Here is a 115,343-nt window from a genome sequence, read left to right on the forward strand (position 1 = left end):
GATAAAGCCTGCGATAATTGCTCTGCTTGTAGCGGTTTATGTAAAAAGCGAAATGCCCCAAGTCGATCGACTAATTTTTTAGCTTCGGGTTGAATATCCGCGCTAATCACAATAACAACTGTTTTAGCATGATGTTCCTGTAAATAGCTTAGGACACCAAATCCGTCCAGTTCGGGCATAGTTAAATCCAAAAAAAGCACTTCTGCTTTGCCTGCTTCAACCGCTTCAATTGCCTCTTTGCCATTTTTGGCTTCGGTGATTTCAACATCCCAATCAACAGGGAGTGCACGCCTAACTACTTTTCTTGACATCATCGAATCATCTGCAATGGTTACAGGTATAGGCATTATAATCTCCAGGTTGTCTCATTTGTCCTTTAGATTATGATGTAGTCTTACAGAAAGTCAAAATTTAATAGAGTATTTTTTATAAACAGTGGTGTTAATTCATTTTAGTTGACATAATCAGCAGAAGACAAATAAGACACAACTTTCCATTAACAAATTAAGCATCTATTACTATTGAGGTTTTTATGAAAGGTATCATTTTTAACGTACTTGAAGACATGATAGTTGAACAATGTGGTATGGGTGTATGGAATGACTTAATGGAAAAACATGCGCCTGCGGACAGAGTATATGTTTCGGCTATCAACTATCCAGAAAATGAGTTATTTGCCATCGCCACAGAAGTCTCCGAGATTTTAGGTATTCCTTTACAAGATGTCATAAAAGCCTTTGGCCAATTTTTATTTTCAGGCTTGGCTGCAAACCATACTGCCGTTGTTGAACGTTTCACAGACTTTACGTCACTCGTTATGGGCATTCATAATATCATCCACGTAGAAGTGAATAAGCTTTACGATGAGCCCTCATTACCTACCATCATGTCGACAATGATCGATGATCATAATATTGAACTCAAATACTATTCTCCGCGTAAATTATGTTTTTGTGCTGAAGGGCTTATCTTTGGTGCAGCTGATTATTATCATCAAAATATTAGCATCAAACATGACACCTGCATGCATCAAGGTGCTGAACAGTGCATCTTAAATATAGAGTTAAAAAATGATTGATAAATCTAACCCATATTACATTGCCTACCATCGAGAAAAGAAAGCCCGAGTTGAAGTTGAGCAATTGTTAGAAGATTACACTAGACAAGTGTATGAAAAAAATATGTTGTTAGAACAGCAGATTAAACAAATTAAAAATCAGCAGCAGTCACTTATACAACAAGAGAAATTAGCCTTATTGGGGACTCTCGCTGCTGGTGTAGCTCATGAAATCAATAACCCATTAGCGTTTGTGATCAGTAATGTCACCACATTAAACAGTTATGTGAACGACTTAATTGAGGTAATCCCTAAAGAACAGTTAAGTCAAAGCGACCAAAATACTATCAATTTTATTACAGAAGACTTACCAGAGCTTATCACCGATAACGATCAAGGTTTTTTTCGCATTAAAGATATTGTTAAAAACCTGCTGTTCTTTGCCAGAACAGACTCCGAAGAATTAACAGAAATTGATTTGTCTGGTGCCATTGATATGGCAGTCAAGTTATTAGGCCCAAAACTAAAAAATATTCAAGTTAAACAAGAACTTTGCAAGGTACCTAAAATTCGATTTAATTCAGGAGAGCTTAACCAAGTGCTGGTCAATATCTTGGTTAATGCCATTCAAGCCTGTGAACAGCCAGCAAATAATAGCGCGATCATCACCATCAAACTGGCGCAGCATGACGGTATGATTCAACTCAATATTATCGATAATGGTTGTGGTATGTCTCCTGAAGTGCAACAAAGAATGTTTGATGCTTTTTATACTAACAAGCCTGTAGGCACTGGCACAGGTATAGGAATGTCGATTGTGTTGCAGATATTAAAACAACACAATGCGACGATTGATGTACAGTCTGAATTAGACAAAGGTACCATCATAAAAATTGGCTTTAATTTATCTGCACCTATATAGAAAATAAATTATAAATAAGTACTTAGCCAATATTTTTATTAAAAAAATCAACAGTCCGCTGCCATGCTAATTCCGCATTAATTTCATCATATCTGCTGGTAGAATCGTTATGAAATCCGTGATGGGCTTTTTTATACATGTGCATGGTATAGGGTACCTTAAATGCTTTTAAATCTTGCTCGTACTCGGGCCAAGTATTGTTAACCCTTTCATCTAACTCGCCTAATTGAATTAATAATGGCGCTTTAATATTTTGTCTTAATTCTTTTGCTGCTGGAGTGCCATAAAATGGAACACCGGCTTGAATCAAATTTGAATCAACTGCCGCGAGATAATTAACAATATAGCCGCCAAAACAAAATCCCACCGCACCTAAGTTACCATTACTGCGTTGATGCGTTTTCAAAAACTGGGCGGCCGCAACAAAGTCTTGTTCAATTTTGCTGCGGTCTAATGATTGCTGCATTGCCCGGCCTTCATCATCATTACCAGGATAACCGCCTAGTGAAAAAAGTGCATCAGGAGCAAAAGCAATAAACCCCGCTTTCGCTAAACGGCGAGCAACATCTTCAATATATGGATTTAAACCACGATTTTCATGAACGACTAATACAACGGGCAATAACCCTGTTTTACTTGTGGGCTCGACTAAATAGCCCTGGCCTTTGCCATAACCTAAAGGCGAATCAAATTGAGTGTAAGTGGCTTTAATGTCGGCATCATTAAATGAAACTTGCTCAGCTAGCGCATAATTAGGCAATAATGCCGAAGTCAGCACACTCATTGAATAACCTAATGCCACTAACGAGCCTAATTTAGTCATAAATGTCCGACGGTCCATGCCACCATGAGCATAGGAGTCATACCAATCAAAGGCTTGTTGCGGAATATTATCGACGGATTTGTGCTGCATAAGTTCCCTCTTCTGATCAAATGTAATTACGCTAATTGATGGTTATTAATATTAGTTGATAACAGTTAATGTTACCTGAAGATAATGTATTCACCATCGTCAGCCGATTTTATACGCTTAATTAGCCGCTTAAGTTCAACTGATTTGGTGCGCCTAATTATCACAATTTAAGACTCTATCAATTGTGATGAGTCATGGTTGAGCTGGTTGATATCGCTTAAGCGTATGTGATGGATTTTCTCCAAAGAGTTGTGTGTAATCTTTGGTAAATTGGCCAGCATGCCAAAAGCCCCAATTGGCCGCAATCACCGAAATAGGCGTATCTTGGTCGGGTTGTTTCAGTTGACGCCTGACATTATTTAAGCGTGTAAGACGCAAAAAGCGCAATGGATTAATGCCTAAAATACTCTCAAAACTATACTGCAAGGTTCTTCTGCTCACAAAAGTAAGCTCACAAAGCTGGGTTATGGTCACCGCTTGTTGAGGATAATCATGCAAGAATTCTTTTACTTTCTCTACCACGGCTAAACGATGTTGATAGCTAGGCGCCACCACTTGTTTTGATGATTCCTGGGTTAATAAATTCAGCGCTAAAGTGCTTAACATATCTTGCTGTAACGCAGTATGTAAGCCTAATTCACCTTGGTTAATCAGTGATTCAATCATAAAACGGGTTTGGTTAAGTTGCATTGGATTAGTACTTAATCGCTCCGCTCCTTGCGACGTTAAACTCTTAAGTGACAAACCTTGGATCTCAGCCATAGTGAATAAGATCTGTTTATTAATAACCAAACCATAAATAGTAAACTGTTCTGGGGTCATTAACTCAAAATCACAATCACTGCTACGACACATAAACTGATGAGTATCAACTGGTAAACCATTGATTTTACTTTGGTCTGAAAAACGTGGAATGCCTAACCAGATTGATTCAGGCGCAATATTGCATTGCTGTCTTAGTGCACGCTGAGTAAATTCTTTAAATAAATGCGCCTCAGGATAGTCAAGCCCTTCTATACAACCATAAAAACTGCCGTTACTGACTTGGTCATAAACTTGCTGCCATTGAGTTAAATTATGCGCCTGCTCATCAATATCGTTGGTTGTGACCACGCTCTTTTGTGGTGCGCACTGATTAATATGGTGCTCCATCTGTCACGTCCTCTTGATATAACACTGTTAACCCAAACTCTAACCCTGAAGACAAAGCACTTTATCTAGCTGAAATTAATCACAAAAAATGACTTTGCCAAAACTTGATAGCCACTTGGTACGATTTAAGCTCGTGTAAACTTATAAATTAATTGATTAACGATTACAGGAGCAAAACCTGTACCAAAGTTCAATCGTTAACCTCGAGGTCATTAATGAGTCAATCGTATCGCTACACCTTAGGTAGCCAAACATATCAATTTCGACATCTTGCAGACCTAATGGCTAAAGCAACGCCACAGCGATCCGGTGATCGCTTAGCCGGAGTGATGGCTCAATCAGCGAAAGAACGAGCTGTTGCGCAAATGACACTTGCAGATGTGCCATTAAAAACCTTCCTTAACGAAGCGCTTATTCCATATGAAACAGACGAAGTTACACGATTAATTTTAGACGAACATGACACTCGTGCATTTGCTTATATTAGTCATTTAACGGTTGGCGATTTTCGTAACTGGCTACTTAGCGACTACGTAACACCACAGGTTTTAGCCGCAGTAAAAATGGGCATCACACCTGAAATGGCAGCGGCTGTGAGCAAAATTATGCGCAATCAAGATCTTATTCTTGTGGCTAAAAAATGTCATGTCACTAGCGCATTTAGAAATACCATTGGCTTGCCCGGTCATTTATCGACCCGCTTGCAACCTAACCACCCTACCGATGATGTCAATGGGATTGCAGCTTCAATACTTGACGGTTTGTTGTATGGCAATGGCGATGCTGTGATTGGCATTAATCCAGCAACAGACAACGTAGCGCAAGCCATAAAACTAATGAAATTGATGGATGACGTGATCCAAAAATATGATATTCCAACACAGAGCTGCGTCTTAACCCACGTCACTAACACCATTGAATGTATAGAAGCCGGCGCACCGGTTGATTTGGTGTTTCAATCAATTGGTGGCACCGAAGCCACAAACAGCAGTTTTGGGTTTAATTTAAATACCTTAGCAGAAGCACAAGATGCAGCATTAAGTCTAAAGCGTGGCACCGTTGGCAATAACGTAATGTATTTTGAAACCGGCCAAGGCAGCTCGTTGTCTGCTAATGCTCACCATGGGTTAGACCAACAAACCTGCGAAGCTAGAGCCTATGCTGTCGCGCGCAAGTTTAATCCGCTACTGGTGAATACAGTGGTTGGCTTTATTGGTCCTGAATATTTATTTGATGGTAAAGAAATTACTCGGGCCGGATTAGAAGATCATTTTTGCGCAAAACTACTTGGTGTACCTATGGGGTGTGATGTGTGTTACACCAACCATGCCGAAGCCGATCAAAACGATATGGATAATCTTCTCACCTTATTGGGGGTTGCCGGTTGCTCGTTTGTGATGGGGATACCAGGTTCAGACGACATCATGCTTAATTATCAAACCACTTCTTTTCATGATGCTTTATATGTTCGTCGTGTATTGGGCTCTCGCCCAGCGCCAGAATTTGAACACTGGTTAAGCAAAATGAACATTATGAAAAATTCGGCAGATTTTGTGTTGTCCAACACGGTACCCAATGCATTTGCTAAACCACTGTATGCACTACAAGGAGACTATTAATGGACTCCAATTGTGTAGATAAACAGAACAACCTTGTCGATTCAATTCAATCACATCATCAACATGGCAATGTAGTCTCCAATCCATGGCGCGACCTTCGCCGTTTTACTGATGCACGAATTGGCCTTGGTAGAGCCGGAATTAGCTTGCCCACATCAGAGTTATTAGCGTTCCAATTATCACACGCGCAAGCTCGCGACGCGGTGAATTTACCGCTAAATATCGATGCTCTGGCAATTGATCTAAGCAATATCTTATTACTGGATAATGTGACTTATCCTATAAGAGTTAACAGTCAGGTTGATGATCGTATCACCTATTTACAAAGACCTGACCTTGGCAGAAAACTTGCTGAAAGCGGCCGCAAAACCTTACTACATCACATGAACAGTCAAGGTCAAGCTGCCGACACTCAATACGACCTTGCCATAGTAGTGGTCGATGGTTTGTCATCATTAGCGGTACAAAACAACGCCAAGCCATTTATCAACGAGTTATTAAGTCAACTGCATCAGCAACACTCTGGATGGAATATCGCCCCCATCACCATAGTAGAACAAGGTCGAGTTGCCATAGGTGATGATATTGGCCAGCTGTTAAATGCCCAAGTGGTGATGGTGCTTATCGGCGAACGCCCGGGACTCAGTTCACCAGACAGTCTTGGCTTATATCTCACTTGGGCGCCTAAAACGGGGCTTAATGATGCCTGCAGAAATTGTATTTCAAACATTCGCCCTGCTGGCTTGCCTTATACCGAAGCAGCCAAACGGGCTGTTTACCTATTAACACAAGCTAAAAAACTCAAACTAACAGGAGTGAATTTAAAAGATCGCACTCAAGACGATGTGATTGAACACCAACAACAAACTCAAAACTTTTTAATTGCTGAATAACCCTAAATACATTCTACATAAAAATGTAAATACCACTGGAGAAACAATCATGTCTGAAAACAACAAAGAGTATCTTGCCAAAAGGCAACTTAAAAGCGGTACCGCTGGATGGGTTTTATTGGCAGGATTAGGCGTGTCTTACGTTATTTCTGGTGATTTCGCAGGTTGGAACTTCGGCATAGCCGAAGCTGGCTGGGGAGGATTTGCCATTGCAGCTGTACTGATGGCAATCATGTATTTAGCGTTAGTCTTGTCCTTAGCGGAAATGTCAGCAGCAATACCCGCTGCAGGTGGCGGCTATAGCTTTGCTCGCCAAGCAATGGGACCGGCTGGAGGATATTTAACCGGACTGGCGGTGTTAATCGAGTATGCTCTAGCCCCTGCTGCTATTGTTATTTTTATTGGCTCTGCGGTACAGGAGTTACTGGGATTTAACGGCCCTTGGGTGTATGCACTGTTTTATATCGTCTTTGTCGGTATTCATCTCGCGGGTGTTGGAGAAGCACTAAAAGTCATGATGGTGATCAGTGGTTTAGCTGTTGTAGCCATTATTGCCACTGCAGTGGTGTTGATTGGCAACTTTGATGCTACCCGACTTTATGATGTTGCTGTTACTGATGCAGCAGGTGCTAGTGAGTTTTTACCATTAGGATGGTACGGTGTTTGGGCTGCTCTGCCCTTTGCCATGTGGTTATTTTTAGCTGTAGAAGGTGTTCCATTAGCAGCAGAAGAAGCCAAAGATCCGGCCAAAGATGTGCCTAAAGGTATTATTGGTGCAATGATATTTTTATTGTTTACTGCGCTGCTGGTTGTAGTATTAGTCCCTGGCGCTGGCGGTGCCGCGGCAATGGGCGCAAGTGCTGTACCACTCGTTGATGCATTAAATGTGACCGGTAATCATACTTTAGCGACTATGGTAAATATTTTAGGTTTAGCAGGTCTAGTGGCCTCATTTTTCTCAATTATTTATGGTTATAGCCGCTTGGTATTTGCCTTGTCACGTGCAGGCTATATTCCGCGTTCACTGTCAATTACAACCTCACGCAAAGTCCCTGCCCGCGCATTAATAGTCCCGGCAATATTCGGTTTTATTGCATCACTCAGCGGCGAAGGTGATTTATTGCTTGCTATGGCCGTTGTGGGCGCAACAGTATCTTATGCATTAATGGCATTAAGCCATATATTATTACGCATAAAGCAGCCTGAATTAGTCCGTCCATACAAAACACCGGGTGGTGTCGTAACATCAGGTATTGCATTAGTCCTGTCTTTAATAGCATTAACCGGAGTGTATGCGTTTGACCCACGGGCATTCTTATTCACAATAGGTTTATTTGTCATTGGCGCTGCATACTACTTTGGCTACAGCTCAACTAGGTTGGTAGCAAAAAATGCTGATGAAGAGTTTGCGATGTTGGCTGCGGCTGAATCAGAACTAGTCATGGAAAACTAATCAAACAATGCTTAATGCGATCTGGTTGTGATAACAGATCGCATAATATCAAAAACGTATACTTCATCTAACCAATATAATTAATTGATTGAATGATCAACTCTAACGATCTCGAGTTAAATTTTGCACTACCCATGCAGTCAGTTCAGACACTTTATTGCATGGTGCATTTACAAGCATTTTGTAAGATTAGCACTATGGTTAACTGAACGGCCACAACGCTGGAATCAAACTAAGAAGAGTATCGCCAGCAAGAAATCTCACTGCACAGCTGAGGCGTACGTCCTTCCCAAGCTATCGCCTACTGTAGATAAACAACATAAACCGGTTCCATAAAGTAGCAAAAATACTAACAACTACTCGCCTCCAGCAGCATAAAGTAGCCATGATCAGTAATCAGTAATCAGTAAGCAGTAATCAGTAAGCAATAATCACTGTCCACTGGTCATTAGTCATTAGCCATTAATCATTAATGCCACTATTGTCATCAACCCATTTCCTTGCCTGCTCAGAAACCGATTATTGCTATCTTTCGTCCAAACGCTTAGCGCAGACGATGGGTCAGTGCTTCAATATGTTCTGGACCAATCCCACAACAACCGCCAATGAGTGATGCCCCCACGGCACGCCAGCGTTCTGCCCATGTTAGATAATCAAGTGGCCCAAGATCGTTACGGATCTCATCTAAACCATCATTGGCCGTAGCATCTTTTGCTTGCGGAGGAAAAGCATTCGCATAAGCCCCCAATCGGATGTCATTTCGGCCAAGCTTATCCAGACAGTCTGATGCTACCTTTAGTGCAGCCTCAATGACTTCAGGCTGACAACAATTAAACAAAATGGCATCTACACCTACTTCTATCAGTCTCTCTATGGCATACACGACGGATTCACCAGATCGTAATCTAGGTTCATTTGTGACTATTTCATCCTCAAGCGTAAAAGCGACCCAAAACGGTTTACCGTCATTTGGCAGTAACCTTTTAATCGCAAGCGGTTCGGCGATAAGACTCACTGTTTCGACCAGCCACAGATCCACATTGGGTGACATTGCTCGTATCAGCGGAGTAGCGAGCTCACTGACTTTATCAGCATCGAACAAATCTGCCCGATATGAGCCAAACAATGGCGGCAATGAGCCCGCAACTAACACAGAACTCCCCAGCTCGTCGGCCACATCGCGTGCCAACTTACTCGCAAGCGCGGCCAATGTTTCCCCTTCTGCTGCAAAACGCTCGGCTCCAATATGAAACGGCACCAAGGCATAACTATTGGTTGTAATAACTCGAGCGCCACTATCGACATAAGCACGGTGCACTTGAGCCACTGTTTGTGGTGCTTCTATTAAAGCCAGAGCGGACCATTCAGGTTGACGAAATGGAGCACCTCGGCTTGCCAATTCGCGTCCCATACCACCATCAAGCACCCACAATTCCTGCTTATCCATTATTAATGACTCCATAATATTAAGATGTCTCTACAAATCTTTATCCCGAGTGATGCTGAAATAGATCTCAATGACACAGTCGAGTACACGAATAAATCGACCAAAAAAAATAAGACGTCTAGATGGCTAAAGTGTAAAGGTATAAATGGGATACTGCAATCAACCATACCGAAAATATTAAATAACTTTGTTATTGATATCCACTCATTCTAAAAACCTAAACGAGGTATTAAATCGATATTAAATACGGCTTAGCTTAACCAACACCATTAAATCGTGTCCAATATTGATTAACCTGAGCTCAGGATAACAAATCAATGACCGCAGCAGCTTAGATGAATGATGCTTGAATAGAATTGGATAATTTAAATAGGTATAAAAACTATCAAATAAAGTGTGAAGTACAACCAGATAGCATTACTCACATAGGTTGTTGGAACTGTCATGATGAAATTGTTAGCAGTAAGATGAGTCTTTATTTGGACATTTTTGTCGTTGTTTAAATTAGTAAAGCTCAATAGTCTAATGTCGATTAGCACGACTGAGCGAGATACATATTAATGCTGACTAGTAGCGCTCTATTCGATTGTTAAAGCGTATTTATGATAAACATCATCAACGTTCATCGGTTTTGAAAAATAATACCCTTGCGCCACATCGCATTGATGTTCAATCAAAAAATCTAATTGTTCTTGTAATTCTACCCCCTCAGCCGTGACGCATTTACCTAATGAGTGAGCCATGCTTATCACCGCTTTTACCACGGCTTGATCTTCGGCTGAATGAATCAGATTGGAGATAAATGACTGATCAATTTTTAACATGTTGGCAGGTAGTGATTTAAGATAAGCAAGTGACGAATAGCCGGTACCAAAGTCGTCGATAGCGACATGAATATCAGCTTCGATCAGTTTATGTAAAATCTCGATTGATTGCTCAGGAATGGCCATCAATGCGGTTTCAGTGATTTCAAACTTAAGCCACTTAGGTTCGGCGCCAGTATCTGTAATAACAGCCAGTAAATCGTCAGCTAAATTTATATTTATCAGTTCCAGTGCTGACAAGTTAACTGAGACCCTCTTAAAGTCAAAACCTTGCTCATGCCATTTCACTAATTGTTGGCATACCGTTTTGAGCATCCAACGACTTAATTCAAAGATTAAACCAGTATTTTCGGCAATAGGGATAAATTCCGCCGGAGAGATAAGCCCAAAGTCTGGATGGTCCCAACGCATCAACGCTTCAAATCCACCTAAGCCTTGGCTTGGTAAAAGGATTAAAGGCTGATATACCGCAAACAATTGATAATGTTCAATAACAGGTTCAGCTAACGCTTTACGTAACCCCTGCTCGATAATAAGACGGCGTTTATTATGTATCGCTTGTTGTTTGTTACAAAATGCCACCCCAAACGGTCTTTTTTTCGCTTCATACAAGGCTGAATCAGCTTGGCTTAATATCGCTTCAGCATCTTGGCCATCTTCAGGAAAAAGACTAATACCCACACGGCAACCTAAAATAATGGTTTGTTCTAAAAACTCAAAATGTTGTTGAAACACTTCAACTAATTCAGTCGCAATGGCATTCGCTTCATCGGCGGCTTTATTGGGTAATGCAATACAAAATTTATCACCGCCAAAACGTGACACTGTGAAGGTTCCATTTAGCGTAGTACTAATGCGTGTGGCCGCCTGCTGTAGAATATAGTCGCCAGCACTATGTCCAAAGTTATCATTAATAATTTTAAAACGTGTAAGATCTAAAAATAGTAATGCCAGCGGCTGTTGATTTTGCAGACATATTTTAATATTTTCGTCGAGTAAAATCTTAAAAAAATAACGGTTAATTAAGCCCGTTAAGTCATCATAGTGCGACAGCTGATACAACATATCTTGTTGCTGTTTACGCGATGTCACATCGTGGGCAATACCTTCGCAACCAATACATTCACCTTCATCATCATACATAGGTCGTTCAAGCACCTCAAAGGTATGAATAACGCCATTCGTATCAAATATTTCTATCTCAAATGGCGCTAATTTCTCTCCGTTAATAATGCGTTGGATATATCCTGAGATCAGTTGGTTTTTCGGATTGTCAGTTAACAATTTATAATAATATTCACCAAATCCAGTAATAGTGAGCCCTAAAATATGAGTCACTGAAGGACTGACATATTGCACAAAACCATCGGTATCGTGCTGATAAAAAATGTATTCATCTTCTAACGACTCAACCAAACCACGGTATCTATTTTCGCTAATGGTAAGCTGAAGCGTCCGTTCCAAGACGTTTTTTTCAAGATTATTTTTTAATTCGTTTAATGCCATATTGGCATTTGCAGTATTAATATTAGCAATGGTTAAGGCTTGATTATTCCGTCTAGCTTGCAAAATCCACACACTAAGCAACAAAATTAATACACCTGCCACCGCCGCAAACTCAATCAAATCTTGGTTATCTTTCGGCAGCGTAATATTTGCCCCCCAAGCTTCATTAATGGCAATTTTTTCAGTAGAGCTCAACGAGCTCAACCCTTTCTGCATAATACTGGCTAAAATGGGAAAGTCTTGTCTGACTGCAATGGATTCATTAGCATTGTTTTTTTCGTAAAAGGCGAAGAATTTCAAATCAGAAAATGAGTACTTTAACTGGTAATAATTTGCTGCAGCTAAAAAGGTGATTGCAGCATCGGCTTGATTAGCCTGCACAGCTTCCATTGCTTCACGCATGTTATCAACCACAAATGGCGTTACGCTGGGGAACTCTTTAATAAGTTTATCGGAATATTGATAATCCTTCACTATCGCAATGGTTTTATTAGCAATATGACTGCGGTTATTAATTTGATGGTTATTATTTTTACCAATAATCACCAGCGATTTATAAACAATTGGACTAGTGAACAAAAATTGGTTTTCGCGCTCAGGTGTATTGACCATGGTTAACACCATATCAATCTCTTTTTGCTGCAGATTTTTGACGATATCTGGCCAGCGATGTTCATCATTTATGACAAACTCTATGCCTAACTTTTGCCCAATCAACAACAAAGTATCAACTGCCATTCCAACAATTTGATCGTTTTCATTGATATAAGTATAAGGAGGGAAATAACCATCCACACCCACACGGATTGGTTGATGTTCGCTCAGCCATTGTTGCTCATGTTCAGTAAGGGTTATTGGCCTAACAGCGGTCATCTCGACAACATCAGCACGTGTAAAGTTAGCGAATGACAACAATAACAATATACAAAAAAAGACGTTTACATACGCATAGGGTTTATTTGGCATTATTATTTTATTCCTGGTGCTTATATAGCCAATGCTAAAACTAACACCGGTAAAATGTAATGAATTAATGAACTGCTTAGGCGAGCGTACCATATTTAAAATAATAACGAGCATACTTAAGCATTAAATAAATTTTTTCAATTACTTAGCCATGAATAACGCGATTGCTTTAATCAACATTTTTAATCAATTTAATGAATCTATTTATACAAAAAAGATTATCAATATACAAACTTTAATGAGTATTTTATTCAATAATTTTTAGTAAACTGCATGTTTGCGATCAGGTACTAAAGCAGGCTTTGTAAGCCTCGCTAGGGAGTGTAAACGGTCAGCCAACCATTCGTTGTCCTGTTATCGGTGTGATACTTGCGATAGACAAGTTGCAGTCGTCGGTAACTGCTCCTGCGTTACTCTAGCTCCTGCATCCATGCAGTCGTCGGTAACTGCTCCTGCGTTACTCTAGCTCCTGCATCCATGCAGTCGTCGGTAACTGCTCCTGCGTTACTCTATCTCCTGCATCCATGCAGTCGTCGGTAACTGCTCCTGCGTTACTCTATCTCCTGCATCCATGCAGTCGTCGGTAACTGCTCCTGCGTTACTCTATCTCCTGCATCCATGCAGTCGTCGTTTAGGACTGCTATTAGTGTTTTGCCTTGAGGTTTACCCGTTATCACTAAGTAATAACAGCACAGTCGATTATTGACTCAAGCTTAACTCACTAAACGACAACGACATCTTGCCTAATCCTTGATATTCAATCTGCAGTGGTTTATCCATGTCGACTTTAAGCACACCGCAATATGAACCAGTAATAATGGCCTGCCCGGCAGTAATCTCGACGCCGCGAGCGGTTAAAAAGTTCACTAACCAGTACAAAGGTGATGCAGGTAAATGGCACGGATGACATCCGTCATAGGTATTGGTAGTGTGTTGTTGAGTGACCAATATTTGAATTTTGCTAGCCATTAATGCCTTAGCTTTGTCAATTTCAGGGCCTAAATACAACCCCTGGTTACTGAGTCCGTCAGCCAATTTTTCAACAAATGTGGCTGGATAATCTCGGCTAAATCGTTGTTGAATTAACTCCAATGCCATATGAGTAGCGCTAATTTGCTGATTAATTTCGGCTTCAGAGTAATGACGATGAGCTTCGAAGGTTTGACCAACAACAAAAGCGATTTCAGGCTCAATCAGGGCTAGCTGCGCCGATGATAAAATGGCGCAATCATGTTGATTAACAATGGCATCCGCCAAAATAGGTGCAACAATCAAATCGCCATTGTCTCGCGGCGTTAAACATTTCCAGCCAGTAACATTATGTTGATTCAAGGCAATCATCGCAACTTGGATTTCAAGTGCCGTTTCAATACTGTTTATATGCTGTTCAGGTAGTAAATTCGACAGTGGCTTAACACAATGCCTCTGTGAAAAGAGATGTTTGGCAATGTCGTTTATATTCGTTTGTTGAACCATTACGGTTTCCTATTGCGATAGTGAGTTCTTTAACAAGCGAAGTTTTAGTCGCGAGTAAGTGATTATTATAAATACACCTGCGGTTAGTATTAACGCCACACATTATTCACAGCTGTACCGATGTTAGTGGCGTTAATGCTAGTCGCGTTAAAGTTAGTGGCGTTAGTGTTAATTGCGTTAATGTTAGTTGCGTTTCTGCTGATGACACCGCACAAACAACCACAGCATCAAAGCTAGTATAAAGTAACGCTCACGTTATCCAGCTTTGCGTTGCTTTAATTGTGCTTTAGTTTGCTCAAACCATTGATAAACAATCTCGCGTGTTTGCTCCGATGGCATTGAATTAGATGCACCTCTAATCTGGTCGATTTCGCACATCAGCGGCTGGGTTTTAGTGATTTTGATGCCAATAGTCATTCGTTCAGGCTTAACCATTTTAAACGCACAATAATGTCCGTTGGCAATGCTTTGATGATAAATAGCAATACAGTGACCTTGTTCGCGACCTTCTGCGACGAGCTCATCATAACGGCTAATAGGCTTAATTTGGCCATTGGCTGTAAGCAATTGAGGATAGGCGAAATCAGCATTTTGCGGACGAGTTTTAACAAGCTCCATTTCATTGCGTTCAACCACCCAGCGATCATGTAACTGGCGTAAATCACTAATCGACGACAATTGACTAACCCGTTGCAGCGGATCGAAAATCCCTAATGTTATTCCCATGTGTAACGTGTCATTAAGGTACGCCATTAATTGGCTGCGACCTTGTTGCTGATTAAACGCCAAATCGAGCCCGAGCGGAGTGCCAGTAAAAAATGGGTACATGTGATCAACACTCAAAGCATTTAAGTTAATCTGTTGATAATGCTTAAACCGACTAAAGTGACAAAAACGGACATCTAACTGACGTTTAACATGCAGTAGATCAGCTTCTCGTTGATAGGTTAAGGTTAACTTATCAATAAACTTAAGTGCCGCTTTACTGCTGTGATAGCCTAATGCCGATAGAATTTGGCGCTGTCCAAGTAAGCAAAATGCCAACGCTTGTTGATTATCGACACAGCATTGCTCGCAAATAAGCAATAACAACACAGGTCTGCTGAGTAATATTTGTAATGCGGGTTCACAATTAGCAGCCAACCACAGCATTTGGTATTGATGCTCAGCAAAGGGCGCGGTGATCTTCAATAAATGTGCCGGAATAGACGTCAACCAGGCTTGACCTGCTTCGGTTTGAGTCACTAAATCAAGTCCCAGCCCTAACCCGCCTTCAAGTTGCTCATTAGATTGATGATTAAACGTTCTAAAACCAGCTAAGCCATCATGCCAGCTATGTAATTCAACATCATAATCAAAACCCAAATCACGCATAGGGATGGTTAATGCAGCGGTCATGTCGACTCCTAAAACAACCAAATCAATAATGTAGCTGATATTGAAACTAATATGGCATCAGTTTCTATTGCAAACGATTCAACCGCGCAGATATCAGCCAATTTACTCAGTTCAATGCTTTCCTAGCCCCGCGTTAACGCCATTGTCTGCTATATAAGCAGATTATAAATCGACAACTTAGCACTAACCTGTATAATCCGCGGCCTATTTACTTACATATACTCATGTCTGTCTTATTCACACGTGGCTGTTGTCTTGCCTATTGTTGATAAATATTCAGTAGTACACAGTTGGAACATTGCTTTGATTTCTACCGCTAATATCACCATGCAGTTTGGCCCTGAGCCATTATTTGAAAACATCTCGGCTCAATTTGGTCACGGTAACCGTTACGGTTTAATCGGCGCAAATGGCTGTGGTAAATCCACGTTCATGAAAATTTTGAGTGGTGCTTTGGCTCCAACATCAGGAAACGTGTCGATTACACCAGGCTTTAAAGTCGGTACGCTTAGTCAAGATCAATTCGCGTTTGAACAATATAGTGTTGTCGACGCAGTGATCATGGGTGATGTCGGACTGTGGAAAGTCAAACAAGAACGCGACAGCATTTACGCCAAAGCAGAAATGACCGACGAAGACGGCATGCGAGTAGGCGACCTAGAAAGTCAGTTCGCTGAAATGGACGGCTACACAGCTGAAAGTCGTGCGGGTGAAATTCTGCTAGAAGCCGGTATTGAAGAGTCATTTCACTTTGGTTTAATGCAACAGGTTGCTCCAGGTTGGAAACTGCGCGTGCTATTAGCACAAGCTTTGTTCGCTAACCCAGACATTTTGTTACTCGACGAACCTACCAACAACTTGGATATTCATACCATTAGTTGGTTGGCAACAGAGCTAAACAAACGTAAATGCACCATGATCATCATTTCGCACGACAGACACTTCTTAAACTCTGTTTGTACCCACATGGCTGATATCGATTACGGCGAATTACGTGTTTACCCAGGTAATTACGAATATTTCTTAGCTCAATCAGGCTTAATTCGCGAGCAACTGTTAGCGGGCAATGCCAAGAAAAGTGCTGAAATTGACGAGCTGCAAGACTTCGTTAACCGTTTTGGTGCTAACGCATCTAAAGCAAAACAAGCTAGCTCACGTGCTAAAAAGATGGACAAAATTAAGTTAGATGATGTTAAGTCATCTAGCCGTATTACCCCATCAATTCGTTTTGCAGAAAGCAAAAAGCTGCATCGCCAAGCTCTCGTGCTTGAAGAATTGTCTCACGGATTCGACGAAGTGTTATTCGAACACGGCGACCTTATTCTTGAAGCGGGTTCTAAACTGGCGATTATTGGCGAAAACGGTGTGGGTAAAACTACCCTATTACGCTGCTTAGTGAATCAATTACAACACAATTACGGCCGTATTAAATGGTCTGAAAATGCTGCAATTGGTTACTGCCCGCAAGACAGCACCGCAGATTTTGATAATGACATGACTTTATTTGATTGGATGTCATTATGGCGCACACCAAAGCACAATGATTTAATGGTTCGCGGCATGTTAGGTCGTCTATTATTTTCTGATGACGACGCCAACAAAAAAGTCCGCAACTGTTCAGGTGGTGAGAAAAACCGCTTGTTATTCGGTAAGTTAATGATGATGGATATTAACGTACTAGTAATGGACGAGCCAACCAACCACATGGACATGGAAGCGATTGAAGCGTTAAACCAAGCCTTGAAATTATTTGAAGGCACATTAATATTTGTCAGCCATGACCGTGAGTTTGTGTCATCTTTGGCAACACGCATTATTGATGTAAAAGGCAAAAGATTGATAAACTTCCAAGGTACATTTGATGAATACCTTGCAAGCCAAGCTGAAGCAGAAGCCAGAGGCTAACATCTTTTTTGGGCATGCATTACTCAATGTCCATTAACGGATAACATCGTTAAAGTAAGGTCTTCATGTTGCATAATGTTGCAATGACGAAGACCTTTTTTGTTTAATTCATCATAGAGATGAAAGCTAAGCAGTTAGCAAAGCTAATACAAAGGGCTGTTTGAGCGACGTTTGTTATCCCGAGTTCAGGTTATTTATATTCGAAAAGCCTAATCAATAGTAATCCGTTGCAGATACACGTAAAATCGGCCTGTAAAATTAATAACCAACGACATAAAATAGCGAAAATATCATGAATAGAAAAATCGAATTATTGGCACCCGGTGGAGATGTCGATGCGATCAAAGCTGCGATTATAGCCGGTGCAAATGCCGTTTATTGTGGCCTAGATACCTTCAACGCCCGTAACCGAGCGGCCAACCTGTCATTCGATGACTTAATTGGTGTTATCGCGCTTGCTCACCAATATCAGTGTGAAGTGTTTCTCACCATGAACATCGTTATTTTAGAAAACGAAGTTCCGACATTGGTTAAATTGCTCAATCAGTTAGTGAATACGGGTATCGACGGCATTATCGTCCAGGATTTAGGCCTGTTTAATCTAGTCACTAAGCATTTTCCAAGCCTAGCAATTCACGCTTCTACCCAGCTGACAACTCATAACGAAGGTCAAATTGGCTTCTTAGCCAAAATCGGTGCCACTCGTGTCAATTTATCTCGCGAGCTGAACCTTGGCGAAATTAAAAGCCTTACCACCCTCGCCCACGACCACGAAGTGCTTACCGAAGTATTTGTTCACGGCGCATTATGTATTGCCTTCTCGGGTCAATGTTATTCAAGCTCAGTCAGTGTTGGTAATTCTGGCAACCGTGGCCGCTGCAGCCAGGCATGTCGTGATGAATACGAAGTCACAGCAGCCGGTAACAAGTTTCCGCTTAACTTAAAAGACAACTCAGCTTACTTTGATTTACCAGAATTGGTTGATGCCGGCGTCGACTCGCTCAAAATTGAAGGCCGCATTAAAGGTGCACAATATGTCCATACCGTGGTGGACAGCTGGCGCAAACAGATCGACAAATTTATCGAAACAGGCAAGCTATTAGCCGATGACTCGAACTTACATAAAGTGTTCAACCGTGATTTTACCAACTCGTTTTTAAAGGGTAACCTCACCAAAGACATGTTTATCGACAATCCACGCGATAACAGCTTTAAACATGCTAACGACAAAAGTAACGCGATATCAGTGGTTCAAATTCAAGAAGCCCAACAAACACTGTCGTCAGAAAAAGACGCCATTGTGCAATTGGTTGCCGAAAAAATTAATCACCTGAGCATTGCCAAGCCTACGCTAGCACTGGCATTTTCTGGTCAAGTCAATCAACCATTGTCGATCACTGTGACCACGCCAGATCAACACTTTGTGATCGAATCATCTATCTCTCTAACTCAAGCAACAGAATCACGGGTTGATGAAGCCGCAATTGAAAAACGCTTTAAAAGCTTAAAAGGCAGTGGTTACTTGTTACAAGCGTTTAATTATGACGGTTTGCAGACTGATTTAAGCCTGCCGTTTAGTCAGTTAACTCAGCTTAAAAACCAACTGTTATTACAGCTAACACAAAGAGAATACATAGGCGCAGTAACCTTACCCAAGTTACCTAAACATCCTAAAGTGACCGACACACCGACATTGTCTTTGCTTATTAGTGATGAAAAAGATGTTAATTTGTGTGATGTTACCGATGCCGATATTTACTTTAAGCTGCCAGAAAGCTTTAAGAAAAACGACAACAAGTACATCGATATCTTTTTACGTAATCCAAGGTTAATCCCGTGGTTTCCGGCTGTGCTTATCGGCAAAGATTACATCGAAGCGGTAAGAGTGTTAGAAGTAGTAAAGCCTAAGCGTATTGTCACAAATAATACTGGCGTTGCGTTTAAAGCCTATGAAATGGACATCGAGTGGATTGCGGGGCCGTTTTTAAACACCACTAACTCGTATGCCTTGCTAACATTACAAGAGCAATTGAATTGTGCTGGTGCGTTTATTTCGAACGAGATCAATCGTAACCAAATTAAAAACATCGCCAGACCAGAAAACTTCAAACTGCTTTACAGCATCTATCACCCTATTTTGATGATGACCAGCAGACAATGCTTTTTCCAACAAACGGTAGGCTGTAATAAGCCCAGCATTGAAGACGGTTGCATGCTCAAGTGTGAAAAAGCCACTACCATCACTAATGTGAAAGGTATTTCGTTTGCAGTAGACAAACAAAAAGGCGGTTACCCGAGCATCTATAACCACGAGCAGTTTTTAAACATCGAAGCCGTTGAAGATCTATCACACTTATTTGATGAGTTCTTTATCGACCTCACCAACATAGGATCTGGCTCAAAAGCGGAAATCGATAAAACTCAGCTGGTTGCCCACTTCGAAAACGTCCTTAAAGGCGTCACCGAATCTAAAGTAGAGCTAAATCAACTGGTGACCATTTCTACTAACGCCCAGTATCAGCAAGGTTTGTAATAAAATTTGTTAATGACTCAATCAATAGAATATGTAAATGGTTAACTCAATAACCTCAACTCGGGATAGAGATGAGAATATAGTTACTCTGTATTGATTGTCCATCATAGAAACAACAAGGGTCGCATTAATGCGACCCTTGTTGTTTCTGAAGTGATCAACGGTTAATTCCGACTGTAACACTTTTTATCGACATTAATTTCAAGCTAACATATTGGCAAGCTATCTCGCGAAAAACCTCTAGCAACCTTCTAAAAGTGGCTACTTTGATGTGTTAACCACTGCAACGACAACAACCACCGACCACCTGTAATACCAATATATAAACCTACCTTACCAATATTCATCTCTAAATCTGACTCTGTAAAACCAGTATTCATCGTATATAAGCCTTATATCGACCGCATCAAGTGAAGAATCTCTGTTTTAAACGCGATAGTCACAAGCCAGAGTATGACTGCATTGTAGAATAATGACTGACAAGTAACTCTCATCAACATAAAGATTAGCGCGATTAATTTTGGTAAGACAAATAAAATAATTTGGTAATGATCAATTGCAATTGTTGGTAACGTGTTATATAAATGTATCTGTTGATTAAAACAACAACATTGGTAATACCAAATCAAACAATTTCTTTGGGGGGAATTATGAAGTTGAATAAAATAAGCGCCATGTTCAGTGGCGCAAAAAACAAAGCCAACAATATAACCATTTTTGGCGCGACTTTAACAGCCATGTTAACGATGCCAGCATTTGCAGCAGAACCTGTAGCACAAACTGAAGCGGAAAAAGTTAATACAAGTGAAATTGAAGTTATAGCCGTTCGAGGTATATTTGGCAGCTTAAAAGCCGCTAACTTACTTAAACGTACTGACGAACGTATTGTCGATGTTATCGTTGCTGAAGATATTGGTAAATTACCTGACAACAACATTGCCGAAGCATTGCAACGCATAACAGGTGTTTCTATTGAATCTGATTTTGGTGTCGGTGAATCTGTCACTATCCGTGGTGTATCAGAAAACCTTATTCTGCTCAATGGCCGCTCAACAGCAGGCCCAGGACGTGGCGGTATTAGTTTAGATGACTTCCCTGCGAGTTTCTTAAAAACAGTTGAAGTGATTAAATCTCCAACGCCTGAAATGATTGAAGGTGCTTTAGGTGGCACAGTTAACATGCAGACAGTACGCCCATTAGAACTTAGTGAGCCGCTAATTGCGATTACCCTCGACGGTGAATACGCAGACAAAACTGAAAATGTTGCACCTAACTTTACCGCCGCAATCGGTAATAGCTGGGATTTAGGTGATGCCGGTACCTTCGGTGCTGCAGCTAACGTATCGTACCAAGACCGTGAATTACGTCGTGACGAGTATTTTAACAAGGTTGATTTACAAGACGATATCGATTTAGACGGTGATGGCACTGTTGATGTATCTGGTGGGCCTAACGGAAAATACCTTCGTAGAACAGAAAGTACAGTAGAACAAAAAACAGAACAACGTGAACGTACAGCATTTGGTTTATCACTACAGTGGGCGCCAACCAGCGAAGATCTTAATTTCTACGTTGACATGAACTCGACAAAACTGGATGGCGGCCAAGCGGCTTATTCAATTCTCGATGTTGGTGGTTCCGTAGTGCCAAGAAGTGATTCCTACTACGATGGTAATGGACAACTGCAAAATTACGACCTAAGTGGCGTATTGGTTATTCCTAAAACCTGGAGTGACTTTACAACATCAGAAACAACTTCTCATGCTATTGGTGGTGAGTGGAATATTACTGATAACATCGAAATCTCAGGCGAATATTCAATCTCGAAATCAGAAGAACGTCAAACAGCTTCTGAATTTAACTTACGTCCAATTGAACGCACAGACCCTACCCTTGATTTAGTGACACATACCAGCACAGCAAGCATGACTAATGGTAGTGGCATTCCATCTTATGTCTTTGAAGACACAGGTATGTTAACTAATCCAGACAACTTGGTATTCCGTGAGTTTTACCACAAAACATTAGACACAGATAACGAAGAACAAGCATTACGCTTTGACTTTAAAATCCATGATGTAGGTGTAGATTTTATCTCTGCAATAAAAACGGGCGTTCGTTTTACCGATAGAGATTACAGTTCAAATCGCTTTGATCTTAAACCTAACGGAACCACGCTTAAAGATGCTTATAAAAAAGCTAAAAACGCAGACGGTTTATACAGCCCAACCTGGATTGATAATCCCATTATCAGCGACAGCTTTACCACTATCAATGCCAGTAACTCGTTCGACCAAACCGGTATTGCGGGTCAAAACGACTTACTAACATACAACGTGTATGACGCTGAAAAGCTGCAAGATGCTCAAGCAACCTATTTGTTAGCCCAACAAATGCTAGCCGGCACCACTTATGCAATGAACGGTACTTTAGCTGACAATATGGTTGAAGACACTGGCGCATATAAATTCATCAACGAAAAGACTCGTGCTATCTATGCACAGTTTCATTTAGATTTTGATGACATTACTGCTGTGGTTGGTGGGCGTTATATTCAAACAGAATTAGAATCAAGCATTGTCGATTCTGTAGACAGTAACGGTAACAAAATCCTCAATACTGGTAGTAACGATTATTCAGACTTTTTACCTAGCTTGAATGTCACTTATACTTTATCAGAAGAAACCTTAATGCGTTTTGCGGCTGCTAAAGTGATGCGCCGTGCTGATTTTGATGAGTTAAGTCCTGCATTATCAATCGATAACTCTTTAGTTACCGGTACTCAAGGTTCGTACCAGTTAGAACCGTATCGTGTTACTCAATATGACCTTTCTGTAGAACATTACTTCGGCGACGGTGGTTTACTTTCTGCGGCGATTTTCTATAAAGACGTTAACTCGTTCACCCAAACCGACAGCAGCTGTTTAGCTGACTCAAGCACGATAAGCGGACAAAATACCACGCAGTGGAACAATATTTGTTTACTTAACACCGCTGGTCAAAGCCAAGGTGACATTGTTAATGCGACTCAAGATCAAGGTTTAGCATATGTTGATGCTCAAAAAGCCGCAGGTCGCACGGGTATCGTCATCGACACTGATGTGAATGGTGGTAACGGTGAAGTCAGAGGTTTGGAGTTAGGTTACCAGCAACAGTTCAGCTTTTTACCCGGCATTTGGGCAGGTTTAGGTGTTAACGCAAACTATACCTATGCAGATAGTGAACAACCCGATGGCAATCCATTACTGAATATTTCTAAGCACACCGCTAACACTCAAGTTTACTGGGAAGGTGAAGAAGTTCAGTTACGTTTAGCCTACAACTGGCGTGACCGTTATTTAGACGACCAAAGCACCAAGCGTGTACAAACTGTTGGCGCTTTAGGTTATAACGTTTTCAACCAGAATGACCCTTCTGCTGATAACTACGACCCTACCGTGGGTAACAGCTACCGAGAAGATAGAGGCCAACTTGATTTTTCAGTTAGCTGGGATATCAACGAAAACTTCACTGTTGTAGCCAATGCGGTAAACCTAACGGGTGAACCAATTGTTTATACTACTGAGCTAGATTCAATCTGGGCTTACAGTGAAGCAGACCGTCGCTACACTCTTGGTGTTAGAGCTAAGTTTTAATCAACTGATGTCTTAAAGTAGAGCCTATCAAATTGATAGGCTCTACTATTAACGACAACAATATTATTGACCGTCACTAAAACGATATTAGAGCGTTAAATGGATCTGACACTAGCAGCGGCTTAACGCGGTACGTATGTGCAGGGTCATATAAACGATTTATTAGTTGATAAAAATGTCGAATTACAAACAGCGATACCTTGCTACCACACCATCATTAATTCTAGTTTTAGTTAACAACCAACAACGCCATCCTTACCAATCACATTTTTGGTATAACCTTGGCAAGATAATTGGTTGACAATAATCTTAGTATTACTTACAATTTTGTAATACCACTTGATAACCAATTCAAGCAAGAGTAAGCATCATTGTTACCGATATTTTCAGTCCGGCAATATTAAATGATAAATAATGAGTCGTTTTGAAGAGTAAACAGGAATACACCATTTGAAAGGACATTAACCCACTCAATTGGCTTATAGCAATCCTGAACTCAAGATGGCTCTTTATACAAATTACATAGCGCACTGGCACATTCGGTGAGCTGAATAAAATTGAAATACGCATTTACCAATATATTTAGGAGTTAGACATGACAAAACCAGTCATCGGTTTTATCGGCCTTGGCCTTATGGGCGGCAACATGGTTGAGAACTTACAAAACAGAGGTTACCAGCTAAATGTAATGGACCTTAATAAAGAAGCGGTTGCTACATGTGTTGCTCGCGGTGCAAAAACCGTAACGACAGCAAAAGAACTTGCTGCATCTAGCGACATCGTTATGCTGTGCTTAACCACATCTGCCGTAGTTGAAAAACTGGTTTATGGTGACGATGGTATTCTAGCGGGCATTAAAGAAGGTTCTGTACTGGTTGATTTTGGTACATCAATTCCTTCATCTACGCGTAAAATTGGTGCAGACCTTGCAGCAAAAGGCGCAGGTATGATTGATGCCCCACTCGGCCGTACTCCTGCTCACGCTAAAGACGGTTTACTCAACATCATGGCAGCTGGCGATCTTGAGACCTTTAATAAGGTTAAGCCAGTATTAGACGAGCAAGGCGAAAACGTATTCCATTTAGGTGCATTAGGCGCAGGTCACACGACTAAGCTAATCAACAACTTTATGGGTATGACTACCGTTTGTGCTATGTCTCAAGCCTTTGCTGTTGCAGATCTTGCTGGTGTTGACCGTGCGCAACTGTTCGACATCATGTCAGCGGGTCCATCTAACTCACCGTTCATGAAATTCTGTAAAAACTATGCAGTAGACGGTGTAAGCGATTTAGGCTTCTCTATTGCTAACGCTAACAAAGATCTTGGCTACTTCTTAAAAATGGTAGAAGACTTAGGCACAGAATCTAAAATTGCTGAAGGTTCATCTGCTAATCTACAAGCTGCATTTGACGCGGGTTTAGGTAACGGCAATGTACCTGAGATATTTGACTACTTTGTAAAATTAGCTAAGTAATTCATAAAGCTGAGTGAATAAAACCTTTTCATCTGTGACGATTGCAGATGAAAAGGTCTATCTCAAAACTAAAGCCGAAACTTAAACTAAAGCCAAAACTAAAACTAAAACTATCATTAAGACTCTACATTGCACTTCGCTACACAACCTTTCACTGCAGCACTTTTAACTGCAGCACTTTTAACTTCACCACTCTTCACTACACTTCTGCTCATTAAAAAAGTCACTCTGTATAAAGTCACTCGGTATAAGTGTTATTACCGCTGCCAATACTGCTGCCAATGCCCGCTACGATTACCGCTAACGTCTACAGTATCGATTTCAATACTCATCAACGCTTCGACTTTATGTTCCGTGTAACACCAATGCATGCTGGTTAAACATAATATAATCGCAGACTTCAATATCCATGAGTGCATCAAAACACCAACTGATTTGCCGGACGATTACAGCCATCACTTCTTCTGTATTGATATTATTTAACAATGGATCAGGACCATTGCCTCTCTCGAGTCATATATGTCGACAACGGTTGTTTCAAATCACACTCAGATTAAGTCACCATTTTATTATTATCACTAGTGGTCAATACTAGCTGGTTGCTTTGAATAAAATGTTGTCGAAATATGTTGCCAAATCCACACTTATGTAGCGGTAGATTAAACTCACGATATTGTTTTTACGTTAAACAGATAAGGGTAATCTAACAAAAAACCGAGCGCCACAGCCGGGTTCGGAGCGATAGTCAATGCTTCCGTTCATTGCTTCAACAAGCTCCTTACAAAGGGCTAAGCCTAAACCCGTGCCTCCTTTCACTTTAGAGCTGCTTGCATCTGCTTGCGAAAACTTTGCAAATATTTTGCTCTTAAAATCTTCAGGGATTCCGGCTCCTTGGTCTTGTACAGCAATTTCAATTTCATCAGAAGTGACAGTCGCAGACAATATTACACTCCCCGATTCGGGAGAAAATTTAACCGCATTGGATAGAAAATTAGTCAGAATTTGTAACAGACGATGCTCATCAACATATACAAACAACTCATCTATTTGCTTATCTACATGTAACGCCAAAGTAATTTTATGCAGGTCGGCGTATGGTTGATGATCATTGATAGCTCTTTGTAAAAGTGGAACTACATTTAATCGTTTCATTTCAAACAACATTTTACCAGCAGCCAGTTTTTCAATATCTAATAAGTCATTGATCAAACGACTAAGTTGCTTGCAGTTACTGCTCGCAATCTCAACCAACTTCTCCGCTTTTGTAGGTAGTGTGACCAACTTACCAGACTGCAATAAACTTAATGCGCCATAAATTGATGTTAACGGAGTGCGAAGCTCATGACTCACGGTTGAAATGAATTCATCTTTAATTTTCTGTAATGTCATCCGCTCGGTAATATCTTGCATAGAACCTATCATTATCTTATCCGGATTCTGATCTTCGGCAACCAGCTGTCCTAATTCATGTACCCAGCGAACATCCCCATTAGGGCGGATGATTCGGTAAACTTCGTTAACAATACCTGTCGAACGAGTCTGCTGCTCATTTTTAAGTACTTTATCGATATCGTCAGGATGAACAGCATTTTTAAACAATGTAGAACTCGGCACCACATCTTCAGCGTTAAACCCAAAAATTTGATAAATAATAGGTGACCACCAAAATGTTCCATGCTCAAGCGATGCATGCCAATAACCAATTTTGGCTTGCTCACTCGCTAAATCAAGGCTTTGCTGAGTAACATTCAGCTGAAGATTGAGATCCTCAAGTTTGAGATAGTATTCTTTAGTTTGGGTAATATCGTGAATATAGCCATGCCATAACGTACTACCATCTGGCATCCTTTCCGGTGTTGCTCTGCCTAATAACCATATTATCGATTTGTCATCCCGGTAAACACGATATTCCTGTTCCCATATAGTCAGTTGTTGGCTAGAGACTTCAATACTCTGAACAACTGCAGGAACATCTTCAGGATAAATTGTAGAAAATGCATTGGAAGCATCTGTTAGAACATCTTCCGGTTTAACACCATAAATATCTTCGATTCCAGAGCTAGCATATGGGAATGCGCTACGTCCGTCTGGCCACACCTGATACTGATAAACCACACCCGGAAGCTGCTGTGTCAGTTTGTACAATTGGTCTTGCAGTTTTTTTTCTTTGCTAACATCCATAACAAAACCGTCAAGGTGTTGAACGACACCGTTGCTGTCATATTCAGCAGCGCCGCGTTCTTCTACCCATATAACAGATCCATTTTTATGCAAAAGACGGCAATTTAATACCCAACTAGAATGACTAAGCACAGCTTTTTCGATGACTTCAAATACCAATGCCCTGTCATCAGGATGAACCATACTAACAATACTGCGCTGACCGTTATTGATAAAATCGCTGGCAGGATAGCCTGTAAGTGCATAAATATGTTCACTCATATACAGCATGGTCCAATGTTCATCATGCAGACATCGGTAAGTCATTCCCGGTATATTGGCAACCAAGGTCTTAAACTGATCTCGGCTTTGTAATAATGCTAAGTTACTATTATTTTCTTTGGTGATATCAGCATGTGTGCCATACATCATCAATGGCTTACCATCTGCGGTATAAGAAACGACTTTGCCTCGATCATGCGCCCATACAAAATGACCATCTTTGTGCTTCATTCTGCATTTAACGTCATAAAATGGAATTAAGCCATTGAGGTGATCATCTAAAGCTGCATCTGAATAGTCCAGGTCATCGGGATGTATCATGGATAACCAAGTATCAATGGTAATGGGTTCTAGCTCGGCAAGCGTATAACCGATAATCTCAGCCCAACGTTCGTTGCAATGGGTTTCACCCGTTTGAATATTCCATTGCCAAGTACCGATCCTCGTTCCGTCAAGCACCGACCTGTACATTTGCTCGCTTGCCACTAATTGCTCATGTGCTTGATCTTGTAATCTATCAATAATTTCTTGTTCAATACTTTTAGCAAAACCGTATGCAATATCTCGTTCTTTGTCAGTGAACTGGCGAGGTTTGCTATCAATAAAGCAAAGTGTGCCAATTTTTTCACCATTACACACTAAAGGCACACCGGCATAAAATCGAATAAACGGCGCAGATACAACTAATGGATTGTCAGCAAACCGACTATCAAGCTGAGCATCAGCAACTTCAAAAATACCATCGCCTAAAATGGTATGGCCACAAAATGAAATATCTCTGCTTGTCGCGCATGCATCTAAACCTTGTTTCGACTTAAACCATTGGCGATTGGAGTCTACCAATGAAATAAGCACAATTTCCGTGCCTAAACAAAGTTGAGCTAAATGCGTTAAACGATCAAAACGTTCTTCTGGGCCCGTATCTAACAGCCCAGTATTATTTAGCGCGGTAAGTCTTTCTGTCTCGGAAATAGGAAATACAGGAGTTTGCATAAGTTACTCTTGATTGTGGATTTCTTGAGAGATTAAGCTAGCTTGATAAATAGATTCTAACCTATCACCTAGACTCATAGCATCGAAGGGTTTTTCAATCACAGCAACGGCACCAACATCCAAATATTCTTGTTTTTCAGACTCCTGAATCCTCGCGGTCATAAAAACAGCTGGAATGTTTAAACAATTTGGTTTTTTACGAATTTCAATCAGCGTTTGTATACCATCCATACCCGGCATCATGGCGTCTAACAATATTAAATCTGGTGCGAAAGCCTCCACTTGGCTAATGGCCTCATGTCCGCCATCACAAGCCAACAGGGTAAATCCAGATATATCAACGAGAGCCATTTCAACAATGATTCGAATCGACTCATCATCCTCTACGTGTAAAATTTTATCTAATTGCATGCCGACTCCAGTTTGATTGGCGTAAACCCCAAATATGTCGAATTATATCGACTAATATTGCATTATAATTTTTGTTGAAGCAAACTAAGCTATTGATTAACAATAAATCCTAACTTTTTATGATGATAGGACATCCATTGAAACTCAATAATACAGTAAACTGCTGTTATCTTTTCTATAGTGTACTTAGAAAGTCATCATGTTCCGAGAGTCATACATATGAAATCTACTAAAATTACTGCTCAGCAGCAGCCCTTTGATGAAATGAATAAACATGACATTAATAATTTTAGATCAGAATATGATAATAGGGAGCTAGAAAGTTTACTTAAGCCTTTTGGTGGTAATGAAAAGTTTTATCGGCGTTTACTAAAGGTTTTTGAAGCAAATCTGGATCAGCAACTGAATAATCTAGAACAGATGATCTTGCAAAACAACACCAATGAGATATTGGTCATTGTTCATACCCTTAAAGGGACTTCTGGGACAGCTGGCTTAACATCAATCTATCAAGCCTTATGTGCCTGGGAGATAAAACTCAAGGACGCGAATAGTTCAAATGCTTTTGAGATACTTTGTGTCGAACTGGCGCCCCAGTTACATTCAGTGACACAAGCTGAACTGTCAAAAATCCATGCTTTATTAGCAGAAAAAGACGTTGAAACACAACACCCAACAGTTGATTATTCAATCCCAGAGCTCACCGCGATGCTCGCAGAACTGAAACAACACCTAGAAAATAACAATCTAGAAGCGGTGAATATCATCCTAAATCTGCAAAATATGTTGGCAAATAATTTATTGGTTAAGCATGAATTAGCAGTGCTATATGATGCAGTAGAAATATTAGATTTCGACAATGCACTTGTTGCATTATCTTCATTATCCAACAAGTTGTAATAGCCATTTAGCCGTTACTTGGTGTAAAAGCAGATTTATCTTTGATGCCACTAGGCAAATATTAAACAAAAAGTGTTATTCCACTAATATACCATCCTGCACAAAGGGTCCCATTGCTACTAAATAAGTGACTACTAAATAAGTGACTACTAAATAAGTGGCTACTAAATAAGTTGCGGCCAAATATATACCTTGGCAACTTTTAGTCAGCCCACTATCGACGTATAATGTCCGCGAACTCTTTAAACGTTAGGCATTAATGAAAAATAACATAGAGATAGTCGATCTGCTGCGTGAACGCATTCCGTCATTTGAATGTAAGCCAGGTTGTCACGATTGTTGTGGTCCAGTAACCACATCTTCTGAAGAAATGGCACGCCTCCCCTTTAAAACTAACGCCCAACATGAAGCCGCATTAAAAGAGTGGAACTGCGTATACTTAGGTCCAAATGGTTGCGAGGTTTATGAAGAGCGCCCATTGATATGTCGTGTTTTTGGCACAACACCACGTATGCCTTGCCCTGAGCACCGTCGACCGGAAGTGATGATTGACACAAAAACTGAGGCGCAGATCCATCACTATATCGCCAACACCCGCCAAGTATTAGTTTGACATTTGATCTGTAGTAAATACTGCAGTGATAGAACCTGCCAGAACAGATAATATTTATGTCTGGTAAGGCGGCATAGGAATACCAGTCAATGCATTAACAAGGCATGCCAACGACACACGCACAATGATTATGCTGATATAAAGGCATTTTCGTATTCACGAAAATGCCAGCATAAGACTAAATGTTAGATGAGCTTAAAACTCACCATTCGCGACAGTACCATTTGTCACTTCAATATCTTGTAAATCAGCATGTAAAAAGAAAGGACTTTCTACATCATCAAGTGTATTTTTTACATCTGGATCATCGTACTGTGCAACACAGGTGTAACCCAGACTATAATTACCCGCTACCACAAAACCAAACTCATAGCCTTGGCCTATCACTTGATTGTTTTGATCTAAAATAGCGTTAACTCTTGCAGAAGCAATAGGCGCAGCGTCTGGAGCAACGACGGCATCAATATTAAAATCAGCCATATTTTCTAATAGCGCAGTATCTTGATATAAATAAACCGCATGGCTAAATGCACTTCCGCCAGCGGCAACTTCACATTGAGTCATCATGTCAGCAGGAATACTTCCCTCAATCGCACCAACTTCAGAAATGTTATGTAACTGCACCGACGTAGGTTTTAAAGTCCAGTAGTCTTTATTGCCATGGGGGTCTTGTAATCCACTAGACAGATCAAACTCAGCAACAAAGCTATTTGTGCCTGCTGCAATCGTAAATGCCTTATTAAAAAATAGCCGTCCAGTATCGGTATCCGTTGCACCGACTCCGCCACATGAACCATTACTGTTGGTCGTTAAACCAAATAAATTATCGTCATTGGTTATGACATATGAACTGTCCGCATTCGGGGTTTCACTTCTTTGCATATAAATACACATTTGGTATTCACCAACAGGAATACTTTGCCCACTCACAAGTGTGTCAACTGCTTGCCCTTGAAATTCAAGTAAATTAACTTGTTTCAAAGCACCATCATCTGACACATCAAACGAAATACTCCCCGAGTCATTTTTTAACACAACTTGTTTAAAAACGATCGTCACGTCTTTTGCATCACTTGGGTTATCTGATACACCTAAACTAAATACCCCCATTTGAGGAGAGTCTGTTTTATCGTCACTCCCCCCACAAGCTACCAGTAAAGTCGATATCGAGACGGCAAGTAACGTATTAAGCTTTTTCATAATAAACCTCATTAATCGTGCATTTTTTACTGTTTGTTTTACAACTGTAAAAAGTATTGATCACTAAATAAATCATGTTCGATTTTTATACAATCTTCGATTTTTATACAATCAAAACTCAATAACCCTGTAAGTATTCAATTCAGCAATATGGGCTGTTTACTGAGCTCTATAACAAAGCTCAGTAAATAATTAAATTATTATATTTTTTTGATAAACAAAAATTAACGACAATTTAACACCCATTTCACTTCAAAAAATATGATATTAAACGATATTTAATCAATCTCACAACCATCCCACAGTTCCATCTAGCCAGCTTGAGCAATAAGCGCTATTGTTGTCCCAAATGAACGTACACGATGGATTTTGATTGTTTACCTATAATATCAACGGTAAAGCCAGCCGCTTTTTCACTTACGCAGATCTCATTAATTGTGGTGCAACCGCGCTCGAACATAATATTGAAAACCTGCCATTACAACCTGACACCTGGCGCGCCCTGAGTTTATTGGCCACCCAAATACTTGATCCAATCGTCGACCAATTTGGCCCTATTTCGCTCACCTATGGTTTTTGTTCACCCGAGCTTGTTAGAAAAATAGCTAAAAATCGTAATCCGCATATTGCCCCAAAGCTTGATCAACATTGCTCGCACGAACTCAATCAAAATCAAAAAATCATCTGCGATCGCCTAGGTGCCGCCTGTGACTTTACCCTAGTAAGCAGCAACAATGACCAACCGATTGATATGCAGCAAGTTGCACTATGGATGTGTGAAAACCTGAAATTTGATCGCCTGTACTACTACGGTAAAAATCGACCAATACACATCAGCATTGGCCCGCAAATGAATCAGTTTATACAAACCATGAAAACCAATGCCGAGACCGGCCATCGCGTACCGTCTAAAAAAGGCCGTGATGAAACGGCAATCGCGGTGATCCAGCAAGTGGGTTATTAACAGCAACACGAGGCTACATGGATAAACCTCAAACAGAAATAGATAAAACGTCGCAATGGCTAAACAGTAAAGACACCATGCGGCTGCTCAAAATATCTTCTTGTCATTTAATGCATATGCGCCAAGCTGGAAAAATTAAGCACAAAAAACAAGGCAACAGTTTTTGGTACTTAATCGAACAAAAGTAAACCTCGTTGAGATTTATCACCTAAACGAAATGGAAATACATTATGGATGCAGTTTTATTTAAAAAGCTTGTGACAACAATGCCGTTAGGGAAAAAATTACCCGACGCCCATTATTTACACCAGGACGGCCTCGCAGAAATAGATAAACAGCTCAGTGGTTTCATCATTGCGGTGAGTAATGCGTTAAAAATCCCACTCGACGATTGGCAAGTCATCAAGCTGAGTAAAGCTGAATTCAAATTATCACTCTTGTCATACCCTACTTTTTTTACCGAAGCCTACCCTGCACTTACGCAAAGCGTTACCGTTGATTTAAGTAAGCTTGAACATCGCATCACCCAATACTTGTCCAGCGACAATCCACCTATTCTGCATCGCAAAGAAACCATGTTGCCAAGCTCACATGCCAGTTATGATGAGTTTGAAGCCATTACCCAAGAAGGTGAAAATGCAGGCTTGTATACCAAAAGTCGCATGATAGGGTTTAAACAATCGTGGGAAAAAATAATCCAACAACACGGCTACGAACTCGTTGATGGACGGCTTTTTAGAAGTTCTAGTTTTGCATCTGAAAACGATGACAGCAGCAATATCGACAGACATAAAACTGCATTGGTAAGACACGACTTAAGCTCACCGATGAAGCATCTTGCCAAACAAAGTTATTTAAACGGTGATTACAGTGTATTTGATTATGGATGTGGTCGAGGGGACGATTTAAGAGAACTGCAAGCCCACGGTTTAGAAGCATTAGGCTGGGACCCTAACTTTTGCCCAGACGCTGACAAAGTGGAGTCCGACATTGTTAACATTGGTTTTGTCATTAACGTCATCGAAGATGCAATAGAAAGAACAGAAGCCATACGAGGCGCTTGGCATCTATCTAGAAAGTTATTGGTAGTGTCAGCCATGCTGGCAAACGACAGCTTTATCAGTCAATTTACGCCCTATAAAGACGGTGTCATTACCTCACGCAATACGTTTCAAAAATATTATGCCCAAGCAGAGCTAAAAGGTTATATCGAACGCACGTTAGACGAAAATGCTATCGCTGTTGCACCAGGCATTTATTATATTTTCCGTGACAAAATAGAAGAGCAACGCTTTTTAGCCAAGCGGCATCAACGCCATCACCAATGGCACCAAATAACCACACCGACACCAACATCCGAAGAACAAGCCAGATTACTATTCACTCAACATCAAACATTGTTAACCGCGTTTTGGGACAGATGTTTAGAGCTTGGCCGCTTACCAGTAGATGACGAGTTTGCCGAATCCGCCAACATTACAATGCATTTCGGTAATGCTAAAAAAGCCTTTAAATTACTGATACAAGTGCAAGGCGAATCAGCTGAACTCGAATTTGAACAAGCCATAGCCTTAAGGCGTGAAGACTTACTGGTATACTTTGCATTGAGTCAGTTCGAGCAACACAAAGGTTACAGTCGATTACCCGACGAGCAAAAACGCGACATCAAAATATTTTTTGATACTTATAAAGTCGCCATCAGCGAAGCCAAAGTATTGTTATTTGCCATCGCAGACACCCAGCTTATTGAACAAGCTTGTATCGACGCACACGACAACAAACTGCCTGCAAGTAAACTCAATAACGGTCACTCGCTTGAGTTCCATAAAAAATACTTAAGTTACCTGCCCGCATTACTGCGTGTCTATGTTGGCGCAGCAGTGCAACTGTATGGCGAACTCGATGAAATCGATCTAGTTAAAATCCATATCACTTCAGGTAAAGTCAGCTTTATGGGATACGATAATTTCGACACCAGCCCACTACCCACCTTACGCGAGCGCATTAAGGTGAAGATGTGGCAGCTCGATGTCGACTTTTTTGATTATGTGGAAGTGGATAAACGGCCGGTGTTGATGGATAAGCATTGTTATCTAGCAGATAACGATCCGTGTTATCAGAAGCAATTAATCTTCGAACAAAAACTACAAAATATGTTAATCAAGGAAACTGATGAACTAGCTAATTTATCATTACAATATATTGAATTTATTCTGAAAAAATTTAACAAGATAATCGTCAATCTCACAATAAAGTCTGGTAAAGTACAAAAATCTTAATGTGTTAAAACGGAAAACATAAATCCAAATGCTACCCAATGATCCAACGCTAGACATAGCGGCGTTTAGCAGAATTTTCAACAACACAACAAACTCATATAAACTACTTCTGTTCAAATCACTGTTAACTATCATAAGCTCAAAATTACATGTAAATGGTGTTATTGATAGCAAACAGCTCTCGACCCTTATTCTTGCTCATGCTTGGGTACCTTCTGTTTATTATAAACTCAACTTAGGCTCACAAGACCAAATGTATAAACATCTTTCTGTATTATCATTGTTGGATATTGATCTCGCGAGTAGCAGTAAAAATCATTTTGAATCGATTACAGACAAAATTAGCCTAAATAACAATGTAGCCATAACCAAAAAAATACTTAAATATGTCCCCTATAGACTGCTACAGCCCTTTTTTAGTAATGAATTACAAGAAGCAGATGATGCCATCAAAAATGCATTAACCACCAAACTCTCTTGTCTACATTTTGATGATAGATATCCAATTTATAAAATTGAACATTGTAAAACAGATAAGTTGGTTAAATTGACTATACATGCTCAATGGCTGCAATATATTAAGCAAAACTTTGCCATTATTTCAGGCTGGGTTGAACTGAATTGGGTACAATACCTACAAGCTAAAAATCCAAACACCCCAACTATCACTAGTAAAACTTGGCTTGATTTTGACCGCATATCATTAGTAAAACAAAGAAAATTTTGGGACGAGTACTTAGAAGACAATCAACATGAATGCATTTTTACTGGTGAAATATTAACTAAATCAAATTATGCATTAGACCATTTCATTCCTTGGACATATGTCGCACACAATCAATATTGGAACTTAATCCCCATCATAAGCAGCTGTAACTCATCAAAAAGTAACAAACTGCCCAATAAGACTTTTATTGATAGTTTCACATCAACTCATGTCCAAGTGATAACCTTCGCATTAAAAAACAATAATAAAGCCGTAATTGAAGACTATCTATGCACATTGCACTGCACGATAGATGATTTATCCAATGAAACCGAATTTAAACGAAAGCTTGCCGAGTTAATTGCTAACCTAATAGACTCCGCCGCACTTCAAGGATTTGAACAAAACTGGACTTGGAAGCAATCAGATGACTCAATTTTACAATCAGAATTCTAATAACTATTTCAATTCAACGGTCGATGCCGACATGTCCAGCGTGCAGGAAAAATTCTTAGCCTATATTCCTAAATACGGAAGTATTCTAGATGCAGGATGCGGCTCTGGTCGCGACACTAAATCTTTCATCGATATGGGGTTTAAGGTTACTGCATTTGATGCATCAAAATCACTTTGTTTACTCGCCGAAAATTACACCGACATTAAAGTAATCCACAGTACATTCATCGATTTCGCTCCACCAACCAAATTTGATGGCATTTGGGCTTGTGCGTCATTACTTCACGTACCTCGCCATGACTTGCTCAAAACAATAGAACATTTAGGGCGATTATTAATGCCTAATGGATATTTATATTGTTCATTTAAACTTGGCGAAGAAGATACAGAAAACGATGGTAGATTATTTAACAACCAAACGACCGATACTTTTCCACGCTATTTACCCAATTCATTCAAGGTAATAGAAATCTGGATTAGTGAAGACAGCACTAAACTTAATCGACAACAACAATGGTTAAATGTAATTCTCAAAAAATCGGCTTAATTCGATTTTTTTTACGATTTTTAGCTGTAGAATATCATCAGAATAATTTATCCTATGGCCTCTTTTCTGCTATTTAAAATGTTTAATCACGTCAACTCTTATCAAAATAACGTCAAATGTATAAAAAAAACCATAAATAACGTGAAATTTTCACGTCATTCGCTATAATTCACGTCAAATTTAACGTTAGGCTATCGTGATGAAAAGTGCACAAGACGGATATTGTTTTTCTTTCCCAGCAGTTAGAGGGATCCAGGCTGGAAAACCATTCTATATTGCTACTTGTCCATTAAGCACAATTCCAAAGATTTTCGTATTTGACGAAGATGAAGTGCCGCCAGAATTACGTGCACAGCGCACATTGAATAAAGCACGTATTCCTGAAATGGTGCGTTATCTTGTCGATAACCCTGACGACTATGTATTTTCTGCATTGACCGTATCGGTCGCATCAAGTGTTTCATTTGATGAAAGTGAGCATTCAGAATCATCAAATCTAGGCACTTTAAGAATCCCTATGAATGCACAGATTCTTATTAATGATGGTCAACATAGACGTGCAGCGATAGAAGCTGCTTTAAAAGAACGTCCCGAACTGGCATATGACAATATTCCAGTACTGTTTTTTGTAGATGAAGGCCTGACACGCAGCCAACAAATGTTTGCTGATCTGAACAAATATGCTGTTAAACCAAGCCCTTCACTGGCTGCACTTTACGATAGCCGTGATGAAAGCAGTGAACTTGCCAGATATTTAGCACAAAAGGTTAAGCCTTTTGCAGGTTTTACTGAAATGGAAAAATCCAGTATCAGTTCAAAAAGCGGGAAATTATTTACGTTAAGCAGTCTAAAGCAAGCTAATAGAGCGTTGTTTGGTAAAGGCATGAAAGACTGTTTTACTGAGCAAGAAAAACAACTAGCTGCAGAATTCTGGCAAGCTGTTTATGAATCAACGCCGGAATGGCAGATGGTCATCAATAAACAACTTGCTCCCTCTCAATTCCGTCAAGAATACGTTCATGCACATGGCGTCGGGTTGCATGCATTGGGATCATTAGGTTGTGCGCTAATTACTGCTCAACCTGACGAGTGGAAAGAAACAATCAAAAAACTAATAAACGTAGACTGGAAAAAGTCTAACCCAGTATGGGCCAATAGAAGCATGTTGCACGGTAAGCTAAGTAAAGCCGCAACCAATATCATGTTAACAACCAATGCTCTTAAGCATGTTCTATCTCTTTCGCTCACACCAGACGAGCGCGCCCTAGAAAATCAATACATACCAAATAGTGAGGCATCTAATGGCTGATTTATTCCAAGCCGATGCGCTAGATGATGAGCAGAACGACTATATTCATAAAGAATTTTTTGCTGGTTTCAAGCGATACAAAAATAGTGACACGCTCCCTGCTGAGCTGCATAAATATGACAAACTTGATGACGCATTAAAGCATCAAGTCAGCATGAACCTGTGTCGTGATTTGTTAAAAGAGCACGCCAATAAAGAAGGTTTTTTGCTTAAACACTTTATAGATGACGTGCAAAATGTTTATTGTGCCGATAATCGTCCATGGGTTATTGGTTACAGTGGTGGTAAAGATTCATCTGCAGTGGTCACATTAATATACTTAGCACTACTCGCGCTAGATGAAGCAAAACGCACTAAACCTATTTACGTAGTAGCCTCTGATACATTAGTGGAAACACCGCTCGTCGTTGATCACGTTAACCGCTCATTAGAACAAATTGGCAATCAAGCAAGACGTGATGGATTACCTATAACTACGCATAAAGTTGTGCCTAAGCCAGATCAATCTTTTTGGGCATGCCTTTTAGGTAAAGGTTATCCTGCCCCAACTCAAAGCTTCCGTTGGTGTACTGAGCGGATGAAAATTGATCCTGTCAGCAACTTCATTAAAGACAAAGTCTCTACCCATGATGAAGTCATCGTTGTGTTGGGGTCTCGTAGTCAAGAAAGTGCATCACGTGCACAGGTTATCGCCAAGCATAAAATTGAAAATACCCGCTTAGCCCGCCATACCACACTTGCAAATGCATTTATCTATACGCCTATTGATACATGGAGCATGGATGATGTATGGAAACTGCTACGGTCTTGTAGCCTTGAAGTAACTATATCCCCAATGGGTATAGGTAAAAAATGGGCTGACGAATATGAACTTGAATGGCAAACGCCATGGGGAGTTAATAATTTAACCCTCTGGAATCTTTATAAAGACTCATCTGATCAGGGTGAATGTCCAATGGTCATTGATGACAGTACTCCCTCTTGTGGTAATTCACGATTTGGCTGTTGGACATGTACCGTTGTCACTAAAGACCGAGCTATGGAAAGTTTAATAAAAAGTGGTGAAGAATGGATGCAGCCCCTTTTAACGTTTCGAAACAAGTTAGCTGAAACCAACATTCCAGCCAACAAAGAAATATACCGCAACTATAAACGCCGACAAGGTCGCGTAAACTATCAAAGAGTAAAAGAAGGCCAAGAGCTGTCTTCAGAGCGAGCTCATGTACCAGGTCCTTACTGGTTAAAGTATCGTAAAGAATGGCTAACCGAATTGTTAGTGCAACAGAAAAAATTTAATGAAGATGGCTACTCTGTCACGTTAGTCACTGAACCTGAATTACATGCAATACGCCAAGAATGGTTAAACGATCCCAATGAACCAGATTGGGCAGATTCGTTACCAACAATCTACCGAAATATTTACGGTAATGATCTCAAATGGGTCATCAACGACAACAGTAGTTTTGGTGAGGTTGAGGCTCAAATCCTGCAAGGACTTGGTCAGCAACACAACGTAGAACCAGAAATGGTTCAAAAGTTATTAGACCTCGAATTATCGCTTGAAGGGCTTAGCCGCCGTAGCGGCGTGTTCGACAAAATAGGCACCTTGCTCAAACAAGATTGGGGAACACTTGAACAGATTAAAGAAAAGCATACTGAGCTACAAAGTAAGTCTGCATTCGATATTCATAAAGATCAAATAGACAAATATGAAGCTGAAATACTCGCACTTGAAAAACAAACCAAGGTGGAATTCTAGATGATTATCAAAAGCTTGGTGATAAACAATTTTCGAGTATTTAGAGGCGTTCATGAAATAGACCTCGAACCGAGAGTACTTAATAAGCACCGAACAAAAGCAGCGCCAATTGTATTGTTTGGTGGTTTAAACGGTGCAGGTAAAACCTCCATTTTATCAGCCGTCCGTGTAGCACTATATGGTCGCGCAGCATTTGGCCGTGGGATGAACGCTGCTGAGTATCAAGCTCAGCTCGATGCGTTAATACACAAAGGCATTGGTATTAGTGATAACAAATCGTCTATCCAACTTATTTTTAGCCACAGTTTAAATGGTGTGGAAAACGAGTACCGTGTTACCCGTGGCTGGCAGCGTGGCCAAAAAGATAAGTTAGTATTAGAGCAAGACAATACTGAACTCAGCAGCATGAGTTACGATCAATGCCAAAGCTTCTTAAATGAATTAATCCCACCAGGAATTTCAGACTTATTTTTCTTCGATGGTGAAAAAATTGCCGAGCTAGCAGAAGATGATTCCGGTGAAGTGTTACAAACAGCCGTACGTCGATTATTAGGCATCGATGTGGCAGAAAGACTGAGAAACGATTTAGCGATATTTCTAAAACGACATGACGCTGCAGCAATGCCTGAAAATATTAAAGCGCAAATAGATAAACTTGAACTGCAACGCAAAGACGCAGAACATCAAGCCGTTGAGCTTGCGAACAAGTCAGCACTTTGCCGTGCAAGAATAGAATTAATTGGTGCAGATATAGCAAAAACTGAAAATGAATTATCTTCACGCGGTGGTGCCTGGGCGCAATCACGTGAACAAGAAAAAGCACATCAGTACGAACTTGATGCTGAACGCAAAGAATTAGAAAAAACCTTAAGAGCTGAAATCGAAGGGAACCTGCCCTTTGCACTAGCGCCAAAGGCATTACAGCAATTGTTAAATCAGCTTGAGGCCGAGAAAAAATCTAAACAAGTTGAACACTTTAATCATGAATTAACAGACTTCATGGCAGAGCTTGAACAAAAATTATCATTTGGATTATCCGACTCATTTGTAGCTATCCAAACAATAAAATCTTGCTTTGAAGAACGACAAGCAGCGCAAAACAATTCTGAGGTCTTGCTTGATATATCTGACCGAGAGTTTGATCAAGTTAATGCGCAGGTTAATAGTCGCGCAAGCGAATCGTATCAACGATTCGACATTGCCCGTAAACGCCTAGAAATAGTTGAAGAACAAATCGCTAACATTTCAATCAATATTGCGCGAGCACCAGAGCAAGAACAACTTGAAGAACAATTAGAACAACTTAAAAAATTCAACAGTCAACGCACTAGCGCGATTGTTGAATTTAAACAAACAACAGAAGAAGCCAAGCGTAAATACCGCGAAGCAATTGACTTTGCTCGCAAGGTTCAAAAACTACATGACAAACATAAAGTCGCCTCAACAGCAGAAGCCTCAGTATCTAATGCGCTTAATACCCATGCATTGCTTGCTGACTTTAGTGAGCAATTAACTGCGGTACGCGTTAAACAATTAGAAACTGAGTTCATTAAGAGTTACCAAAAGCTTGCCCGTAAAGAAGACTTAAAATTATCGGCTCGTATCAATACCCAAACCTTTGACGTTGAATTAATCGATGAAAACCAGCATGTGATCAACCGTAAAGGGTTATCTGCTGGTGAGAAACAGATTTACGCCATTGCGATATTAGAAGCTTTGGGTAAAACATCGGGTAAAAAACTACCGATCATTATCGATACCCCACTTGGCCGACTCGACTCGAAACACAGGGATAAGTTAATAGAGCATTATTTCCCAGAAGCCAGTCATCAGGTCATTATACTCTCTACAGATACTGAGATTGATGAGACCTATTTTGGTAGTGAATACCTTAGGGATGATATTTCCCACGCCTTTGAAATCCAATTTGATGGCAAGACTAAATCATCTAGCTTGAAAGAAGGTTATTTTTGGGAAGCACATACTCAGCAACAAAGTGCTAATCACGGCCAACAACACAAAAAAGTAGGAGCAAACTGATGCTGCCTAATCGCATGAATTTAACAAAACAGACCGAAGAACACTTAAAAAAGCTTAAGCAGTTTACGGGGATTTCACCCAACGTTTCAGCTCGTATTGCCTTTTTCAGGTCAATTGAATCAGGCTTTAAGTGCACTAATTCAGCCACTGTGAAATTAGACGGTGCTTTGGTGCTAGATAAAGTCACTTGGCTGGGTGAAACCCAGCTAGTGACCGAATTGATGATGAAATGGCACTATCCGGATTTAAAAGGAAGAGAACTCATGGCCGCGTGGGCGGCACATGTTGAGGATGGGATTGCGGCGATTAGAAATCATAAACAGCTTCTTGAACTTTCTAATACAATATTAAACTAAAGCTAATACGAATCAGGTTAAACTACTCCTCAAAGCCTTTTAAGCTTTAGGAGTAGAAATTAAAAATAAGATAAGCATCTGTTTAAATATTTTAGTTTAGGTTTAAGATCTTTTTATATGATTTAAATTCCTCATTTTTTATATTGAGCTCTTCAATAGTTTTTACACCAGTACCAATCAAAAGGACATTTCTAAGCCGCGTTCTTAGTTTGGTCTGAACACCAAAAAATTCATCAGTGAAATTAACTGAGGAAATAACATCAAATCGGTCAAAAAAGAAAGACTCGTTTAATTGCGAAATATCAAACTCATTACAACTAATTTTTAAATAATCAAAACAAGCATGTATTCCTAGCGTTTTTCTAAAGACGTCATAATTCCATAAAGTTTTATTTAATGCCGTAAAGAAATGATTAATTAGATCGTATAAAGTCTTATCTTTTTGTTCCAGATATAAATGTCTTAACGGTGATTTTGTTTTTATATCTGACAACATATTCCTACTTCTACCATCCTTAATAGTTTTGCTATGTAAGAGCTCACGATCTTGTTTAGGATTTGATGTAATTAAAGATAAAATACCATCAATTATAGATGCCATCGAAATAGAGCTCGTTGAAGTACTATTGATAACTCCAAGTTTTATCATCCCTTTTAATGGCGATTTATCATCACTCGCTAGTACTCTTGCAAAATAAACTGCTAAAGTCTCAGGAGACCAACTACTTGGCTCACCCTGTTCCATATCAAATTGAAAGAGATTATAAGCAAGGTTTTTATCGACTCTCTTTTGATTTATATTAATATTTGTAAAGATCCTTGCGTGATAGGCTAATGGTAGATCTATATAAACAGAACATAGTAACTCCATATTTTTAGCTTTTGAGTGTTCAAAACCAAAAACTCTATGCTGTCCATCAATAATAGAAGCTAACTTTTTCCCCGTGGGTATATTCAGATAATAAAACCCTTCACCATTATCTTCAATATCCCAACGTTCTTTTGTCGACTTAATTAAATTGCCATCTTCACTGTAATTAGCACCTAGAATAATTGAATTAGGAAAGCTTGCATCAACAGTTTCTGAATATCTTTTGATTTCAGCTAATCTTTTAGGTGTCCTAATCCTCTGATTTCCTCTAAGTTTACTTACAAGCCCACCAATGTATGAAATTGATTCATCATCTGAATCATCAAGAATTTCTGCCTTAATCGTATAGCATGTTTTTAATAAAATCTCAGCGGGGATAGACGCAACATAAAAAGAACCAAGCGGTTGGTCGACCTTAATAGCTGGTATTTTTAAAGGGAATTTAATCATTATTTCTTATCCACTATGTTTTGTACGTCTGCATCAGGATAGCCAGTTGGTGTTGAAGTTTTTATTTCGTCATGATCATCAAACCGTTCATCATTCACATTAGAAAATAAAAAAATAATAAGTGTTAAAATAGAACCAACTGTTACATACCATGAAAAACCTGTCCTATCAATCCAATAACCAATTAAGGTTAATAAAAGTGCAACAGCACCAATAATTAAACCCAATGCGGCCAAATTTGCTTTTTTATTCTTTGAGAAAAAACCTTCGATAGAAAGAGTACCTAATATAGCAACCGTATAGGTGAACAAGTTCTGACTTTCTAGCAGAGTTGCAGTTTCTGACTTATTCGCTAAATACGGCAACCATATACCAACGCCTCCAATAAGAATTATTCCAACAAGAAAAAATGCTATAAATGACAAACTATTCAAGGCGTTTGATAACCTTGAAAAGACTTCATCACCCAAGCCTTCCCATGAGCTTTTACGTTTTTTCACTTTTAGCTCCCAAACTATAATCATTCATGATAACGCCCCCTATAATTATTCTTCACTCAGCTTTATTACTATCAACTTGAACTTCATGTACCTTATATTCAAATTACAATTACACTAGCCTGATGAAAGGACTAAATAAATTTAATTTATATGTTCAAGATTAAACACATTATGCTTAGTACCATTTTTTATGAGTATTAGATACATATCAACTCCCAAAAAGCTTTATCTTTAATGCGCCTAATCTGCTTATCACCATCAATGTACAAACTGGTGTGTTTTTCTAACTCTCGGATGTTTTTCATCAAAAGCTCTTGCTCTGACTTGTCATCTTTATTGAATATACCTTTAATATCCTGGTTTTTTATTTGAGCAACGCGGTGAATTACCCAACTCAAAATGTAGGCAGAATAATCATTGTCACCGGTTTTAAAATGGGTAATGTCTTGAGTCGATAAGATAACCCCAACCCCGTATTCCCGACCTTCTTTAAGGATCTTGCGCAGGCTTGGGAAATTTTGCGACATAAAATTATCGGCTTCATCGACCAAGATCAGCTTAGTCACTTGTCTAAACTCACCTTGCACAACTGGTTTACCTTGTTTCTGCATTTGCGAATAAAACAGATCAAGGGTTAAGGCTACGATCAAATTTTGTATTTCTGGTGGATAACCCGCTAATTCGATGACCGTTACACCATCAATAAGCTCATATAAGCTATTCATGTTTTCAGGCTGGTCTTCAAAGATTTTAAAGCGAGCTAATTTTGACAGTGCAGCATATAAAGAGTCTTCTTCAACTTTATCTTGAGCCAGAAAGATTTGCCAAATATCTTCAACCGTTGGTGCTGGTTTAGTCCAGGTTGATGGCGATTCAGGTCTAATACCTGCTAACTCATAAGCTTCTAGGATAATATTTTCTAGTTTAAGCTGCTGACGTGGGCCTAATCCGTAAGCCTTCGACATAGTTTCTGAAAAACCAGCGGCTGTATGAATAGGTAACATTGGCGTATCGCCAAATAAACTTAGCGGGTTATAAGGCAGTTTAAATAATTTGTACTTTTTGCCATTAGTCGCGTTAATAAACTTGTCGTCAACATAATCTGATTTGTAATCGAAGATTAAAATACCAATGGGTTTACCATCAACATTGTTATGCTGATTACGATAAAGCTGAGTAACAACCGACTTGGTACACTGCGTCTTACCCGTACCCATGGTGCCGATAATTCCTGAGTTGGTGTTCATAAATTTCGCTGTATTCGTTGGCTCCCAATACACAGGTTTATTACTGGGTAACTCATGCCCGACTAACACTTTTAATGAGTCAGTCGCTATTGGCTTTTCTACAACAATTGATGGGGATTTTTCAGCGACTCCCTGTAATGCATTAACTAGTTTTTCGTTATCTGAATAATCGACATCAACTAACTCTATGACTTCAGCTTTTACATTACTCCTTGGTAAGACTTCCCCTGTTAGAATATATTTTTCAGGGATGTAACAAAGCTCACTACTTTGAATATTCGCTAATAAGCTTTGTAGTGGCGTGCTGATAAAACGGTTTAAATTGGCACTTGGCAGGCTAATCTGCAAAATATCATCTTCAATAGTGAAATCTTCTTTGGCGTAATCTGCATTTTCAAAAAATGCCATCACAAAACCTTGAGGATAATCAGCTAAATCGGCTACCGCATAATCACCTTGTAACCACCACTCACGATTGCTTTGAAGTTTGCTGAAATGGTCACTTTCATAAACCTTGTACAGTTCAAACTTATCAACTTGCATTAGAATCTGGCGTACAAATAGACCACGGTATAAATGGCCAGCTAAATCATTACGGCCAAATAGATTCTCCACCAAATAGCGCTTAAGCTCTTTAGCTTGCTGTATCCCTTTAGCGTGGGTACGTTTTTGGCCAATCTTAACTTCTAGCGGTAACAAGTAGATATGCTGTCCTTTAAAACCAACAAACAACACATCATCAGAAATAGCACCACTTTTATAACCCTGAGAAAAACGAGAAAACTCACTTTCGCTCATTTTCAAACCAATGTTACCGGCGACACGCAGCATTTCGGCAACACTCATTGGTACCCAGGTAATGTCACTTTGGTGTAATAAACAATTCACGTATTTGTAAGCACCAATAATGCTTTTTTTCTCTTTACGTTCGTTATCATTACAGGTGATCATTTTTAATAACCACTCACCATTAAATGAATTGAACTCATCTATTAGGCCTTTGACACCTTGGGACAATACTTGATCATACAAATCGCGTCGTTTAGTGACGGTTATCGCATCATAATTAGCAGAGTTAGAAAAGTTATCTGAATAATGAATAAGCACTGCATCTTTTTGTGATTTAAAGAAATCCAGCGTGACTTTAGGATCGATAATCACGGTCCACACTGAGTTTTCATAAACCTCTTCTAAAAGCTCAGTTAACTTACCGGCGACTTTTAGTGCTAGGCCATTATTTTTTTCGTACTTTTGCCCGCACCACGCTGCTTTGGCTAGATTATTAAAGTGGCTACTAAGCCTAAGGCTTGGCGTGTCATCAATATCAAGTTTGCTTAAACCGTAGGTAGTAAAATAAGTATTTTGCTCATCGTATGCGGTTTCACCAGCGAGTAAACCATGACAGGCAACACCTGTTTTCTCGGTGAGCACGTCGACAGGAATGGGCACTACGCTGGTATCATTTCTAACAAAACTGATGTGAGCATAATTAAAGCTAGTCACATCGTCAGCTATTTTAAATTTACTGTAGGTAATCCTATTTTTAAGCATGTCTGCGATAGCATCTGCTTTGTCTTTTTCACTTCCTAACTCAGCGAGGTCTTTTAACTCGTCGTAACTAGGCGCATCTGCAAATTCATCAAAGTAGGTGCGTTGCAGTTTTTTGTCATAAATATTTACGTGTACTCTGTTAGCATTTTCTGGAGATTTCTTTTTAAAGTAATCAACCAGGCCTAAAAACAAAGAGGTGTTATCGGCATTATTTATCGAGTTGATATAAAGCGTTTCTTTGCTGCCTTTACTGAATAACACATCAAAAGCTTTAGTAAATTCGTTGGTTTTTTGCCTAACCAATGGTCGTACATAACTTAAACTCACATCTTTATTGGCAACTAAATTACACCACATGCGGTTTTCAGGTACTGCTTGATTATAGGCAAATCCGTCTTTAACATGCCACACGAAAGGAAGAAGCCCTTCTGCATTTAAACGTTTTATTGTCGCCCTTGGTAATGTACTAAAGCTATCATCTTCATCATTACTTGCCTTACTGACTAACTGTGCAAAATAGGCCAGGCTCAACGGATGATATGGTGTAATGTATTCTTGGCTTTCAAACTCAGCAATACCGATATTAACCAGCATAATCGCCTCTGATGACAACAAGGCTTTAGTCTCTAGCTGGTCAACTTCTTGCAGGTAACAATCCACTATAGTATTGACCAATTGAAGAAATTCTGGCCCCCAAGAGCAAGTGCTAATTAATGCTTTTCTATGGTCTAGATAATCAAATAAATCGGTGTAGGCTACATATAATGCATTAAACGGTGATTGCAGATAGTCGAGTTTTACTTCTGGCCTTTTGCCAACTTGGGTTGCTAGTGTACGATTGTCTTGTAATTGGGCTTCCCAGTTGAGTAATTTTTTACGATCACCATTTGGCGTTAGGTCTTTGCCATCAATAACGACTTTCTCTTTAGCTCTGTTATACAGCCCATTAAAGTCATCGTTGTATAAACGGTTAAACAAATTGGTGTCTAATACTAACGGAAGGCCAAGTGTGTCTGACGAAACCGCACCATCCACCTCGAAATTTAATATGCATTCACCACTTTGCACTGCAAAAGTGAGACTGTCAGTTTCATTGGCAAATTCTGAAAAATCAATTGTTTGAATCTGGTTTACGGCAAACGTTTGATTAGATTGCGTGACCTTCGTAGTGGTACCTTGCTCTGAAATTTGTAAAGTACCAGCATTGGTTTGCAATGTGATAAGTTCTTTACGTGGAGCAAGAATAAAACTATCCGCTAAATCATCTAGATAAAAATAGCCTTTTGGTATGACTAGTACGCGATATTTAAACCGCTCTTGTGGCTTTTCTCTTTTAAAATCAACACTAAAATACATTGGTTGCTTGTCAAAAACACCGACAATTTCTACAATACTGTGTTTTTGCGATCGATTATTTACGTCGAGTACAATGGGTTCTTTAGTATGTTGTAATTTAAGTTCATTTTTTTGAATTTTACCGCCGGTGAAATAAGCTTCAATTTTGAAATTTTTTGTATCGTCTGGCATTTCAATAATTAAATGACGCTCTTTTTTATTTTCTCGCGCTTTAAAACTAAGACCTTCGATCGTTTCTTTTTCAAATGAGAGCAAGTTTTCTTTGTTTGTCCGGCGCTCTTTAATTATTTCACCAAAATCAAGGTCAGCCAGATTGGCATCATCACCAAAATGTTTGAGGACGAATTTTTCACCAAGATCTAAATCGCCTAGTTTTTCGACTAGCTCTTGTGGATATTTTTCAACTATCTCACTGATGTTCTGATACAACTGATGATTTTCAGATAATCGCTTATCTATTTGTGCTGTATCATCCCACTTAGCGATAGTATTATCGTTAAAAAGGCCTAACTCACTAAATTGAATGACACCATCGTCAAGTGCCTCAAAAAGCTCGGTAAAACCGAACATTGTTGCGCCATCTTCAATAATCAGTTTAAAACGATGATCAAGTAAACATTGTGATATTTGATCGGTTCCATTTATGGATGTGATCAATTCACTGAGTGATTGCTTAATTGTTGATGGGTGCCAAACTTCGCCTGGCTTACCTAAATCTCGAGCAGAATTGATAAGCGTATCTAGGTATGAATTATGTACGACGAGCAATACACAGTCACCCAATTGACCATCTTGGCTAGACACCAAATCGCGCAAGTGGGAAATAAAGTTTTCACTTAAACCATTTTCGGTTTCGCTGTGTACTACGGGAATAAGCTTTTTATCAGCAAATTGTATCGCCTGAAACTGTTGGTCAATATCAGATGTCACAATTGACACTGTGGTATCAGTAACTCGTAGCAAGGCTTCGTATAGCTTTTGACTGTTAGTGCTGTCAGGCGAGCGAAATTGAAAACGACTTTCACCCTCAAAACCTTTTTTGGCCCACTTACAAAAGTGTTCGACTAAAAAGTCTTCATATTGTTTTTCTGACATATACTGCATCTCCGCTGTCACTCATTCTTTCTACGTTACCCATGCGTTCGAATAGCTCGACTAAACACACTTCACTGCTTTTATCAAAAAAGACACCGCGACTTTGAAATTCTTTTAGAAGCTCATGAAGCCTTATTTTATCTCGATTACCGATAGCGATATTGGTTAGCAGTAAGAGATAGTCTTGGTTTAATACAAGGTATGAACCAGCGCGCTTTCGCCCTTGTTCAAACGGTCTTATTAGGGTTTCTCGTGTTGCTTTAACAAAGTTATTGAAAGCCGTTTCTCTTGTTGAGCCTTTTTTAAATTGCTCAGTGAATAATTTTGCCAATGTCGTTAACGCATCACTGTTGCTGCTAGCTGGCTGAAGTCTTTCTATTAATTTTCTATCTTCATGAAAGCTTTCGGCATAGTTGTTAAGCACATCAATATCAGCGGCAGTGATTTCTGTAAAGAGTTGCCAAAACGGTAACACCACGTCTTTTGTATCTTGAAGACTTTCATTTAGCGCTAGATAAGGAAATAACGCATAACTAGCTTCAATAACTTGTTTATGACCATGTAATTGTAATTTGGTACGTTCTTTACTGGCTTTTTCACTGTCTAAGATGAAGTAGCAGTCTTTAACGGACGGCGCTTTTGCCCAACCTTTTATGTTTAGCGATAATTGCGCCGTGTAAAGAAATCCATATAGCTTTAAAAACGATTTAATGTTTTGTAAAAAATGTTCAGGATGACTGACTAAAAAGTGTAAATCTTTTTGGAATAACTCACTCAGATACGGCAAATATGGTATGTGCTGCTTGGATATTTTTTTGCTCACACGAGTCACTTGTGGCGAGTCAAAAACCGCTTTTATTTCTTTCTCTAAGAAGTTGAGATGTACTGATGGTGGTTTATTTAATTGCATACTGCCCATTAAATTAACCAAAAGAGTCGTTAAGCGCTCATCACCTGCATTACTACTTTCAGGATTTAAGACTTTTAATGCCTGCATTTCGGGGGCAATATTTAAAATTTGATGATTATCAAAGTACATTTTCTCAATGATGTGCCAAAACGGCTCTCCATCAAGTTTATTCGTTAATCGGGTCTTACAAAGTAGCTTAAAGTCATCGAGGTTTTTAATCGATTTTTCAAGCTCAAGGTTGTGTAAGGCCTTAATAAAAAATCCAACGACTGTATCCCAATCATATTTGTTATTGGCGCTATTGGCAGACACAGGGAAGAAACTAGCCGCACTATTATTTTTAGGTTGTAGGTCTTTTTGTAATGGCATTGTTTATCCCTCACTTACCATTATTTCATCATCATCACATTCTAAAAGGTACTTGTTACCTTCTCCGGTGATCACAAGCTCGCAAGCCGATTTAGCTTCCTGGATTATTTCACTCGCTAATTCATCCAATAAAATAACCGAGTTTTTATCGTGTTTATTAGGTCTGTAGCCATTATTGATATTAATGAGTAAAGACAATAAATTGATGTTTATTGGTAGTGCAAACTGTTTTGTTTTTAGCTTAAGTCGAGCATTAAACAACACACTGTTTGTGGCTGTATTTGCTTTTATTGCGTTCGAGTCCATTGATAAATCTGCAGGCGCTGCAACTTGGTAATCGCCAAAGTCGGACAATAGAAAATACTTTTTGCCTAGCTTAGGTGCATTGCGATTTATATAAGATCTTATTGCAGAAATTAGCGTGTCTCGATAAAAGGTTTTTAGTAAGGCCTTTTGCTCGGGATTATCTCTGTAGTCCTTGTGTAGCTGATAGATAGCAATGTATTTCTCTATGAGCGACTCGTTATAATCGTCAGCAAAGTTTATGTGATAATTATTAGCAAAATCATCATGCCTTAAAATATAAAATAATCTTAAGTATTGAATTCCACCAGATAGATTTTGAATACCAAATTGTTTAACTTTTTCTTTAAATTCAGAGAATTCACTGTTTGGCAAACCCAGATCATAAGCAAGAATGAAGCGGTCGATTTCTTTTGTCCTGTAATGGCCTGGGTCGAAATCTTCTATCTTGCTTGCTAGTTCATTGTCGCCACCGGCAAACAAGTTATCAAAAAGATAACCATCACCAACAAGTAACTCGTGGATGAAATCGAGCAATGCTCTTGCTGTTAAAAATTGATCGCGCATTAATCTGGCTTTAAATAACAGTTCAATGATGACTTGCTGTACAGAAGGAAGACTCAGCAATTCAAAGTTTGTAATAAGCCTTTTAGCATCTGGTTCATCATATTGTTTTTCTTTTTCTAAAAGCTGCCTGATGATGTTGTCTTGTGGTTGGGTAATTCTAACTAACAGTTGTTTAGCAAACTCTGAATTAAAGCCGTTTTCATGAATTTCAAATTTTGGATAGTCTTCAAAATTGATGAATTTAATTTGTTCGCTTTCGAATTTGTTATTTTCTAAATAACTGGCTATGGCAGATTTAACATCTGCATTTTGCCCTTCTTCGGCATAGTTACCCATCATGCCGGCATTGATACCAACAACTAGCGGGCATTGAGCAAGGAAAAAAGCATCAAACACCTTATCTAGTGTTTGTATTGCAGTGCCTTGAGGATCAAAACTATGAGTGGCATCGAGATGAAACGTAATTCTTTTACCAAACTTAAGTTTCGCTTTAGTTAGCAACTCTGACTTGCCATCACCACTACTTCCACACAAAAAAAGTAATTTTTTATCGTTAGCACCAAACGATGAAATGCATTTGTTTACTGTCTTTTCAATCGGCATTTCTATATATAAGTGCGACTTTACTTGATGATGTAGATTCGTTATGTCGTTATTTCGCTCGGTTGATACCGCATAAGGCGAAGCCATAGACATGACACTGAGTGCTTCTTTTAATCTCATAACGTTCCTGTTTGACCATCATGCTTCAAATGAATTTAAACTATGAATCGTGATACCACTTGTTAACAATAACAACTGATTAAAAATTAATATGCTATTAGGCATCAGTTTGTCTATTGCGCATGAAATGGCAGTACTAAGCGAATAGTGATTTGGTGAGCTAGTAAAATAACTGACGTAAATTTCGACAATTTAGAGAGAGGCAGAAATAATATTGAAATAGAAAAACTGGGCATTTTTTGCCCTCCCTATAAATGACGTAACTATCCTTGATGAACATAAGATACTGCTATATCTGATTTTTTCAAACAGTTTAAACCCATGTTTTTAAATAAACTTGAACATAAGTTCGATTTTAGCGTATTAAAACATTGAATCGTTCAAAAAAAGAACATCTTTTGATTTGTTAAATTTGACTCAATGCAGACCTTTGCACGCTTAACGCAGGTATTAAATGGCTCTGATTTTGTTAAATAACCCCACTTGAACCTTTGTTTAGGTCTGTCAATATTGCAGTTTGAATAATTACGATACTTAATCAAACTGCTTGTTTATAAAATCAATTTCATCATCAACCAGTGCAGGTTTTTGTTCATCTTCAAGTGGGCATGTTGTCACAATATCAACGTGTTCTAAATTGGCGCGTATTACATTAAATTCAGACTGCTTAGACAAGCAATTTAGTACATCTCGGCTAAATTCGAGCATGTATTGTTGCGACACCTTTAATCTGTTTTTTTGTGAAAGCAGTAATAACGTTGCATCACGTTTTAGCTTAGACAGTTGCTGGTCTTTTTTATCTTCATGATGTGACGCAATCACTAATAAAGAAGATATATACATTTGCTGTAACACATCATCATTTAGCTGTCTCATGGTAATTACCTCGCGGTTTTTTTACAAACCAGTATTGATCCCTTCACCGTCCGGTGCGACATAGAGCCACTCATCGTCTGCATTGTTATTGGTTGGCAAGTTAATCGTAAATGGTGGAGTGAAACGATCAAGTACATTGAAATTATCGTTGTAAGGGTCGACTACAGACTCTGCACTTAATAAGTTTATGTTAGCAACACAGTTTAGTGTGCCTTGTTGTATGCCTAAACTAGTCAGTAGGTTATTGACTAATCGGTTATCAATTAAATCTAGGCCCAAGATATCGAATGTTTTCGTTATTACTGTGTATGTAATAGAGCTCACTAAATCATCATTATCTTCAAGTTGGGTACCAATTGGGCAACAAATATCCCCAACCGTAACATCAACATTTGGCGTTAGCCCTGTTCGAGATAACAGACCAAACACGGTATCAACTAAAGGCTCAATCCCAGGAAGAAAACGGTCTAGAATATCCCCTTGAGACTCTGTACCTGCTGGACAGCTATCACATAAAGGATTATCTACCGGTGGTTCAACATTAATGACAGACAAGCCAACTTCAACCCCGACCAAACAACTGACATCGGCTTCGGCATCATTGACCTCAAACGATTCACATGGAGTACCAGTCACAACCCGTTGCGACATATAACGCGATTGAATATCGCTAATATCAACAGGGCATTGTAATGGCGTTGAACGATATAAATGACCAATAATACCGTCGTCCGATCGGCCAATGGCATAATTAGGCCCGCCTTGAAGCGCATGCAAATAACTCACGGCACCGGAAGCAGCAATGTTATCAACGCCTCGATTGTCTGAGGTTTCATCGCTAATTCCTTTAATACAAGGGTTACCAGTACAGTTAGGTGAATCGTAATAAACTGGTTCACGTGAGGTAAAACGGTCGTCCCTTACCCCTAAAATTGCCCGGTAGTTTTTGTGTGCAGGATCGGGCGCTAATGGTGCAACGCCGCCATCAATAAACGGTACAATTGGGGTTTCGTGCTCATTTAAACTGAGCATTTTACCTAACTTAACCCCATTACTGTCAGCAACGGTGATGTCTCTGTTTTGCTGTGCCACTTGAGATTTAACCAGCGCGTTTCTTACCGCCGATATACCCACAAAACTGCCAATAATTAAAATGGTTGTGATTAATATAAGCTCAATGGTCAGTACAAAACCAGCCTGCTTCCTTAACCTGGTTGATATGTTATTTATCATGGTGGCGGCCTCTTATAATGAATCGGCTAAAACGCTCAGCAAATCCATAAACTGAATTGCGGCGGGGAAAAAAACCAACACCAGAAACATCGGAAAACACACCAATAACATCGGCAATAATACTTCTAGCGACTTTCGATTAATTTTACTGTTTACCAATTGTTGGCGTTGCTGTTGTATTGCACTGAGTTGTGATTGCAGACAATTGATTAATGGTGAGCCAATTTGCAAACCAATGTTAATAATAGCCGCCAATTTATTCAGATTTTGCACCCCGGTTCGTTTGGCTAAATCCGCAAAAGCGCGTTGTCTATCACGACCTGACTCTAATTCTAAAGACAGCAGTAATAACTCATCTGCTAATGGGTGTTCTTTGGTTAAGCCATATTTTGCCGACAGCCTAAATGCCTGGCTTAAAGGCGTTCCGGATTGTAAATACACCACTAATAAACTGATAAAAAATTCTAATGATGCATCGATGCGCTGTTTTCTCATTTGGCGTTTTAACAGTAACCAGCCATCTAACATGAAAAAAGCAATAACGCTGACCAGAATGTGAAGCCATACCGGCATTGTCGGCATAAATTCAATCACCATGATAACGGCTGTAATCGCTAAACTGAGTTTAATAGACCAATACAGCAACCGGTTACGAAATACCGATAAACCCGCTTGTCTAATCAGGTTTGCTGGATAAATGTTGTCTAAAGGTAGTAAGTCACCAAAAGAAGTAATGTCATTGTCGTCGACACGAGTATTGTGGAATAAGTAAAATAACCAACAAGTTACAACCAATAACACGCCTAGAATAAGATCGGTAAAAAGTGATGAATTCATAAGTTGGCCTTTAATACTTTACGTAACCAAAAGAAGCCAATAATTTGTAATAACAACGCAGTGCTTAAGAAGTTAGCGCCATTAGGGTGCTCTAGTAATGGTGCAAACCAATGCTGCTCCTGCGACACAAACAATGGAATAAGTGCATAAGGCATAAGCCCACAAAAGAATGCCGCATAACGTGTGCCTGACATTTGGCTATTAATAAAGTGATACTGCTGAATACGTTGGCGCATAAGCTTAGTCACGGCTTGTAACATGGCATTAAAGTCGCTGCCGGTTTGATGCCTTGCTACCAATGCTTGAGCAAATAATCGGGTGCCTTCGGTGTTGTAGCGATTGACTAATCGATTAACCGATTGGCTGGCGTCATAACCCGATGACAACCGCGTGACAATTTCTGTCAGCTCTGCTTTTAATGGCCCTTTGGCTAAACTGGCTGCGGTTGAAATAGCTTGTAATGGTGACAACCCCGCTTGTAGCGATGAATGCATAGTATCCATTGCATCTACTAATTCAGTTTCTACCCGTTTGATACGCCATGTGACTAAGTCATCTAATACAAAATAACTACTGACTAATATGGCTAATGCCATGATCACCGCGATGCTTTGATGTTGAGGAAACGCCGTGTGAATCGCCATATAGGCACATATTGATAGGGTTAAAATACCAATCAACACACTAATGGGCGCTAAGTTAATGTCTAATAAACGTAATTTTTGGCGTATTCCGCTAGTTAGCTTGGTTTGTGGTTCGAGCTCTTGCGGCTTAGGTTGGGCATCGGCAAACCACCAAACCCTGGCACAAACAAGCATCACAGCAAATAAAATTACCAGTACAATCACTTCATACCAGGGCATAATCTACCTCCGAAAATAGCGAGTTAAGCTCGGTAACATCAAAACCTTTAGCTGCTATTTGTTCGCTTAACTGGCATTGCGTTGCACTGCAAACATGTTGGCCTACGATATGGTTATGGTCTGTTTGCGGTTGTTGTTGAAACTCAAATAGTGGTTTTACCTCCGTTATAGCTGCGGTTTGTATCACTTCACATACACTCACTACTCGACGGCTACCGTCTCTAAAACGTCTAACTTGAACAATGACTTGTATTGATGAACTGATCATATGATCAATGGTGTCACGGCATATTGCCGCTTCTTCCATTTGGGCCAATGAGCGCAGACGATTAATCACATCTTGTGGGTTATTGGCGTGCACAGTGGTTAGGCTTCCATCGTGGCCACAGTTCATGGCTTGGAGCATATCAAATACTTCACCGCCCCTGACTTCGCCAACAATAATGCGGTCAGCGCGCATTCGTAGTGCCGTTTTCACTAGGTCTCGTAATGACACCTCGCCATTACCCTCGCCGTTTGTTCCACGACTTTCCAGTGGAATAACATGCGGATGATGTAGTTGCAGCTCGCCCGTTTCTTCAATGGTGATAACGCGTTCGCTGTTAGGGATAAAGCCGGAAATCACATTAAGCAAGCTGGTTTTACCTGAGCCCGCACTACCAGCGATAACGATATTAATGCCTGCAATAACGGCTTTTTCTAGAAAGGTTAGAATGTCTTGGCTGATAAACCCACTAGACACTAATGTCTCTGCACTAATGGTTTCATGATGAAAACGGCGAATTGATACTACGGCGCCAATAGTACATAACGGTGGAATAACCGCATGTAAACGACTGCCGTCGGCCAATCTTGCATCTACCATAGGATTATTAGCATCTAACTGGCGACCTTGTGCACTTACGATTCGTTCAAGAAATCGTCTTAGGTGCGAGTCGTTATCGAACGCTTGAGTTGTTTTGCGCAATGCTCCGTGACGCTCAACCCAAATCGAAAAAGGACCATTAATTAAAATGTCGGTAACGGCTGGGTCTAACATTAATTCAGAAATCGGCCCTAGCCCTTGTAGTTCTTCAATAACTTGCTGGATAAGGAGCGCCTTATCTGCAGCGTTTAATGGCTGTTGTTGTTGCCCTGGCAATAAATCGATTAGTTGCTCAAGCTGCTGCTTAAGCTGAGTGGGTTGCTTTAAATGCAATGAGTCGTCGTTGTCCATATCATCAATTAAGCTGTTATGGAGCAGTTGCTTAAGTCGACGCATTTCATCGTTGGGGATTGATGAGATGTTCAATGTTGTTGGGGAAAAAATATTATGCTCGGAATTAAACATATCTCACCTCACTGCATTGTGACTTCCATTTGTGCGGATTACTCACGTTCAATACTGACCGTTTTGCGGCTATTACCACTGTGAATAATAATGTCTCTGTGCGTTTGGGCCATGCCCAATAACGGCTGGGTTCCGTTGGCAATATCGTAGGCGCTGTGTAATACAATAGACACAATATCGCTGGCACCAATGCTGGCAAGTGGATAAACATCTCCAGGTCTAACGGCCATGACTAGCGCTAATGCGCCATTGGATGAGCTGGCACTTTGGGCATTTAAACTGTCGATTGCCCCTTTGCTGTTATTGGTCTTTTTGGGCGGCTTAAGTACGCCGATTAATTGCACGTTGCGAGCAACGGTTCTGACACGTTTACGTCCGCGGACTAAAATATCGAATCGGTCGCCTTGATTGAGCTTGGCAAACGGCAGGCCTGTAGGTAATTGTGAAAGTGTGAATAACACCCGGCCCTCTGGTACTGCATACGATAACGATTTAACCGTGGGTAAAATGAGTTCGTTAGCAAACACCACATCACCTTTGCGTTTGGCAACATTAAGTACTTTGCCAAGTAACTGCTGTGGATTTTGTACACTTTGTTCAGAATCATCTTTATCTGTTTTTCTCCTTGTTAATACTGATGAAGTAATAGTGTCACCGGCTTTTAAATCTTGGCTTAACACTACCGCAGTGGTTGTAGATAAACGATCTACTTGACGAATACCCAGTGCTGATGCCAATACGCCGGAGGTGACGAATAGTGCAATGGCTATTGTCGTACTACCTGTGAATTTGCGTTTCATGATGCACCTCTGCGTTATGTTGTTAATCTAAAGATTAGGCGCCGATTGCCTCTGTGTGAGACAACCGACGTAGACTTAGATTAAATTAGTTATCTAAACTACCGTCAGCCTGAGAGGCCGAAGCAGCACCTGCACTAGGTGAATTTGAAATCAACACAGCTGATTCAGCGAAGTCGGTTGCAACAAACTGGAAGGTTGCACCATCACCTGCATTTACATCGACTGCATCGATAAAGCCTGAGCCACTGATTTCGGCCGTATTTTCAGCATTAATGATGCCGTCAAATGCGTAGCTTTGGTCTAATGAACCAATCGCTTCTGCAACATCCTCTAACTCAGCCGTTACCGAATCTCGCATTGTAGTAAGTCCTACTACTAAGCCTGCTGCCATGACAGTTGATAATAAAATCAACTCAGATGTCATAACAAAACCGCCTTGCTTCTTATTGTTTTTAATCATTGATTTAATAGATTTCATAATGTTTACCTCATTTATTAACTATCATGTTCACAGCCATCAACTGTTGTACTGTGAAAGTGGGTAGAGAATTAACTTGCTCTGTTACATTAAGAGGAATCTAGATACTGCTATAAACTGCCTCTGTATAAGTAATTGCGAACAACATGCCAATATAGGATATTCATAAGGTAAATTTTAAAATCGTTATTTGTCATGCACTTATGTTTTTAAAATTGATTTTTCATACAATGAGATTATCAACAGTATCGAATTGAAAATGGATATGAATTGCAGAGTGAATGGCAAAATGCGAAAAGTTGCAAATCTACTGTTAATCCAATTTTTACGCAGTCCATTAATTCAATAGCGTGACTCATGAACACTGGTTCTGTGAGTGTTATCAGTACGGTTATCAGTACGTTTGCATTCCATGCTTAACGCCTGAATCATCAATCGGATCTACATTCACCTGTCATTAGTAATTACATTGTTAGATAACTGAGGCCCTTATTAGCGACGGCTATTGTCGACGGCTTTAGCAGCACCATTGGTTTGCGGTTAGTGTTGCTGCATTTCTAAATGTTTGGCTCAAGGTGATAAGTGATTAAGGCCAATGTCATCCGTTATTACCGTGTTGCTATTGGTGCCAGGGATATCGGCTTGGGCATATTCTCTGAATGTGATTTTTTGTAGCCTACTGCAACAGCTAAGGTGCTAATTCATTTCAACGCGGTAATCACTTAACTGATACTGAGTGAGCTGTTGAGCTGTTGAGCTGTTGAGCTGTTGAGTAAATTTTTATAAATACTCTTACACAGAGCAAATCAATACGATATTTACTGGCTTATCGTTACCAACGGCAACGTTTTGGCTTAAGCGAATCGTTAGTCAGCTCTGTATTACAGATTAGAGCATTGGCCTAAAGCAAAAAGTCCCCATTTGGGGACTTTTACAGACTGAGTTATGACATTACAGACTACTTAACTGGACTCGACACTCGGGATGATCACTTAAATACAGCAGTCTCGACAAACTTTGTCGGTGTGCCGGCTGGTAACTCAGGGTATCGGCGTAAAAATGACACGCTTGCGACCAATTTGATTGTGCTTCGTGAATTAGTCCTAAGTGGTAACTGGTTCGCCATACTGGAGCGCCTAATCGGTCGGCGGTAGCAATCACGGCTTCGGCTTTTTCGTAACGACCTTCTAAATAATAACTTGCCGCTAATGTCGCATGCAGTTCAGGGTGATCCGGTTGTAACTGCACTTGTCGTTGTAATACGGTTCTTGCCAGGTTGATATTCCCCTCTTGCATGGCCAGTTTACTGCGCAAAATGGCTACTTCGGATACTGGTTGTTGTTGCGATAACAACCTATCTAACACCATTTGGCTATCAACATCACGACCAATTTGATGGTAAACAATCGCGGCTGTAAAACCAATTTGTTGGTGCTGTGGATAGGTCATTGATAATGCACCTAGGTCGTTCGACAAGCGTTCACAGTCACTAATAGCAGACTGATAACCTTGGCAATTAACACCATCGGTTTGATTTACATTGTATTGTTTTAACATCGCCGTTAACTGATCATCTGGTTGATATTCACGCTTAGTTTGGCTGGTACTACACGCACTGCTGACTAAGGCAACCACAATCACGGTACTGAGGCGGAAATGAGTTAAGGTCTTCATAATTAATGTCCTCTTTATAGTGACGAGTCAGCTAATGGAAATTGCATGCTTTGTAGCATTTCAGCTGATGTTTGGAATTGCCATAAGGCAACATCATGACGTGGCTCTCTTACCAGTGTTGGCGTCACAATAATAATTAACTCGCGGGCGGTATCGGCGTCAGACGATGACTCGGTTAACTTACCCAGCAACGGAACATCGTTAATACCCGGTACAAAGTCACGTGAATCGCTTATGTCACGGCTGACTAATCCACCGATGATTAATGGCTGTCCATCACGTAAGCGCGTACTGGTGGTCAGGTTTCTGACATTGAATGCACTAGTGGTTAATGATGACCCTGTGCTCGACGATATTTGTTGGGTTAACAAAGTGTCTGGTGTTGAAATACTAGGACTTAAATCTAAAGTGATTAAGTCGTTTTCATCCACCATTGCTCGTACTTCAAGCTGGATACCAAACGATTTAAACTCGGTGCCACTAAATACCCCTTGGCTATTACCCCCATTGGCACTACTAATTCCATTGGGTGAAAATGACGTTGGCACTGGCACTTCACCACCGGCTCGGAATACGGCTTTTTCTCCTGCTAAGACGGTTAACGTCGGACGAGATAATGTGCGTGAGATACCGTCTTTTTCTAACAATGAAAACAGTAAATCAAATGCAATCTCACTGCCGCCCACTTGGAAGTTGTTCACCAGTGCGCCACCTAATACCTGCAATGCATTTTCGACTTGGCCTGAACCCAGTGCTTGATTAGTTGCGCCATCTAAACCGAAATTACCGTCTGTTTTGTTGTAGCCTTGAGTGATCAATGAAAAGTCAGGACGCCATTGGGTTAAACTGCGACGATTCACTTCGTACATTTGAATCGCTACACGAACCTGGGGTAAATCGCGGACTTCGATGGTCGACAATAATCTACCATTCGCCATAGACAACAACTTGGCTCTGGCAATATTTGACTTCACATTGTTACTGCTAGATTTTGCATTACCGCCTCTATTTGATGACGAATTACTGCTTACCTGTTGGCTTGAGCTGATTAACCCACCCGACTCATTGGCGATAACGGTAATGTCATTACTGCCTGCTTCTATTTTTCCAGTGATTGAATTAATACGATCTCCAGTGAAAAGGCGCGATGCTAAATTTAATACTCTAACGAGGTCAACTTGGGTTTCAACCTGACCGCCTAGTAACAAGGTGTCGGCTTGATCATCAGGCATGTCGCCTTTTTGAATACGACTTACCGTGACTGATTCACCACCTAATTGAATAATGGCCTTTTTGACTTTTTCAATCATGCTCATTGGTAATACATCAACTTGAATTAAGTTGATAATAGCGGCGTGGCCTACACTCCCCCGATTAGACTTACGCAGTTGTTGCGACGGCAGACGAATATTAGGACTTAAGTCGGCCAAAAAATCGGTAGGTGATTTCATGATTAAACTATTGTTATCGTTGATACGGTTTTTACCTGCATCTAAGTAATGACGAGCGGCAGTTTCAGCGGCTAATTTATATTTTACCGTTGGCACTCGGCCCCTAAGTACCAGAGCTGCGCGATCAGGTGCTAATGTTAGGCGAATTTTAGGGTGAATATCACTGAGCGCTTGCCTTAACACACTCAAGTCTTCTGTGACACTGAATAGAAACGTTTCAGAGGTGTCGTCGGTATACCAAACAATAAGGCTGGTACGGCCCACTTTTTTTGCCAGTGCCAGTACTTCATTTTTATCGAGTACTTCAACTTGCATAATGGCATCTTGGCCAATGGCTACGCGTGAAATGCTTTTTTTAAACACCAAACGTGAATGAGTCCACTGGACCATTTCTCGGATCATACTGGACTGGCGGCCATCTGCTGTTTCAATAAAATCTAGGCCTTTAGTGCCAGAAAATACTGACATGCTCACTAGCAACAAACAGATTGACGTTACACAGAGAGATTGTTTCATGGTTCACCCCTTAACATTTAACGCGTCATTTAAGACAGTACAATGATTAATGCAGGAAGCTGGCCACAAAATTAAAAATATATTAGTTATTTTAAAACAGTAGGTTAGATAGTTATTTATCGTTATTAAATGTTCTGACTTACATTACTCTCAAATCGATTCGCATTTTGCGACGCACTTAGGGGGATGAGCCTAGCAATTTGAATAGCTTTTCAAATGGCAAAAAAAAGTTACCGATTAAGGTAACTTTTAAAGGTTTAGAAAAGACTATTAACTCTCAGCCCAGCTTTTCATTTTTCGATAAATAGTTGATGCGCTAATGCCTAAATAAGCTGCTGCTAGTGGAATATTACCGTCACATTGGTCAATGGCTGCTTCAATGGTATTTTTCTCTACTATCCAAAGCTGAACAATATTATGTGGTGAAGGTTGTTGGGTATTAACGCTATTGGTTGAGGTTCTGGCCGTGATATTAGTGGTTGTTTGATTCGGCTGAATACCATGGTTATTGGTAGGATGGCTGACGATTGAATGACCAAAATTACCTGGTAACATGCCCTGCTGTACAGTCTGACCATCATAGATCACCACGATATTTTCGATCACATTTTGCAATTCACGAATATTACCAGGCCAATCGTATTGCATAAAGGTATGCTTAACGTCAGCACTAAAGTCAGTAAATTGTTTATTATTCTCAGCCGTTTTAGACTGCAAAATATGATTTGCTAGCAATAAAATATCATCGCCACGCTCACGTAATGGCGGCAACATAACCGGGATAACATTGAGTCGATAGTACAAGTCTTCCCGAAAACGCCCTTCACCGACTTCTTCTGCCGGATTACGGTTCGTTGCACAAACGATGCGGACATCACTTTGTTGCAGATCGTTACTGCCCACTTTGCAAAATGTACCCGTTTGTAAAAAACGCAATAATTTTGCTTGCAAATTTAATTGCATTTCACAAATTTCATCTAAAAATAGCGTACCACCATTGGCGACTTCGACAGCACCTTTACGATCCGTTAATGCGCCACTGAATGCGCCTTTAACATGACCAAAAAACTCTGACTCAAATAGCTCTGCAGGAATAGCCGCACAGTTAATGGCAATAAATGGACCTTGCTCGCGAGCACTGGCCTGATGCAAACCAAGAGCACACACTTCTTTACCTGTACCGCTTTCACCGGTTACAAACACACTGGCTTTACTGCGTGCAGCACTTTCTAATAAGCGAAAAACGGTATGCATTGATAACGATTCACCAATAAAGTTCATTCGCTCGAGCGAGGTTGCTTCTGGCTCTACAGTAATGGTTTTTATGTCTTGATTTTGTTGCTTAACAGCATTACCTACTGATGTGGTTAGGCGTTCTGAAGTAAACGGTTTTTCAATAAAGTCATAGCCACCTAAGCGCATTGCATCAACGGCAACATCGATAGAACTGTTTGAAGTGATGATAATCACTTTGGCTGAGGTGTCTTGATTATTGACGTATTTCAATACTTCTAAACCACTAATGTCGGGTAAACAAACATCTTGCACTAATACAGCAGGCATTTTTTCTTTAATCGCCACGAGTGCAGAATAACCATCGACAAAATGTTGCGTATCAAAACCGGCCTTTTTCAATTGGCTGCAATATAACGCTCCACTAGAGAGGCTGTCTTCAACTACGTATACGAGCGGTTTATTGTGTTCATTCATTACCGACCTTCCCTACTCGACTAACGAGTGAATATGCACGTTAAATACATTGAGTGTTTCAACTAAAATAGCTATTAACTGCTGAGTTTGTGGGATAAACGCTTGGCCAATTTCTATTTGATATACCAGACAGGCACTTTTCGATAAACGTTCTGCTCCATATAATGCAGCAGTGTTCTTCAGGATGTGCGTCACGTTATTAATCTCTTGGTATTGTTGTTGCTCTACTGCCGTTTGCAGATTTAAATGCAATTGAATTAATTCTTGTTCAAATAAATTAAGCAAATGTTGATAAGTTTCAAAACCTAAATCGGACAATAAATTGTCTAAGGTACTTCGCTGCATGATTGGGCATGCTGTTATTGCTGTGGGTTCTAACATTGTTCACCTCATGGTGGTTTATATAACCACTGCGTTATAAGCATAATGAGCAAAAAGCATTAAAGTCGCGTTTTGGCTTGTCTTATAGGGTAAACGCAAGAGTTACGCCAAGATAAAGGAAACAATTTTACCGTTATTATTCAGTGAATTAATTAACCTCATATTATAAACAAAGGCTACTTAATTTACAGTCGCATATTGATTCGCATTTTGCAAATCAATATGCAGCTTCAGTATCTACAAAAATAGTTTGGTCATAAACGATAAACAAAATATGTTAACTCCATAGGCTAAGGTTCTTTTCTAATGTTTGTGGTTTACCCAATAAGTAACCTTGGACGACATCGCACCCAAGCTGACTTAATATTTGCAGCTGGCTTTCTGTCTCGACGCCTTCTGCGACAATATGTAATCCAAGTCGTTGCGCCATGGCGATAACGGCGCTGCATAAAGTGAAATCTTCATTATTGTCTGCAATGCCACTGACAAAGCTGCGATCTATTTTTAGGCCGTCAATATTGAATTTTCGCAATAAACTTAATGAGGCGAACCCAGTCCCAAAATCGTCCAGCCACACTTGTACATCTTCTTGTTTAAAGGCATTAAACACTTTACAAATGGTTTGGGGATCGTGAATGAGTGCGGTTTCGGTTAATTCTAATTTAACGGCAGACGGCGGGATTTGGAGTTCGATAATAAGAGACATGAGTTGTTCATAAACATTAGTATGCAGCAACTGAACTGGGGATACATTCAACGATAAACAAATGTTTTGCATGCCCTGGTTACGCATGCGCTTTAAATCTAGCAATGCTTGTTGAAATATCCAACTCCCTAGCTCTAAGATTTGTCCACTTTGCTCAGCACAAGGGATAAAGTCACTGGGCGAAATAACCCCAAACGTTGGCGAGTCACATCGAACCAATGATTCAAAGCCGACAATCCGACCTGTTTGCACTGAAATAAGCGGTTGATACACCATGCTGAAACAATGTTGTTTTAATGCCTCCTCTATAACGTCGGTAAGGTCATTCCAATTTGAGTTACTTGCATCTTCATTGATCACAGTTTGTTTTTGGGGATACATATCTGACTCCAAAACGATTAATACCTATGTGGTAATTAATAGACAGCAAGAGTCGAGCCAAAAAAACGATTATTAATCAATCGATAAATCACTGATATATAAAGCAATAACTGCAATGAAATTAGTTAAGTTATTTTAGGTAGTAACTTGCCATTCTGTTTGCAAAATGCAACTCAAATTACAAAGCAAACAGATGACTACTGTAGGAATTTAGACAGGGTTTGTAAGAAGTGAACTTTGTTAATCGGTTTTGAAACATAATCGCCCATACCGGCATCCATAAAGCGTTTTTTATCCCCTTCCATAGCATTGGCGGTAAAAGCAATGATGGGCGTTTTTTTGCATAAAGAGTCTGCACGAATGAGTGTAGACGCGGTAATGCCATCCATTCTTGGCATATATATATCCATTAAAATAACGTCGTACTTTAGTTTTTTGGCCGCTTCAACGGCCTCTATTCCATCATTAACAATATCAATATTACATTGCAGTTTATCGCACATCGCTTGCATCACTAGTTGATTAGTCTTGTCATCATCGGCGAGCAATATTTTGACATTTCTATCGCGAAGATTGAGATTGCTAATTAATGTTGCTGAGTTATATTCAACCGGTTTAGCTAGGGTAAACGGTATACCAATAATGATTTCGGTACCGCTTTGTTCTTGGCTGTTTATGGTTAATGTCCCTTGCATTAACTTAACTAAATTATTACTGATTGCTAAGCCAAGCCCAGTACCTGAGCTGTGTTTTATTGCACTATTATCGACTTGAGTGAAGGGTTCTAAGATGTGATTCAGCATCGTTTCAGGAATACCAATACCGGTGTCGGTAATGGTAATTGTCACGCTCACTTGAGTATCTGAGACTACATCGTATGTTGCGGTTAAGTTTATACTTCCCACTTTGGTGAATTTGATCGAATTTGATAATAAATTAAGCACTAATTGGCGTATGCGGCCTGGGTCACCGAGCAAACTTAACTCTTGTTCAGGTAATGATAAATTAAGCGATAAACCACTCGCCTCAGCATTTGTATTCATTAAGCTGCAGGCAGATTGCAGTGTGGTCGTTAAATTAAAGGGTTCAGAGACTAAGGTTAACTTACCGGCTTCCATTTTGCTGACATCTAAAATGTCGTTCAATATTTGCAGTAGGCTATTAGATGAATCTTGCATTGTGGTTAAATAAAATTGTTGCTGCGAATTAAGCTCTTCATCGTCAACCAACACATCCAAAAGGCCAATAATACCATTTAATGGGGTTCTGACTTCGTGACTGACATTGGCTAAAAATTTTGATTTAACTACGTTAGCCGTTTCTGCTTTTTGGCGCGCTTCGATGAGTTGTAGTTCTTTGCGTTTCAACTCAGTTATATCGGTATGGAACCCAACAATACCGCCATCTCGCATTGGTCGTTCAACCATTTTAATCCAACGGCCGTCATTGAACTCAATAATCCGCTCAGGTTGCTGCTTACGTAGGTCATCTACATCTAGAAAATCAGGTTGTTTAACTAAACTGCGTACTGTGGAGTTTTTTCGTAATTCTTGATAACTAATGCCTTCGTGAACAATATCAGCCAGTTCAGGATAAAGCGAAATAAAATTTTGATTATACACCGCCACTTTTTGCTGATTATCAAAAATGATAAATCCATCAGCTAATGCTTCAATCGCATCACGAAAACGTCTTTCATTCCTAACTTGATTAACTGATAAAATATGTAACATTTTACGTAAGTTAGCCGGTAATCGAAGCAAGAAATACATCAGCATGGCCAGGCAGCCACCAGCAAAAATGTATAGCGTATAATGCCACCAAGAGTCGTTAGTTGACTCATCCGGAGTTAAATGTTCAATAATATCAGCTTGCGAAATTACATGTTGATTGTCTGTTTGTACGGCAAGGAATAGGCTCGATGCCAGTACAATCAAACTGATTGAAAAAGCCACGGCTCTGCGGGTCCATAGCGGCGATGGTTTCGTGAGTAAGCTGATTAACCTTTGAGTAAATGAGCTTTGCTTGTCGGTTGCTATTTCTGCACTGCGTTGACGGATCAGGCTTTCAATTACTTTACCAAAATCTTGCAGATGCTGTTTGTCGCTATAACTAAATTGTCTTGGTTTAGTGTCGATAATGCACAAGGTGCCAATACGATGACCACCAGCAGTTTGCAAAGGAAATCCTGCATAAAAACGAATTTTAGGGCCATCTAAAACTAAGGGGTTATCAGCAAAGCGTTGGTCTTCTAAGGTATCTTCAACAACAAATACATCACTGGAATGAATAGCATGGCCACAAAAGGACTCTGCTCTACCTGTTTCGCAAGCTTCTAAGCCTTGTTTAGATTTGAACCATTGTCTATTTTTATCAACCAAACTGACCAAACAAATTGATACATTGAAGTAGGCTTGGACAAAACGAGTCATGTGATCAAACTGCTCTTCTGGAAACGTATCCAGCAAATTCAACTCAAGTAATGCCTTAAGCCTGTTTGCTTCATCAATTGTCGGCTGTGGTTGATCCATATTAGGTCCCTAGAATTATCAAACATCAATAACACTCTATATTACTATCAGTGCTATCGCTATATAGAGTTGATTTGTATGCACAAATCATTGAGACAACCGTTATAAGCCATTTAATTGATCTAAGGTATATTGGAGTTTATCTAACTTACTCCGCTTAACACTATTGGTTGAATTCAAATAGCGTTGGAGTAACTCATACAAGCTGTCTCGATTGATGGGTTTTGCTAGATAATCATTCATTCCTGCTTGAATAAAACGCTTTTTATCACCATGAATAGCATTAGCCGTCACGGCTATAATCGGTGTTTGACTGAATATCTCTCGACCAGAACGAATTTTTTCTGTCGCGGTAATGCCATCCATAACAGGCATTTGAATATCCATAAGGATTAAGTCGGTTTTGTGTTCAGCTAAGTAGTTCAATGCTGCTTGGCCATTTTCAGCACAATGAACCTCACAACCCACTTGAACCAGTAATTGACTTAACACTGCCTGATTGTTGATGTTATCTTCAACGATTAATACATGCTTATCAGTAAACTGCAGTGCCAGTGATGCTGGAAACCCACTCTCGCATGAATGAGTTAACTCTAGGTTAACCAAAGGATCATCTAATAACTCTAATGCCCAACTCAAATGTGATAATTTAAATGGGCCATTAAGCTGAATTTCGTTTTGATTGTTATACACAAAACTACTCTCTTGGCCGAGTAAGTCTATTGAAAGAAAACACACTTTGGTTGATTTAAGGTTATTGATGGCTTGCAAATAATCACGACAAGACTGCAATTGATTTGGGTCTGTTAACACAATAATATCGACATTATCTGCTAGCTGTTGTGGTAAATCAGTCGGGTTGTTAAACGCACTATAAGTGAGACTGTAATGCTGCAACATATTGTAAACGGCTGGATTTAAGCTGTTATTTTGACCGACAACCCAACAATGTGAATATTTATTATTATTAATAATTTTGGCGGTTGAATCACAAATTTTAGGCTCAAGCTTCAGCGGAATTTCAACAATAAAACGACTACCTACCCCAAGAGTCGATTTAACACAAATATCACCGCCCATCGCTTCACAAATCTGACGACAAATTGCCAGCCCTAAGCCACTACCACCATAAACACGAGTTGATGAGGTGTCTGATTGCATAAACGCTTCGAACATCTGTTCAATTTTATCCGCCTCAATACCAATCCCCGTATCTTGAACGGTTATCTGTAAGGTGAGTTGGTCATCATTATTCATGTAATTAACCGATACAACGACCTCCCCTTGGGGGGTAAACTTAACGGCATTGGCCAATAAATTAATTAATATTTGCCTGATACGGGCTTTATCACCAATGATAGCTAGCGGCACTGTTGGCATAATATTTAAGATAACTGATAAGCCTTTTTCTAAAGCTGGGCCAGATACGATATCAATCGCTTCTTCAAGGCAACGATCAAGCTTAAAAGGTTCATTAACAATATTTATTTTACCGGCTTCAAAACGAGAATAGGTCAGGACATCATCTAAGATACTCAATAATGCATCACTACTGGTTCTTATCATGTCTGTAAAGCGTGTTTGCTCACGGGTTAAGCCGCTTTCGAGCAGGATATCAGCAGAACCAATCACTGCGTTCAGTGGTGTACGAATTTCATGGCTTATATTGGCCATAAAACGACTTTTAGCTTCGGATAATTGCTCTGCTTGATATTTAGCTTCTTGTAAAACTTTTAACGCTGCCCTGTTTTCGCTAATGTCGGTTTGTACCGCAATAAAGTGGCTTATGTTGCCAGTGCTATCAACCACCGGACTGGTATTAATGTTGACCCAATAAGGTTCGCCATGACAATTGTAATTAATAATGTCGGTTTGAAAGCTTTTACCTTGGCGTAACGCCTCTGACATTAAGGTTATTGTTTGAGGATTGCTGTCTTTACCTTGCAATAAATGACCCGGTTTTTTACCCATAATATTTTTTAAGATATAACCGGTGCTTTCTTCAAAACTTTTATTCACCCACTCAATGAATCCCTCGCGATTGGTTATCACCACTAAATTTTTGGTATGGCTGGCCACTAACGATAAACGCTTAACATAGTTTTGTTGATGAAGTAGTTGTGCTTGTATATCTTTATGTTGCTGAATTTCAAACAGCGAACCGATGTAACCACCGTCACCGTCTTGCACTAACTTTAATTCAAACCAGTGATGCTGACCGTTTAATAACTTAAGTTGAACTTCAATAATGGTTGGGACATTGTTACGGCTGTAGGCTAATTTATGTAGACACACTTCAAGTAATGCCAGTTGCGTTGACGAACTGATTAACGAACACAAATTCATTTTATCTAACGACTCACGATCATAACCTAATCGCTTTTTCCATGCGGGATTGGTATACGTTAATTCAAGTTGGTCATTACATTCAAAAATGCATTCATCTAAAAGTTCGAGTAATTTAGTTTGACGTTTTTGTGCATGAGAGAGTTTTTCAACAAGTGCATATTGAATTTGAACTTGTTGCTCATCCCTGGATTCATCAGCCATGATTAGCCGCCTTTATTGGTTAGCTTAAGTCGTTCGAATGACACTACTTGGGTATATGGTGGCAACACATCTTCGCTATAAACTGACTGCACAGACGGCTTATTAACGACAATGGATAATCAATTCCTACGTTGTCGTATCAGAGTGAATGTATTTTATATAACAAAGCTTTTATTGCAGCTGCCATTGAACTAAAAACTTTTCTAATGCCAATTTAGTGACTGGTTTTTCTAAATAATGGGTAATACCTTTACTGAACAGGTGCTGGATTTCATCGGGCTCAGTGAGCCCGGTTAACGCCACTTTAGGGGTTAGCCGATTCATTGCGTCATCGTTAACCAGTCTTTGTGCCACATCGCTGCCATACAACCCTGGCATACGTTCATCGAGCAGAATTAAATCAAATGTTTGTTGCTGTGCTAGCGCTAACGCTGAATTGCCATCATTCGCCGACACCACTTTACAGCCGAGCTTTTCAAGCATGGCTTGGGTAGCAACTTGACTAGGAATACTGTCGTCGGCAACGAGTATAGATAATGGCTCTGGTGAAGCTTGCTTGTTAATCATGTTAATAATATCCGTATCATAAAATGGCCAAAACAAAGTTGAGGTTGGGCTAACATCGGTATCTGGAGCATTGACAATGTTACATAATGTCAGCTTGATAACGTCATTGTTATTATCAATATCATTGGTGGTTTTAGACTCCTCGTCAATTAAATCTACACTCAACGCAGACTTCATTTTCAAATGAGTAAAATTAACCAACGAAAATTTAATATACGGCGCTAAGACAGCATTAATCTTGTTCGATCCACTCCGTAATTCGATGAATTGATGAGGAATCGACACTGGCTGAGAAAAAAAGGCTTTCTCTGGTGTGGTGCAGATAGCGGCAATGTCGGTGTTTGTATCAGCATAAATGGCAAGCTCTAAATGCTTACTTTTAGCTGCAACGATCAGCACAATTTTTTCATCCGCGACTTGTAGCACTTGTTTTATCAGTTCACTCAATTGCTGATGCATTAACGTCGGATCGGACTGATATACCGCACTGTAATAGCCTGTTTTATTGATTAAACAAGGTTGAATAGTTTTCCCATGCTCGGCTAATTCTTTAGCGAGCACACATTGAATGAATTCAAGTAATTCAATTTTAATACTCATAACGAACTGCCTCTTTGCTCTCTACCGACAACGAAGAAGCAGCAATTTGTACGCCACTCATACAGAGGCAATCTAACACATTGTTATTAGGCAATAATTTCCAACATCAACCAACATTGGAGAGTCTATGGGTATTTGGTTTGCATGTTGAGACGCAATTTGAATTGCATTATGCAAATCAAATTGCAAAGCGGGCATTATCCACCAAAGCAAAAGAGATAAAATAAGGGACACAAATGGCAATATCTGTCCCAGAAGACTCAACAATGCTAGCAAATGACGTTAGCTAGGTGAAAACAAGTCTTGGCCGAGACTGATTTTCTATAGATAAACATTAAAGCAAAGACCGCATTAATCGGCCTTTGTTTGTAACATTGGAAATGACACCATTCTCAAACTAACTCATACAAGCTACTAACTTACATCGTTACCCCATAGAGATAGGTGCCTACTGTTAACCATTCTGCTTATCAAACGCTAGCCCTAAAGGTTCAAAATATTCCATCATGGCTTGATATATTTCACGGCAGTGTTGTGCGTCGGGATAAGCGCCATGCTTAGCTAGTGGCGAGTCGATAGTACTGTTAACCAGGTACGGATTGGATATATTGGCATAATCTTGTGAATACATTTCAATGCAAGATTCAAAGGCGCGCGCCATCATTTCGGTCGGTTTAGCAAAGTAATGGCAGCGTTGCTGTTTATCGAGTGCGATGGAGCGACGCACATAGTCGTGTGGCTCTTGGCCGTTGGCGCTCAGCAAGGTCACTTTAAATAAGCTAGAGAGTTTATTATTCAACGGGTGAGCGATTATGGATTTATCGGCCAGCCAATTGTCGCTGGCACAAGCAAATAAATTGGCACGACTTAAGTTAGCCCGAGTTGTAGTGGTAGTTTGCTCTGATATTACAAGCGACGACAAATACGGGTCTAATATACTGTCGTCGATAAACATTTTATCGGCGATATAGTGATCGAATGCATGCCAAAATTCATGAGCTAACGACCCTGCTCCGGCATTTTTGGCTAATGCCAGTTCCCGGTATGCTGGTGCATAATGAGCTTGCACACCTTTTTGGCCGCCATGGCCAAAGGCAAAGCGTAAGCTACCGCGTAAACCAATCAACTCTGGCGGTACTGCTAATATGTTGGCTAAGTCGGCTAGTGAGTCAAATATCAAATTAGCCGCAAGTGCCGACTCCTCACGGTTAACCCATTTTCCAACACGGATATGCTGCAAACCAAAAGTGTGTTTAATGTCGAGAAAACTGACCGAATCGCCATTACGATAGTCGGGCCCGATACGTTCAAAATGACGTTGATGATTTAATAATGAATGATGTGAAGCCAAACATACCTCTATTGTCACTAAAGCGATTGCCAAAAATGTTTACACAAAAACCAATGCTGAACCTAGTGACTAATTATGCCATGTTTAACGCCATAAACCGCCCTATAAAAATAAAGTGATAGTAAAAAACACCGCTAACGTAGGCTAATGCCACCAGCACACGACTAGAATAACTATTCATAATTATGCAAAAATAAAAGTATTACCCTCGGTAAATTTTTAACCTTCACTCACTTTAATGCATATTTACTCAAAATAAGTCTGCGCAGGTTACATAAAAGCGACCTATAAACACCGAGTTTATGTTACTGAGCAATTAAGTTGCCTATTACGATACTCATTAAGTGACCTATTACGTCCACCAGCATTTTATGGATCGTCTAGATTACGATTCTGTATTATGAATCTACATTACCACTATTGATTACGGCTCTTCATCACGACCCTTTATTGCTTCTCTTCAATACGACTCATCATTACTTCCCTTTATTACAAGATGCGCCTAAAGCGTAAACAACAGTATTGGGGGTCAGTTAAGTATCACTAATTGGATTCCTATTTAAGCGTGTTAGCAGTACGATGGTTTACGGTTGCTTTTTCATGGAGGATTTATGATTTATACCACGACTGAAACCATTCCTGGTCGGGACATTATCGAGATTGTCGGTGTTGTAACCGGTAATGTGGTTCAATCTAAACATATTGGTCGAGACATTATGGCCGGCTTAAAAAGCATTGTTGGTGGCGAAATCCGCGGTTACACCGAAATGTTATCTGATGCCAGAGATGTCGCAGTTGAGCGTTTAGTTGCCAGTGCGGCACAAAAAGGGGCTGATGCAATTGTGGGGATCCGCTTTACGACAAGTGCCATTATGGATGGCTCGTCTGAAATTATGGCTTTTGGTACTGCGGTTAAATTAGGGCCAAGCAGATAAATACGCCTGAAACTAAACGGGTATTAATAGTATTTGCGTACAACAAATGCTTAAGTCGATTTTTATATCCTTGATGTTAGGCGAGTTTATCGCCGAAATTCTTCTATTGATCAAACATAACTAGTATGACCAAACACAACTAGTATGACCAAACATAACGAATAGGTGATTTTATGATTAAAAATATTTCTTTAGCCGTTGCCGTCTTGTTGGCTTCTGCTCATGCTTATGCGGTAGAAAGCCTTATCACTGTTGAAAGCCATTACTCGGCCAAAGAAACGGCAGATAGGTTTGAGTCGATCATAAAAGACAAAGGTTTTACGGTTTTTTCGAGGATTGATCATCAAAAAAATGCCGCCGGTGTGAACTTAACTCTGAGACCAACTGAAGTGATTATTTTCGGTAACCCTAACATCGGTACTCAATTAATGCAGTGTAACCAACTTGTCGCGATTGACTTGCCACAAAAGGTATTGATTAGCGAGGATGCTGATAACAAGGTTTGGCTGTCGTATAACAATCCGCAGTACATTAAACAGCGTCATAGTATTGCAGGCTGCGATAAGGTTATTAATAAAATCTCTGGTGTCCTCAATACATTAAGCCTTGCTGCAACATCTAAGTAGTTATTTCGCAGCTAGTCGTTTGAGCTAGTCGTTTGGCCTAGTCGTTTGAGCAAGGCTATTGGCGCGAACATTTTGAACGAGTAAATTGAACGAATATATTGAACGAATATATTGAGTGATCATTTATAGCCACCAGCTTATTAATTCAGAGCGAGTATACGAGGAATAAGCAAAGCATGGCGATGATCACTCAGCCATTGTGTTTTATCGAATGACGATTCTTATCGCAACACAGAGTAAACAAATCGAATCACATCAGCAGTGGCACAACTTCAAGATGGTATTTATCAATATTTTATATCTATATTTTACATCTATCTTTTTCACAAGAATTTACACAAGAATTTACCAGAAAAGTTATATAAAACAATCGATTTAGAGGTTTTTAATGAATAGTGAAGTGGTATTAATCAGCGGTGCGAATAGAGGTATTGGTTTAGCGTTAACAGAGCAATATCTTGTCAACGGTTGCAGCGTCATAGCAACCTGTAGAGATGGCGCAACAGCGACTGAGCTTTTGTCGTTGAAGGCTCAGTTTGCTGACAAATTATTGATTGAGTCAATGGATATCACGAGCTCTGAATCAATCCAGCGCTTAGCGAATAATCTCAGCCAACAAAATATTAGTCTCGATTTAATTGTTAATAATGCGGGCTTTTTAGATCGAGATAATCACAGTATTCACGCTATTGATTATGCTAACGCTGAAATGTGTTTTAAAGTGAACGCGCTCGGGCCATTATTTTTAACACACTGCTTATTAGAACTATTGAATAAAAATCGTTTATGCAAAATAGCGATTATCTCTTCTTCTAAGGGATCACTATCACAAGTACAAGGTGTCGACTGGTATGGTTACCGAATGTCTAAAGCCGCAGCCAATATGTTAACTGTGAATTTATCGACTGAACTGGTTAATGATAACGTCGCGGTGGTATCTGTTCATCCTGGTTGGGTGCAAACGGATATGGGCGGCAGCTCTGCAAAGGTAAAGGTTAATGATTCCGCCCTTGGGATTATAAAAGTGATCAACAATTTATCGATTCACAATACCGGTCAGTTTTATGATGTTAACGGTGAGCAACTGCCGTTCTAATCAGCGCATCAATCCGTACAACAAACTACCGACCGCTTTATTGGTAATTCATTGGTCAGATTTGGGCTACTGTTAGTGCGTAAAGATGGTGAATATGATGTTTTTTTATTAAGCAATTAGCCAACAAATTGACCGATATACTATTAAATACTCGATAATGTGGAATGATGTTTGTGCGTGGCTTGCCTTAAAGATTGAAATAGGTAAGATGTTGTTTTAATGTCTTTATCGTTGATATTATTATGATGTCTGAGTGTTAACCCACACAGTGTGGCAACATCGATTAAGTCGACAGTTAATCAAATTAAAATTGATACAATTAAGATGAGTTTTATCTTTTCCTGCCGCATAGCGGCTAAGCTCAACAAACCCTTAATGTTGATTTGCAACGCGCTGCATTGGTAATGTTTTTAGTCATTACCATGCAAGGTAGAATCCTAAGTTCGTTACGGCATAGCTTAAGCGAGCGTTATATTAAATGAGGTTGCTACAATGGAAACAAAGCCAATAATTTATGACAGATTTACTTGTAATAAATGTTTTGATAAAAGCAGCCTTGATTTTGATTTCACCATGGCTTTTCAGCCAATTATTAACTGTAAGACCAATAGCATATTTGGCTATGAAGCATTGGTACGTGGCTTACAGAATGAATCGGCCTTTTCGATCATTTCTCAAGTCAACGATGATAATCGTTACCTCTTTGATCAACTTTGCCGCGTTAAAGCCATCGCACTGGCGGCGAAACTAAAGCTAGATTCAATGCTTAGCATTAACTTTCTCCCAAATGCCATTTATAAACCTGAGCGCTGTATTCGCACAACCTTAGAAGCCGCTAAAGAATATAACTTCCCAACCAACAGAATCATGTTTGAATTTACAGAAAATGAGAACATTAGCGATACTGCATTTGTTAAGAGTATCGTTGAGTATTATAAGCAATCAGGATTTATCACCGCACTAGACGATTTTGGTTCTGGCTATGCCGGTTTGGGACTGTTGGCTGATTTTCAAACCAACATTATCAAATTTGATATGAAGCTTGTTCGTAATATCGACCAAGATAAAACCCGACAAGCTATTATAAAAAACTGCTTAAACTTGTTTACTGAACTTAACATTACCTCTTTGGCTGAAGGCGTAGAGACAATAGAAGAAATGCAATGGTTACGCGATTGTGGCATTGAGCTGATGCAGGGTTATTTATTTGCTAAACCTGGTTTTGAATCCCTCCCGCTAGTTGATTTTGACGAGATATACCGCAGCGAAAGTCAGATTAAGACTCAACCTACTCTGAGCTTAAATGACGGTGCGGGTATATAAGCTTAAGGTCGATACTCATCATTACCTCAATGCACATTATTATTTATGCCATTGAGTGTATTCAACACGAGTATGGCGCCAGTGTTCAAAGGCAATAGGGTTAGATGTTTCGTGCATAGGTTGAATGGCTTGTGGAATTTCTTAGTTAACAGTCTGTGACATGACCGGCATCGAAATAGCGGTAAAGATTATCGCAACTATGGTTAATCTTATTTTCATGCTGCTGCCCAATATTTATTGAGCCTAAATATTTCTACACTGCGTCATTAATGCGCCTATGCTATAGGCGTAATACTCTTTGTAACAACAAAAACGCACTATCACCATGGTTTAATGGTTAAAAAGCAGTTCATACATCTGTGCCTAAGCAAAATTTAGACGATAAAGCGTGCCTCTTTTTTGTAAAAATCAGAGAGATCACAGACCGTTTTCATTTGTATTTGAGGGGCACATTGTCAACTTTCGGTTTGCTTTGCATGATAATGTTTATTGTCACCATGATAACCAGCAAATAATTTGTTAATTATGTTCAAAAAATTTTGGAAGTTAATTGTTAAACCCTCTATTGATAACATTTTATTATTAAAAGGATAAGTTTTAATAATTTATTGTTTAGCCTTGTTCACTGTATATTACGTCTATCGAACATCATTCATCATTCATACGCACGCCTTATAGTGTAATTTATCCGATTGTTTATTCGGTTGTTTATTCGGGAATGGGCACGTTCGCTGATGCGTTTAAAAGATGTCGCTTAAAGAGAGAGTTATGAAATTTTTACACACTATGTTGAGAGTCATTGACCTAGAAAAATCAATTGAGTTTTATACCCATATGCTAGGCATGAAAGTGCTAGAAAGAACCGAAAACAAAGACTATCGCTACACCTTAGTTTTTGTGGGTTATGGCACTCAAGCAGACAGCACCACGATTGAATTAACCTATAACTGGGACACCAATGAGTATGACCATGGTAATGCTTTTGGTCATATTGCGCTGGGTGTAGAGGATATTTATAGTGCCTGTAATGACATTAAAGCACGCGGTGGCAACGTCACCCGTGAACCAGGACCGGTAAAAGGTGGTTCAACCCACATCGCCTTTATCGTCGATCCTGATGGATACCAAATTGAGCTCATCCAAATTAGCAAGTAAAGAGGAATACAGAATGAACAATGCACTATTTCAACCAATACAGCTCGGTAAACTCTCTTTAAACAATCGTATTGTGATGCCACCAATGACACGCTCACGCTCAACCCAACCGGGTAATGTGGCTAATGAGATGATGGCTGAATATTATGCTCAGCGAGCATCCGCGGGTCTTATTATTACAGAAGGCACCCAAATATCAGTCATGGGCCAAGGCTACGCATGGACGCCAGGTATTTATTCTGCAGAACAAATTGCCGGATGGCAGAAGGTCACCAAAGCGGTTCATGCACAAAATGGCACTATCTTCGCTCAGCTTTGGCACGTTGGTCGAGTGTCTCACCCTGATAATATCGGTGGTCAACAACCTATTTCGTCTTCTGCACTAAAAGCCCAAAATGTAAAAGTGTTTGTGGATAATGGTACTGACGAACCTGGTTTTGTTGACGTGGTTGTGGCTCGTGAAATGTCTAAAGCTGACATTGAACATGTGATTGGCGAATATCGTCAAGCAGCGTTAAATGCGATTGAAGCCGGTTTTGATGGCGTAGAACTGCATGCTGCTAACGGTTATTTAATTAACCAGTTTATCGATTCTGAAGCGAATAATCGTATCGACGAATATGGTGGTAGTATCGAAAACCGCCTGCGCTTCCTGGGTGAAGTGGTTGGTGCAATGACGCAAGCCATTGGCGCTGATCGTGTTGGTGTTCGTCTTGCGCCATTCACATCGCTAAATGGTACTGTTGATGCAACGCCGATAGACACCTACATTGCCGCGGCTGCATTACTTAATAGCCTCAATGTGGTCTATATCCATGTGGCTGAAGTTGATTGGGATGATGCCCCAGAGACACCAACAGTATTTAAAGATACGGTTCGCGACGTTTATAAAGGTGTGCTTATTTATGCGGGACGTTACAACGGCGAAAATGGATCTCAGGCCATTGATGCTGGTGTAGCGGATATGATTGGTTTTGGCCGACCATTTGTCTCCAATCCAGATCTGGTAAACCGTATTAAGCATAACTATCCATTAGCCTCTCACAACCCAGAGACATTATTTGGTGGTGGTGAACGCGGGTATACTGATTACCCCGAATACAGCCCAAGCTAATAGTAATCACACTGTTTAGTTGAGTTAATATGTGAGCGATTCTGACGTAAGGTAGGATCGCTTTATACGTATACATCATTTATTTATCACGACATATCTTTTGGTTTTCTCGTATCATTGCGACTTGCCAAGAGCCTTGCCCCTTTTCCCATCCCTCAGCTGGAACAAACGGTTTGATGAAACAAGAAGCGTTGCGCGGCAAAATATCCTTATTACTGGCCACAATGCTTGCGGCTGTGGGATGGATATCCTCCAAACTTGTTATTTTAGAGATGCCTGGAGAGGTGTTTATTGCTGCTCGCTTCTTAATCGCGAGTCTGATTTTATTGCCTTTTTGTTATAAGCAGATTTATGCACTCAGGCCTAAGCAAATTGCCGCGCTTGGTGGCGTTGGCATGGTATTAGCCGCTTCGATTGAAGTATGGGTTCACGCGATTACCATCTCTAGTACTTTGTCTGAAGGTGCTTTTATCATGAGCCTGGCGATGATTATTGCTCCATTTATCTCTTGGCTATTATTCAAAGTTAAACCCAACCGCATGTTTTGGATATCGCTGCCTATTACTTGTATAGGCATTATGTTATTGACCATCACAACTGGCTGGGAAGTTGATAACAGCCAGTGGTTTTTCTTATTATCATCGGCACTGCTGTCATTGCATTTTGTATTGAATAAGCGGGTCTTGACCAATATAAAACCGTTAACATCCATCTGCGTACAATTATTCATGGTGGGCATTGTGGGTTGCGTGATTATGGCTGCGGTTTCACCTGAACATTTTGAGATAAATGGTCATGTGCTATTTTGGTTTGCGGTATCAACGGTTATCGCAACCAGTGTGCGTTATTTACTTCAAACTGTCGGTCAATTTAGCGTTAAAATTGAAACCGCTTCGCTGATCATGATTTTAGAACCCATTTGGACATTAATATTGTCTATCAGCTTTCTTGATGAGGTAGTTGAAATGCAAAAGCTCATTGGTGGCGGGGTTATTTTATTGTCACTGTTTATTTACATCAAATATTCTAAAAAATAGCGCGTAAAAAGCTTTATTTACAATATCTATAACATCACAACATCTGCAACATCTGCAACATCTACAACGCTGAGTATATCGATGTAGTAATAACCTATTTTTCGGTTTGTTAACCACGGCGTTGTATTCGCTACGCAAATGCATACGGTGGGAGGTACACAACGCCTTATACACTGAGGTGTAACCCAATTGCTGAGACTAAGCTGAGATGAGTCTATAAACGCTACTGAAAGGTCATGATGACGAGTAATAGACACATGTAAAGACTTTGTATTGATGTGATTGATGCTAAAACACAGTGAAGTTAATGATTAATCCCAGTGTTGAACTGAGATTAATCATGCCGTGCGGACTAAACATGTAGAGCGATAGAGAGCGATTTCAGATGAATTAGCTAAAGTTTTCGTGGTAAGCAATCATAAAGTCTTCTCTTATTAACTGCTCTAAATGTATGGCGCGTTCGGTGGGGCAAAAAATCATGATATGCACATTTTGCTCGCCGTTGATGCCGCTGGTGATATGAATATGCGGTTCGCTGCCAGGTAAATCGACACCAGCATGTTTTTCTATCACACCGTTGTAACGCTTAGCCACTTCGATAAAGTCTTCACAGTGCTGTTCTATTTGACGGGTTAACCCAGGAAACAGTGTATAGAGATTAACAAACTGGACCACGGTAATGGTTATGTTGTGGTAAACATAACGTTTCATAAAGTTGAGGTTTTTCACCGCATAGGTAAAAAACATACTGTTAGGTAATGTCGCGGTTTTACCGGTGTAATGATATTGACCTTGATCAAGATCGATCTCTTGGATAACGGTGGCCATTAAGTTATGTTCAATCACTTCGCCATATATTTTCCCTACTTCAATCCAATCACCAATCACAAATGAACGTGAACTCGCGCGTTGTATTGAGCCGGTAAAGCAAAGAATGATTTCTTTTGATGCTATCACTATGGCAATGGCAATGGCGGTAACAGACAGTGCAAACTTGCTAACTTCGGATTGCCAAAGCATGAACAAAATAACCAGTATTAAAATGAAGGTGCCATTTTTAGTGCGTGACATCCATTTGCGTTGCACATCAGAAAGAAAAGCGACGTCGCCACGAATACTTGAAATGATAAAACGTTTTATCACTGAGATAAGCATTATTATTAACACCGTTAATAATAATTTGTGTTCGAGAAAAAAATCGACGATCAAAGCTATATTATCTATCAAACTTGTTACCTACGTTGTTTTTGTTTCCACACTCATGTGCTGAATTACGGACATTCCGGCCGTCACTCTATTGGCAATAGCAGCAGAAGACAAGGTAATTAGGCCATAACAGTATGAGGTCTAACCTGGTGCAGCAGTAAAAACTTAGTCAACGTCGGTAAATTAGCCCCTTCATAAACACGAAAAAACCATTAATGTAGCTGACATTAATGGTTTTATCCGTATCTAGATTCGCAATATTGAAGTGAATATTGAAGTGAATATTTTAGCTGGTGATCATTTTAGTTAGTTTGGTAGTAAATAACGGTTGGTGTTATCGCTATAACATCATCATATCGATACCCCAAAGCATTTGGCTGCCCTTTTACTGGCTTAACATCTGAGTTGTCGCTTAGCTTAACTCCCCAATGATTATTACTGATACCATCGAAAATAATATTTATTACGCCGTCACTTTCTTTAACCATCGCGGCAATGTGGTGCTTGGCCATAATGTCTCTTACCTTAGCTGAGCGTGATGAGCACAAATCACACGCTTCTATATTGGTGACATTTTTAAAATATGTGGCATCGGCTGAAGGTACAAACCCAGCTACCGCTGACGGTTGATATTGAATAATACCTGCGGGGGTGAAAAATGCGTTATTGACTCTAAATACATTATCATCTGAGCGCTGAACAATAGTGATATCGACGTTGTCCTTAAAAAAACGACTGATTACGTCTTGCTCTATCAGCAATATGTTGATGGCCTTAACCCTTTGGTCTCGACATGATTTTTCATTGCACAGCACTCTATTGGGCAAACTGGTGACAAATTGGGGATCGGCTTTAAATATCGCGTGACTCATTACACCTAAATTGAAGTTAGCAAAATCATTTTTATCCTCTGCAGAGGTAAATTTTGTTGGATGCACATCAAGCACACCATACGGTGAGGCTAACCCAGGCAATATTTCTGCAATGCCATTTTTGGGTAATAAACCCCGTAAATGATTAATTGTTGCACGGTACTCTTTATCAGAGTCTGCAGTGAGGAAGTTTGGTAAGTTGTTTGCGCTGGCAACTGTCGGCACGAGCAATGAGCATAACAAAAATAGATAAGTGGCTCTCATGGGTGAGTAACATCCTTTTAATGTCATTGTTAACGTCATAGTTAATGTCATAGTTAATGTCATAGTTAATGTCATTGATGTTTAAGTAAAACACATCGTTGTTGTCATAATGTTATAAAAACAAGCAAAGTTAAAGCCGTGTCTAATCAAATTGTGAGTTTATCTTATGGATAAATTAGCATTTTTTGTCCATTTTACTTCGCTGTACGTTGTCATTATTAGCATTCTTTAATCAATGGTACCTGCTCTGTATTCGGCAAACGGATGACTAGTTCACTCATAATAAGCAGAACCGTTATTAGCCGTTTAACCGTGACGTTATCCTGTGGCGGAGATGGCTAGTGATAAGTATCCAACGAGCATCCGCTCCGCACACAACTAGATTGAACAAGATTTAACTCGCCAACATCAGCAAGTCTATAAATAATAACGTCAATAAAATGGTGATCTGCGACAATTTGTCCGATTTCATTTTTGTTAACTTGATCAACATCATGTATTCGACGATATAGCCCTACATATGCTAAGGAAATATCTTACAAGTTGATTTACATCAAAGACCATTTTTGGCTGAGTTTTAATATTGATACCGATGGATTGCAACTAATTATTAGCCACTGAGCTAACTTAAGCAGAAGGTATCAACATGGACACACATGCAGCCCTTTATAAACAGGGTCAAGACCGCCTTGATTATTTACGCCAATTTGCCCAACGTCAGCCCGTGTCACTACAACAAAAAATGGCCAACATTGGGATATCTCGTCGAGACTTCATTAAGTGGACCGCGTCGGTCACTGCAATGTTTGCCTTGCCCCTACCCTTTAGTAATCTGGTTGCCGAAGCGGCTGAATTAGCCGACCGAGTACCGCTAATTTGGTTACATTTAGCCGAATGTACTGGCTGTTCTGAGTCATTAATTCGTACCGACACGCCCAACCTCGACACATTGATTTTCGATCATATCTCGCTTGAATATCACGAAACCTTAATGGCAGCCTCTGGCTGGCAAGCAGAAGAGAACCTAGAAAACGCTCTTGAAACCTACAAAGGTCGGTATTTGCTGGCCGTTGAAGGTGCGGTCCCTACCGCCAATAACGGCACCTTTTTAACCGTGGGTTGTAAAGGTCATACGGGTTTACACATTGTTAAGGAAGCAGCGGAAAATGCTGCCGCGATTATCTCCGTTGGTACTTGCGCTGCTTTTGGTGGTGTACAAGCAGCTGCACCTAACCCGACTGGGGCAAAAGGTGTTTACGAAGTGGTCGATAAACCTGTGATTAACTTAGGCGGTTGCCCTCCGAGCGAAAAGAACATTGTTGGCACGCTAATGTATTTCATTATGTTCGGTAAGTTACCTGCACTGGATATGTTTAATCGTCCTAAATGGGCTTACGGCGCACGGGTACATGATAACTGTGAACGTCGTGGGCGCTTTGATGCTGGTGAGTTTGTTGAAGAATTTGGTGATGAAGGTGCTAAAGAAGGTTACTGCCTTTATAAAGTCGGCTGTAAAGGCCCATATACCTACAACAACTGCCCTACTGAGCGTTTTAACCATCACACCAGCTGGCCGGTGTTAGCGGGTCATGGCTGTATGGGTTGCTCTGAGCCGAATTTTTGGGATGACATGGCGGACTTTGAAAAACCGCTAGGACGCCAACTTTTACATGGAATAGATGCCACCGCAGACACCATTGGTGCGGTCATTTTAGGCGCTACCGTTGTTGGTATTGGCGCCCATGCAGTTGCTAGCGTATTTGCTAAGCCTTTGGAGGAATAATCATGAGTAAACGTGTCGTTATCGACCCTATCACCCGTATCGAAGGCCATTTACGTGTCGAAGTTGAAGTGGATGACAATAATGTCATTACCAAGGCTTGGTCTTCGTCGACCTTATGGCGAGGTATTGAGGTTATTTTAAAAGGCCGGACTCCAATGGATGTGGGCTTAATTGTGCAGCGTATTTGTGGCGTATGTACCTATTCGCATTATCGTTGCGGCACTGAGGCCGTTGAAAATGCCCTTGGGGTTAAGATCCCACTTAATGCTAAATACCTGCGCAGCATAATGCAGTCATCACTCTACATGCATGATCATATTGTGCATTTTTATCATCTACATGGTTTGGATTGGGTGGATGTGGTATCAGCATTAAGTGCCGACCCAGCCTTAGCGGCTAAAGTGGCAATGAATTACTCTGATGCACCGATTGCTGCCGGTGAAGGTGAATTAAAAGCGGTACAGGCACGCGTAAAAGGCTTGGTCGAAACCGGAAAACTGGGTCCATTTGCCAATGCCTATTGGGGTAATGGTACTTATCGTTTTACCCCTGAGCAAAACCTCATTGCGTTATCGCATTATTTAAAAGCACTTGAAGTACAACGTGTGGCAGCTGAAATGTTAGCTATTTTTGGCGGCAAATCGCCACATCCACAGTCTATTGTTGTGGGCGGCATAACCTCAGTACGAGACATGTTAAGCCCTGCCCGTTTACAAGAATGGAAACAAAAGCACGCTATCGTGCAAGACTTTATTGAGCGAGCTTACCAAGCCGATATTGTGATGGCAGCAGAAGCATTTGGTACAGAAGCCAGTGTACTTGGCGGCGTAAATGTTAACAGTTTCTTGTGCGGTGAAGATTTTATTACAACCGATGGCGAGTACTTATTTAACCAAGGGGTCATTTTAAACGGTGATTTAGCCAATGTATTGGATATCGACCCGAGCTTGATTAAAGAAGATGTGACTCACGCCTGGTATAAAGCTGATGGTCCGCAACATCCATATCAAGGAACCACCATTCCTGATTACACCGGGTTTATTGAGCGCGACACTGTGTATGGCAAATTACCCACCATTAATGGCGATGGTAAATACTCGTGGGTTAAGTCTCCGCGTTACCAAGATGAAGCGATTGAAGTAGGCCCACTAGCGTGTTTGTTGGTTAACTATGCCCGTGGCAATCAAGTTGTGGTCAATGCGGTTGATGGTTTGTTAGCTCGCACTGGTTTGCCTCTTGAAGCATTGTTTACCACTTTAGGCCGTACTGCTGCACGTATGTTGCAAACGGTGTTGGTTGGCCAGGCCAGTTTGCAAACCTTTGATGCTTTACTGGTGAATATACAGTCGGATCAGTCTACTTACGTTAAACCTGAAATAGACCCAGACCGTGTTTACGAAGGTTATTCGATGATTGAAGCCCCTCGCGGCATGTTAAGTCATTGGATCCGCATTAAAGATGCCAAAGTCGAAAACTACCAAGCTGTGGTTCCTACTACCTGGAACGCAGGCCCTGTGGATGCTAACGGTAAAATGGGCCCATACGAAGCTTCGTTGATTGGTTTGAAACTTGAAGACCCAACTAAGCCGTTAGAAGTCATTCGCATTATTCATTCCTTTGATCCTTGTATGGCGTGTTCCGTTCACGTGATGGATTACAAGAAACACACCCTAGGTCAATTTAAAATTGATCCAAATGGGTTTTAATCAGAGGTAATGGAGTAGGAGGGATAAAAGTATGGAACATATTGCAACCCATAATCGGCAGCTGATATTTACTCCAGCGATTCGAATATTTCACTGGTTACGCGCTCTGGCCATTTTGGTATTAGTGATCACCGGATTTTATATCTCGTGGCCATTTTTAGTGGCACCTGCCAGCACTGATGTATTGGTACAAGGTTGGATCCGCTTTGCCCACATCATTTTTGGATTTTTGTTAACCAGTATTACCTTAGTGCGTTTTTACTTGTTTTTCTTTAGTCGGATTAACAATGAAAGACGATCATTTAAAGATGTGCTATCGCCTCGAAGCTGGATATCGCAAATAAAATCCTATTTTTGGATGGGCAGTTTAGACAAAGCCGGCGTTTACGGACCATTACAGTTTATGACCTATGTGGCCATTTCGTTTGTCGCCTTGATTATGTGTATCACCGGTTTAGTGCTGTACGCCAATGTGTATCATTTAGGTATTGGCGGAATGCTCGGTGATGTATCGGCATGGATAACCGGCCTCTGTGGTGGTTTAGCGCCACTGCGGATTTATCATCATTACTTAACATGGGCCTTCATCATCTTTGTGGTGATCCATATGTATATGGCGGTGTGGTCTGGTATTCGCTTTAAACATAATTCAGTCGATTCTATTGTGTCTGGTTATGACTATCACAAAGTACATAAATAGGATGAATGAATAATTGTGAAAAAAATATTGCTGTTAGGTATAGGCAATGTATTGTACGCCGATGAAGGAGTCGGCGTACATTTTGTCAATTATATCAAAGACAAATACCAATTCAGCCACCAAACTGACAGCATAGATATTGTCGACGGTGGCACCCTAGCTCAAGGCCTTATTCCGATGATAAGCCAGTACGACCATTTGATTGTGGTCGATACGGTTAATAGTGTTGGTGTGGAGCCCGGTGAAGTGTACTTTTTTGATTTTGATCACGCCCCTGCTGAAATTGATTGGCAAGGCAGTGCTCATGAAGTGGAAATGCTGCAAACACTCAACATGATGGACATTGTGGGTGATAGACCTCACACGTTTGTATTAGGCGTTACCCCGACCGTGATTGAGCCAATGACTTTGGGGCTTACACCACATTTACATGCCGCCATTCCGCTAATGGAACATGCTCTGTTAACCCATTTGACCGACTTAGGGTTTAGCCAGCAGATTGTGGCTGATATTACTATTGATGAGGTGATTCCTGACGCCTATAAGCGAGGTTGCTATGTCGATGCATAACATTCGATTTGATTTTGTATGCCAACGCCATGTGCCCTTATATGAGCACTTGTGTAATCAATACCTGGAGCGCAACGAATTTAATATCAGTATTGGTGCTGAATCCGAGCCTCAAACCAGTAAAATACGTTACTTTATTGAGGCCTTTGCTACCCAAGCGCAACTTGAAGCGTTAGCCGATGAGATTGCCAGTGATTTTTTGTTATCCGTTTGGTTACTTGACACTCACATTCAGCGGATTGAGCAACACAGCGGACAGCGAAAACCATTTAAGATTAAACCGCTTTATTCTGGTTTACCGCTGTATTTTTGTCAGCATTGCCAACCACAATTTGGCGATAATCAACATTCCTCTTTTGGTGATATTAATCTGCAATGTCATCATTGTATGGGACATGAAAAACTCAGTCGCGATGAAAAATCGTTAACTCAGGCCGACATCACAGCGATGGCAAACCGCCTACTAAGCCATAAGTCTCTACCCTTACCTATTCTTGGGATCACGTTGTGGTTAACCCCACCCGCGGCCATATTCTCCTCAACCATACAATCCTCAACCATACTCCCCTCAACAATATCGCAAAATGCAGATGATCAACGCATAAACTCATCACAGACCAATGCGCCTATAACCGCAATAACCACAACAATAAAATATCAACGGCCGCGAATATTAGTCTGTAATCCCAATTCTTTAAATAGCCATTTTATTGTTAATGACAGCCAAGTGTTGGCATTATCTAGCATCGAAAAACCGTTACTAAGAGTACGACCAAGTAGTGATCACCCCAGTTTATTAGCGCCACTGTATGAAATTCAATTTGCTGAAAATCGTTTGTTAGTGATACTCACGGAAGTGTTACGCCAAAAAGGCATTAATTGGTTGCATGTCACTCATGATATTGACCAGCATACTAGCCAAGAAGCCTTGCTCAATAAGCCGCTGCGTTTGGCCAGTGTTAATCAACAATGGTTACCCATTACCACCCTAGGTAATGGCACCATACCGTTACCCACTAACGTAACCTGTTTGCATGATGAGCATCATTACCAAGATGATCTGCATACGTTTACGGTTCAAAGTTCTACAACTGACATTAATTGGCGAGTGAGTGACAACGGTGCTAAATCTTCTAATTCACAGTCAGCTTCACCGTTAGCTGTACCAGCTGTTTTAGCAAGCTCTTTAGCAGATGATTCGAGCACGATCACTAACGATATTACTACCAGCTTATGTGCGTTAAATGCCGCGGTACTGCGCTGTGACCCCAATAAAAATCATCATAAAGCACAATTTGTTAAGCATGCTGCGGTATTGTATTTCAGCCAACAAAATACTTGCCAAATTGTCACCCTCGACAGCCAAAGTAAGCCTGAGTTATTTTTCCAATTACCGACGTTGCCGACAACAGGTTATGAGATTTGTCATAGTTTGTCTGAGTCTCCTCAAAAAAGCCTGTTAGATAAGTTTAAACAATTATTTCCCGCCGAATATAATCAATTATTGGACCTGCACATTCAAGCCAACGATGGTGCATTGTCTCAGCTAATGGCTGTTGCTACCCTGATTATTGGTGCCTATCCAGTAGAAACCGCTCAACGTGTGACGGTAACCGAACTTGCCGATAAATTTATTGCTTTAGCGATGGCGCATCATGGCAACAATGCACCACGCATTGACTTTCCACTCACCAAAGGTGCCGCACATCGTAGCCTTAATTGGTGTAAAACATTGGGCTCGTTAATGAGTTTCAAGTTGGCAGGCGAGACTAACTTAGCAAAACTTGCGTTTGCATTTCATGACTCGTTTGCCGACTACTTAAGCCATTGGGTTGAACATTTAGATCAAAATATTGGCGTAAAACAATTAGTGATTGCAGGAAGCGAATTTGCTAATCCGGTGTTAACTGATCGGGTGCAATTACGCATTGGTAAAAACTTTCCGCTGCTGGTTAATCCATTACTGGATTTAGATGGCGTTAATATCGCAATTGGTGGGCTATATCTCAAACAAAGACGTGGATAAAAGGTATCTTAAGGTATATCAGTTATTGCTTATCCTTGTATGAGATTGAGTCCTTATGAAACCATTACAGCAAGTTACCATTATTGTTAAAGGTATTGTACAAGGGGTTGGTTTTCGCCCCTTTGTGTTTCGTTTGGCACATCAGTTAACTTTACTCGGTAGTGTGCTGAATAATCACCTTGGGGTGACGATTGTTTTACAGGGTAATAGCGAACAGATTGAACAGTTTATCGATACATTAGCTAAATCTCCTCCGCCATTAGCGCGAATTGATGCCATTGAGGTTACTCATCAAACTCAATTAAGTTTGTTTGACAAATTTAGTATTATTGAAAGCCATGCCTCATCTGACGAGCATGCAAATGTGGCTATTTCGGCCGACATGAGTATTTGCCGAGATTGTCTTAACGACATTAATGACCCTCAAAACCGCCACTATCAATATCCGTTTACTAATTGCACCAATTGCGGTCCGCGCTATACCATTATTAACGCCCTGCCTTATGACCGATGCAACACCGCCATGGCTGATTTTGAGATGTGCGAAGATTGCCACGCCGCTTATACCAACCCAATGAATCGACGCTACCATGCCCAACCTGTCAGTTGCCCACATTGTGGCCCACAGTTAACCTTTAGCGTTATCAATGCTCGTGCTGAATGTCTTTATGATTCATCGATGTTAATAGCATTAGAGCAAGCCGTTGAAATGATAAACCGTGGTGGCATCATCGCCATTAAAGGTTTAGGCGGTTTTCATTTGGTGTGTGATGCCACCAATAACGATGCGGTTGCAGCCCTGCGCGAACGTAAACAACGCCTCGCCAAGCCATTAGCGATAATGGTGACCAACTTAGCCCAAGCAAAATTATGTGTCAGCGGTACTGAAACGGAATGGCAAGTGTTAACCAGCCCTGAGAAGCCGATTACCTTGATGACCAAACGTGTTGTTAGTAATGATAACAGTGATAATGGTAAAGATGATGGATCAAATAATGGGCCGATCATACTGAGTCCATTACTAGCGCCAGGTATTGATCGCCTTGGAGTATTTTTACCCTACACACCATTACATCATTTATTGATGCAGCGATTACACAAACCCATTGTAGCGACTAGCGCCAATCGCAGCGGTGAACCCATTATTAGTAATCAGGCTGACATTGAACAGTATTTAAGCCATGTAGTTGATGGGATACTCGACCATAATCGGCCGATTATTAATGCTTGTGATGACAGTGTGGTACAAGTGATTGACGGGCAACTGCAAGTGATTCGATTGGCTCGCGGTTATGCGCCGCTAACCATTAATTTGCATACACCAATGCTATCAAACAGCCAAAACAGCGTGTTGGCTGTTGGCGCACAACAAAAAAACACGGTCGCATTTGGTTTTGCCGATAATTTGATTGTATCACCGCACATTGGTGATTTATTCAGCCTTGAAGCAGAGCAATATTTTAGCCGAAGCTTAGCGACGTTTAAGCGTTTGTATGACTTCATCCCGAGTCATATTGTGCATGATAATCACCCGCAATATGCGCCGACACAATGGGCGGAAAATTACCAATCGGAACATCACCTTTTGCCATCTCATTGTATTGGCATACAACACCACTTCGCCCATGTTTTGTCGGTTATGGCGATGCACCAACGCACTGAGCAAGTATTAGGATTCAGTTTTGATGGCACAGGCTTAGGTGATGACGGTGCATTATGGGGCAGCGAAGTGATGCTGGCTGATGTTAACGGTTTTACCACGGTGGCCCACTTTAGTTGCTTTAAGCTCATTGGCGGTGAACAAGCCATTAAACACCCGATTAGAATTCTGCTGGCATTATTGTTTGAACAGATGCCGCTTGAACAAGTACTTTTACTCCCGATTGCCGCTATAGCCGATTTGGGCAGCAAAACTGTCACTAATTTGTATCAGCTGTGGCGTAACAATAGCCATTGTATTGAATGTCGTTCCGTTGGACGTTTATTTGATGCTCTTGCGGTGGCGTTAGGCTTTATTGGTAGCTCGCAGTACGAAGGCCAAGCGGGAATGATGATTGAAACGGCAGCCAATGCCTATAATTGCAAGTCAAATATTGAACCTTTACCTGTAACACTCAACACCATAAGCGACACTGACTCACAACCGATTCAATGGCACAGTAGCGACTTTATCACTCAATTAGTTAACTGTGCAGTGGAAAGCTCACATAACCCTTTAATTAACCAACAAATATGTTGGCATTTTATCAATGCGATTAGCCAGCAATTGGATAGAATTGGGCAGCAATATCCCCAGTTACCGCAGGTATTTTGTGGTGGTGTATTTCAAAACAAAACCTTACTAAGCCAGTGCATTTATGATTGTAAACGTGGCCAACGGCAAGTTTTGCCCAGTGGCCATATTCCCATTAATGACGGTGGTATTGCATTAGGTCAATTGTGGTATGCCATACATCACATGGCGTAGACTTAGGTGTATCAAATACTAATGACAATTTAACCACTGTAAGTAACGTGAATAGATTAATTTTTATCATAATCCGGCTCGCAGCCGGTATCGCTGACGCTGCAATGCTACATCAATGTTGACCTTTAGATAATTGTGGTTTTGGTCACATAATTAACGCAATAACACTGTTGTTCACAGTGTTTATTGCAAAAACTGATGTGTATCAAAGAATCCTTAATCCACTTAACCGACACTAGTTAATAAGAATAACAACAAGGTTAAGGAACATAACATGTGTAAAGATTGCGGCTGTTCAATTACCCATGATCATGACCATACTCTTCATAGTAATCCTCAGCTTAACGATAAAAAGACCTTAGCGGTTATCAATAAAATATTGGATAAAAATGATGTCGAAGCACAACATAATCGTGATCATTTTGCGGCTCATCAGGTCAGCGCCTTTAATCTAATGAGTAGTCCTGGCAGCGGTAAAACCAGTCTTTTAGAATGTTTACATGAATACCTTGATGCTCGCTATGCCGTGATCGAAGGCGACCTTGAAACCTCACGCGATGCCGACCGTTTAATTGCCAAGGGTATCAACGCCTATCAAATTCAAACTGGCTCTGCCTGTCACCTCGATGCATTTATGGTTCACGGTGCACTGCATCACATTAATTTAGATGATGTTGATATTTGCTTCGTTGAGAACGTCGGTAATCTTGTGTGTCCTGCCAGTTATGATGTTGGCACCCATAAAAATATTGTGTTGTTATCAGTGCCTGAAGGTGACGATAAAATTGAGAAGTATCCGGTGATGTTCCGCCGAGCTGACTTAGTGGTTATCACCAAATCTGACCTACTTCCTTACTTTGACTTTAGTATTGACGAAGCCAAAGCACAGTTAAGTAAATTAAACCCAGATGTGGAATTACTCGTTGTATCAGTGAAAAATCCTGATTCGATGAAAGTATTAGCAACGTGGTTTGATGAACATAAGGAATATTAGCTATGTGCTTATCAGTTCCGTCAAAAGTAGTTGAAATTCATGATGATGCAACAGTCACTGTTGATACGCTTGGTGTTAAACGTCGTGTGAGTTGTCATTTAATATGCGACCCGTTGGCATTAGGCGACTTTGTATTGATTCACATCGGTTTTGTGATGAATAAAATTGACCACAATGATGCACAAGAAAGCCTCGATTTATATCAACAAATTGTCGCTGAGATGGAATTGGAGTCTGAGCAATGATTAGCCTCAATGACTTTTATCAAGGGTTTCGAGATCCTCAGACTATTCGTCATTTAGCGCAATTGATTGCTCAACAAGCGGCTAAAACGACTGAGCAAATAAACATTATGGAAGTGTGTGGTGGCCACACCCATACCATTATGAAGTACGGTTTATTACAGCTTTTACCCGACAATATTCACTTTATTCACGGTCCGGGTTGCCCAGTGTGCGTTATGCCTAAAGAGCGAATTGACCATGCCGCTACCCTTGCCTCTCAAGCCGATACCATTTTAGTCACCTTGGGCGACATGATCAGAGTGCCAGGTTCAATGGGCAGCTTGGCGCAGTTTCGCGCTAAAGGCTGCGATATTAGGCCTATATACGATCCATTGGATACCTTAAAAATTGCCCAAGATAATCCTGACAAAACCGTGATTTTTTTCGCTATTGGTTTTGAAACCTCGACGCCAATGACGGCCGCCTTACTGGCACAGGCTGAAGCACTGAAAATAGACAATATCTTGTTTCATATTAATCATGTGCTGGTTCCACCCGCCATTGATGCCGTGATGTCTGATAGCCGCAGTAAAGTGAATGCTTTTATCGGTCCTGCTCACGTCAGCGTGATTAGTGGGGCTCAAATCTACCAATCAACTGTCGACCAATACAAAACCCCTGTTGTGGTGTCTGGGTTTGAACCGGTAGATGTGATGGAATCTATTTTACGTATTACACGTCAAAAAGTGGCAGGAAAAGCAGAGCTAGATAACCAATACAGCCGCTCAGTGAGTTACGAGGGCAATATTGCTGCACAACAACTTGTCGACAAATATTTTATGGTCCGTGACAGCTTTCGCTGGCGTGGATTAGGGCCTATTGCCAAGTCTGCTCTAACATTACGCCCTGAATATCATCATCGCGATGCCGAACGCATTTATGCAAAAGTATTGCCGACAACCGAAATTGATGACCATAAAGCCTGTATGTGTGGCGATATTTTGCGAGGCTTAGCCAACCCTAAAGACTGCAAAGTGTTTGGCCGTGGCTGCTCACCACAAACACCGCTGGGCAGCTGCATGGTTAGCTCAGAGGGCGCGTGTAATGCTTATTACCGCTATGGAGAAGTTAATCATGCCATCTAAAAAGACGATTCAACTTAGCCACGGTGGTGGCGGTAAAGAAATGGATCAATTGATCCACGATTTGTTTTTTAAAGCTTTTGATAATCCGATTTTAACTTCGCAAGAAGACGCGGCCAAACTGAATATGTGTGGTCATATTGCTTTTACCACTGACTCTTTTACCGTTTCACCGTTATTTTTTGCTGGTGGCGATATCGGTAAACTCGCGATTGCCGGCACGGTAAACGATTTAGCCATGATGGCTGCACAACCCGAATATTTAAGCTGTAGTTTTATTATTGAAGAAGGTTTTCCACTGGATGACTTAACCACTATTGTGAATAGCATGGCTGCTGAATTACACAAATCAGGCGCGCGGATAGTTTGCGGCGACACTAAAGTGGTGCCTAAAGGCTGTGCTGACGGACTATTTATTAATACCTCGGGTGTAGGGCGTATTTTACATCCGAATATTTCAGTGCGTAATTTACAAGTGGGCGACGCCATTATTGTCTCTCGTGACATTGGATGTCATGGTGCGGCAATTTTAATGGCCCGTGATGGCTTAACACTTGAATCTGAGTTGTGCAGTGACTGCGATACGCTATGGCCGATTGTTGAACAACTGCTGGTGGCAAATATCGATATTCATGCCATGCGAGATGCGACCCGCGGTGGTTTATCTGCGGTGCTAAATGAGTGGGCCAAAGCCTCGAACGTTGGCATTGATGTTGAAGAAGCCTGCATTCCTATTTGTGATGAAGTAAAAGGCTTATGTGAGTTATTTGGCTTTGAACCTTTCGATTTAGCCAATGAGGGCACCTTTATTATGGCATTGCCTATGGATGTCGCCGAAGGGGCTATTGAGGTGATGCAGCGCTATGGACATTGTGAACACGCAGCAATTATTGGCCATGTTACTGAACGCCATCCTGGCAAAGTGGTGCTACAAACACCTTGGGGCAGCAGTCGCTATTTAGATTTACCACAAGGTGAATTACTGCCAAGGATTTGTTAATGCATGAATACTCGATTGTGATGTCATTAATGGAACAATGCGAAGCGCTTGCACAGCTGCATAAAGCCACACGAATTGAGCAAGTTGAACTAAAAATTGGGGTGTTAAGTGGCGTTGAGCCAACCTTACTGTCGACAGCTTTTGAAACGTTTAAATTAGACAGTGTTTGTCATGAGGCAAGATTAATTATTAATGTTCAGCCATTAGTGTTGCAGTGCAATCAATGCGAACAACAATCGCAAGTAGATGAACGAACCATTGTTTGCCCCATTTGCCAGTCAAATAAAACCACCGTGATTGACGGTGAAGACATGATGTTAATGCAGCTTGTCATGGACACATAACACAATTTTTATTAAAGCGTCATATTGAAATACCCTAACCTAATAACCAGAGTAACCTTAAAAATACAAGGACAACACCATGAAATACTTATCAATTGCCTTTATCCTTGCCACTATTCCATCTATTGCTATGGCGCATGAGGGACATGGTGGTGTTGGACTGTTTCACCATTTAATTCAATTAACACCCGCCATTGCTCTTGTGGCAGTTGTAGCGTTTATCTATTGGAAGCGCAGTAAGTAATTGCCCAACCTGTAGTCAACACGTTATGCGATGCTAAAGCTAAAATAGTTTGCTAGATCAACGCGATTAAACGTTGGTTATTTACCTTGGTTAGCACAACGCTTGAAACGCTGCTTGAAACGCTGCTTGAAACGCTGCTTAAAACCTTGATGATATAAAGGCTGCCAAACAAATAAGCCTTCCATCGGAAGGCTTATTATCTTGTTGCATTGCAAATGTAGACTTAGAACATTTCTGCAGGCATTGCCATTATCGATTTATCACCCTGATTAACTTGTGATAAATGATACTGAGATTTTGATAATAGCTTATCCATATAGAAGTCAGCCACAAACTGCTTTTGGGCAGCAAAGCTAGCATCTTCATGACTTGACGCTTTGTCGGCCATCAATAGCCAGAAGTAACCGTATAAGGCATAACCAAAGGCATCTAAGAAGTCGACAGCACAAGCGTTAACTAATGCTGGTTGAGTTTTCTTGTTGTCATTGACGTAGTTAGCTGTTGTGAGTAACTCCGCAAACACTTGGCTTACCATCGCTTTATGCTCAGTATTAGCCTGAGTTAATTGCGCAATACTTGCATTCATTTCAGTAACAAATTCAGTCAAAGTGGCGACATTATCGTAAGTAATTTTACGGCCTAAAAAGTCGATAGCTTGAATACCGTTAGTGCCTTCGTATATTTGTGCAATACGGGTATCACGAACAAATTGCTCGATACCGGTTTCACGAATATAACCATGACCGCCAAACACTTGCTGACCCATAACCGTGGCATCTAAACCGCGGTCGGTTAGAAATGCTTTTGAAACAGGTGTAAGCAAACCAACGTACCTAGCCGCTTTAGCTTGCACATCGCCACTGGCATACTTTGCTAAATCCAACTGCTTACCGGTATAAACCGATAATGCTCGGCCCGCTTCCGTCATCGCACGGATAGTGAGTAACATGCGGCGTACATCGCCATGCACAATAATAGGATCGGACGTTGCGCCAGTCGCTGAACCTGCAGCAGCAACACCCTGTAGGCGATCTTTAGCATAGTCTGTGGCCATTTGATAAGCCGCTTGTGCGTTACCTAGACCTTGTAAACCAATGGCTAAACGCTCGTAGTTCATCATAGTGAACATACACACTAAACCGCGGTCGGGCTCGCCAACTAAGAAGCCTTTGGCGTTATCATAGTTCATCACACAGGTAGCTGACGCTTTAAGACCCATTTTGTGTTCAATAGAACCCACCGTAACACCATTAGCTTCGCCTAAGCTACCATCGGCATTAACACTGATTTTAGGCACGACAAACAATGATATGCCATTCGAGCCTGAAAGTTTTGCGAGTACTAAATGAATGACGTTTTCAGTTAAGTCATGATCGCCGCCGGTAATAAAAATCTTGTTACCGGTAATAGAATAACTGCCATCATCAAGCGGTTCTGCTTTGGTACGAATACCTTTTAAATCAGAACCAGCATGTGGCTCAGTCATGTCCATTGCACCAGCCCATTGGCCAGAATATAAATTAGGTAAATAAGTTTGTTTTAATTCTTCATTGGCATGTGCGTTAATACATAACGCCGCACCAGCGGTCAGTGAGTTATATAACGTAAACGAATTACACGAGCTGTAATTCATTTCATCCACTAACACGCCAAGCATTTTTGGCATGCCCATGCCACCAAAATCTGACTCACCACAAAGCCCTACCCAGCCGCCTTCTGAAAACTGCTGATACACTTCTTTAAAGCCATCAGGAGTAATAATGTCATTACCTTTATGAACCACACCTTGCTCATCACCACTGCGATTTAAAGGGTGAAGCAGATCACGGCTGATCTTATTCGCTTCATCTAGAATGGCTAATGCAGTATCCATGTCGACAACATCTGCCATAGCTGGAAGTTGTTCCCATGTAGCTTGGGCATCAAATACCTGTTCCAACAAGAATTGCATGTCCTTCAACGGGGCTTGGTATGGGTTCATAAGAGTCTCTTAAACAAATAATTAAAACAGTTGTTTTAATTTATACTAAAGCGCTACAAAAAGAAAAGCTTTTTAGCAATTATCTAACCATAATTTGACGAATGTCGGCTAGAGCGAGCCTTTATCTCGATAGTTTACGTTTCTCAGCCCAATAGGGTTCCAATGAGTTACAATTACCCGTACGATCCTTGAGTTAGCAGCTTATTTGATTGAGATCTAAGGCCATTTTGAACTTTATTTGATGACCCAATAGGTCCAAACCCAAGTATTAAGCCCGAGTATTAAACACGAATATTAAACTCTAGTAATAAACCATAGCGAACAGCACTTTTATGCATACACGTACTGACGAGATCCCCCCATCATCTTCCCAATCTGAGCACTATCAACAGATCACCGTCATTGGTAATGCACATGGCGATTGGCAACCAGCCGACATTGGACATACTTTTATTTTCAATGGGACTGAACATGATGCCGATAACGTTATTAACATTTGTAATGGTCCTTATGCTGGTTCGCATCAGGCCTTCGTTGTCAGTAATAGTTTAGATGACAATCAATTAGTTTCATTGCTAACCGAAGTGGGTGAAAAACTCGAAGGACAACTTAACTGCTGGCCATCTTCGGGATTGGTGACCATTTTATTGATGTCGTTGATGGCAAAACAGGTCAATGTACAACGTATGTCTTTATTACCGTCTTTAGCGAGACCCAATGACATGCCTGCCTCAGAACATTTACCTTGCATGGTGCATAATTGGTTAGGTGAGCGTCGTATTGCATTAGGTTTGCAACTCACCAGTAATAATATTCAGTGGCCCGAATTGTTTGTAGATGATGCCTCTATCCTATTGCTTCACGAAGCTGAACCCGTTGATATTAATCCGTTTGAGGTTCTATTGAGTGATGCGGTTCGTCGACGCCAAAATGAAGTGTTGACCCCAGATAACGCTGACTCGAAATTTAAAATAGCCCAGCGCTTAGCCTTGCAAGTGACGACTGAACAACCTGACAATCTTGATGTGCAATATGCGTTGTTAGCCGCCTTGAGTAACTTACCGAGCGTGCAATGGTTAACCTATGCTAACCAAAGCGATCTCATCATGGCAGAGTCTTTGTTTTATAATCAGTATCCACAAACAGCCAGTTATTGGTACCTTATCGATAATCAAGCATCACAATACTTAGATACTATCCGCCATCACCTTGCTTATTGTCAGCAAGTCATCGCGTTAACGGCAAAACAGGCTAATGCAGACTCGTAAAGTATTGGTTAACACCAAACAAAAACGCCTCTATTTAGAGGCGTTTTGTTGTTAATGATTAATGGTTAATGGTTAATGGTAACCAATTACCACATTAAATCATCTGGAATTGCATAATCTGCATATGGGTCATCGGCTCCACTCACCTGCTCAACAGAGTCTTTAGCGGCTTTATCCCATAAGTAACCACACCATTGTGGAACAAGTAACTTCACTCGTTCTGCGAGCTTATGCGGCACGATGTAGGTTTTATCTTCATAACGGACTATGCCTAAACTGCCATTGAGTAAATCAGCTTGGATTTTATCGGTAATATAAACCGAATAAATTTTGTTTTCTAACGTGAAGTTAAACTTAAGCTCAGCATCACGGGCTACGGTAATGGCAAACTTAGAAAACTCGCTGATTAAACCACGTACTTGACCTTTTTCAGATGCTTCAGCAAAGCGCTTTTCATTCAATGCTTTATCTTTTTTAGCTTGTTGCAACTTTTGCTCAGCAATTTGTTGCTTGAGCTCTGAACTGCCGTCATCAACTTTGGCTTTTTTGTCACGACGCTTTTGTGTTTTTGCATCGCGTACTTTTTGTTTACTGGCAAGACCTGCTTTAAGCAGTTGATCTTGTAATGCATTTGCCATGGTATTTACCTTTAAATTTATCGATTTTTATAAACCGTGCTTGGCGGCTATGTCGCCTAATTCTGTCATTGCAATACTGGCTCCACCCAATGACCAACCACCATCAACAGGCAAAACAACACCGGTAATGTATGACGCCATGTCAGATGCAAGGAACAAAGCTGCATTAGCAATATCTTGACCTTTACCATTGCGTTTTAGCGGCACACTATTGGCCACTCGTTGTTGCAGTTCCTCACTGGGGGCTAAGCGATTAAAGCCTTCGGTATCTTCTATTGGACCAGGTACGATAGAGTTAATTCGTATCCCTTCAACACCCCACTCTAACGCTAATGTACGAGTCAACATATCGACTCCGGCTTTAGCGGCGCAAACATGCACTTGTAACGGCATAGCGATATACGCTTGTGGTGCGGAAATTTGAATAATGCTGCCATTCGGGCGAGATAACAATGGATAAGCTTGTTTCAATACTTGAAAACTGCCAATTAAATCAATATCGATAACCGATTTAAAGCCATTGTTCGACAGCTTTGCCGCACTGGCGGGGAAGTTACCCGCTGCGCCACTCACTAACACATCAATATGACCGTAAAGGTCAGCAATTTTTGCAAAACCAACCGTTAATGCATCGTTGTCACGTACATCGAAACTGACACCTAAATGTTTGGCGTTCGGGTTAGCTTGGATCAGTAATTCTACCGCAGCATTAACCTTATCAATACTGCGACTTGCGACCGCAACATTGGCGCCAGCAGTAGCAAATTGAATCGCAACTTGAAGGTTAATGCCAGATGTACCGCCAACCACAACAACATTTTTGCCTGTGTAATCAAACCCTGTTCTATCAAACCCTTTGTCATCAAACATAGTCATCCCTTATTTCTGTGTGATTTGGTTAATGTAGATAAGTTTCCTTTAGCCACTAGATTGACCAAGTCCATGACTCAGTAAACTTTGCCGTTAGCGCGATAACAAATCAAACATGCAGTGATTGATAAATAGCTTTAAGTGCTGCTAATGGATCGGCTGCTTGAGTGATAGGTCGACCAATCACCAAATAATCTGACCCTGCCGCAATGGCCTGGGGTGGTGTCATGACGCGATGTTGATCACCAGCATCACTGCCTGCGGGTCTAATCCCCGGCGTGACTAAGGTAAAATCTTGTCCAAATGATGATTTAAGCAATTTAGCTTCTTGAGCGGAACACACAACCCCGTCTAACTCTGCTTGATGAGTCAATTTGGCTAAACGTAGTACATGTTCAAATGCAGGGACATTAATACCAAGTAATACTAAATCTTCATCTGACATCGATGTTAATACGGTAACGGCTATCAATATTGGTGCATCTTCACCAAATGATATCAATGCTTTTTTGGCTGCCTGCATCATGGCTAAGCCGCCACTTGCATGCACATTGGTCATCCACACGCCTAAATCAGCGGCGGCGGCAACGGCTTTTGCAACCGTATTGGGAATATCATGAAATTTTAAATCAAGAAATAAATCAAAATTACGACTGTGGATGTCTTTAACCAGATCGGGTCCGAATAACGTAAACATCTCTTTGCCGATTTTTAAACGACACATATCTGGGTCAAGTTTATCAATAAAGGTTAATGCGTCATTTTTATTGTCATAGTCGAGGGCGACTACAATGGATTTATCAGTCATTAGGACTCCAGCGGCAATAGCTTGTGTTAATGCATTTATTATAGGGATTCTATCTTGTGATGGCGACGTTATTCGCCATCGAGGCCTTTTATTCGCTTGATACTGCCCCACTGTTTACACGATGGACAATGCCAATACAAACCGTGAGAAGGGAAACCACAGGCAGTACAGCGATAACTAGGGCGGAATTTAATTTGTTGTTCAACAAGTTGTTCAAGCATGGACAGACTTTGTTTGGCTTGACCATCTTCAGCTTGTTTAATGTGTAATTTCATTAAATGCTGAAAGCCTTTCATGGTCGGATGACGATATAAATTATCGAGCATCATGGTTTCAGCACTTTGATGCTGGCCGAGGCTAATTTTATGTTCGGCGAGTGCAACTACCACACTGGCTCCCGCGCCATCGGCAATCGCTTTGGCGAGCAGCTCATGAAAACCATTTGGATCTTGGGTATCTCGATACACTTGCTTTGCAATTGAAACACCATCGGCAAATAAATTAATATCTGCCACTTTTAACTCTTGTAGCGCCTGCTTACATAGCTCAAATTGGCCAGCATCAAGATACATTTTAGCTAAGGTTAACCAAGCACGGCCGCATTGGGCGTCTTGTTTAATGGCTTGTTGTAGTTTTTTGATTTTATCAGCATCATTATTGGCTTCATCAGCTAACTGACAATAAAAATGGGCCGTGGTGCATTTAAGCACTTGCTGACGTTTACGAGGTAGGCGTTTAGTGATATTGATGGCGTCTTGCCACTCTTTAGTCACTTGGTAGATTAACAGCAGTTGTGTTTCAGCTTCTTCACTGTGGTCATCTTGGCTGACTAAGTTAATAAAGATTTCTTCAGCACGGTCATAAAAACCTGCAGCCATATAATCTTTACCTAACTCCATCATCGCAATGTCACGCTGCTCATTGGTTAAGCTGGGCCTAGCAATCAAATTTTGATGGATGCGAATGGAACGATCCACTTCACCACGTTTACGAAATAACGAACCTAACGATAAATGGGTGTCGATAGTTTCATCGTCAACATCGAGCATGCTGATGAATAAATCAACCGCTTTGTCAGACTCGTTCGACAATAAAAAGTTAAGCCCAGTAAAATAATCTCGGCTTAATTTTTTAGTCTGCTGGCTATCGCTATGACGAATACTGCGTCGTCCCATGTACCATCCATAACCGGCAGCGATAGGCAATAACAAGAACAAGATTTCTAGCATACTAGGCGGCTTGATCCTTAGGCGTTACAACTACACTGGTTGCATCCGCAGCGGTGAGCTTTTTAAGCGCTTTGTTACTTTTACGCAATGCGAGTTTTAACTTTACGATGTGATAACTTGCAAATATCCAGCTGATAATAAACCCGCTGAAAAATACCACAGCAAGCACCATAGGCAATCGATACTGCCCTTCAGCAATAAAGTAACTTAAGGTTACGACTTGTTCATTTTTAGCGCCAAATAATAATGCTAGAACAAACATCAATCCAACCAGTACAACGACAATAAATGATCTCACGCTATTCTCCATGAAGGTGCATCAATATAATGATTATCCAAGAAATTTACTGGGCTGACCAGCATTGACTGCCATTAGATACAAAAAAGCCTCCAATAGGAGGCTTTTTATTCAAGCGTTAATCAAGGATTAACAGCATCGACACGTTCGCGCAGCTCTTTTCCCGGCTTAAAGTGCGGTACATACTTGCCTTCCAAGTCAACAGAGGTTCCTGTTTTTGGATTACGACCCGTACGAGGCGCACGATAGTGAAGTGAAAAACTACCAAATCCACGGATTTCTATACGATCACCGGTTTCTAATGTTGTCGCCATTTGCTCCAACATTTCTTTGATTGCACTTTCCACTTCTTTCGCCGACAGTTGCGACTGCCTAGTGGCGAGTTTTTCGATAAGTTCAGATTTTGTCATCTTAGCTATCCCATATTATCAAGCCAAACACAGTCGCCTAATGGGGACAAAGTCCCCATACAACAGACGATTTTCGATTACTTACGAGCTGCTTTAAAGGCTTCAGCCATTGCGCTGCTCATTACAACATCGTCTTGCTTGTTCAAAGTAGCAATCGCTTCTTTCTGTTCAGCTTCATCTTTCGCTTTGATAGATAAGCTGATAGAACGGTTCTTACGATCTACACCCATGAACTTAGCTTCGATTGCATCACCAACTGAGTATACAGTAGATGCGTCTTCGATGCGGTCTGCAGAGATGTCAGCTACACGAATGTAACCTTCAACTGTTTCTGCTAATTCAACTGTAACACCTTTTGCGTCAACAGCAGAAACAGTACCGTGAACTACGGTGCCTTTCTTCTTGTCAGCTAGGTATGCGTTGAATGGATCATCTTCAGTTTGCTTAACACCTAGGCTGATGCGCTCACGCTCTGGGTCTACTGAAAGAACTACAGCATGGATCTCATCGCCTTTCTTGTATTCAGAAACTGCGTCTTCGCCAGTACCGTTCCAAGAAATGTCAGATAAGTGAACAAGACCATCGATTCCACCGTCAAGACCGATAAAGATACCGAAGTCAGTGATTGACTTGATCTTACCAGATACTTTGTCGCCTTTGTTGTAACGAGTTGCGAAGTCATCCCATGGGTTAACTTTACACTGTTTAAGGCCTAGAGAAATACGACGACGCTCTTCATCGATGTCTAGTACTAACACTTCAACTTCATCACCTAAGTTAACAACTTTAGATGGGTGAATGTTCTTGTTAGTCCAATCCATTTCAGAAACGTGTACTAAACCTTCAACACCTTCTTCGATTTCAACGAAACAACCGTAGTCAGTTAGGTTAGTTACGCGACCAGTAAGACGTGTGCTTTCTGGGTAGCGCTTGCTGATTTCTAACCATGGATCTTCGCCAAGTTGCTTAAGACCTAGTGATACGCGAGTACGTTCACGGTCATACTTAAGAACTTTAACGTTGATTTCGTCACCAACATTAACGATTTCAGATGGGTGCTTAACACGTTTCCAAGCCATATCAGTGATATGTAAAAGACCGTCAACACCACCTAAGTCTACGAATGCACCGTAGTCAGTAAGGTTTTTAACGATACCTTTAACAGCTTGACCTTCTTGTAGATTCTCAAGAAGAGTATCACGTTCAGCACTGCTTTCAGATTCGATAACTGCACGACGAGAAACAACAACGTTGTTGCGCTTCTGGTCAAGCTTGATAACTTTGAATTCTAATTCTTTGTACTCTAAGTGAGCGGTGTCGCGAACTGGGCGCACGTCAACTAGAGAACCTGGTAAGAAGGCACGGATACCGTTTAATTCAACAGTGAAACCACCTTTAACTTTACCATTGATGATACCGATTACAGTTTCAGCATCTTCGTACGCTTTTTCTAGAACGATCCAAGCTTCATGACGCTTAGCTTTTTCGCGAGACAATTGAGTCTCACCGAAACCATCTTCAACAGAGTCAAGGGCTACGTCAACTTCATCACCTACTTGGATTTCTAAAACGCCTTGTGCGTTTTTGAATTCGTCAGCATTGATTGGGCTTTCAGACTTAAGACCAGCGTCAACAAGTACCATACCGTTTTCGATGGCAACAACTGTACCACGGACGATAGAACCTGGACGGAACTCTAGGGTTTGAAGGGATTGTTCAAATAGATCAGCAAAAGATTCAGTCATGTTTTAGGTTACTTTCATTAAATAAACCACCATCCATCCTAGATGTGGAGTCTAGTAATATTATTCGTGTCATCCTTAACACGAATACCTACTGCACAATAATCGACCATTCGATTACGCAACAGTAATTTTTTGTCCAACGTATTCAAGTACTTGCTTCAATACATCTTCAATACCTATGCCGCTTGTATCAATAACAAGTGCATCATCAGCTGGGACTAGAGGTGAAGCGGCGCGATTGATATCACGGTCGTCTCGTTCAATAATTTCAGCTAAAAGGCGGTCGATTTTAACATCGAAGCCCTTGTCCTGCAACTGATTATAGCGTCTTTGCGCACGTTCTTCAGCAGACGCAGTTAAAAATATTTTTACTGGTGCTTTAGAAAAAACCACTGTGCCCATGTCGCGTCCGTCGGCAACAAGTCCTGGAGCGGCACAAAATGCACGTTGACGGCGTAATAATGCCTCACGTACGCGTGGTAATGCCGCCACTTTTGAGGCAGCATTTGAGCATTCTTGTGTTCGAATGGTGGTGGTAACATCTTCACCTTCGAGAATCACTTTAATGGCATCTGCCTCGGTGCCCGTTAAAAATTGAACATCAAGGTGTGCAGCCAATAAGGTCAGTGCTTCTTCGTTTTCTAGCTCAACATCATGATGAATAGCGGCTAAGGCTAAAACACGATAAATCGCACCACTGTCTAACAAATGCCACCCTAAATGTTGTGCCAACAATTGGCATATCGTCCCTTTCCCTGCACCGCTTGGGCCATCGACTGTGATCACTGGAGATCGTTCAGACATAATTTCCTCCGAAAATAATCTATCTTCCTTGAAAAGATAAAGGGTTCATCAAAATAAGCGCGCGCATTGTATAACAAAAAAATGTTAATTACTGATGAATTTTCGGTTATTAAAACCAAGATCGCCCTTTAGCACATACCTGATGCGCTAAAGGGTCCGTTTTAATTCCGCGCTGTAATATTATTTTGCTAGCTGTACAAATTGAGCAAAGTAATCTGGAAATGTCTTAGATGTGCAGTCTGGATCGTTAATGGTGATACCACAATCAGCAAAAGCCATCATTGAAAAACACATTGCCATACGATGATCATTATAGGTATCAATTGCTGCAGTATTTAATTCTGCAGGTGGTGTAATGGTAATATAGTCATGGCCTTCTTCAACTGTCGCGCCAACCTTACGTAATTCAGTGGCCATGGCCGCTAAGCGGTCAGTTTCTTTAATACGCCAGTTATATATATTGGTCAGTTTTGTGGTGCCCTTGGCAAATAAAGCCGCTGTTGCAATGGTCATTGCAGCATCAGGGATATGATTCATGTCCATTTCTATCGCGCGAAGGCTCGATTTTCTGGCAATAATGAAATCATCGCCCCACTCGATATCTGCCCCCATTTGGGCTAACGCATCGGCAAACTTAACATCGCCTTGAATACTTAAGCGTCCAACACCAGTGACTTTAACTTCACCGCCTTGGATAGCGCCTGCCGCGAGGAAGTAAGATGCCGATGAAGCGTCGCCTTCTACCAGTACTTTACCTGGTGAGACATATTGTTGACCGGCCTTAATTTCGAAACGTTGATATTGATGATTGATCACTTCAACACCAAACTGCTTCATTAGCGCAATGGTGATATCAATATAAGGCTTAGAGACAAGCTCGCCTTTAATATTAATGTTGACGCTGTCTTTGGTCAGTGGCGCGACCATGAGTAATGCGGTTAAAAACTGGCTTGATAAATCACCGGCAATGTCAACATTACCGCCATTTAAGCCGGTTGCCTTAATGGTTAATGGTGGAAAACCGTCATTTTTAAGATACGTGACATCGGCACCTAATTGACGCAGCGCATCGACCAAATCCCCAATTGGGCGCTCCTCCATGCGAGGCTCACCGGTTAAGGTAAATTCGCCATGGCCTAATGTGAGTGCGGCGCATAATGGTCGCATTGCAGTGCCTGCATTGCCAAGAAATAAACTCTGTGCGTCCACAGATGAAACAGCGCCACCTAAACCGGTTAGTTCACAAACAGTATTATTGTCAGACAGCTGGTAATGCACACCTAACTGCTTTAATGATGCCAACATATAGCGAATGTCATCAGAGTCGAGCAAGTTCGTCAGAGTGGTTTTACCCTGCGCTAAAGTTGCGAGTAACAGTGCACGGTTTGAAATGCTCTTAGAGCCTGGAATGTTAATTTCGCCATTCATGCGAGTAATTTGGTCTAGACGCAGTTGTTTCATTAATACTCTTCTTTAGTGTTGCACTCATTAAACGTCTATCGACCGAGATATGAGTAAAAGGCTTCGCTGGAGAAATAAGTGTGACATTGTTAACGTGATGCGGATCGGTGCACATCTTAAAATACATGTCACTGGCAATTTTTCGGTACAGTTTGCTAATAATTTACTAAATAATTCTTCGTAGCCCTACGTTACTGATTGTCAGCAAGGATTCAACCGTTATTTTGTGTTTTAGGTGACTTTTATACTCAAGTTGAATTTATTTTATCTTTATCGCTTTTTTTATTAGCAAATCGGACCACAACATTGGCTATTTCACCTGTCAGGCTTAGTTGCCAGAAATTGTAACAACCCTCTTGCTAATATCCCATCACAGCTGATTTAGCAGTTCTTTATTGATGTAAATCACGTTATGCTTAAGACCATAATGCATATATTGTTAGCTTATTTCGCCCTAATGCCTGTAATTTTAAATAAGAAGGTCAATTCATGTTCAATTCATTAACCGCGATGCCTGCCGATCCGATTTTAGGCCTATTGACTCAATACCGCGAAGACAGCCACCCAAATAAAGTCGATTTAGGTGTGGGCGTATATAAAGATCCTGTTGGTCATACACCTATTTTAGATTGTGTAAAAGCCGCCGAAAAAATTCGTTTAGATACCGAAACAACCAAAGTGTACATCGGCCCGACTGGCTCTGCGTCATTTAACCAACTTATGGGTGAATTAGCTTTTGGTGCTAGCCACAGTGCATTACTGGCTAACCGAGTGCGAACAGTGTCAACCCCTGGCGGAACCGGTGCTCTGCGCGTTGCTGCTGACTTTATTAAGCGTTGTAATCCTAATGCAGTGTTATGGGTTAGCGACCCAACGTGGGCAAACCACACGGGTTTATTTGAAGCAGCTGGTGTTACGGTGAAAACCTATCCGTATTATGACTACGACAGCAAAACCCTTAAATTTGATCAAATGCTGGCAACCTTAAATACCATTGGTAAAGATGACGTAGTGCTTTTACATGCTTGTTGCCATAATCCAAGTGGCATGGATTTAACGACTGAGCAATGGGATGAAGTGGTTAAGGTTACGGTTAAGCAAGGCTTTACGCCATTAATTGATATGGCTTATCAAGGTTTTGGTGACGGCGTAGATGAAGATGCTTATGGCGTACGTCAAATGGCTGCAGCAGTTGAAAGCATGATTTTATGCAGCTCTTGCTCGAAAAACTTCGGTTTATACCGCGAACGTATTGGCGCTTGCTCAATTGTGGCGAAAGATAGTGCAACTGTAGATGTTGCCCAATCGGTATTGTTATACGTAGTGCGCTGTATTTATTCTATGCCGCCAGCACATGGTGCTGCGATTGTTGAAACCATTTTAGGCACCCCAGCCCTCAAGCAACAATGGTTAGACGAGCTAAAAGTCATGCGCGACCGTATTAACGGTAACCGGGCAATGTTGGTCAATCAATTAACGGCCAATGGTGTTGACCGTGACTTTAGTTTTATCGCCCGCCAAAAAGGGATGTTCTCATTTTTAGGTGTTAAGCCAGAACAAGTGGCAACCCTTAAACAGCAATACAGTGTGTACATGGTCGGCTCAAGCCGCATCAGTATTGCTGGTATTAGTGAAACTAATGTTGATTATTTAGCGAAATCAATCGCGGCAGTGCTATAACCGATACTATTTAGATAATGGTTAGCAAGTAACATTACTGTATAAACAAGGTCGCTAAATGCGGCCTTGTTTATGCTCAGTCTAAAAAGTTGTCTGCTTACCCCCTCAAAATGACATAAAAATCAGTTATCAAAAATAGCCATTTTGTTATTCCATCATAATTCCCCAAGACCGCAATCCGAGTTAGGTTAACTTACCTGCCCTTGTAAATAGCAGGCTCAAGTGATGCCAAATATCAGCAATGCAATTTATCGAATTGAGTCAATATGCCTAATACATAATACCGTTAATTCTTGGGTCTCGATTTAAGTAATCGCACTGTTAAATCTATAGGTGATGGTTGTATATGAATTGAAGCTGCTTGTAGTTTTTAATTTACGCTCATCGGGATACAGCTCCCATTGCATGAACATGATTAACATAATGACTCTGTAACTGTTTAATTTTTCTTAAAAAGAGATAGCCTGACGCTGAATTTAATATATCAACAAAGCGAGTCAGCCATGCAAAATGAAACCATAAGTGTACAAGAGATCCCCGTATCCTCCGTTGTTTCAGCCACTGGCTGGTCACGCCAGGATACCACTTGGATGTTGAGCTTGTTTGGCACCGCGGTTGGCGCCGGAATTTTATTTTTACCGATCAATGCGGGAATGGGAGGGTTTTGGCCATTAGTGTTAATGGCACTCATGATAGGCCCAATGACCTATCTCGCTCACCGTGGATTATCTCGTTTCCTATGTTCATCAGCGATTCCTGGCAGTGACATCACTCAGGTCGTTGAAGAACATTTTGGTACTGGAGCAGGTAAAGCGATTACTTGGCTGTATTTTCTCGCCATATATCCTATTGTATTAATCTATGGCGTTGGGATAACTAATACCGTCGACAGTTTCATTATTAATCAATTAGGCATGTTTACCGACGTCCCAAGAATGTTACTCGACGGTACGCCTGCACTGACGGAAGCTGGCGGGCAAATAATCGATAAAGTCAGTGGTATTCCACGTTGGCTGCTTTCGGGAATGCTCATCTTAGGCATGATGTCGGTGATGGTTGCGGGTGAAAAATTTATGCTCTCCGTGACGCGATTATTAGTCTATCCGTTAGTCGCAATCCTTGCTTTTATGTCCTTGTACCTCATACCAGACTGGAAGTTTGATGCATTAATGGTTGTGCCTTCGACAACTAATTTTCTTGGGACTGTCTGGTTAACCATTCCAGTGTTGGTATTTGCCTTTAACCATTCACCCGCTATCTCACAATTCTCGGTTTCACTCAAAAAAGAACACGGCGCGAATGCCTCCCATAAAGCCGATGTCATCCTCCGCAATACAGCCATTATGTTAGTCGGATTTGTGATGTTGTTTGTGTTCTCTTGTGTACTGTCGTTAACACCGGCGCAGTTATTAGAAGCTAAAGCCGATAACTTGCCGATATTGTCTTATCTTGCCAACGTGCATGAAAGTGGCTTTATCAGTTATTTTGCCCCTGTCATTGCTTTCATCGCCATTATTTCATCTTTCTTCGGTCACTATATGGGTGCCACAGAAGGGTTAAAAGGCATTATTGTTAAGCAATTACCGGATAGCAGCAAGCCAGAAAACAGCACAAAAGTGGATAAATTTATTTTAGGGTTTATGTTTATCACCACCTGGGGCGTGGCGATTATGAATCCAAGTATTCTGGGTATGATTGAAGCGCTTGGTGGCCCGGTGATTGCGGCTATTTTGTATCTCATGCCAATGTATGCGATATACAAAGTCCCGGCACTGAAAGCCTACCGCGGTCGAGTAAGCAACATATTCGTCGTCATTACCGGTTTATTATCTATGACTGCCATTCTATTCGGCTTGCTGAGTTAAATAAGATAATTTGGGCGGGCTCACACCCGCTCGAATTATTGATTGAGGCAGAGTTTTGTATAAAAAACTCAGTCAAAATGTCATGTTATGCTTCAACTTCTATTGTTATACATTTATCAAAAAACAAAAACTAGAAGTAGCTCAAAACCTTACTAGCATTATCTTGCTACTATAAAACCCATATCACCTCCTTCCTTTGAGTTAATACGGTTAATGTCTTTTTACCAATCTCCCAAAAAAATGTCTGCATTTGATGCTAAGTTTGAAGCACAAAAAATAGCCTTCGCACCCGTAAGCTTTCAAGTCGCCCGTTGCTTAAGTCAATTTGGCTTACTGGCAAAAGTTGATGACGCCGGAGACGAAGGTATTAGCTTAATTCAACTGATTCAACATTTTGAACTGTCTGAGTATGCCATTCATGTATTGCTCGATATGGGATTAAGCATGGGCATTTTTTGGTGTAAGGATGATCATTATCGACTCGATAAAACGGGTTATTTCTTACTCCATGATGATATGGCCGCCAAGAACCTAAACTTCGTCCATGATGTTTGCTATCAAGGCTTGTTTGATCTTGATGATTCACTTAAGCAAGGCAAAGCAATAGGACTTAAACACTTTGGCGATTGGGATACTATTTACCCAGGGTTAAGCCAGCTACCTGAACAAACTAAAAAAAGCTGGTTTGAATTTGATCATTACTATTCAGATCATGCCTTTGACAGCTTATTACCTTTGATTTTCAAGTCAGATCCAGCTCATATTATTGATGTAGGCGGTAATACCGGTAAATGGGCATTTGCCTGCACCCGCTATAATAAAAACGTCAACGTCACCATAATGGATTTACCCGGTCAACTTGCTGTGGCAATGAAAAATGCCCAAGCATGTTTGGTTGCCGACCGCGTTCATCCATTTGAAACCGATTTGCTTGATAGCAACAAACCGTTTTACCAAGGAGGTGATTTGTATTGGATGAGTCAATTTTTAGATTGTTTTTCTAAACAACAAATCATCACTATTCTTCGGCGCACAGTGGCTGCGATGAAACCTGGCAGTGAACTGTGTATTTTAGAGACCTATTGGGACAGACAGCCACACGAAGCGGGCGCCTATTGCGTTAACGCAACCTCGTTGTATTTTACCGCGATAGCCAATGGAAATAGCCGGATGTATCACAGTAAAGACATGCTTAAAATGATCAATGAGGCTGGGCTGTATGTTGATGAAGATATCGACAACATTGGCCTAGGTCATACTTTACTGCGCTGTAAATTAAAGCCGATGAATTAACAGAACTCACAGGCCAGAAAGACCAGTGGCAAGAAGTTAGAACAGTAATATAGCGATAACATACACATTTATTGATGGCATAAAAAAAGCGAATGCTGTTAGGCATTCGCTTTTTGTCTTTACTAAGCCGATCTTACGGTAAATAAATAAGCGGTTCGAATTAACTGTGCTTTACGGCGAAGTTATTCATAAAGTCCACTAAGGCTTGCACACCCGCTAGCGGCATGGCGTTATAAATACTGGCACGCATACCACCGACAATACGATGACCTTTTAACGCCACTAACCCAGCCTCCTCCGCTTGGGCTAAAAACTCACTGTCTAAGGCATCATTCACTAGTTGAAAGGTGACGTTCATGCGTGAGCGGTTTTGTGGTGCTACACCGTTTTTATAAAACGGATTGCTGTCGATACAAGCATACAGTAACGCAGCTTTTTGTTGGTTCACTTCAGCCATCGCACTTATGCCGCCATTTGCGGCTAACCACGCAAACACTTCAGAGGCTAAATACCAAGCAAACGTTGGCGGCGTATTAAACATAGAACCATACTCAACGGCAACGCGATAATCCATTACTGATGATTGCGGCAGACTTGGCAGTTTAAGCATATCGTCACGCACAATGACAATCGACAAGCCTGATGGACCAATGTTCTTTTGCGCGCCGGCATAAATAAGACCGTACTTGCTGACATCAATTTCATGCGACATGATGGTCGATGATAAATCAGCAACAATTGGCCATGGACTGTCTAACTCTTCAAAAATCTCGATACCATCTACGGTTTCATTTGAGCAATAGTGCACATAACGATAATCTTTATCGATTGCCGTGAAGTCCGGCAATTTAACCTGATGAAGCCCATTGATTTGCTCAACAATATTGATACTGTCAATATTGTGCTCGCTTACCAATTTCTTCGCTTCAGTTACCGCTGCCGATGACCACTGACCACTGACCAAATAAAGTGCCTGACCATTATCGCCAAGAAAGTTATTCACTACGTTAGAAAATTGAGCCCGGCCACCACCGTGCATAAATAACACGTGGTAATTTGCAGGAATGTTCATCAACTTGCGTAATGTCACCTCTGCTTGATCGGTCAGCGCAATAAACTCTTTACTGCGATGACTGATTTCCATCACGGAGACGCCTAGGCCATTCCAATCAATTAATTCCTGTTGTGCTTTTTGCATTACAGCTTGAGGTAACATGGCAGGTCCAGCACAGAAATTATAAATCGCGCTCACAGACAACTCCTTTGACAAATAATCAATATAGACAATAACAATTTAACCGTAATAGTAAGTATTTTACGGGTTGATGAATAGGCCTTTATTTACCTATTTTGATGAAATTTATTCCGTAAAATAAAACGAGCGCCATAAGGGCGCCCGTTCGAGGATATCTACAACAAAAGTAATCTATTACTCTTGTTCGTCATCTCCGGTTTTGGCTTCGTCTGCATCTGTTGCTTCAACATCGTCAGTTGACTCAGCATCTGTCGCTTCAGCATCGATAACATCGCTTACTGGAATAACATTGCCTTCTTCGTCTAACAACTCTTCAGTTTGAATTTCTTCAATACGCTGCAAACCAACGACTTTCTCGTCTTCTGCGGTACGGATGATAGTCACACCTTGAGTGTTACGACCAATAATGGATACGCCTTCAGCAGGAGTACGCACTAAGGTGCCTTTATTACTGATCAACATGATTTCGTCAAATGTGCCTACTTGAACTGCACCGACGACTTCACCATTACGTTCACTGACTTTAATTGATACCACGCCTTTAGTACCGCGGCTCTTCGCTGGATATTCACTCAGCTCAGTACGCTTACCGTAACCATTTTCAGTTACGGTTAAAATAGCACCGTCACCTTTAGGTACAATTAACGACACCACTTTTTGGCCAGCATCAAGTTTAATACCACGAACACCGGTAGCAGTGCGACCCATAGGGCGCAGTGCAATAATTTCTTCGCCAGTTTCAGCATCAATCTTCACTTCACCGGTTTCAGAATCACGCGCTTTTTCATTAAAACGAACCACTTTACCTTCATTAGAGAACAACATAATGTCGTCACTACCTTCAGTAATATCAACGCCAATTAATTGGTCGCCGTCTTTTAGGTTCACCGCAATAATGCCGTTTGCACGAGGGTTACTGTATGCTGTTAATGCTGTTTTCTTAACGGTACCGTGTGCGGTAGCCATGATGATAAATTTATCATCTGCGTATTCACGTACTGGTAGGATTGCAGTAATGTGCTCACCGTCAGAAAGTGGTAATAAGTTAACAATTGGACGACCACGGGCTGTACGACTTGCCAATGGTAATTGATACACTTTTAGCCAGTACATCTTACCAAAGTCAGAGAAGCACAAGATGGTATCATGGGTGTTTGCCACCAATAACTTTTCGACAAAGTCTTCATCTTTTACTTTAGTTGCCGCTTTGCCTTTACCACCACGACGTTGCGCTTGGTAGTCAGACAGCACTTGGTATTTCGCATAACCTAAGTGAGACAAGGTCACTACAACATCTTCTTCATTGATTAAGTCTTCAAGACTCATATCAATTTCGTTGGCGTTAATAATGGTGCGACGTTCGTCACCGTATTGCTCAAGTATTTCTTCTAGTTCTTCTTTAATCACTTCCATCAAACGCGATGGAGTACGAAGAATGAATAACAAACCTGCAATAAGAACTAAAAGCTCTTCATATTCAGCTAAAATCTTGTCATGTTCTAGACCGGTTAAACGGTGCAGACGTAATTCCAAAATCGCTTGGGCTTGTTGCTCAGTTAAATAGTACTGACCGTCACGGATACCGAACTCAGGCTCTAACCATTCAGGGCGTGCAGCGTCATCGCCAGCTTTTTCAAGCATGCCTTGTACATGGCCTAATTCCCAACCTTGTGCAACCAATTTTGCTTTGGCTTCAGCAGGTGTAGGTGAAGCTTTAATAAGCGCAATAATAGGGTCGATGTTAGCCAATGCAATGGCTAGTGCTTCAAGAACATGAGCACGTTCACGGGCTTTACGCAGTTCAAATACAGTACGGCGCGTGACCACTTCACGACGGTGAAGAATAAAACACTCAAGCATTTCTTTAAGGTTAAACAATTTAGGCTGACCGTTAGTCAATGCCACCATGTTAATACCAAAAGAACACTGCATTTGTGTTTGAGAATATAAGTTGTTTAGTACAACCTCACCCACTTCACCACGTT

General features: G+C 40.7%; 90 protein-coding genes (2 of these 90 cut by a window edge). 43 read left to right on the plus strand and 47 right to left on the minus strand.

Annotated elements, in window-relative coordinates:
- A protein-coding gene (locus tag H5125_RS02510) for a response regulator (RefSeq protein ID WP_162023171.1) crosses the window boundary here: on the minus strand, window positions 1–347 show its 5' portion. It extends 19 nt beyond the left edge of the window; the window shows 347 of its 366 coding nt (coding positions 1–347); it begins with the start codon at window positions 345–347; its stop codon lies beyond the left edge, outside the window.
- Between the two features lie 185 nt (window positions 348–532).
- Here H5125_RS02510 and H5125_RS02515 point away from each other — a divergent pair, with 185 nt between their 5' ends.
- On the plus strand, window positions 533–1,078 hold the full coding sequence (locus H5125_RS02515) for a heme NO-binding domain-containing protein (protein WP_182743450.1): 546 nt from the start codon (window positions 533–535) through the stop codon (window positions 1,076–1,078).
- Window positions 1,071–1,979, plus strand: coding sequence for a sensor histidine kinase (locus H5125_RS02520; protein WP_182743451.1), 909 nt, complete (start codon window positions 1,071–1,073; stop codon window positions 1,977–1,979). Before H5125_RS02515 ends, H5125_RS02520 begins: the two co-directional genes overlap by 8 nt.
- A 22-nt stretch (window positions 1,980–2,001) precedes the next feature.
- Here H5125_RS02520 and H5125_RS02525 read toward each other — a convergent pair whose 3' ends face one another.
- Both H5125_RS02525 and H5125_RS02530 read right to left on the minus strand, forming a co-directional pair.
- Window positions 2,002–2,892 carry a dienelactone hydrolase family protein gene (locus tag H5125_RS02525; protein WP_182743452.1) on the minus strand — a complete coding sequence of 297 codons (891 nt, stop codon included), beginning with the start codon at window positions 2,890–2,892 and terminating at the stop codon, window positions 2,002–2,004.
- Window positions 2,893–3,084: 192 nt separating this feature from the next.
- On the minus strand, window positions 3,085–4,044 hold the full coding sequence (locus tag H5125_RS02530) for a helix-turn-helix domain-containing protein (RefSeq protein ID WP_101087158.1): 960 nt from the start codon (window positions 4,042–4,044) through the stop codon (window positions 3,085–3,087).
- A gap of 215 nt (window positions 4,045–4,259) precedes the next feature.
- Here H5125_RS02530 and H5125_RS02535 point away from each other — a divergent pair, with 215 nt between their 5' ends.
- From H5125_RS02535 to eat, 3 genes are read left to right on the plus strand one after another with little or no spacing between them, the layout of a single operon-like run.
- Complete coding sequence (locus H5125_RS02535) at window positions 4,260–5,663, plus strand: ethanolamine ammonia-lyase subunit EutB (RefSeq protein WP_101087157.1); 1,404 nt, start codon at window positions 4,260–4,262, stop codon at window positions 5,661–5,663.
- Window positions 5,663–6,556: an ethanolamine ammonia-lyase subunit EutC gene (eutC, locus tag H5125_RS02540; protein ID WP_182743453.1), complete on the plus strand. Its 894-nt coding sequence runs from the start codon at window positions 5,663–5,665 to the stop codon at window positions 6,554–6,556. Before H5125_RS02535 ends, eutC begins: the two co-directional genes overlap by 1 nt.
- A 49-nt stretch (window positions 6,557–6,605) precedes the next feature.
- Window positions 6,606–8,009, plus strand: a complete 1,404-nt coding sequence (gene eat, locus H5125_RS02545) for an ethanolamine permease (protein ID WP_101087155.1) — start codon at window positions 6,606–6,608, stop codon at window positions 8,007–8,009.
- Window positions 8,010–8,553: 544 nt separating this feature from the next.
- On the opposite strand, the gene H5125_RS02550 is transcribed toward eat, so the two are convergent.
- The 4 genes from H5125_RS02550 to H5125_RS02565 form a co-directional block, all read right to left on the minus strand.
- Window positions 8,554–9,456, minus strand: a complete 903-nt coding sequence (locus H5125_RS02550) for a homocysteine S-methyltransferase family protein (protein WP_182743454.1) — start codon at window positions 9,454–9,456, stop codon at window positions 8,554–8,556.
- 578 nt (window positions 9,457–10,034) lie between these two features.
- A complete protein-coding gene (locus H5125_RS02555; protein WP_182743455.1) occupies window positions 10,035–12,752 on the minus strand; it encodes an EAL domain-containing protein in 2,718 nt (905 codons plus the stop codon).
- A 699-nt stretch (window positions 12,753–13,451) separates the two neighbouring features.
- Window positions 13,452–14,228 carry a hypothetical protein gene (locus H5125_RS02560; protein ID WP_182743456.1) on the minus strand — a complete coding sequence of 259 codons (777 nt, stop codon included), beginning with the start codon at window positions 14,226–14,228 and terminating at the stop codon, window positions 13,452–13,454.
- Window positions 14,229–14,483: 255 nt separating this feature from the next.
- Window positions 14,484–15,626: a PcfJ domain-containing protein gene (locus tag H5125_RS02565; RefSeq protein WP_182743457.1), complete on the minus strand. Its 1,143-nt coding sequence runs from the start codon at window positions 15,624–15,626 to the stop codon at window positions 14,484–14,486.
- 303 nt (window positions 15,627–15,929) lie between these two features.
- On the opposite strand from H5125_RS02565, the gene H5125_RS02570 reads away from it, so the two are divergent.
- The gene (locus H5125_RS02570; protein WP_182743458.1) at window positions 15,930–17,531 is read left to right on the plus strand and encodes an ABC-F family ATPase; all 1,602 of its coding nucleotides are present in this window, start codon (window positions 15,930–15,932) and stop codon (window positions 17,529–17,531) included.
- Window positions 17,532–17,823: 292 nt separating this feature from the next.
- The gene (locus H5125_RS02575) at window positions 17,824–20,064 is read left to right on the plus strand and encodes a peptidase U32 family protein (protein WP_162023181.1); all 2,241 of its coding nucleotides are present in this window, start codon (window positions 17,824–17,826) and stop codon (window positions 20,062–20,064) included.
- A 251-nt stretch (window positions 20,065–20,315) separates the two neighbouring features.
- Here the strand turns inward: H5125_RS02575 and H5125_RS22120 are convergent, their stop codons facing one another.
- A complete protein-coding gene (locus H5125_RS22120; protein WP_259395380.1) occupies window positions 20,316–20,444 on the minus strand; it encodes a hypothetical protein in 129 nt (42 codons plus the stop codon).
- 270 nt (window positions 20,445–20,714) lie between these two features.
- Between H5125_RS22120 and H5125_RS02580 the strand changes: the two genes are divergently transcribed.
- Window positions 20,715–23,699, plus strand: a complete 2,985-nt coding sequence (locus H5125_RS02580; protein ID WP_182743459.1) for a TonB-dependent receptor — start codon at window positions 20,715–20,717, stop codon at window positions 23,697–23,699.
- A gap of 595 nt (window positions 23,700–24,294) precedes the next feature.
- On the plus strand, window positions 24,295–25,173 hold the full coding sequence (locus H5125_RS02585) for an NAD(P)-dependent oxidoreductase (RefSeq protein ID WP_101087147.1): 879 nt from the start codon (window positions 24,295–24,297) through the stop codon (window positions 25,171–25,173).
- Between the two features lie 257 nt (window positions 25,174–25,430).
- Here H5125_RS02585 and H5125_RS02590 read toward each other — a convergent pair whose 3' ends face one another.
- The 3 genes from H5125_RS02590 to H5125_RS02600 form a co-directional block, all read right to left on the minus strand.
- The gene (locus tag H5125_RS02590) at window positions 25,431–25,592 is read right to left on the minus strand and encodes a hypothetical protein (protein ID WP_182743460.1); all 162 of its coding nucleotides are present in this window, start codon (window positions 25,590–25,592) and stop codon (window positions 25,431–25,433) included.
- A gap of 265 nt (window positions 25,593–25,857) precedes the next feature.
- A complete protein-coding gene (locus H5125_RS02595) occupies window positions 25,858–28,608 on the minus strand; it encodes a PAS domain-containing protein (protein WP_182743461.1) in 2,751 nt (916 codons plus the stop codon).
- A gap of 3 nt (window positions 28,609–28,611) precedes the next feature.
- Window positions 28,612–29,019, minus strand: a complete 408-nt coding sequence (locus H5125_RS02600; RefSeq protein ID WP_182743462.1) for a response regulator — start codon at window positions 29,017–29,019, stop codon at window positions 28,612–28,614.
- A gap of 219 nt (window positions 29,020–29,238) precedes the next feature.
- Here H5125_RS02600 and H5125_RS02605 point away from each other — a divergent pair, with 219 nt between their 5' ends.
- Both H5125_RS02605 and H5125_RS02610 read left to right on the plus strand, forming a co-directional pair.
- The gene (locus H5125_RS02605; protein WP_182743463.1) at window positions 29,239–29,919 is read left to right on the plus strand and encodes an Hpt domain-containing protein; all 681 of its coding nucleotides are present in this window, start codon (window positions 29,239–29,241) and stop codon (window positions 29,917–29,919) included.
- A 259-nt stretch (window positions 29,920–30,178) separates the two neighbouring features.
- The gene (locus tag H5125_RS02610) at window positions 30,179–30,532 is read left to right on the plus strand and encodes a YkgJ family cysteine cluster protein (RefSeq protein WP_101031310.1); all 354 of its coding nucleotides are present in this window, start codon (window positions 30,179–30,181) and stop codon (window positions 30,530–30,532) included.
- 195 nt (window positions 30,533–30,727) lie between these two features.
- On the opposite strand, the gene H5125_RS02615 is transcribed toward H5125_RS02610, so the two are convergent.
- Window positions 30,728–31,732: a DUF4382 domain-containing protein gene (locus tag H5125_RS02615; protein WP_182743464.1), complete on the minus strand. Its 1,005-nt coding sequence runs from the start codon at window positions 31,730–31,732 to the stop codon at window positions 30,728–30,730.
- A gap of 373 nt (window positions 31,733–32,105) precedes the next feature.
- Here H5125_RS02615 and H5125_RS02620 point away from each other — a divergent pair, with 373 nt between their 5' ends.
- The 9 genes from H5125_RS02620 (at window position 32,106) to dndE (ending at window position 42,148) form a co-directional block, all read left to right on the plus strand.
- The gene (locus H5125_RS02620; RefSeq protein ID WP_182743465.1) at window positions 32,106–32,696 is read left to right on the plus strand and encodes a hypothetical protein; all 591 of its coding nucleotides are present in this window, start codon (window positions 32,106–32,108) and stop codon (window positions 32,694–32,696) included.
- Window positions 32,697–32,713: 17 nt separating this feature from the next.
- Window positions 32,714–32,884, plus strand: coding sequence for a hypothetical protein (locus H5125_RS02625; RefSeq protein ID WP_182743466.1), 171 nt, complete (start codon window positions 32,714–32,716; stop codon window positions 32,882–32,884).
- A 42-nt stretch (window positions 32,885–32,926) separates the two neighbouring features.
- Window positions 32,927–34,975, plus strand: coding sequence for a DNA phosphorothioation-associated putative methyltransferase (locus H5125_RS02630; protein WP_182743467.1), 2,049 nt, complete (start codon window positions 32,927–32,929; stop codon window positions 34,973–34,975).
- 253 nt (window positions 34,976–35,228) lie between these two features.
- Complete coding sequence (locus H5125_RS02635; RefSeq protein WP_182743468.1) at window positions 35,229–36,137, plus strand: HNH endonuclease domain-containing protein; 909 nt, start codon at window positions 35,229–35,231, stop codon at window positions 36,135–36,137.
- Complete coding sequence (locus H5125_RS02640; RefSeq protein WP_182743469.1) at window positions 36,109–36,684, plus strand: bifunctional 2-polyprenyl-6-hydroxyphenol methylase/3-demethylubiquinol 3-O-methyltransferase UbiG; 576 nt, start codon at window positions 36,109–36,111, stop codon at window positions 36,682–36,684. The genes H5125_RS02635 and H5125_RS02640 overlap by 29 nt, the downstream gene beginning before the upstream one ends.
- Window positions 36,685–36,883: 199 nt before the next feature.
- Entirely contained in the window at window positions 36,884–37,993 is a 1,110-nt protein-coding gene (gene dndB, locus H5125_RS02645) for a DNA sulfur modification protein DndB (protein ID WP_182743470.1), read from the plus strand.
- Complete coding sequence (locus H5125_RS02650) at window positions 37,986–39,752, plus strand: DNA phosphorothioation system sulfurtransferase DndC (RefSeq protein ID WP_220487205.1); 1,767 nt, start codon at window positions 37,986–37,988, stop codon at window positions 39,750–39,752. Before dndB ends, H5125_RS02650 begins: the two co-directional genes overlap by 8 nt.
- Window positions 39,753–41,792, plus strand: coding sequence for a DNA sulfur modification protein DndD (gene dndD, locus H5125_RS02655; protein WP_182743471.1), 2,040 nt, complete (start codon window positions 39,753–39,755; stop codon window positions 41,790–41,792).
- Window positions 41,792–42,148 carry a DNA sulfur modification protein DndE gene (gene dndE, locus H5125_RS02660; protein ID WP_182743472.1) on the plus strand — a complete coding sequence of 119 codons (357 nt, stop codon included), beginning with the start codon at window positions 41,792–41,794 and terminating at the stop codon, window positions 42,146–42,148. Before dndD ends, dndE begins: the two co-directional genes overlap by 1 nt.
- A gap of 91 nt (window positions 42,149–42,239) precedes the next feature.
- Here dndE and H5125_RS02665 read toward each other — a convergent pair whose 3' ends face one another.
- The 21 genes from H5125_RS02665 to H5125_RS02765 form a co-directional block, all read right to left on the minus strand.
- On the minus strand, window positions 42,240–43,469 hold the full coding sequence (locus H5125_RS02665; RefSeq protein ID WP_182743473.1) for a DGQHR domain-containing protein: 1,230 nt from the start codon (window positions 43,467–43,469) through the stop codon (window positions 42,240–42,242).
- Entirely contained in the window at window positions 43,469–43,969 is a 501-nt protein-coding gene (locus tag H5125_RS02670) for a hypothetical protein (RefSeq protein ID WP_182743474.1), read from the minus strand. Before H5125_RS02670 ends, H5125_RS02665 begins: the two co-directional genes overlap by 1 nt.
- 197 nt (window positions 43,970–44,166) lie before the next feature.
- A complete protein-coding gene (gene dptH, locus H5125_RS02675; RefSeq protein WP_182743475.1) occupies window positions 44,167–49,218 on the minus strand; it encodes a DNA phosphorothioation-dependent restriction protein DptH in 5,052 nt (1,683 codons plus the stop codon).
- A complete protein-coding gene (gene dptG, locus H5125_RS02680; protein WP_182743476.1) occupies window positions 49,199–50,497 on the minus strand; it encodes a DNA phosphorothioation-dependent restriction protein DptG in 1,299 nt (432 codons plus the stop codon). Before dptG ends, dptH begins: the two co-directional genes overlap by 20 nt.
- A gap of 3 nt (window positions 50,498–50,500) precedes the next feature.
- Window positions 50,501–52,090 carry a DNA phosphorothioation-dependent restriction protein DptF gene (dptF, locus tag H5125_RS02685; protein WP_182743477.1) on the minus strand — a complete coding sequence of 530 codons (1,590 nt, stop codon included), beginning with the start codon at window positions 52,088–52,090 and terminating at the stop codon, window positions 50,501–50,503.
- A gap of 534 nt (window positions 52,091–52,624) precedes the next feature.
- Window positions 52,625–52,966, minus strand: a complete 342-nt coding sequence (locus H5125_RS02690) for a hypothetical protein (RefSeq protein ID WP_182743478.1) — start codon at window positions 52,964–52,966, stop codon at window positions 52,625–52,627.
- Between the two features lie 21 nt (window positions 52,967–52,987).
- Window positions 52,988–54,199, minus strand: coding sequence for a hypothetical protein (locus H5125_RS02695; RefSeq protein WP_182743479.1), 1,212 nt, complete (start codon window positions 54,197–54,199; stop codon window positions 52,988–52,990).
- Window positions 54,200–54,211: 12 nt separating this feature from the next.
- Window positions 54,212–55,036 carry a type II secretion system F family protein gene (locus tag H5125_RS02700; protein WP_182743480.1) on the minus strand — a complete coding sequence of 275 codons (825 nt, stop codon included), beginning with the start codon at window positions 55,034–55,036 and terminating at the stop codon, window positions 54,212–54,214.
- On the minus strand, window positions 55,033–55,899 hold the full coding sequence (locus H5125_RS02705) for a type II secretion system F family protein (RefSeq protein WP_182743481.1): 867 nt from the start codon (window positions 55,897–55,899) through the stop codon (window positions 55,033–55,035). Before H5125_RS02705 ends, H5125_RS02700 begins: the two co-directional genes overlap by 4 nt.
- A complete protein-coding gene (locus tag H5125_RS02710) occupies window positions 55,886–57,229 on the minus strand; it encodes a CpaF family protein (protein WP_182743482.1) in 1,344 nt (447 codons plus the stop codon). The genes H5125_RS02705 and H5125_RS02710 overlap by 14 nt, the downstream gene beginning before the upstream one ends.
- Window positions 57,230–57,267: 38 nt before the next feature.
- Window positions 57,268–58,029 carry an SAF domain-containing protein gene (locus H5125_RS02715; protein ID WP_182743483.1) on the minus strand — a complete coding sequence of 254 codons (762 nt, stop codon included), beginning with the start codon at window positions 58,027–58,029 and terminating at the stop codon, window positions 57,268–57,270.
- Between the two features lie 85 nt (window positions 58,030–58,114).
- The gene (locus tag H5125_RS02720) at window positions 58,115–58,507 is read right to left on the minus strand and encodes a hypothetical protein (RefSeq protein WP_101087119.1); all 393 of its coding nucleotides are present in this window, start codon (window positions 58,505–58,507) and stop codon (window positions 58,115–58,117) included.
- Between the two features lie 951 nt (window positions 58,508–59,458).
- Window positions 59,459–60,181, minus strand: coding sequence for a tetratricopeptide repeat protein (locus H5125_RS02725; RefSeq protein ID WP_102037622.1), 723 nt, complete (start codon window positions 60,179–60,181; stop codon window positions 59,459–59,461).
- Between the two features lie 14 nt (window positions 60,182–60,195).
- A complete protein-coding gene (locus H5125_RS02730) occupies window positions 60,196–62,148 on the minus strand; it encodes a pilus assembly protein N-terminal domain-containing protein (RefSeq protein WP_182743484.1) in 1,953 nt (650 codons plus the stop codon).
- 270 nt (window positions 62,149–62,418) lie between these two features.
- Window positions 62,419–63,858 (minus strand): sigma-54 dependent transcriptional regulator, encoded by a 1,440-nt coding sequence (locus tag H5125_RS02735; protein WP_182743485.1) that lies wholly within the window; start codon window positions 63,856–63,858, stop codon window positions 62,419–62,421.
- Between the two features lie 12 nt (window positions 63,859–63,870).
- The gene (locus tag H5125_RS02740; protein ID WP_162023198.1) at window positions 63,871–64,239 is read right to left on the minus strand and encodes an Hpt domain-containing protein; all 369 of its coding nucleotides are present in this window, start codon (window positions 64,237–64,239) and stop codon (window positions 63,871–63,873) included.
- A gap of 277 nt (window positions 64,240–64,516) precedes the next feature.
- The gene (locus tag H5125_RS02745) at window positions 64,517–65,326 is read right to left on the minus strand and encodes a bifunctional diguanylate cyclase/phosphodiesterase (protein ID WP_220487207.1); all 810 of its coding nucleotides are present in this window, start codon (window positions 65,324–65,326) and stop codon (window positions 64,517–64,519) included.
- 197 nt (window positions 65,327–65,523) lie between these two features.
- Window positions 65,524–67,857 carry an ATP-binding protein gene (locus H5125_RS02750; protein ID WP_182743486.1) on the minus strand — a complete coding sequence of 778 codons (2,334 nt, stop codon included), beginning with the start codon at window positions 67,855–67,857 and terminating at the stop codon, window positions 65,524–65,526.
- Window positions 67,858–67,959: 102 nt separating this feature from the next.
- On the minus strand, window positions 67,960–70,407 hold the full coding sequence (locus tag H5125_RS02755) for a PAS domain-containing hybrid sensor histidine kinase/response regulator (protein WP_182743487.1): 2,448 nt from the start codon (window positions 70,405–70,407) through the stop codon (window positions 67,960–67,962).
- Window positions 70,408–70,578: 171 nt separating this feature from the next.
- Complete coding sequence (locus H5125_RS02760) at window positions 70,579–71,574, minus strand: response regulator (protein ID WP_242445142.1); 996 nt, start codon at window positions 71,572–71,574, stop codon at window positions 70,579–70,581.
- A gap of 454 nt (window positions 71,575–72,028) precedes the next feature.
- Window positions 72,029–72,925 carry a CLCA_X family protein gene (locus tag H5125_RS02765; RefSeq protein WP_182743488.1) on the minus strand — a complete coding sequence of 299 codons (897 nt, stop codon included), beginning with the start codon at window positions 72,923–72,925 and terminating at the stop codon, window positions 72,029–72,031.
- A 611-nt stretch (window positions 72,926–73,536) separates the two neighbouring features.
- Between H5125_RS02765 and H5125_RS02770 the strand changes: the two genes are divergently transcribed.
- The 7 genes from H5125_RS02770 (at window position 73,537) to H5125_RS02800 (ending at window position 80,211) form a co-directional block, all read left to right on the plus strand.
- Window positions 73,537–73,860, plus strand: a complete 324-nt coding sequence (locus H5125_RS02770) for a heavy metal-binding domain-containing protein (protein ID WP_101087111.1) — start codon at window positions 73,537–73,539, stop codon at window positions 73,858–73,860.
- Between the two features lie 173 nt (window positions 73,861–74,033).
- Window positions 74,034–74,486, plus strand: coding sequence for a DUF302 domain-containing protein (locus tag H5125_RS02775; protein ID WP_162023202.1), 453 nt, complete (start codon window positions 74,034–74,036; stop codon window positions 74,484–74,486).
- Between the two features lie 388 nt (window positions 74,487–74,874).
- Window positions 74,875–75,582, plus strand: a complete 708-nt coding sequence (locus tag H5125_RS02780; protein ID WP_182743489.1) for an SDR family oxidoreductase — start codon at window positions 74,875–74,877, stop codon at window positions 75,580–75,582.
- 492 nt (window positions 75,583–76,074) lie between these two features.
- Window positions 76,075–76,905 (plus strand): EAL domain-containing protein, encoded by an 831-nt coding sequence (locus H5125_RS02785; RefSeq protein ID WP_182743490.1) that lies wholly within the window; start codon window positions 76,075–76,077, stop codon window positions 76,903–76,905.
- Window positions 76,906–77,673: 768 nt separating this feature from the next.
- Window positions 77,674–78,060, plus strand: a complete 387-nt coding sequence (gloA, locus tag H5125_RS02790; RefSeq protein WP_182743491.1) for a lactoylglutathione lyase — start codon at window positions 77,674–77,676, stop codon at window positions 78,058–78,060.
- A 13-nt stretch (window positions 78,061–78,073) separates the two neighbouring features.
- Entirely contained in the window at window positions 78,074–79,174 is a 1,101-nt protein-coding gene (locus tag H5125_RS02795) for an alkene reductase (RefSeq protein WP_101087106.1), read from the plus strand.
- A gap of 176 nt (window positions 79,175–79,350) precedes the next feature.
- Window positions 79,351–80,211 (plus strand): DMT family transporter, encoded by an 861-nt coding sequence (locus H5125_RS02800; RefSeq protein WP_182743492.1) that lies wholly within the window; start codon window positions 79,351–79,353, stop codon window positions 80,209–80,211.
- 390 nt (window positions 80,212–80,601) lie between these two features.
- Here H5125_RS02800 and H5125_RS02805 read toward each other — a convergent pair whose 3' ends face one another.
- Both H5125_RS02805 and H5125_RS02810 read right to left on the minus strand, forming a co-directional pair.
- Complete coding sequence (locus tag H5125_RS02805) at window positions 80,602–81,366, minus strand: mechanosensitive ion channel domain-containing protein (protein ID WP_409085805.1); 765 nt, start codon at window positions 81,364–81,366, stop codon at window positions 80,602–80,604.
- Between the two features lie 353 nt (window positions 81,367–81,719).
- Window positions 81,720–82,553, minus strand: a complete 834-nt coding sequence (locus H5125_RS02810) for a hypothetical protein (protein ID WP_182743493.1) — start codon at window positions 82,551–82,553, stop codon at window positions 81,720–81,722.
- Window positions 82,554–83,199: 646 nt separating this feature from the next.
- On the opposite strand from H5125_RS02810, the gene hyaA reads away from it, so the two are divergent.
- The 12 genes from hyaA to H5125_RS02870 all read left to right on the plus strand — a co-directional run bounded on the left by hyaA (window position 83,200) and on the right by H5125_RS02870 (window position 95,753).
- Complete coding sequence (gene hyaA / locus H5125_RS02815) at window positions 83,200–84,336, plus strand: nickel-dependent hydrogenase small subunit (RefSeq protein WP_101087103.1); 1,137 nt, start codon at window positions 83,200–83,202, stop codon at window positions 84,334–84,336.
- Between the two features lie 2 nt (window positions 84,337–84,338).
- A complete protein-coding gene (gene hyaB, locus H5125_RS02820; RefSeq protein WP_182743494.1) occupies window positions 84,339–86,042 on the plus strand; it encodes a nickel-dependent hydrogenase large subunit in 1,704 nt (567 codons plus the stop codon).
- 31 nt (window positions 86,043–86,073) lie between these two features.
- Window positions 86,074–86,742, plus strand: coding sequence for a Ni/Fe-hydrogenase, b-type cytochrome subunit (cybH, locus tag H5125_RS02825; protein WP_101087101.1), 669 nt, complete (start codon window positions 86,074–86,076; stop codon window positions 86,740–86,742).
- A gap of 15 nt (window positions 86,743–86,757) precedes the next feature.
- The gene (locus H5125_RS02830) at window positions 86,758–87,312 is read left to right on the plus strand and encodes a HyaD/HybD family hydrogenase maturation endopeptidase (protein WP_101087100.1); all 555 of its coding nucleotides are present in this window, start codon (window positions 86,758–86,760) and stop codon (window positions 87,310–87,312) included.
- Window positions 87,299–89,338, plus strand: a complete 2,040-nt coding sequence (locus H5125_RS02835) for a NiFe hydrogenase (RefSeq protein ID WP_182743495.1) — start codon at window positions 87,299–87,301, stop codon at window positions 89,336–89,338. Before H5125_RS02830 ends, H5125_RS02835 begins: the two co-directional genes overlap by 14 nt.
- A gap of 55 nt (window positions 89,339–89,393) precedes the next feature.
- Window positions 89,394–91,805, plus strand: a complete 2,412-nt coding sequence (hypF, locus tag H5125_RS02840) for a carbamoyltransferase HypF (protein ID WP_182743496.1) — start codon at window positions 89,394–89,396, stop codon at window positions 91,803–91,805.
- A 274-nt stretch (window positions 91,806–92,079) separates the two neighbouring features.
- Window positions 92,080–92,799, plus strand: a complete 720-nt coding sequence (gene hypB / locus H5125_RS02845; protein WP_182743497.1) for a hydrogenase nickel incorporation protein HypB — start codon at window positions 92,080–92,082, stop codon at window positions 92,797–92,799.
- 2 nt (window positions 92,800–92,801) lie between these two features.
- The gene (locus H5125_RS02850) at window positions 92,802–93,044 is read left to right on the plus strand and encodes a HypC/HybG/HupF family hydrogenase formation chaperone (RefSeq protein ID WP_011637566.1); all 243 of its coding nucleotides are present in this window, start codon (window positions 92,802–92,804) and stop codon (window positions 93,042–93,044) included.
- Window positions 93,041–94,168 carry a hydrogenase formation protein HypD gene (hypD, locus tag H5125_RS02855; protein ID WP_182743498.1) on the plus strand — a complete coding sequence of 376 codons (1,128 nt, stop codon included), beginning with the start codon at window positions 93,041–93,043 and terminating at the stop codon, window positions 94,166–94,168. Before H5125_RS02850 ends, hypD begins: the two co-directional genes overlap by 4 nt.
- Window positions 94,158–95,165 carry a hydrogenase expression/formation protein HypE gene (gene hypE, locus H5125_RS02860; RefSeq protein WP_182743499.1) on the plus strand — a complete coding sequence of 336 codons (1,008 nt, stop codon included), beginning with the start codon at window positions 94,158–94,160 and terminating at the stop codon, window positions 95,163–95,165. Before hypD ends, hypE begins: the two co-directional genes overlap by 11 nt.
- On the plus strand, window positions 95,165–95,509 hold the full coding sequence (locus H5125_RS02865; protein ID WP_162023214.1) for a hydrogenase maturation nickel metallochaperone HypA: 345 nt from the start codon (window positions 95,165–95,167) through the stop codon (window positions 95,507–95,509). Before hypE ends, H5125_RS02865 begins: the two co-directional genes overlap by 1 nt.
- Before the next feature lie 79 nt (window positions 95,510–95,588).
- Window positions 95,589–95,753, plus strand: coding sequence for a hypothetical protein (locus tag H5125_RS02870; RefSeq protein ID WP_174839639.1), 165 nt, complete (start codon window positions 95,589–95,591; stop codon window positions 95,751–95,753).
- Between the two features lie 223 nt (window positions 95,754–95,976).
- Here the strand turns inward: H5125_RS02870 and H5125_RS02875 are convergent, their stop codons facing one another.
- The gene (locus H5125_RS02875; RefSeq protein ID WP_182743500.1) at window positions 95,977–97,734 is read right to left on the minus strand and encodes an acyl-CoA dehydrogenase C-terminal domain-containing protein; all 1,758 of its coding nucleotides are present in this window, start codon (window positions 97,732–97,734) and stop codon (window positions 95,977–95,979) included.
- A gap of 332 nt (window positions 97,735–98,066) precedes the next feature.
- On the opposite strand from H5125_RS02875, the gene H5125_RS02880 reads away from it, so the two are divergent.
- Complete coding sequence (locus tag H5125_RS02880; protein WP_182743501.1) at window positions 98,067–99,002, plus strand: hypothetical protein; 936 nt, start codon at window positions 98,067–98,069, stop codon at window positions 99,000–99,002.
- Between the two features lie 86 nt (window positions 99,003–99,088).
- Here the strand turns inward: H5125_RS02880 and H5125_RS02885 are convergent, their stop codons facing one another.
- The 9 genes from H5125_RS02885 to aroA all read right to left on the minus strand — a co-directional run bounded on the left by H5125_RS02885 (window position 99,089) and on the right by aroA (window position 107,265).
- Window positions 99,089–99,640, minus strand: coding sequence for a DUF2058 domain-containing protein (locus H5125_RS02885; RefSeq protein WP_101087092.1), 552 nt, complete (start codon window positions 99,638–99,640; stop codon window positions 99,089–99,091).
- Window positions 99,641–99,667: 27 nt separating this feature from the next.
- The gene (locus tag H5125_RS02890; RefSeq protein WP_182743502.1) at window positions 99,668–100,510 is read right to left on the minus strand and encodes an SDR family oxidoreductase; all 843 of its coding nucleotides are present in this window, start codon (window positions 100,508–100,510) and stop codon (window positions 99,668–99,670) included.
- A gap of 109 nt (window positions 100,511–100,619) precedes the next feature.
- Window positions 100,620–101,318 carry an orotidine-5'-phosphate decarboxylase gene (gene pyrF / locus H5125_RS02895; protein ID WP_182743503.1) on the minus strand — a complete coding sequence of 233 codons (699 nt, stop codon included), beginning with the start codon at window positions 101,316–101,318 and terminating at the stop codon, window positions 100,620–100,622.
- A gap of 68 nt (window positions 101,319–101,386) precedes the next feature.
- Complete coding sequence (gene lapB / locus H5125_RS02900) at window positions 101,387–102,547, minus strand: lipopolysaccharide assembly protein LapB (protein WP_101087089.1); 1,161 nt, start codon at window positions 102,545–102,547, stop codon at window positions 101,387–101,389.
- Between the two features lies 1 nt (window position 102,548).
- A complete protein-coding gene (locus H5125_RS02905) occupies window positions 102,549–102,845 on the minus strand; it encodes a LapA family protein (RefSeq protein WP_162023219.1) in 297 nt (98 codons plus the stop codon).
- Window positions 102,846–102,967: 122 nt separating this feature from the next.
- Window positions 102,968–103,255, minus strand: coding sequence for an integration host factor subunit beta (gene ihfB, locus H5125_RS02910; RefSeq protein ID WP_011637578.1), 288 nt, complete (start codon window positions 103,253–103,255; stop codon window positions 102,968–102,970).
- Window positions 103,256–103,332: 77 nt separating this feature from the next.
- Window positions 103,333–105,000: a 30S ribosomal protein S1 gene (gene rpsA / locus H5125_RS02915; protein ID WP_059743635.1), complete on the minus strand. Its 1,668-nt coding sequence runs from the start codon at window positions 104,998–105,000 to the stop codon at window positions 103,333–103,335.
- Window positions 105,001–105,114: 114 nt separating this feature from the next.
- On the minus strand, window positions 105,115–105,804 hold the full coding sequence (cmk, locus tag H5125_RS02920; protein ID WP_101087087.1) for a (d)CMP kinase: 690 nt from the start codon (window positions 105,802–105,804) through the stop codon (window positions 105,115–105,117).
- Window positions 105,805–105,984: 180 nt separating this feature from the next.
- Window positions 105,985–107,265 carry a 3-phosphoshikimate 1-carboxyvinyltransferase gene (gene aroA, locus H5125_RS02925; protein ID WP_101087086.1) on the minus strand — a complete coding sequence of 427 codons (1,281 nt, stop codon included), beginning with the start codon at window positions 107,263–107,265 and terminating at the stop codon, window positions 105,985–105,987.
- A gap of 489 nt (window positions 107,266–107,754) precedes the next feature.
- Between aroA and H5125_RS02930 the strand changes: the two genes are divergently transcribed.
- The 3 genes from H5125_RS02930 to H5125_RS02940 all read left to right on the plus strand — a co-directional run bounded on the left by H5125_RS02930 (window position 107,755) and on the right by H5125_RS02940 (window position 112,103).
- A complete protein-coding gene (locus H5125_RS02930) occupies window positions 107,755–108,945 on the plus strand; it encodes an amino acid aminotransferase (protein WP_101087085.1) in 1,191 nt (396 codons plus the stop codon).
- Window positions 108,946–109,448: 503 nt separating this feature from the next.
- Window positions 109,449–110,810: an aromatic amino acid transport family protein gene (locus H5125_RS02935; protein WP_182743504.1), complete on the plus strand. Its 1,362-nt coding sequence runs from the start codon at window positions 109,449–109,451 to the stop codon at window positions 110,808–110,810.
- A gap of 213 nt (window positions 110,811–111,023) precedes the next feature.
- Window positions 111,024–112,103, plus strand: coding sequence for a methyltransferase (locus tag H5125_RS02940; protein ID WP_162023221.1), 1,080 nt, complete (start codon window positions 111,024–111,026; stop codon window positions 112,101–112,103).
- A gap of 160 nt (window positions 112,104–112,263) precedes the next feature.
- Here H5125_RS02940 and serC read toward each other — a convergent pair whose 3' ends face one another.
- Together serC and gyrA are read right to left on the minus strand one after the other, a co-directional pair.
- Window positions 112,264–113,355, minus strand: coding sequence for a 3-phosphoserine/phosphohydroxythreonine transaminase (gene serC / locus H5125_RS02945; protein ID WP_182743505.1), 1,092 nt, complete (start codon window positions 113,353–113,355; stop codon window positions 112,264–112,266).
- Window positions 113,356–113,532: 177 nt separating this feature from the next.
- Window positions 113,533–115,343: the 3' portion of a DNA gyrase subunit A gene (gyrA, locus tag H5125_RS02950; protein ID WP_101087081.1), read on the minus strand. Its footprint extends 919 nt past the window's final position; the window shows 1,811 of its 2,730 coding nt (coding positions 920–2,730); the start codon falls outside the window, past its right edge; its stop codon occupies window positions 113,533–113,535.

Origin of the sequence: Shewanella sp. SR44-4, assembly GCF_014163715.1 — a bacterium.
Classification (GTDB): domain Bacteria; phylum Pseudomonadota; class Gammaproteobacteria; order Enterobacterales; family Shewanellaceae; genus Shewanella.

Excerpts from the sequence above, each read along its gene's own strand:
- H5125_RS02515 (WP_182743450.1), top strand. The coding sequence starts at position 533 with ATGAAAGGTATCATTTTTAACGTACTTGAAGACATGATAGTTGAACAA.
- H5125_RS02520 (WP_182743451.1), top strand. The coding sequence starts at position 1,071 with ATGATTGATAAATCTAACCCATATTACATTGCCTACCATCGAGAAAAG.
- H5125_RS02525 (WP_182743452.1), bottom strand. The coding sequence starts at position 2,892 with ATGCAGCACAAATCCGTCGATAATATTCCGCAACAAGCCTTTGATTGG.
- H5125_RS02530 (WP_101087158.1), bottom strand. The coding sequence starts at position 4,044 with ATGGAGCACCATATTAATCAGTGCGCACCACAAAAGAGCGTGGTCACA.
- H5125_RS02535 (WP_101087157.1), top strand. The coding sequence starts at position 4,260 with ATGAGTCAATCGTATCGCTACACCTTAGGTAGCCAAACATATCAATTT.
- eutC (WP_182743453.1), top strand. The coding sequence starts at position 5,663 with ATGGACTCCAATTGTGTAGATAAACAGAACAACCTTGTCGATTCAATT.
- eat (WP_101087155.1), top strand. The coding sequence starts at position 6,606 with ATGTCTGAAAACAACAAAGAGTATCTTGCCAAAAGGCAACTTAAAAGC.
- H5125_RS02550 (WP_182743454.1), bottom strand. The coding sequence starts at position 9,456 with ATGGATAAGCAGGAATTGTGGGTGCTTGATGGTGGTATGGGACGCGAA.
- H5125_RS02555 (WP_182743455.1), bottom strand. The coding sequence starts at position 12,752 with ATGCCAAATAAACCCTATGCGTATGTAAACGTCTTTTTTTGTATATTG.
- H5125_RS02560 (WP_182743456.1), bottom strand. The coding sequence starts at position 14,228 with ATGGTTCAACAAACGAATATAAACGACATTGCCAAACATCTCTTTTCA.
- H5125_RS02565 (WP_182743457.1), bottom strand. The coding sequence starts at position 15,626 with ATGACCGCTGCATTAACCATCCCTATGCGTGATTTGGGTTTTGATTAT.
- H5125_RS02575 (WP_162023181.1), top strand. The coding sequence starts at position 17,824 with ATGAATAGAAAAATCGAATTATTGGCACCCGGTGGAGATGTCGATGCG.
- H5125_RS22120 (WP_259395380.1), bottom strand. The coding sequence starts at position 20,444 with ATGAATACTGGTTTTACAGAGTCAGATTTAGAGATGAATATTGGTAAG.
- H5125_RS02580 (WP_182743459.1), top strand. The coding sequence starts at position 20,715 with ATGAAGTTGAATAAAATAAGCGCCATGTTCAGTGGCGCAAAAAACAAA.
- H5125_RS02585 (WP_101087147.1), top strand. The coding sequence starts at position 24,295 with ATGACAAAACCAGTCATCGGTTTTATCGGCCTTGGCCTTATGGGCGGC.
- H5125_RS02590 (WP_182743460.1), bottom strand. The coding sequence starts at position 25,592 with ATGCACTCATGGATATTGAAGTCTGCGATTATATTATGTTTAACCAGC.
- H5125_RS02595 (WP_182743461.1), bottom strand. The coding sequence starts at position 28,608 with ATGCAAACTCCTGTATTTCCTATTTCCGAGACAGAAAGACTTACCGCG.
- H5125_RS02600 (WP_182743462.1), bottom strand. The coding sequence starts at position 29,019 with ATGCAATTAGATAAAATTTTACACGTAGAGGATGATGAGTCGATTCGA.
- H5125_RS02605 (WP_182743463.1), top strand. The coding sequence starts at position 29,239 with ATGAAATCTACTAAAATTACTGCTCAGCAGCAGCCCTTTGATGAAATG.
- H5125_RS02610 (WP_101031310.1), top strand. The coding sequence starts at position 30,179 with ATGAAAAATAACATAGAGATAGTCGATCTGCTGCGTGAACGCATTCCG.
- H5125_RS02615 (WP_182743464.1), bottom strand. The coding sequence starts at position 31,732 with ATGAAAAAGCTTAATACGTTACTTGCCGTCTCGATATCGACTTTACTG.
- H5125_RS02625 (WP_182743466.1), top strand. The coding sequence starts at position 32,714 with ATGGATAAACCTCAAACAGAAATAGATAAAACGTCGCAATGGCTAAAC.
- H5125_RS02630 (WP_182743467.1), top strand. The coding sequence starts at position 32,927 with ATGGATGCAGTTTTATTTAAAAAGCTTGTGACAACAATGCCGTTAGGG.
- H5125_RS02635 (WP_182743468.1), top strand. The coding sequence starts at position 35,229 with ATGTATAAACATCTTTCTGTATTATCATTGTTGGATATTGATCTCGCG.
- H5125_RS02640 (WP_182743469.1), top strand. The coding sequence starts at position 36,109 with ATGACTCAATTTTACAATCAGAATTCTAATAACTATTTCAATTCAACG.
- dndB (WP_182743470.1), top strand. The coding sequence starts at position 36,884 with ATGAAAAGTGCACAAGACGGATATTGTTTTTCTTTCCCAGCAGTTAGA.
- H5125_RS02650 (WP_220487205.1), top strand. The coding sequence starts at position 37,986 with ATGGCTGATTTATTCCAAGCCGATGCGCTAGATGATGAGCAGAACGAC.
- dndD (WP_182743471.1), top strand. The coding sequence starts at position 39,753 with ATGATTATCAAAAGCTTGGTGATAAACAATTTTCGAGTATTTAGAGGC.
- dndE (WP_182743472.1), top strand. The coding sequence starts at position 41,792 with ATGCTGCCTAATCGCATGAATTTAACAAAACAGACCGAAGAACACTTA.
- H5125_RS02665 (WP_182743473.1), bottom strand. The coding sequence starts at position 43,469 with ATGATTAAATTCCCTTTAAAAATACCAGCTATTAAGGTCGACCAACCG.
- dptH (WP_182743475.1), bottom strand. The coding sequence starts at position 49,218 with ATGTCAGAAAAACAATATGAAGACTTTTTAGTCGAACACTTTTGTAAG.
- dptG (WP_182743476.1), bottom strand. The coding sequence starts at position 50,497 with ATGCCATTACAAAAAGACCTACAACCTAAAAATAATAGTGCGGCTAGT.
- dptF (WP_182743477.1), bottom strand. The coding sequence starts at position 52,090 with ATGAGATTAAAAGAAGCACTCAGTGTCATGTCTATGGCTTCGCCTTAT.
- H5125_RS02690 (WP_182743478.1), bottom strand. The coding sequence starts at position 52,966 with ATGAGACAGCTAAATGATGATGTGTTACAGCAAATGTATATATCTTCT.
- H5125_RS02695 (WP_182743479.1), bottom strand. The coding sequence starts at position 54,199 with ATGATAAATAACATATCAACCAGGTTAAGGAAGCAGGCTGGTTTTGTA.
- H5125_RS02700 (WP_182743480.1), bottom strand. The coding sequence starts at position 55,036 with ATGAATTCATCACTTTTTACCGATCTTATTCTAGGCGTGTTATTGGTT.
- H5125_RS02705 (WP_182743481.1), bottom strand. The coding sequence starts at position 55,899 with ATGCCCTGGTATGAAGTGATTGTACTGGTAATTTTATTTGCTGTGATG.
- H5125_RS02710 (WP_182743482.1), bottom strand. The coding sequence starts at position 57,229 with ATGTTTAATTCCGAGCATAATATTTTTTCCCCAACAACATTGAACATC.
- H5125_RS02715 (WP_182743483.1), bottom strand. The coding sequence starts at position 58,029 with ATGAAACGCAAATTCACAGGTAGTACGACAATAGCCATTGCACTATTC.
- H5125_RS02720 (WP_101087119.1), bottom strand. The coding sequence starts at position 58,507 with ATGAAATCTATTAAATCAATGATTAAAAACAATAAGAAGCAAGGCGGT.
- H5125_RS02725 (WP_102037622.1), bottom strand. The coding sequence starts at position 60,181 with ATGAAGACCTTAACTCATTTCCGCCTCAGTACCGTGATTGTGGTTGCC.
- H5125_RS02730 (WP_182743484.1), bottom strand. The coding sequence starts at position 62,148 with ATGAAACAATCTCTCTGTGTAACGTCAATCTGTTTGTTGCTAGTGAGC.
- H5125_RS02735 (WP_182743485.1), bottom strand. The coding sequence starts at position 63,858 with ATGAATGAACACAATAAACCGCTCGTATACGTAGTTGAAGACAGCCTC.
- H5125_RS02740 (WP_162023198.1), bottom strand. The coding sequence starts at position 64,239 with ATGTTAGAACCCACAGCAATAACAGCATGCCCAATCATGCAGCGAAGT.
- H5125_RS02745 (WP_220487207.1), bottom strand. The coding sequence starts at position 65,326 with ATGTATCCCCAAAAACAAACTGTGATCAATGAAGATGCAAGTAACTCA.
- H5125_RS02750 (WP_182743486.1), bottom strand. The coding sequence starts at position 67,857 with ATGGATCAACCACAGCCGACAATTGATGAAGCAAACAGGCTTAAGGCA.
- H5125_RS02755 (WP_182743487.1), bottom strand. The coding sequence starts at position 70,407 with ATGGCTGATGAATCCAGGGATGAGCAACAAGTTCAAATTCAATATGCA.
- H5125_RS02760 (WP_242445142.1), bottom strand. The coding sequence starts at position 71,574 with ATGAGTATTAAAATTGAATTACTTGAATTCATTCAATGTGTGCTCGCT.
- H5125_RS02770 (WP_101087111.1), top strand. The coding sequence starts at position 73,537 with ATGATTTATACCACGACTGAAACCATTCCTGGTCGGGACATTATCGAG.
- H5125_RS02775 (WP_162023202.1), top strand. The coding sequence starts at position 74,034 with ATGATTAAAAATATTTCTTTAGCCGTTGCCGTCTTGTTGGCTTCTGCT.
- H5125_RS02780 (WP_182743489.1), top strand. The coding sequence starts at position 74,875 with ATGAATAGTGAAGTGGTATTAATCAGCGGTGCGAATAGAGGTATTGGT.
- H5125_RS02785 (WP_182743490.1), top strand. The coding sequence starts at position 76,075 with ATGGAAACAAAGCCAATAATTTATGACAGATTTACTTGTAATAAATGT.
- gloA (WP_182743491.1), top strand. The coding sequence starts at position 77,674 with ATGAAATTTTTACACACTATGTTGAGAGTCATTGACCTAGAAAAATCA.
- H5125_RS02795 (WP_101087106.1), top strand. The coding sequence starts at position 78,074 with ATGAACAATGCACTATTTCAACCAATACAGCTCGGTAAACTCTCTTTA.
- H5125_RS02800 (WP_182743492.1), top strand. The coding sequence starts at position 79,351 with ATGAAACAAGAAGCGTTGCGCGGCAAAATATCCTTATTACTGGCCACA.
- H5125_RS02805 (WP_409085805.1), bottom strand. The coding sequence starts at position 81,366 with ATGCTTATCTCAGTGATAAAACGTTTTATCATTTCAAGTATTCGTGGC.
- H5125_RS02810 (WP_182743493.1), bottom strand. The coding sequence starts at position 82,553 with ATGAGAGCCACTTATCTATTTTTGTTATGCTCATTGCTCGTGCCGACA.
- hyaA (WP_101087103.1), top strand. The coding sequence starts at position 83,200 with ATGGACACACATGCAGCCCTTTATAAACAGGGTCAAGACCGCCTTGAT.
- hyaB (WP_182743494.1), top strand. The coding sequence starts at position 84,339 with ATGAGTAAACGTGTCGTTATCGACCCTATCACCCGTATCGAAGGCCAT.
- cybH (WP_101087101.1), top strand. The coding sequence starts at position 86,074 with ATGGAACATATTGCAACCCATAATCGGCAGCTGATATTTACTCCAGCG.
- H5125_RS02835 (WP_182743495.1), top strand. The coding sequence starts at position 87,299 with ATGTCGATGCATAACATTCGATTTGATTTTGTATGCCAACGCCATGTG.
- hypF (WP_182743496.1), top strand. The coding sequence starts at position 89,394 with ATGAAACCATTACAGCAAGTTACCATTATTGTTAAAGGTATTGTACAA.
- hypB (WP_182743497.1), top strand. The coding sequence starts at position 92,080 with ATGTGTAAAGATTGCGGCTGTTCAATTACCCATGATCATGACCATACT.
- H5125_RS02850 (WP_011637566.1), top strand. The coding sequence starts at position 92,802 with ATGTGCTTATCAGTTCCGTCAAAAGTAGTTGAAATTCATGATGATGCA.
- hypD (WP_182743498.1), top strand. The coding sequence starts at position 93,041 with ATGATTAGCCTCAATGACTTTTATCAAGGGTTTCGAGATCCTCAGACT.
- hypE (WP_182743499.1), top strand. The coding sequence starts at position 94,158 with ATGCCATCTAAAAAGACGATTCAACTTAGCCACGGTGGTGGCGGTAAA.
- H5125_RS02865 (WP_162023214.1), top strand. The coding sequence starts at position 95,165 with ATGCATGAATACTCGATTGTGATGTCATTAATGGAACAATGCGAAGCG.
- H5125_RS02870 (WP_174839639.1), top strand. The coding sequence starts at position 95,589 with ATGAAATACTTATCAATTGCCTTTATCCTTGCCACTATTCCATCTATT.
- H5125_RS02875 (WP_182743500.1), bottom strand. The coding sequence starts at position 97,734 with ATGAACCCATACCAAGCCCCGTTGAAGGACATGCAATTCTTGTTGGAA.
- H5125_RS02880 (WP_182743501.1), top strand. The coding sequence starts at position 98,067 with ATGCATACACGTACTGACGAGATCCCCCCATCATCTTCCCAATCTGAG.
- H5125_RS02885 (WP_101087092.1), bottom strand. The coding sequence starts at position 99,640 with ATGGCAAATGCATTACAAGATCAACTGCTTAAAGCAGGTCTTGCCAGT.
- H5125_RS02890 (WP_182743502.1), bottom strand. The coding sequence starts at position 100,510 with ATGTTTGATGACAAAGGGTTTGATAGAACAGGGTTTGATTACACAGGC.
- pyrF (WP_182743503.1), bottom strand. The coding sequence starts at position 101,318 with ATGACTGATAAATCCATTGTAGTCGCCCTCGACTATGACAATAAAAAT.
- lapB (WP_101087089.1), bottom strand. The coding sequence starts at position 102,547 with ATGCTAGAAATCTTGTTCTTGTTATTGCCTATCGCTGCCGGTTATGGA.
- ihfB (WP_011637578.1), bottom strand. The coding sequence starts at position 103,255 with ATGACAAAATCTGAACTTATCGAAAAACTCGCCACTAGGCAGTCGCAA.
- rpsA (WP_059743635.1), bottom strand. The coding sequence starts at position 105,000 with ATGACTGAATCTTTTGCTGATCTATTTGAACAATCCCTTCAAACCCTA.
- cmk (WP_101087087.1), bottom strand. The coding sequence starts at position 105,804 with ATGTCTGAACGATCTCCAGTGATCACAGTCGATGGCCCAAGCGGTGCA.
- aroA (WP_101087086.1), bottom strand. The coding sequence starts at position 107,265 with ATGAAACAACTGCGTCTAGACCAAATTACTCGCATGAATGGCGAAATT.
- H5125_RS02930 (WP_101087085.1), top strand. The coding sequence starts at position 107,755 with ATGTTCAATTCATTAACCGCGATGCCTGCCGATCCGATTTTAGGCCTA.
- H5125_RS02935 (WP_182743504.1), top strand. The coding sequence starts at position 109,449 with ATGCAAAATGAAACCATAAGTGTACAAGAGATCCCCGTATCCTCCGTT.
- H5125_RS02940 (WP_162023221.1), top strand. The coding sequence starts at position 111,024 with ATGTCTTTTTACCAATCTCCCAAAAAAATGTCTGCATTTGATGCTAAG.